A 111748-nucleotide genomic window follows, 5' to 3' on the forward strand; every position below is an offset into this window, starting at 1 on the left:
TTTCCTCCAGCGGTTGGGGCTAACCTATCGGCTGGGGGCCCCAAACAGACGCGTTGCCAAGTCTGTTGTTCCCCGGATCGACCTCGTAGTTGACGCCATCGGGATCATCGCGTTCGCGGCGCTGGCCGCCAGACAGCGACCACGTCGCCGTCGCTGATCGGGTTTCCAGAAACGCCACGCGCTGGGGGCGCCGCGCTCGCGGGCACGCCAATTGATTTATCTCAATGGTGCCTCTTGGTTCTCCCTGAACCATCAGTCCCATGATCTCGACCGACAAGCCGGACCCGGGGAAGGAAGCGCCGAAGCCTTCGCACTCGGAGGAGGCGATGCGGATCATTGGGGAGTACGTCGACGATCTGCGGGAAATCATCAAGAAGCTCCGCAAGAAGCTCAGTTGAGCGCCGAGATCGGGGCGCGCGATCAGCGAAGCCGCGAGATCATCGACAAGTCGACTGCGTAGCTCTTAGCGATCTCGGCCAGCGTCTCGCCGGCACCGCGGCGCTTCAGCGCCTCGGCACGCTGGTATTCTGACAGTTTGGGCTTCCTGCCGAACTTGACTCCTTTGGCCTGGGCGCGCCTGCGACCATCGCCGGTGCGCTCGCGGATCAGGTCGCGCTCGAACTCCGCAATGGCGGCGAGTAGCGTCGACAGCAAGCGGCCCTGCGAGGACGTGGTGTCGAACAGCGGGTCGCCGAGGCTCCTGAAGGCCGCGCCGGCCTTGCCGATGCGCTCAATCAGGTCGAGCAGCTCGCGGGTCGAGCGGCCGAGTCGGTCGAGCTTGGTGACCAGGACGACGTCACCAGCCCTCAGCGACCCCATTAGCTTGGCGAGCTGGGGCCTATCGGCCCGGGCACCGCTGACCTTCTCCTTGAAGATCGTGGTGGCATCGGCCGCCGTCAGGGCCTCGATCTGGCCGGTGAGGTGCTGATCCAGAGTGCTGACGCGGGCGTATCCGAGAATGGCCATTTGCGCGCTCCACTTTTGCAAGTGAATTTCGCAACTGTAACACGTTGTTTTTCCTCGTCCAGAAGTTTTTTGCAAAACTCCTAAGTTTCACAAATCGTGGGCTGGAACGGATCAGCCACCGCGACCGTTGCCTATGTGCGGCCCCATCCCCTTGGCCGCGCGGCCCCGCCGCCGCGTGACGACCTATGCCCCCAAGAGGCGGCGGGGCCTTGATGCGGGGCAATACGCAGGGAGGCGACAATGCGCCTTCACCACTTTCACCACAGCCCATCGATCGACTTCGTCACGCTCACGGCCGGCAGTCTTCTGGTGATCGGCTTCGTGGCCGCAATCGCTGCGCTGCTGATTCGCTAGAGGCCAGCGGCGTCGAAAAAAATGAACGCGTGGATGCGTATACGCCTCGGTTTTTGGGCGTCGAAGCGCCACTAACTCAAAGGCTAGACCGCTTGGGCTAATACCTTTGCGGTGGCTCAAAAACTCCTACTTTCTGGTAGAAATCCCAGGAGCAATCCGCGCTCAGCGTGGCGGGGTCCACTTGATTCCAACCCGGCCTACCAGAGACCGAAGGTTGCGAGCTACCCTGAATGTGCGTCACACCAGCGCCCTGCTGTACGGCAATCGGCGGGAAGACCCACTCAGTGGCTGGAAGATATCGGATTGGCATGAACCAGTCGCGAACACCGATCCCCGCATCGTCTTGCGCCAGAGATCCGACGAGACTGATGTAGAGATTGCCGCCGTTCAACAGAAATTGGATTTGCTCCCCACCGCGTCCATCGTATGACCAACGTTGAGTTGTCGCATCCTTCAGGTGGCCATCGGGAGTCTTTCCGGTTTTCCTACCCCAACCGGTTACCCTCCAGCTCGCGGAATACTTTTCTCGTGCTTTAGCCACGAACTTGATCGCGTCCTCCGGGATTTTCCAGACATGCTCCTGGAAATCAAAATAGTCATAATTGGGATCATTGCCCGAAATATTGAGCATGCATTTCGCATATCCTGTCCAGTGCCGCGTAATTGTCTGGGCATCGGAGCTAAACGACACGGCTGTCGAGCCGGCTAACGCCACAAATGACGCCAACCTAGTCAGAGCGGACCATGACATAACGCACTCCTCCAGTTCATCGGCCCTTCGCGCTATTCGGGTCGATAGAACACCGGGAAACGCGACCTGCTCGTCGAGCGCCTCCCTTGCAATGCGAATATCATGCTATCTGTAGTCGAGAGCGGGGGCAACTGAAGCGTCCCGGCATGTCCCGTTTGTCCGGTATTCGGTGACCGGTGTACACGCGCGGGCGCTTCAAGCGCCGCGCGTCCACGCCCGCAGGACATCTGACCCTCGCATCACGCGAACGGCGACAATGCCGAACAGCTTGAAGTCGATGCGGTCAAGATCGATCGCGTCGGCGCGGATCATCGCGAATGCCGGCGGGGCCGATGTCACGCTAAATTCGTCGACGTCGCATTCCCTTATAGAGGGATGGTGCGTCGACGGATTTTCCGTGACATTCATCCTAGACCGTCTCTTGCGCTCGGCGGCTTTTGCCCTGACGTGCGCTCGCTTCTCCTCCGGCGACAAGTCCAGGGCGGGACGGCCACGCTTGGTGCTGGCACCGGCCTTGCGCCTCGCCTGCGCGGCCCACTCGCGCTGCCGGCGACGGGTCTCTTCGGCGCCGTGGTCGAAGGCCGTGATGGTCGTGATGCCGAGGCGCTTCACCTCGTCGGCGGTGAGTCGAAGCGCCTTGCCGAGCTTGGCCGCGGAGATGGGCGGATGGTTTAGGGATTCCATGGCCGACGCTATCAGATCGTCGAGCTCTGGCACGGTGAGCCACGGAGCGCGTAGCCGCGCGTTCGCTCGCGCGGCGGCGACCCCGTTCGGCACCAGCCTGATCAAGTGATTGATCAGGTGCGTGAGGTACTCGCGACCGGCGTCGTCAGGCGGAAGATACCTTCCGCAGCGTTCATCAAGGATGGCGGTGAGGTCCTGACCGCGATGGAACCAGCGCCAATGCATCCGTGGCATCGGCGGCGGGCGCTCGCGATCCGGTCCAAGTAGATAATCTTTCTTGCGCTTCATGGCCGCAACACTGAGGTGGAGCGCAACTCGGCCCGCACGCGCGAGACCAGCGCGCGCAGATCATCAATCGCCCAGTCGCAGATCCGTCCGGCATCGAAGGCATCGCCTTGGCCGAGAAGCATGTCCGCTACGAGTTCGGCCTGGTCGTTCCGGAGATGGTGCCGGTTGAAGTGCAGCCACCAGCACATTCCTTGCCAATCGTGTGGCGAGGGAAGCGGCGGGCCCCAGGTCTGACGTTGCTGCGGCTGCTGTGGTGGCTGTGGCTTTAGGCCGCGCTCCGCTGCATCGGCAAGCGCATGCATATCGATGCCGGCACATTGCAGTGTGCGCTTCAACGCGCCAGCAGCGGCAACCACCTCGCCTGGCTTGTCGCTGGCGAGCAGCCTTATCAGCTTCGCGAGCTTGCCGGTGTCGACCTCGGCCCCGCTCTTCTTCACGCTCGAGCGGCGCGGTAGACGAGTCATCGGCGCGCCTCCAGGTTTTTTGAGGCGAGACGATGCAGCGGATCTTGCGCAGACGAGTGCGACGATCTATTTTTGCAGGCGATAGCTTTCGTGATGGTGAGCTGTCGAGACGAACTTCTCAGGGCCTGGTCATGTCGGTGACCGGGCCCTTCCATTATGGGCTTCATGTCGTTTGTCTTTCATTCGATGTTTCGGCGTCATGGTGGTGGTCTCCTTGGTGGTGTGCTGGTCGAAAAGGTGGTGTGGATCCCGGCGCTGCGAACGCCGAATTATCATGTAGGTATCGTGCCCCGAGGCGCTACTCGCGCGCGGCGACCCCTCCGAGTTCTGGTTTGCAAAAGGGGTGTTAAGCCATTGAGCCTGTTGGGGACACAAAGGGGTCGGTTTGCAAAATTTCTGAATGATTCCCGACCGCTGGGTTAGACTACGAATCTGAGGGTCGGACGTTCGAATCGTTCCGGGCGCGCCATTCCGCTACAAAACTGGGCACTCCAAAACCTGCCGATTTTGCGCGGGGCGCGGCGACGAGAGTGCGCAAGAGCACGCTTTTCGATCCCATGATGCGAACTTCTTTCGCGTCCACCTCAATGCGCCGAGTACGCGCAACAAGACGCTACTCTGCGAACGATGGCGCTCGGAACGCTGATTTTGAATGCTTTGTCGGTTCGAGCGGCACCAGGCCGCTTCATACGGTGCCGCAGCAGTGCCATCCAAATCAACGTGCAGACAAACACTTACGACCCCCGATGGCCCGGAGCGACACCGTCGCTTCTATCTAGCCGTCCTAATCGGTCGGATCTTTCGCACTGCTTCACGTATTGTCGATGATCTCCTTCACTGCGACAAAGTCCTCTGATGCACGCGCGGCCACGCCACTCTACGACACAGCCGAAGTCATGGTGCGCTGTGCAGCCTTCCTCGGTCATTCGTGTGGTCGGGCCTGGAGGTTGTCTCGAAAAAAATCGGCCACCTCGGTTTCGATCCGGCGATGGATCGCGACGCGATCGACGTCTGCGGCGTCCCTGCAAGCGGCGGGATCTTCCTTCTCCAACGCGGGCGGGCAGGGATCGATAAAAACAAGATGGCCGCCCGGCACGCTCTCCTGCTTGGGCGAGCGCGGCAATGCCGCGGCAAGCGCAAGGATATTGCCCTCCGGGCGGAGATCACTGTGCTCGGCCCGATAGAGCAGCACCGGCATCGTCAATGCGGTCAGCGCTTCCCGGTCGAACGGGGCGCCGAACGGCTCCATCAGCACGAGCGCCTTCAGCGGGAGCACGTCGGCGGCTTGTCCGAAGATTACGTGCGAAGTGTCATTTGTGTCGATCCCGTCACAGGCGCGCGGATCGTCGGTGCGCTCGCGGCAGTATGAAACGAGGTGGGCCCAGTCCGGTGTTGCGCCGGCGGCGATCAGCGCCACCGCGCCGCCAAACGAGTAGCCGACAATACCCAGCCGCGAGCGATCCACTTGCGCGGCGAAGCGTTGGTCAGCGAGAACCTGATCGAGAGCTTCGTGCAGTTGTCGCGGCCGATCGCGCAGAGGCTTAGTCCCGGCGTGGAACGGCGCGATGACGATAAAGCCTTGTCGTGCCAGCGCGGTGATCAGATCGCGGTGATTGAGGGGGCTTCCGCCACGACCGTTGCCGTGTGAGAACAGTAGAACCGGAAACGCCTTCGCCAAGGCGATCGGCGCGTCACGGCGGGCTCGGATGGTGAAGGGCCCGGACTCGAACGCGGCTTCGGCCGCGTCGGTCGGGTAGGCCACGAGGACAACAAGCGGGACCGCGTCCGGTACGGTGATGCGTGCGACGCCGGCCTGGTACCGACCATCGGCGCGCGCAGGCGACGGGCCGGCGGCGAGGGACACAAGCAGCGAAAGCACGATGGCCGCTGCGAGAATGCGTAGTCCGGCCGAGCCGGCGGGCAGTTTGCACATGGCAGTCGTTCCTCCCTTGATGCGTGCCATCAGACGGAATGCTCTTCCGGCTTGAGCAGCCGGTAGTGCAGCCGTGCATAGCCTCCGAGCTTCCTCACTATGCCATTCAACGCGAGCAGCAGAATTCCGCCGATGCCCGCGCTGGCGGCGATCAGCGCGATGCCGGCGAGAGCGCGCAGGACGATCGTGGTGAGCGAGGCGAAGTGCACGACCTTGAAGAGGCTCAGCAGCAGGCCGATCCCGATAACGCCGAGAATGAACATCACAAGGCCGGAGACCAAGAGCACAAGCCCGACGGCGAACATCAGCGGCAGCAGCAACAGAATGTCCACTGCGGCAAGCCCGCCAAGCGCCAGCAACGCCGTCGTGGAATTGCGCACGGAACGATGGTTTTCCCAGCGCCGTAGTCCCGTCTCGACGCGCAATTCGCGCGCCAGTCGCCGCGGATCACCAAGTGCTGTGGCGACGTCCTCCTCGCTGCGGCCGGCGCCATGGGCCTCGTCAAAATAGGCACTGTAGTCGGCAAGGATGTCGTTAATGTTGTCCGCCGGGAGGCCCGTCAGTCCGTCGCGGAGCGTCCGCAGGAAAGCAATACGGTTCATCTAATGTCTCCGAGCAGCTGGTTGACGGCCTCGGTGAATGACCGCCACTCGCGTTTCTGCGCGGCATAGGCGGTACGGCCTGCCGGTGTGAGTCGGTAATATTTTCGCGGCGGGCCGCTGTTCGATTCGACGAGGCGGGTGTCGACGAGCCCGTCATCCTGCATCCGCCGCATCAACGGGTAGATCGTGCCTTCGCCCATGCCGACGGCTGTCGCTAGCGTGCTCGCGATCTCATAGGCGTAGCTCTCGCGGCACGCCAGCAGCGCCAGGACGCACAATTCGAGCGCGCCTTTCTTGAGTTGAATCTGGATTGTTGACTCGGTCATCGAGTTGCTGCGGTTTGTGCTTACAGAGCAACATATAGCAAGGTAGTGACTAATACAAGGTACCTATCAAAACATGATTCATACAACCAGATGATCAATGGCGGCGTCCGCCCGATGGGATGATTGAATCGGGCGTCTTATGAACAGGGCCGCTTGAGTGCACCGCGTCGAAGGCGGTCGAAGATTTATCTATCGCAGCGCATTGCTGGCTGAGGTCTCATGGTCGAATAGCCAAGCAATAGTGCCCATCTTCATCTGCCGCGGCGCGTCACTTAGACTAAGGGCTCGCCAGAGACGCCTGGACATGTCGGTGAATATGGAGATGACCCATGAAGCTCGCGCATGACGGAATCCAGCTGTCCTTCGACATTGCCGGCGCGGGACCGCTTCAATTCCTGTTCGTCCATGGCCTGGGCGGAGATCGCACGCATTTTGCGCCGCAGATGGAGTATTTCGCCCGTCAAGGCCGGGCATTGAATGCCGAGCTGCGGGGGCATGGTGAGAGCGACAAGCCGCAACAGGCGTATTCGATCGAAAGCTTCGCCGATGATCTCGTCTTTCTGTGCAACCGACAGCAGATCACCAAGCCTGTTATCGTGGGTCAAAGCATGGGTGGCAACATGGCGCTCGAAATCGCCGCCCGCTATCCGGACTTTCCTGCAGGCCTGGTGCTGCTCGACTCAGGGGTGCTCTTCCCTGCCTCGGCAGGGACGGTGTTCGCCGGGTATCTGGAGGGCTTAAGGGGCGCGAATTTTGCGGACGAGGTCCGGAAAATCGTGGCGGACTCCTGTCTGCCGACCGACAGATGCCGCGCCCATGTTGAACAGACCTTTCTGGCGACGCCACAGCACGTGCTGGTGTCCACGTTTACAAGTCTGTTTCCCTGGGATGTGCATCGGGCGCGTGAATGCGCGAAGGCGTGCCGGGTCCCGGTGCTCTACATCGAAGCGGCTCATCGGCTCGCGGATCTGGATCGTTTTGCGGAGCTGTGCCCGCAGCTGGTCACGGCCAAGGCCGTCGGCTCCGGACATTTCCTGTCGCTGGAGGTGCCGGAGCAGATCAACCCGATGATCGACCGGTTTGTCTCGCTCTACGTGCGAAGACCCGGGTAAGCTTCGTCATCGGCCGTGGCGCGCCATTTCCAGACTTTTGGCGCCGACCTACAATCGGGCAAGGACGAAACCCTTTGCAGGCCGGGTGAAGCCGGCCGGAAACAAACCAAGCCTAACCTTCCCCGAGCTTTCCCGTCCAACCCGATTCAAGGGAGGATTTTATGAAAGCAGCGCTCTTGGTTCTGTCGCTTCTTGGCCAGCCCGCGATTCCGATTTCAGACCGCGTGCCCATCTTCAATGTGGAAGCCCTTTGCCGGGACGTTTCCGCCGACGACAAGGCCTCAGGGCTTGCCCTGGCGCAGGACGCCGGCGAGTGCATGCGTGACGAGACAATTGCGCAGCAACAGCTGAGCTCGGCCTGGCTGACTGTTCCGGGTCCCGCGCGTGAAAGTTGCGAAGGCGAGGCTGCGGCAGATGGAATCCAAAGCTATGTCGATCTGCTCACCTGCCTGCAGATGACAGGCTGGGCGAATCCGGCTCCCCCGCCGACGCCCCCGCTCCGGGGAGCGAGCAAGATGCGGAACGCCAGGAATGAGCTGAAGAACGAATTGAAGAATTAGCTGCGCGGGCGAGCCCGCTTACGCGCTCAGCGGGGTCCTGCGAGCGATGCGACGAAGTTCCGGGCGCCGGGTGGCGGTCGCCATCAATGATGGGCCGACACGCCCTTGACGCATTGGGTCAACAGATCAACGCTGGCGAATTGGCTGACATCGCCCAGGCTGATCATGCCGACCATCCGCTTGCTCTTGTTGATCACGAGCAGCCTGCGGATTTTCAGCGTCTCCATGTGATGCACGGCTTTCGCCAGATCGTCGTCGTCCCGGCAGCAATGGATGCCTTCGGTCATCACGTCCCGCGCCGTCATGCGCGCGGCGTTGAAGTTCTTGCTCGCGAGGCCTTTGCAGACGATGTCGCGATCGGTCACCATCCCGATCAGATGGTCGTCATCGCCGATCGGAATGCAGCCGATGTCGTGCCCTTGCATCAACTTCGCGATCTCGGTGATCGGGGTGTCCGGGCTGACCCAATCGACACCCTTGTGCATCACGTCCTTGACCTTCATGGAGGACCTCCGTTGCGAACGCAGCCCCCGTGACGCGATTATACTACGAACTGGGCGCGACCGCACGCGCGCCGCGATGAAGGCGCAGGAAAAATCATCCCGCCGCCATGCCGCGTCAACCGTGCGTGCTGAAGCGTCCATGCGGCGCATTGGACGTCAGCCGTTCGAACTGTGCATGCGTCAGGTGAAGCAGCGTCTCATGGTCGCCGGCTTCGATATAGATCTCGGGCTGCGCCCGGATGCTGTCATCGACGATGAGATCGAGCCCGTAGCATCGGCCTACCGCCGGAACGGCTCCATGCGCGCAGTCCGCGAACAGCCTGTGGATCTCGGTTTCGTTCGCCATCACGAGATCCGCGCCGAGCTTCTCCTTCAAGTCCGGCAAGTTGAGACGGTGCGATGCCGGAACGATCGCGAGCATATAGCCGCCGTCATGGCGCAGCACGACGGCCTTGGCGAAACGATCGCCCGAGACGTGGCAGGCCTGCGCCGTGCGCGCGGATGGGGGGCAATGGTCATGGCGTAGCCTTTCGGATGGATATGCGAGCCATCCACCGTGATGCTGCCCCGCCGCACGATGGGCGGCCGCGTGATTGCCGGATGCCAGCATAGGCCTCGCGCTCGCACGCCGCAATCGGGTCGGGGGTTCGGATCGTTCCGGGCGCGCCTTTCCGCTGCGTTTGCGGCCGATCGATCGTGGCCTTTGCTGCGCTTCCCGTGGCTTACGGAATCCTTGTCACAACGTTGGGCCGGTTCTTCCTGAGCCAGGCGACTGCCTCGGGGCCATCGACGACGCACGCGAAGGTTTCCCAGGTCGGGTCCTCCAGGGACTCCGATTGCAGTCGCTTCGCCGCATACTCAACGAGATCGTGCAAGCCCTCGTATCCTCGTCGGTGCTCGAGGGACTCTGCAATCGCCGTGCTGGTCCAGCCTCGTCGGGCCAGATCGACAATGCTCGGAGCGTCAGCCTCGCTGAACCAAGGTGTGGCATCGAACTCGATGCAGCGGACATTATCGGCGGTGTGGCAAGTGGCGTGGATCATGGGTTCCTCCGTTCGCCGGCTCAGTTTCACATCGCTGCCTCGCACGCGCTCAGACTTTGACCAGATCCCCCAGCAGGTTCGCCGCCACCGTCAGCTTGGCAAGCGTCAGGCCGCTGGCGGCAATCTCCTCGACCGAGCGGCGGATACGCGCCGCTTCGGGGTGAGCCGCAAGCCAGGTCTCGACAGCCTGCTGGCCGGACTGGCCGGTTGCCAGCATATCCGCGGCCAGTCTTCTCTCGGCGCCGGCGATCTGTTCAACGGCGCGATCGACCGCCATGCGTTCGAAATAATCATTTGCCGGCACGCTGCGCGCGGCCGCGATGATGCGGTCGAGACGGAAATTGGCTTCCGCGGCGAAGAAGGTTGCGGCAGCATCGCCGATGGCGCGGGAGGTGCGCTCGGCGACCGTCACGATATCGGGTGCCGCAATCAGAGGGTCGAGATCGGCGAGCTCGCCGGCGAGGCCGGCCGGGACGCCGGCATCGGTGAGTTCCTGGCGCCGCTTGCCGCGCGCGGCCTGCAGGTCCGGCGGCAGGGTGGTGTCGAGGGAGGCCGCGATCTCGCGGATACCCGGGCCGAAACGTCCGATCACCGCCTCGAGGCCGTCCTTGAAATCGACATTGCGCACGTACCAGACCATGCGGGAAATCAGGAGGTCCTGGATCGCCGCGTAGAGGCCGAGCTGCACCTGCCCGTCAATCCGGGTGTCGAGCGCGTCGATCGCGTCATTGAGCCGCCTGAGCTCGTAGATCGCGTCCACCGCCACCTGCGCCATGACGATGGTGGAGATATCGGCGTCGGTCTCGTCGGTCAGGCGCACGATACACGCCGGGCCGCCGCGGTTGATCACGGCATTGACGAGACTGGTCGCGATGATCTCGCGTCGCAGGCGATGGAGCTCGACCGCGGTTGGGAATTTATCGGGGACCTCGCGCGGAAAATACAGCGACAGTCTGCGGGCGAGATAAGGATCATCAGGCACGCTGGTGACGAGCAGGTCCTCGTAGAGCGTCAGCTTGGCGTAGGCGAGCAGCACGGCAAGCTCGGGCCGTGTCAGGGCCTGGCCGCGCCGTGTCCGCTCGGTGAGCGCGGCGTCGTCGGGCAGGAACTCCACGGCGCGGCTGAGCAGGCCGCGCTGCTCGAGCGACTGCATCAGGCGGGTGAGGAAGCCGGTCTCGGCCACGCCCTTGCGCTCGGCGAGCGAGAGCGCCAGCGTCTGCAGATAGTTGTTGCGCAGCACCAGCGTGCCGACCTCGTCGGTCATCGCGGCAAGCAGGCTGTTGCGGTCGGCTAAGCTGAGGCGTCCCTCGCGTTCGGGGCGCGCCAGCGCGACCTTGATATTGACCTCGACGTCGGAGGTGTTGACGCCGGCCGAATTGTCGATGGCGTCGGTGTTGAGCTTGACGCCCTTCTGCGCCGCTTCGATGCGGCCGCGCTGGGTGGCGCCGAGATTGGCGCCTTCGCCGATCACCCGGGCGCGAACGTCAGTGCCTGCGATGCGGATCGGATCGTTGGCGCGGTCGCCGGCCTGATCGTCGCTCTCCGCCGACGCGCGGATATAGGTGCCGATGCCGCCAAACCACAACAGGTCCGTGCGCGCTTTCAGAATCGCCGTCATCACCTCGAACGGCGTGGCCTGCTCCTTGTCGAGATCGAGCAGGCTGCGGACTTCCGGTGCGAGCGGGATCGCCTTCAGCGTGCGCGAGAACACGCCGCCGCCCTGCGAGATCAGCGCCTTGTTGTAGTCCTGCCAGCTCGATCGCGGCAGGTCGAACAGGCGCTTGCGCTCGGCGAAGCTGGTCGAAAGGTCGGGGGAGGGATCGATGAAGATGTCGCGGTGATCGAACGCCGCCACGAGCCTTGTCGCCGGCGACAGCAGCATGCCGTTGCCGAAGACGTCGCCGGACATGTCGCCGACGCCGGCAGCGGTGAACGGCATGGTCTGAATGTCGGTGCCGAGCTCGCGGAAGTGGCGCTTGACCGCCTCCCAGGCGCCGCGCGCCGTGATCCCCATCTTCTTGTGGTCGTAGCCCTGGCTGCCGCCGGAGGCGAAGGCGTCGCCGAGCCAATGGTTCTTCTCGGCCGAGATCGCGTTGGCGACATCGGAGAAGGTGGCGGTGCCCTTGTCGGCGGCGACCACGAGGTAGGGGTCGTCGCCGTCGTGGCGCATCGTGGAATCGGGCGGCACGACGACGTCGCCGTCGAGATTGTCGGTGAGCTCGAGCAGCGAGCGCACGAAGATGCGATAGGCCTCGGTGCCTTCCGCGAGCCAGGCGTCGCGATTCGACGGCGGCGGCAGGCGCTTGGGCACGAACCCGCCCTTGGCGCCGACCGGCACGATCACGGCGTTCTTGACCTGCTGCGCCTTCACGAGACCCAGGATCTCGGTGCGGAAATCCTGCGGCCGGTCGGACCAGCGCAGGCCGCCGCGCGCGACCTTGCCGAAGCGCAGGTGAATGCCTTCGACCCGCGGCGAATAGACGAAGATCTCGTAGAGAGGCCGCGGTGCCGGCAAGTCGTCGATCCGCCGCGCGTCGAACTTGAAGGAGATCACCGGACGCGGTTGTCCATCCTCGCCGATCTGCCACAGATTGGTGCGGATGGTCGACTGCACCAGATTGGTGAAACGGCGCAGGATGCGGTCTTCATCGAGCGAGGCGACGGATTGGAGCTGCTCCTCGATCTCGGCAAGCAGCGCCGTCTCGCGTGCCGAACGCTCGCGATCGGTCAGCACGAGGCGCGGATCGAGACGGGTCTGGAACAGTGCGACGAGGGTGGCAGTGATCGCGGCGTTCTTGCGCAAGGTCTCCCACATGTAATCCTGGGTGAACGGAGCGCGGATCTGATGCAGATAGCGCGACAGCGCCCGGATGGTCGAGACCTCGCGCCAGCCCAGCGCGGTGCGCAGGATCAGGGCGTTGTATCCATCGGATTCGGCGCGATCCGTGACCACGGCCATGATCGAGGCTTCCAGGCGATGGCTGAATTCCGGGTTGATCTCGATCGGCTGGCCGTCGCTGGTCTCGATCGTCATCTCGTGCAGCCAGACCGGCTCCGGCCTGTTGCCGGGCACGATCTGATAGGTGCGTTCGTCGACCACGCGCAGGCCGTGATTTTCGATCACCGGCACGCGATAGGACAGCGAGAGCGGTGCGGCGTCGGAGAACACCTTCAGGCCGAAGCGCCTGGGATCGTCCTCGCCCTTGTCGCGGTGCACCGAAATCGTCACCGGGCGGGCCGGCGTCAGCCTTTCGATGGTGGCGATGTCGGCGATGGCCTGCTCCGCCGTGAAAACCTCGGTATAGCCGCCGCTAAAGGCCTGGGCATAACGGTTGGCGATCATGCGCGCCCGCATGCCGTCGGTCGACGCGGTGAGCGCGGCCTTCAGCTTGTCGATCCAGGTCGCGGCAATGGCGCTGATGCCGGCTTCGAGCGCGGCGCGCTCGACGACGGGCGTTTTGCCTTCATAGCGCCCGATGATGAAGTGGACGCGCGCAAGCGCGCCTTCAGGGAACGAGACGTAGGACGCCGACAGGGTCCCCTTGTAGACCTGCGCCAGGAAGGCTCCGACGCGCGTGCGGACGTCGGTGTCGTATTTGTCGCGCGGAATGAAGGTGAGAATGGAGACGAAGCGATCGAACTTGTCGACCCGCGCCAGCGCCCGGACGCGCGGGCGCTCGTAGAGGATCAGGACCTCGATGACGAAATTGTAGAGCGTGTCGACGTCGATCTGGAACAGCTCGTCACGCGGATAATCCTCGAGGATATGCATGAGCGCCTTGCCCGAATGGCCGTTCGGGTCGAAGCCGGCGCGCTGCAGCACCCGCGAAACCTTGTGGCGCACATAAGGGATCTGCCGCACCGAGCGGGTATAGGCGCCGGAGGTAAACAGGCCGACGACGCGCAATTCGCCCTCGAGCCGGCCGTCGGGTGCATAGAGCTTGATACCCACATAATCCATCCGGATCCGCCGATGGACGAGGCTTGAGACATTGGCCTTGATGACGATCAGCAGGGTCGGCTCGTGCATGAACTCGCGAATTTCCGAGGTCATCACCACCATTTCGTTGCCGCGGCGCAGGACCTTCACGTCGGGATCGCGCAGGATGCCGAGGCCTTCGCCGGTCATGATGTCGTCGGACGCATCGCTGTCGGGCGAGAAGCGATATTCGCGCACGCCGAGGAAGGTGAAATTGTCCGCGCAGAGCCATTGCAGGAACTGATTGGCTTCGGCGACCTCGTCGATCGGCAGCGGCGGCGGATTGGAGGAGAACGTCTTGATTGCCTCCTCGACGCGGTCACGCATGGCGCGCCAGTCGGTGACGCAGGCGCGGACGTTGTTCAGCGCCCTGGTGAGTCCGTCGATCAGCTTCTGGCGATCGGCGTCGGCATCCAGGCGGGTGATGTGGAGGTGAATCAGGCTTTCGCGCGCGCCCTTGGCTCCTTCCGGCAGTGCTTCGCCGTAGAACCGCAGCAGCTTGCCCTCGGCATCGCGCTCCACGGCGATGATCGGGTGGGCGACGAGGCTGACTTCGATGCCCTGCTCGGCGAGCTCCGCCATCGTGGAGTCGTACAGGAAAGGCATGTTGTCGTTGAGAATCTCGAGCACGGAAATCTCGCGCCCGTTCGGCAATGTCGGATTGACCACGCGGATATCGGCGCTGCCCGACGTGCGCCGCTGCACATGCTCCCAGGCGTGCTCCGCCAGGAGGGCGAGAGAGGCGGCATCGTAATTGTCGAGATCCTCGATATTGCTGTAGCCGAACAAGGGCTCGGCAAAGGCCCGCGGGCTCTTGCCCGGCGGCACGCTGCCTGCTGCGTCGCGGATCAGGGTTGCCCGGGCCTTGTCGTCACGCCACGCCATCATGTCCTCCATTTGCCGCGCCGTCCGACCGCAGTCGCGATCATCAGCCTAATTCTGGAGTTCATCTCGTCGAGCGCCGCGATCGCGTGGATACGCAAAATCCCCGGTCTCGTGCGTCGGCGGTTTCCGATGACAATACTACGATCCCGGAGCGAAAGGCGCACGCTGTTGTGAGGCGTGCTGAAATTCCCGACGGCAGCGGCGAGGCCGAGGTCGGTGGCCACCGAATCATTGAGGTGAGAAAAATCGCGAGCAATTTCAAATGTGTATGAGTTCGTGATTCTATTCTGAATGGCGCGCCAGATAAGCCTTCACCTTGCCGGCGAGATCGACAAGCGCGTGGTCTCTACGCAGCTCACCGCGGCGGATCCGGCTGGGAGACATGTCCGATACCGGACGAGGGAACAAGGAGGAGAACCTCCCCTGCGCCCAGACCGCTTAGCACCTCGACGCCGGTTTCCGTGGTTGTTCCCAAGACGACACGCCGGTCGAACTCTCGGCCCGATTCTGGCTCCCGGATTCTGACTCTGGGCTCCTCACGGGTGCCGCCCACGGCTTCGATGGGAACGACCAGCGCCTTTGCGTTCGCGCTCAGCTCGATTGTCATCCGCGCCGACATGCCGAGGCGTACCAACTCGCGCCGCGCCGCTTCCACCGACATGGCCGCGCGGATCTCGAATGACGGAGCGGGATTGCCGCCCTGGTCGGTATTTGCTTCGGCGCTCACCCCCACGATGCGTCCCGCGATCTCACTGGCGAAGGCGTCGCTGGTGATCGTCGCGGTCTGGCCGACATGCACGCGATTGACATCGACCTCGTCGATCCTGCCGACCACGAGCAGCGTCGAAAGATCGGCGACGGAAAACAGCGCCTGCCCGCGACTGACCCGGCTTCCGGGCTCGGTCGAGAGCGAGCCTTGAGCGCTCGGTGTCGTGGCGGGCGGGCGGACCAGGATACCCGACGAAGGTGCGAGCACGGTGCTGCCGTCGACCTGCTGCTTCAGGTCCGCCAATCTGGCCTGCGCGTTCTTCATTTCCAGATCCGCAAGTTGGCGATTTTCGGCGTTGCCGCGCGCGAGCGTCGTTTGCAGGTCGAGGCGGCTGCCGACCGCAGCGACCCGTTGTGCATCCCGCTGCTGCACCAGCCCGTCGAATTCGTTGCGCGAGACGATCCCACGGTCGAACAGGGCCTTGGTCTCGGTCACCTGACGTTCGAGGACGGCAAGTGCTGCGTCTGCGGCCTCGAGCGCGCGCTTGGCGCGCGTGACATCCGGACTGGTGTCCCAATGGAGCAGAACGTCGAGCGCCATGCTGGCCTTGAGCAGGGATCCCTGCGCGTCGCGAAAACGGCTTTGCACTTCCCCGGGGTCCATGACCAGAACTGTGTCGCCGGCAACCACGCGATCGCCCAGCTGCACCCTGCGCTCGCGTATGGGGCCGTCGAACGGCGCCGCAATCGGGACCACCTTTCCGGCTCGCAAAGTGCCAGTCAGCGTCAGGCGCGAAACGACCGCGCTTGGCGCGACCGTGAAGGTGCGGACCGGCGTCGACTCGGACGCGCTCCGCGGCGGCGAGGCGCTGTTCTGCCAGAACCAGGCGGTCAGGCTCAATGCGACAATGGCAAGCAGGGCGGCCGCGATCGTCATGCGTTTGATTCGTCGTGGGACAGGTCCGGCCACGCGCGCGCGCTCCGGGCGCTTCGTCTCCTCGGCGTCGCGGGTCCCGGCGTTCACGGTCAGTCTTTCAACGCGATGTGCCATGTCTCCAGTGTCGTCCCTAATTGGATATCCAGAAGCGTGAGCGCGTTGAGGTAGCCGATCATGGCGCCGAGCTGCTGGCTTTCGGCCGATCGCAAATCGTTTTCCAGTCCTCGCACCTGGAAATTGGCCGAGCGGCCGGCCTTCAATTTCTCCTTCTCGATGTCCACGGCCCGGGATGCCAGTTGGCGGGCCCGGCGCGCCACTTCGAGCTGCCGCCAGCGGATGTCCACGTCCGTCACCGAACCGCGGACCTGGAGCTCCGCGCCCTGGCGGATGCTCGCGAGCTGCAACTCCGACGTCTGTAATGTGGAGGTCGCCTGCACGAAAGGTTGCTCGCGGCGCAGATCGTTGAGCGGAACGCTGAATGCCGCGCCGACCGTCACGTCGGAGATCCGCTCGGCGGCGAAAGTGCCGCCCCCTGTCGTCGTCTCGCGCCCGAACCGCCCGCTTGCGAATACCGACAGGTCCCACAGCCGTTCATTCTGGGCGACGACGATGCCCAGTTTGTTTTGCTCGACGACGAGAACCTGCCCGAGATAGTCCGGGCGCTGGGCCAGTGCGATCTGCATCAGCCGCGACAGACTGGTCGCGATCCTCGCCGGATCGGTGCTCTCCCTGGCCACGATCGCGGCTCCAAGATCGATGGACAGAAGGTTCAGCAATTGCAGCCGCGCCGAATCCAGCGTCTTCGTCGCCTCGAGCACGCGGATGCGCTGGTTCTCGAGGTCGGCCTCGGTCTGCACGATATCGACTTCGGCCATTCGCCCCGCTGTGATGAGCGTGCGGTTGATGTCGACGAGCTCTTGCGCGCGGCCCACGGATGTCTGCGCCAGCTTCAGCTCTTCCTGGGCCTGAAGAAGAGCGCGATAGGCGAAGATGACCTGGCCGATGGTCTCCGAGATCGTCGCCTTCAGCCGCAGCCGGTTGATCTTCTCCGTCAGGCGGGCGGCTCGCACCGGCGCCATGTTGACATCGATGCCGCCTCCGCGCAGCAGAGGTTGCGACAATGTCAGCTCCGCGATGGAGCTGCGCGTGACAATGCCGGCCGTATCGCTCATCTGGTTCGCCCAGGCCAGGCCGAACGTCGCCCCCGTCGGCAGCAGGGCCGTGGCGGTCGGCGTGATCTCGGCACTCGTCGTGTTGATGCCGGCAATCTGCTGACGGGTCGCGCCCCCGTTGATCGAGACGTGCGGCGTGAACCGATCCTCGGCCACCCTCAGATCGAACTTCTGCGCGATCCTGTCGATATAGGCGCTGCGGATCGTCCTGTTGTCGCGCATCGCAATGGCGATCGCATCTGCAACGGTGAGGGAAGTACCTGCCGCCCTTGGGTCTGTCTCGACGGCCGGCGTCAGGGCAGCTGACGGAGGACTGGCGCGCCGGGCCTTGACGGTGGATTTTGATCGGGCCTCCTGCGCGGCCGCGCTGAGATGCGGAAAGGCGGTCGCCAGCATCATCGCGAGCGCAAGTCCGAGCCAACGCTTCCGCTGCGCGCCCATTTAGTCGGTCCTCAAGGCGGCAATCGGATCGAGCCGGGCGGCGCGTGCTGCGGGATAGCTTCCGAAGAACAGGCCGACGACGAGCGCCATGCCGGCTCCAAGCGGCAATGCGACCGGCGCGACAGCGAAGGACCAGCCGGATGATCTGGCGAAGAGCCAGCCGGTCAGCGTCCCCAGCACTGTGCCGATCGCCGAGCCGGCCGCCGACAGCAGCAAGGCCTCGACCAGGAACATCACGCGGATATCGTGGCGCCGGGCTCCGATCGCCAGCCTGATGCCGATCTCCCGCCGCCGCTCCATCACGCTCATCAGCATCACGTTCATCACGCCGACGCCACCCACCACCAGCGAGACCGTTCCGATCGCCAGCAGCAGAAGCCCGTAGATGCGCATCTGCTGGTCGAGGGTTGCGATCAGTTGCCTCGCGGTCTGCACGCTCACGCCGCTGCCTCGCATGCGCGAGCCGAAATATTCGGAGATCTTCTCCGATACGATCGCATCGTCACGCGCGATGTCGATCCGTGCCGCGACATTGGTGATTTGAGGAGACGGGATCAGGCGGCGTGCGGCCGCATAGGGAATGATGACGGATCGATTGAGATCGAGGTTGAGGACCATATTGGAGTAGACGCTGGCGAGGATGCCGATGACGGTCATGACCTGGCCGTCGAGTGAAATCTGGTCGCCGATCCTGACCGGCCTGCCGGTGCTCGCCGCGATGTCTTTGGTGAGATCGGCCCCGAGCACTGCGAACGGCGCGAAGCCGTCGAGATCGGACGTCCTTCGTCCCGTCGCGATCTCGGCCTTGGCGAGCGAATAGATCCCGTCCGTCGCGGCGACGAGGTTGGCCTGAAGCGAGGAACGGCCGATCCTGACGGACGTGCCCGTGAGGATGAGGGGAGCCGCGGCGATTACGCCGATGCCGGCGCCGCTGACGTCACGAGCCGCGTCGAACGGGATCACGGCATTTTTCGTTCCGTCCGATCCCGGGGTGACGTTCACGAGGTCGATGCCGAGCACGTCGAATTGCTGCATCGTCTCCTTGCGGGCATTGTAGCCGATGTGAAGCATCGCGATCACGGCGGCTGTCCCGATCGCGATGCCGACCAGCGCAAGGACGGTGCGGCCCTTGGGTGCCTGCAAGTTCGAGGCGGCGTCGAAAGCGAGCTCGCGCAGAATCATGCGATCACCGCTCATGCCGTCGCCCCGACGCAGCGGAGTTCACCCCTGGTGTCGTCGACGACGCCGCCGTCGCGCATGACGATGCGCCGGGGACAGCGCGCCGCGAGCGTGGGATCGTGGGTCACGATCACCATTGTGACCCCGGATTCTCGGTTCAGCGACAGGAATAGGCCCAGGATGTCGTCGGCGGATTGGCTGTCAAGGTTGCCGGTCGGCTCGTCCGCAAGCAGTAATGCAGGCTCGCCCACCAGGGCGCGGGCGATGGCCACCCGCTGGCGCTGCCCTCCGGAGAGTTCATCGGGGCGGTGCGTCAGACGATCCGTAAGGCCGACACGATCGAGAGCGACGGCGGCAGCCTGCCGGCGCCGCGCGCCCGCGACACCGCGATACAGCAGCGGCAACGCCACATTGTCGAGTGCGGACAGGCGCGGCAGCAGATGGAACGACTGGAAGACAAAGCCGATGTGCCGGTTGCGCAGCCGGGCCGCGTCGTCCTCGCGCAGGCTTGCAACGGATATTCCGTTCAGATGAATCTCGCCGCTGTCGGGCCGGTCGAGCAGCCCCATCAGGTTCATCAACGTCGTTTTGCCCGAGCCCGACGCGCCTGTCAGCGCGCACATGTCTCCGGCGTTGATCAATAGCGTGACGTTCCTCAGCACGGGCGCGCCGCCCGCAACTCCGGCGTAGCTCTTGCTGGCGCGGGCAATGCTCAGCATTCCGCGTGACCTCGGTGACGATAGGGCTGCGAACCGCGGTGAAGGCCTTGGACCAATGAACGCTTTCGATCGTACGAACGATTGAGCAGGCCGGCCAGATGATCGCGATGCTGCAGCACCACGGGTGAACCGCGCTGCTGCAACATTGCTAGCTTATTCGGATTGTCCGGCGCGAGCGTCTCGTGCCTACGAGACACCCACAGCGGCACCATCTCTAGTTCGTAGTGGTGACGTTATAGACGAACGTACAGGTCTTGAGGTCTTGACTGACAAGCGCATATTGGCAGCTTGGACTATTGCCAGTACCATTGCCCTTAGAAAAGGTGATGCTCTTGTCCTCACATCCTGGCCCCGGAAATGTGCTGTTCGGTCCGTAGGCGCTAACCACGAGCTGACACGACTTCCTCGTGAGACCGTCCATATAGTAGAACCGCGTGCTCATGGTGCGAATGTACTGGGTGCTCGCGGCCGTGTGCGTGAGCACTCCGGTCGTGCCGTTGTTGATGTCATGCGGGATAGTGCAAGTGCCGCCGTTGCAGGCGTTGTATGCCGGTGTAAAGTCACGCCCCATGCCGAACCCGGTGTTGTTCTTCCAGTTGATGGTGATGGTGTCGTTGGCGTGGGCCGTTGTCGCGAAGGCCGCGACGGCGACAAGGGCGGGCAGGATGGAGCGCAGGATATTTTTCACAATGTCTTCTCCGCTGACAAAACTGGAAAGCCGCGAGCCGCAGCATCCGGCGGAGAGCTAAAAGATCATGCCCGTGCTTCACAATCTGAGATAATAAAACTTGACATGCTCGCCTTGGTTCGATGTCGTGCGCAAGTATACGCGTCTCGAAGACAGATCGAGCGTGCGTCCCGCGTCAGGCTTGAATGATCTCGAGGCTGACGGCCCTGGCGATCAACTGCGTGAGCGTCGCACATTCGAGCTTTGAGCGCGCGCCCTGCAGATAGAGGCGGACGGCGGTCGGTGACAGATGCAGGTCGGCGGCGATCTGCTTTGGGCTGAAGCCGCGCGCGGCGAGCTGAAGAGTCTCCCGCTCACGCGCGGAGAGCAATCGTTCGAGCCCTTGTGGTCGCAAGCCTGCGAGCCGCACTGCCTGATCGTGAATGAAATGGGCGATGATCAGAAAATCCCGCATATAGGTCATCCGCCGGCTGGCCCATGTGTCGGTGGTGACGTTCGAGGCGATCGACAGGCGTGCATGCTCGCCGCCGGGTCCTCGGATCGGGATCGTCATGCCGCGAGAGCCGGCCATGCGAAAGGACGCTCGTGCATCCTGCATCTCCGGGGCGGCATCGTCCCAGTCGAGCGGCAAGAAATCGCTCCGGCCGTTTTGAAAGAGGGGGGCTGCCTGAAGGCCATCGTGTTTGAGGTATTGTTCTGCCAGGTCATCCTCGGATGAGTACAACAGGATCGGGTTGCGCGCATCCGTCGTCTCGGGTCGGCGTGCGGCGTTGTACGCGACGAGCGTGAGGCCATAATCTCTCGAAATTCGAGCCAGCACGGTTTTCAGTTCATCGAGAGTCGTCGAGCCTGCAATGTTTGCGAGGGTTTCTTCGATCGGCGGAAACATTTGCGTTGCCCCCAGTCTTATCCAGTCATCAGTTCTCCGGGCTTCCCGGTTAGGTTGTGGTAGTGACGGGAGCTGGTGCGGAGCCGTTGATTCAATCCACTCCGCCAAACGGTTCGCAGCTTTGTGCGGGATCTTCGCGGCGCGTCATTTGGACGCGCCCTGGTCCGGAAGCATCGATCGATCTGAGCGTGGGCAAGCTACACGCACGCAGCAAAGTGCTGCCTTCGGCGCGATCCGGGCCATCGTTCAGGTCTCGGCGGCACGTCAGGCGGGGGGCGGAGCACCGCCCCGCCATTTAACGGTCGATTCACTATCGGGGGCTGACTTGCAATTTCGCAGATTGTGCGGCCTTGACCGGAACCGTTAGCCTGCGGGCACTGATTCGGCTTCGCGCCCTGAGGTTGATCAGCCGTGAGTGCGATGAGTGCGACCGGGAGTCCTGTCTACCGCGACATGGTTCCTTATCGATGCGTCCGCTTCGGTCGGTCGAAACTGACTAAGGTGCGGCTGCTATCGTGACGACTGGCATGAGGCCAGCCCCCTGCTTGTGACCCGGCAATGATTGGCGGGCGTCCAGGTAACACAGACCAGGAGGCCACATGGTTGCCATCAATTCCGTCGGCGCGACAGCGCTCACCATCCTGAAAGCCGCCAACGTTCAGACGGCTGCCGAGCCCGAATCAAGTCCCGCCAGCGTCATCCCTCATGTCAACGCTGTGTCGTCTCGCCTGGCGCCGGGCGTGTCTGACGCGCTGCTGAAGATCGCCGCACTCGTCAACGGAAAGGCTGCCGCGGCGAAGGGAGGGAGCTCTGCTGGCGGGGCTGTCACTCTCTCTCGTGCGCGCGAAGGCCTTGTCGAATCGCCCATGATGAAGCTCTCCGAGCTTCCGAAGGATCAGGCCGAATATCTGAAGAGGTTCGGCGCGGATGCAGCGGTGCGCATTGAGGGCGTCGAATTGAGCGATGCAGATTTTGAGCGAACGGTCCTCCAGTTCGGCATGGAGAGCTGGAAGGATCTGCCTGGCTTCAACGACGCGCTTGCCAACGGAACGTTGAAGATCCAGCGGGCAAGCGACGTGCCCGAAATCGGCTACGAATCGTTTGACTACGATATCTACAGCGGCGGAAACCTCCTCGGCGGCGTAGGCTGGAGCGGCATCAACAACAAGAAGCTCTACTTTGAGATCCAGGCGAAAGGCATCAGTCAGGCCTTTGGGTCGATCCATGGTCAGGAGTTTTATGTGACCTGGCCGGACGCGAGCCTGGCGAAACCTTCGTAAGGGCCCCGGACCAACGTCATCGCGCCCTGTCGGTTCATCCGTTCCGACCTCGTCGGAACTGATGAACGTGCGGCTGCAATCGTGACGACTGGCATGAGGCGCGCGCGTTAACAGATTGTTCACCAGCCACGGCGCGCCCGGCGTAACCACCGGTTAACCATGGATATTTACGGTGTGGCAAGCCTCTGAACGGGGCTGTCAGTTGATTTCGAGTCCAACCTTATGGCGTTCGGTAGAGGCGCATCTCCGCGAAGCATCGCCCCGACGGAGTCTGCGGCTTCGTGGGAAGCGCCGCGGGCTGCGACGGCGAGGCCTGACGGCGCTGCTCCGGCGCAGATCAAGGGATCGCTGACCGTCACCGGTGCGCTCTCCTTCCTGCGCGAGAATGGCCGGCGCATCCTGACGCTGGCGCTGGCGCTGTTCGCCCTGGGCGTCATTGCCCTGATGGTCTTGCCGGTCCGGTATGCCGCGACAGCCCTGGTCGTCCTCGATCCCCGCGAGCTGCGCGTCACCTCGGAGCAGGACGTGCTGCCGGGCATCGGCCAGGATGCCGCGGCACTTCAGAGCCAGATCGAGATCGCCAAATCGGACGGCTTTCTCCGGCCCCTGATCGAGCAGCTCAAGATCGCCGACGACCCGGACATCGCGGGCGGTTACACCGACATGACGCGCCTGCTCGAAAAATTCCGCAACCGTCTCGATATCTCGCGCCGCGGGCTGACCTACGTCATTGCGATTTCATTCACCTCGAACAATGCGGAACGGGCTGCGCATTACGCCAATGCCATCGCCGAGGCGTTCGTCACGAGCCAAGGCCGTGTCCGCACCGAGGCGACGGACGAGGCGGCCGACTGGCTCAAGGACCGGCTGAAGGCATTGAACGAGCGCCTGCGCGCATCGGAAGATGCGGTTGCCGCCTTCAGGTTCGAGCACAAGATCCTCAATGCCGGCAAGGATTCCACGACCCAGCAATTGCGGGTGACCGACCTCAACCAGCAGGTCTCCGCCGCTCGCGCGCGCACCGAGGAAGCGAGGGCGCGTTACGAGCAGGTGCAGCGCGATCTCAAGGCCAATGTCGAAGGTCCGGTGAAGCAGGACCTCCTGAGCATGCTGCGCGCGCAGCGCTCGACCCTGAACGATCAGATCGCGCAGAAGAAAGCGGTGTACGGCGACCGCCATCCCGACCTCGCGATCTCCTACAGCCAGCTGGCTGACATCAACAGGCAGATCGAGGTCGAGCGGAAGAAGAACATCGACACGGCGAAGTCCGAATATGAGGCTCAGCTGGAGCAGCAAACCGCGCTGGAAAAGCAGCTCAGGACGGTCGAGACCCAGATGCTGGTCGACGGCCAGGCGCTCGTGAAGCTGCAGGAGCTGCAGCGCGACGCCGATGCCAACAAGAACATCTACGAGCAGTTCCTGTCGCGGTTCAAGACGACCAGCGAGCAGCGCCAGCTGCAGAGCTCCCAGACCAAGATCGCCTCGCTCGCCATTCCGCCGATGCGCTCGACGCGTCCGCCCCTCGCCTTGTTGCTCGCGGCGCTCGCGATCGGCTCGATCCTGACCTCGACGGCCGCCGTTGCGGCGATGGGAAACATGTCCGACAGGCCCGCGCCTGCCGAGGCTCCTGCTCAAGCTCCTGCGCGTGCGGAAGCGGCGGACGTACCCGATCGGCAAGTCCAGCGTCCGGCTCCGGCCGCGCGCCAGCCCGAGGCGATGCCGAACCTGCCTGTCTGGGCCCGCATTCCCGATCTGGGGCTTGGCGCCGTGGCCACCACTGTGTGGCAAAGGCCGATCACTGCCTCGGCCGAGCTCGATCTCGGCGCATATCTGCGTCCGCTTCTCGAGCGGATCGATCGCGCGCCGGTGCGTGGCTGCAAGGTCGCCCTCGTGCTGTCGGTCGGCAAAGGTGCCGGCGGCAACACCGTTGCGCGCTCGCTCAATCGCGCGGCGGTGAATCGGGGCATGATGAGCGTGCTGATCCGGCTCCAGCCGGAATTCGCCGGTCACCAGCCTCCTGTGACCGAATGGCAGGACGGCTCGACCACGGCAGGGCTGCAGTCGATCGACGAGCTGCTGAGCGCCGGCAGAAAAGCCGACGCGCGGCTAGAAGACGATATTCGTTCGGAATTCGATCTGATCGTCGTCCATGCGAGCAATCTCGCCCTGCAGCCCGACGCCATCGCGCTGGCCGCGCACGCGGATCTGATCATCCCGGTGGTGCGCGCCGGCGAGCTCGGTTCGGCGGCGATGCGGCGGGTCACCGCTGCGCTGTCGAGGTATGGCACCGTGCCGACCGGTCTCGTCGTCAATCACGCGCCGGCGGGTTCGGTGGCGCCTCACCCTGAGGGCAGCGCGTTAAGCAGGGCGGTTTGACGATGACGACCGGTGGCAAGGCTGCGGCTCGTGCCTGAGGCGCAGCAAGCGCACCTGTAATCTGCTTCACACGCGAACGCGCCGAATGACGCTAGATGAACCAGGGCCCGCCTCCGCGCGGCCTGGTTCGGAGCTGGCGATGATGGCTGCACTGGCAAAGGCGATATCCCGCGCGACGAGAACCAACGTTGATGTCGAAACCGTAAAGGTGCTCGTGATTTTCTCGGGCGCGGGCTTGCTGCTCTCTCTCGTGGCCGCGATGATCTACGGACAGGCCCTCAACGCCGCTTTGTTCTAAGATCGCGCGAGTCGGCTCCCTTACGACCCGAAGCAGGTCCTTATCCCCGGGAGCCCGCCCGAAGCGGGCGTCTCGAAGAATCGGCCTTGCATTCGAGCCGTCATTGACGCCGTGAGGCGGCGACCGCAGGATGCAGCGTCTCCAATGCGCGACTATCTCGGCTCGGGATTGCGGCGATGACCTGTCAAGCTCACTCCGTAACGCTGGTGCTCATTGCCCGAATACCGCCTGAGGGTATCGAGGCCTTCCGCGCCTACGAGGATGCCGTCTTGCCGCTACTCGCTGCGTTCAACGGGCGTGTGGAGCGTCGTCTTCGAAATCCGGATGGCACGATCGAGGTGCACATCGTCAGCTTCGCATCCGATGCGGACTTCCAGGACTATCGCAATGATCCCCGGCGCCTTGCGCAAGCCGGGTTGCTGGAAAAGTCGTCCGCGAAGCTGGAATTGCTTTCGATGGCGGACGTCTCGGAATGGCCGGTGACATCGGCGCAGGGATGATCGACGGCGCAATGACCGGGATGTAACCGGGCGCGCCGGGCATCATCGAACTGTCATCGCTTCGTCATGCGCGCTCTATGGATCGCTGCTCCCTTCGCCGCGCATCGTGGGGGGCTGATATGCATCTGAATGAGACAACGTCGTCCGACCGCCGGTCGATCCTGAAGGGCCTCGCGGCCGCAGCCGTGACGTCCCTGGCGGCACCGGCCATGGCAGCCGACGGGCTGCCGGCACAGCCGACCGGAGCGGCGGCCGCCATCGCCACCGACAATGCCTATTGGACGGCGGTGAGGGGGCTCTATGCCGTGACGCCGGATGTCGTCAATCTGGAGAACGGCTTCTGGGGCATCATGGCCGAGCCGGTGAGGCGCGAGTTCATTCGCCAGACCGACATGGTCAACTATCAGAACACCTACTACGCGCGGCAGCGCGCGGGTGCGGATTTCGAGGCCGTGCGCATCAAGGTGGCCCAAGCGATCGGCGCGGCGCCCGAGGAGATCGCGCTCACCCGCGGCGCGACCGAAGCGCTGCAGCTGCTGATCGGCGGCTACAACAAGCTGAAGCCCGGCGACAGCGTGCTCTACGCCGACCTCGATTACGATTCGATGCAGTACGCGATGAACGCGCTTAAGGCGCGTCGCGGTGTCGACGTGGTCAGGTTCGATGTGCCGGAGCCGGCCACCCGCCAGGCCGTGCTCGACGCCTATGCCCGTGCCCTCGAGGCGAATCCCAAGACCAGGCTTCTCCTGCTCACCCATGTCAGCCATCGCACCGGCCTCGTCATGCCGGTCGCCGAGATCGCCCGCATGGCCAGGGCCAAGGGCATCGACACCATCGTCGACGCCGCCCATTCCTGGGGACAGATCGACTTCAGGGTGGGCGAGCTCGACGTCGATTTCGTCGGCTTCAACCTGCACAAATGGATCGGCGCGCCGCTCGGCGTGGGCTTCCTCTACATCAGGAAGGATCGCCTCGCCGACATCGATCGCGACATGGGCGACGAGGATTTTGCGGAGACCGATATCCGCTCGCGGGTGCACACCGGCACGGTCAATTTCGCGACGGTGCTGACGGTGCCCGCGGCCGTTACGCTCCATCAGCAGATCGGCGCCGCGGCAAAGCAAGCCCGCCTCCGCTATTTGCGTGATTACTGGGTGAGCCGCGCCCGCGGATTCAAGGACATCGAGATCCTGACGCCGGATGAGGTCGGCTCATATGGCGCGATCACGTCCTTCCGTCTCGCCGGCAAGACCAGCAAGGCGGACAACGAGGCGATCGTCGTGAAGCTGAGGGACAGCCACAAGGTCATGACGGTGCGCCGGACCGGCGTCGCCAAGGGCCAATGCATCCGTGTGACGCCGGCGCTCTTTACCGACGAGGCCGATCTCGACCGCCTCGTCGAGGCGCTCGCCGTCGTCACCGGTACCAAGACGGGGTAGGCCCGGGCGCGGGACTGACATCGCCACGAATTCGCGGGACTTCATCCTCTGCGCATCTGACCAATGTCAGATGCGGGGCGTCCACGAGCCCCGGCCGCCCCATTTTATCGGCCCACGGTCTGGTTTATCTCTGTCACTCCGGTGCCCTGCGCAAGGAGGAGACGCGTGCTCGACTATATTCTCAGATTCGTGACGCTCGGATCGATCATCGTTGGCTTGGCCGCGATCTATGCGGCGCTACACACCAACAATCGGCGTCTGGGCGCGGACATCTTCCTTCGATATTCCGACCGGGTTTCCGACCTGCGACGACGCCTTCCGGTCGCGGCATTCCTCGAGCGAGGGGCTGCCGGCGACATTGAGATCACACCGGAAGAGCGCCGGGCGGTACACGAGATCATTCACGCGATCTTCGAGCTCTACGAACTCAAGGTGCATGGCTTCTTTCCGCCGGCGATCTGGAAGATCAGGGAGCCCGATATCGAACGGCTGCTCTCGCTGCCGGTCTTTCAGCAGGAACTCGCAGGCCTGGAGGGCCGATATACGAGACATCCGCGTCTGACAGCCTGGCTTGAGAAGATCAGGGGTCAGCAAGAGACCGCCTGACTTGCGCAGTGAATCGGTCGCAGTGAATCGGTTGGTGGTCTCACCGCCAGCCAAGCGCCGGCGCGACGTGCTTCAAGATCGCCTCGATCGCATGCGCGCAATAGTCGACGCCGAGCTGGTTCGGAATCGTCAGCAGCAGCGTGTCGGCCTCGGCGATTGCCTCATCCTGCTTGAGCTGCTCGATCAACGCTTCCGGCTCAGCGGCATAGGAGCGGCCGAAGATCGCGCGCGTTTGCGGGTCGATGAAGCCGATCTGGTCTTCGCCGCCGCGCTCCCCGCCGAAATAGGCGCGGTCGCGATCATTCATCAGCGCGAAGATGCTGCGGCTGACCGACACGCGGGGCTCGCGGGTGTGGCCGGCTTCCTTCCATGCGGCGCGATAGGTGCGGATCTGGGCGGCCTGCTGCACATGAAAAGCTTCGCCGGTCTCGTCGTTCTTCAGCGTCGAGCTCTGCAGATTCATGCCGAGCTTTGCCGCCCACACTGCGGTCGCGTTCGAGCCGGCGCCCCACCAGATCCGTTCGCGCAAGCCCTGCGCATGCGGCTCGAGCCGCAGCAGTCCCGGCGGATTGGGAAACATCGGCTGCGGATTGGGCTCGGCAAAACCTTCGCCGCGCAACAGGTCCAGGAAGACCTCCGCGTGGCGCCGGCCCATGTCGGCATCGCTCTGGCCGTCGGCCGGGCGATAACCAAAGTAGCGCCAGCCGTCGATCACCTGCTCCGGCGAGCCGCGGCTGATGCCGAGCTGGAGCCTCCCGCCGGCGATGAGATCGGCGCTGCCTGCATCCTCGATCATGTAGAGCGGGTTCTCGTAGCGCATGTCGATCACGGCCGTGCCGATTTCGATTGTGCTGGTTTTTGCGCCGACGGCGGCGAGCAGCGGGAAGGGCGAGGCCAGCTGGCGCGCGAAGTGATGCACGCGGAAATAGGCGCCGTCCGCGCCGAGCTGTTCCGCCGCGACGGCCAGCTCGATGGATTGCAGCAGCGTGTCCGCCGCCGAGCGGGTCTGCGACTGCGGCGAGGGCGTCCAGTGTCCGAAGGACAGAAATCCGATCTTTTTCATGGGCGTCATTTAATGATGGCAGGGGCGGCGTCAACCGCCTGCGCCGGCGGCGGGGGTATGCGACGGGGCTGGCGTGAAATGCTCGGCGCGGTCAACCAGGAGATCCAGAAAGCTTCGCGCGCGCAGCGACATCCACTGCGTCTCCGGATAGACCGCATGCAGGGGCAGCGCGGCGATGGTGTAGTCCGGAAGCACATGCTCGAGCTCGCCGCTGCGAAGACCCTCCGCGGCATTCCATTCGGGCAGGATCGCGATGCCGAGATGCTGCATCGTCGCCTCCTGCATCGCATCGGCGTCGTCGACATGAATGGGTCCGTTGATCGATGCGACGTGACGACCATGCTCGGATTCGAAGGCCCATTGGTGCGCCGGCGACATCCGTGAATAGACGATGCACTGGTGCGAGCCGAGATCGTCAGGCGTCCGCGGCAGCGGGCGGCCGTGCAGATAGGTGGGTGTCGCGACCAGATGGCGCTGCACGGTCCCGAGCCGGCGGGCGACCAGCGTGCTCGGCTCCAGGTTTCCTATGCGCAGCGCCAGCTCGATGCCTTCTTCCACCAGATTGACGAACCGCTCGCTGAAGCGGATGTCGACCCGCACTTCCGGGTAATTCCGAACGTACTCGGCGATGACAGGCATCATGTAGCGCCGTCCGAACGACGACGGCACGCCGATCCGGAGCGTGCCGGTGGGGCGGGGTGCGGCCTGCTCGACACTCGACCGCGCCATGTCGAAGCTGTCGAGGATCTGCCGCGCGAGATCGTAGATCCGGTGCGCCTCGGCCGTCGGCTTCAGTGTGCGCGTCGTGCGCGAAAACAGCTGCGTGCCGAATTCGCTTTCAAGCATCGCAATGCGCTTGCTGATCGCGGGCTGGCCGATCCCGAGCTCCTTGGCCGCAGCCGAGAAGCTGCCGCCCTCCAGGGCGCGAACGAAAGCGCGCAGGCAATCGATCCGGTCCATAATTCATTCCTGTTTGGAATAAATTATATCCCATTTATTCCGTAGTGCGCAATCCGGAGGGCCGTTAGGCTCCCTCAAAACAAGCCATCACAGGGCAAGGAAACAGGGGAGGAGACCACGTGGCACGCAACATCGGAATCGTCGGCGCCGGCATCGCCGGCCTGCATCTCGCGCTCTACCTGCAGAAACATGGCGTGGACGCCACTGTTATCACCGACCGGCCGCCCGAGGACTATCGCGACATCCGCCTGCTTAACACCGTCGCGCATCACCATGTGACGATCGCGCGCGAGGACTATCTCGGCGTCAATCACTGGAGCGATCCGAAGGACCATTATTACTACCACGACCATTTCTTCAATTTTCCGCAGCCGCTGAGCTTTCGCGGCGATTTCTCGAAGCCGAGCCGCGCCGTCGACTACCGGATCTATCTTCCTGCCCTGATGCAGGATTTTGTCAGCCGCGGTGGCAAGATCGAATACCGCCGCATCGAAGAGCGCGACATCCGTCCGCTGGTCGCCCGTTTCGATCTCCTGGTCGTCTCGACCGGCAAGGGTCCGCTGGGCCAGCTCTTCACTTACCGGCCGGAGCACACGCCCTATTCGCAGCCGCAACGGCGGCTGTGCGTCGGGCTTTACACCGGCGTGCGGCAGCCCGATCCCATGAACGTCACGCTCTCGGTGTCTCCAGGACATGGCGAGATGATCGTGATCCCGACCATTACGTTCGGCGGTGTCGCCAACGCACTGCTGATGGAGAACGTGCCGGGCGGCGACATGGAGGAACTGGCCACGCTCAGCTACGACGACAACCCGAAGCACTTCTTGAAGGTGCTGCTGGGCAAGCTCGAGAAGCATCACCCGACGACCTACGACCGCATCGACACCGCGCGGTTCGATCTCGCGCAGCCGCAGGACCTGCTGCAAGGCGGCGTGGTCCCGACGGTGCGCAACACTGTGGTCGAGTTCGACGACGGCAAATGCGCGATTGCGCTCGGCGACGTCCATGCGATCGTCGATCCCATGATGGGCCAGGGCGCCAATATCGCATCCTATGCGGCCTTCGTGCTCGGCGAGGAGATCGTCAACGCGGACGCGCTCGACGTACGCCTCTGCGAGAAGGTCGAGCTGAAACGACAGGATCGCGTGCTGGCGGCCTCGCGCTGGACCAATGTGATGCTGCAGCCGCCGACGGAAGCGCTGGGCATGCTGATCGGCGCGATGAGCCAGAACCCGGCGCTGGCCAACGAGTTCACCGAGAATTTCAACTACCCGGACCGGCAGTGGGATCGCATCTGCACGCCGCAGCGCATCCAGGCCTGGATCGAACGCATGTCGGCGCCATCAGAGCCGGTCAGGGCGATTGCGTGAGGACCGATGCGAGTGGGGACTGACATCCAGCGCGCCAATCCGGCGTCGTTCCGCGAAGCCGCGTCGCGCTTTGCGACCGGCGTCGCGGTGCTGACCGCGCTGGACGAGCACGGCCGGGTCTGCGGCATGACCGCGAACAGCTTTGTCACCGTCAGCCTGTCCCCGCCGACCGTGCTGGTGTCGGTCATGCCGGGACGCATGCACCGGGCGATCTCGGCGACAGGACGCTATTGCGTCAACGTCCTGCCCGAGCATGGCCGGGACCTGTCGCGGCACTTCGCGAGCCAGCCGAACACCGGCGCGGCGCCGGATTACGACATCGTCGACGGCCTGCCGCGCCTGTCCAGCTGCATGGCCTGGTTCGCCTGCGAGGTCACACGCCACGTCGATGTCAGCGACCACACGCTGATCATCGCCGAAGTCTCGAACTGCGACTACCACGACACCACGCCGCTGGTGTTCTTCTCAAGCCGGTATCATCTCGGGCCGGGCGTGCCGGTGGATCGGTGAGGGGGGCGGGCCTCAGGCGTAGGCCACCCAGCCGCGGAACGTGAAGCCGGTGTAGAACAGGGTTGGGTCGGAGAAGCCTGCGTCGCGCAAGATTGCTTCGTCTCGCGCTGGCGCCAGGATGCTCAATTGCCCGTCGACCGCTTTGCGGGCGGCAGCAGCCTTATCGGGCTCGAGTCCAGATGCGGCGAGAAAGGCAGAATACCGCGAGAGCCAAAGCGGCCGTTCATCGTCGTCACCTGGGATGCTGAAATGGGCCGCAACGAACGCCGCGCCTGGCTTGAGGCGGCGGCGGATTTCGGACGCCATTCGCAGCCGTTCCTCGACATCGACGAAGTGCAGGGTCAACAGGCACGTCGCGCCGTCGAATGGCCCCTCTGGCGCAACGTCAATATAGCCCTGATGCAGATGCGCGCGCGACGCGAGCGGGCCCAGCGTCTGCTTCGCGAGATTCAGCATCGCCGCGGACGGGTCCACGCCATCAAAGGTCCAGCGCGGCTGCGCTTGCGCAAAGGCATTCAGCTCCAGGCCGCCGCCGGCGCCAAGAACGAGTATTCGCGCATCTTCACGCGCGCGCTCGCCCAAGAGGATCGCCGCCATGGACAGCATCGAATTGTAGCCGGGAACGAACCGTGGCGGCCCTTCGGTGTACTTCGCCACCATCTGCGGATCGGAGAACGCGTTTTGAATGTCGGTCACGATGTTGTCCTGCTGAATAGAGTTCATCATGCGTGATGGGCGCTCATGCCTTGAAGCTTTCGGGATCCGAGGCGTTTGCGCAGATCGTCACCCAGCATCGCCAGCGTCACCTCGCCCAAGCGCGACAGCAGCAGTGCCTCTGCATCGTCAAAGGCCTGATCGAGCGCCGCATTGACGGCTTGCTCGACAAGGCAGCCCGGCGCCTCCGTCCTATTGCCCATGGCCAGAAGCGAGGGGCTGCCGAGCGCGGCGTAGACATCGCGCAGCGTCACCTTCGAAAGATCGCAAGCCAGCGTCCAGCCACCGCCGTGCCCCTTCTCGGACCGGACGTAATTGAGGTCCCGCAGGCCCGCCATGATGCGGCGGATCACCACCGGGTTGGTGTCCATGGCCTTCGCCAGGGTCTCTGAGGTGAAGGGGCCAGGCTGCTGCGCCATGTGCAGCAGGACGTGGAGAACCCCTGATAATCGGCTGTCTCGTTTCATGTAACTTCTTATGTTACATGATGGCGCCGAGGTCAACTGGTTTTGGTGCGTGCTGTTCCGATCTCACGAAGTCCGAGTATTCTACGATTTTCCCGCGCGACCGTCGAAATTCTGGCGATCGTTGCCAAATCGGAGGCTGAGTCATGCCTCACACAGGTCGGAGATCCGGAGTGAAAGAGGTCCCGCTCTCCGTGATCAAGGATGATCTGTCCCGCTATCTCCGTGAGGCCGAGAGACGCAGGAGATTGTCATCACGCGTCACGGCAAGCCGGCAGGCGTGTTGATTGGATTCGAGCCGGAGGAAAGATTGGTTCGAATACCGCTTGGAGCATGATCCTCGCTTCCTGCAGCGCGTCGAACAGGCGCGGAACAGCCTGCGCGCGGGACGCGGCGTGAAGCTTGAGGATATCGATACGGAGTAGCGCTGGGGGCTTGCCGACGCCATGCGCCGATGATGCCATTATGCTCCAGTTTTGCCCGACGGGTCAAGCTATTTTCTGTTTTTCGGAAATTTCGTGCGAGAGCAACCAACCCAGACGTGACGGCGATTCAACCCGCCGTCGTTGCGCTTTAAGCCTTTGATTTCGCTATCGCCGGCTACTGTGCATGGGGTTGTTTTCGACTTTTTTTGTTTTGGGGTGCAAAAATATCTGTCCGAACCCGACTTGGTCCGGCGCTCGCCTTTTCATCAATCCATTTTCGGGAGGCGCATCATGCAAGTCTATAACGTGGTGAAGTTCAAGGTGAAGGCCGGTGAGGAAGCCGCCTTCCTTGATGCGCATCGGGACGGCAAGGCCAAATGGCCGGGTCTCGAACACGGCGTCATCATCAAGACCGGCGAGCAGACATTCTGCCTCATCGGCACGTGGGCCAGTCAGGACGCGCTGGTTGACGCGCGATCGGCGATGATCAAGACGCTCGACAGTTTCAGGTCGGTGCTCGAGGACCAGGGCAACGGGCGCGGCGTGACGGATGCCGTGTCCGGGGCGGTGGTGCTCGCAATGTAGCAGGCGGCTGGCCGCCTGCTACTTCATCACCCGCAAGCCCTTGGTCGTGAAGCGCTGCGTCTTGCCGCCGGGACGGAGCGGGCGCCTGGTGCCGGCGGCCTTGCCGGTGCCGGGCGGCTGGTGCGCGGGCACGAGCTGGTCGGGGCGGGAGCCGATCAGATCGGCGCGGCCCATTTCCTTCAGCGCCTCGCGCAGCACCGGCCAATTGTCGGGGTCGTGGTAGCGCAGGAACGCCTTGTGCAGGCGGCGCTGGCGCAGCCCCTTGATGGCCTCGACCTTGTCGCTGCCGCCGCGTCGCACGCCGCGCAGCGGGTTGACGCCGGTGTGGTACATCGCGGTTGCGGTTGCCATCGGCGAGGGCAGGAAGGTCTGCACCTGATCGGCGCGGTAGCGGTTCTTCTTGAGCCAGAGCGCGAGGTTCATCATGTCCTCGTCGGTCGTGCCCGGATGCGCCGCGATGAAGTACGGGATCAGGTAATATTTCTTGCCGGCCTGCTCGGCCGCGGCGTCGAACATCCGCTTGAACTGGTTGTAGGCGCCGATGCCGGGCTTCATCATCTTGTCGAGCGGACCGCGCTCGGTATGTTCGGGCGCGATCTTCAAATAGCCGCCGACGTGATGGGTGACCAGCTCCTTGATGTATTCGGGGCTCTCGACCGCGAGGTCGTAGCGCACGCCGGAGGCGACCATCACCTTCTTGATGCCCTTGGTCTCGCGCACCTTGCGATACAGCCGGATCAGGTCGTCATGCGAGGTGTTGAGGTTCGGGCAGATCTCCGGGAAGACGCAGGACGGCCGCCGGCACGCGGCCTCGACCTTCGGGTCCTTGCACGCCATCCGGTACATGTTGGCGGTGGGGCCGCCGATGTCGGAGATCACGCCGGTGAAGCCCGGCGTCTTGTCGCGGATTTTTTCGATCTCGCGCAGGATCGATCCTTCAGAGCGGTTCTGGATGATGCGGCCTTCGTGCTCGGTGATCGAGCAGAAGGTGCAGCCGCCAAAGCAGCCGCGCATGATCGTCACCGAGAACTTGATCATGTCCCAGGCGGGGATTTTGGCCTCGCCGTAGGACGGATGCGGCGCACGCGCGTAGGGCAGGTCGTAGACCGCGTCCATCTCGTCGCTGGTCAGCGGGATCGGCGGCGGGTTGAGCCAGAGATCGCGATCGCCGTGACGCTGCACCAGCGGCCGTGCATTGCCGGGATTGCTCTCCCGATGCAGCACGCGTGACGCGCGCGCATAGGCTTCCTTGTCCTGCTCGACTTGCTCCAGCGCCGGCAGCCGGATGACGGTCGCACCCTTCTGGCGCGTTGCGCCCTCGTCGGCGGAATCGAGATCGTCGGCGTGCAGCTCGGAATAGTCCTCGGGCACGCGGCGGAACAGCGCGACGCCCCTGATGTCGCTGAGCTCGCGCGGCGCTTCGCCGGCGGCAAGACGGTTGGCCACCTCGACGACGGCGCGCTCGGCATTGCCGTAAAGCAAGAGGTCGGCCTTGGCGTCGGCCAGCACCGAGCGGCGCACCTTGTCGGACCAGTAATCGTAATGCGCGATCCGGCGCAGCGACGCCTCGATGCCGCCGAGCACGATCGGCACGTCCTTGAACGCCTCGCGGCAGCGCTGGGCGTAGACGACGGTGCAGCGGTCCGGCCGCTTGCCGCCTTCGCCGCCGGCCGTATAGGCGTCGTCATGGCGCAGGCGGCGGTCCGCGGTGTAGCGGTTCACCATCGAATCCATGTTGCCGCCGGTGATGCCAAAGAACACCTTTGGCTTGCCCAGCGTCTTGAACGGCTCGGCCGAATGCCAGTCGGGCTGCGAGATGATGCCGACCCGAAAGCCCTGTGCCTCCAGCAGCCGCCCGATGATGGCCATGCCAAAGCTCGGATGGTCGACATAGGCATCGCCCGTCACCAGCACGATGTCGCAGGCGTCCCAGCCGAGCGCATCCATCTCGGCGCGGCTCATGGGAAGGAACGGCGCCGGCTTGCGCGGGCGCGCCTGCGCCATCAGGGGCTTTTCGGCGGTCATGATCTGGGTGTCCATGGCGCACAGGCATAGGACTCCGGCGGCGCAAATTCAACCGACGGACACGTGAAGATTCGCGGTTCCGCCAGGAGCAATCCGGCCCGCGTGAGCGCGTTAACCGTTTGCGAGCCCCTGCCGGACGTCGGCAGTCGTGGCCGGTTCGCGGCCATGCCGGCGGACCATCCGTACGGCGTCCTCGACGAGGCGGAGATTGGTCGCCGTCGAGCCCAGCACCGCCGCCCGGAACGGTGCGCGTGCCGCATATGCATATGAGCGATCCCTCTTCCGGGTTCTCACCGGGGCCGACATCGGATATCCGATTGCCCATGGGCAAGGAAACTTCTGACGGCGCGGCGCCGTCCACCGAGGCCTGGCTCGGTGCGGTTGCGCTGATCGGCTTCATCCTGGTGGCGACCGCGCAGGCCTCAAATCAGATTCTGGCGCGCGGGCTTGCGGGGTCGGTCCCGCCCTTCGCGCTCGCCTTCTTCCGCTGGAGCATCGTTGCCATCGGGCTCGCGCCGATCGCATTCGCCGAAATCCGCGCCGGCCGCGTGCCACTTGGCAAGAACATCTGGCCGATCCTCGCCGCCGGCTTCATGGGCATGTTCCTCTGCGGCGGCCCGGTCTATGCCGCGGGCATCTCGACGACGGCGATCCACATCGCGTTGATCATGGCGCTGTCGCCGATCACGGTGCTGATGATCTCTGCGGTGCTCGGCATCGAGCATGTCGGCCCGCTGCAATGGCTCGGCACAGCGCTTGCGCTCGCCGGCGCCTTGCTCATCATCTCCGGCGGTCATCCGGAGACCTTGTTCGCACTGGAGACGGCAGCGGGCGATGGCCTGGTCGTGATCGCGATGCTCGGCTGGTCCGGCTACACGCTGCTGCAATCGCGCGCGGCGCCCAAGGCGTCGCTGCTGGCGCGCATGAGCCTGTTCGCAGGCGCCGGCGCGCTGTTCTCGCTGCCGCAGGCGCTGATCGAGATGTGGACCACGCCGGCGCAGGTCTTCAGCACGAAAGCGGTGTCGGCTTATGTCTTCGCCGGGATCGTTCCCGGGCTGCTCGCCTATGCCGGCTTTGCCTGGCTCGGCGGCAAATTCGGTTCGGTCCGAACCTCGCTCGTGCTTTATCTCGGACCGATCGCGAGCGCCCTGCTGTCGTTCGCAATTCTCGGTGAGCCGCCAAAACTGATCCATCTGTTCGGCGGTGTGCTGATCCTCGGTGGGGTCTGGGCGAGCCTGCGCAAATAGTTCCATCGCTCGGAGTTGTGGTTCATTCGCAGGAACCAACGGCCTCCGCGAACATTCTGATCAAGGGACCGGTGCGAGCCATGCTCGCGCGCGACCCGACCATCCCGGCGCCAGTGCCGTAACCGGATTTTGCCTCGACGCTTCGTTTCGGGGCGATGGGGGACTTGTGAGTACGGTCATAGAGAACTTGTTGTCACGGAAGCAGAAGCTTGTGGAACAGCTCGAGAAGGCGCAGTCGGTCGACGATCGCGACAAGATCGAGCACCAGCTCGAACAGATCAACACCGCGCTGGATTTTCTGGACAGGCCGGGATCGAGAGACGCGCGGTAGAAGCGCTCAGTCCGGCTTCAGCGCCTCCACTTTCAAGGCCTCCACTTTCAAGGCCTTGGCGTAGACCAGGCCGGAATTGGTGATGTGCGTCGTCATCAGCGCTTCGAAGGCGGCGAACTCGCCGCGCGCGAACAGATCGAGCAGCTTGCGATGCTCGTCGAACGACGAGCGGGTGCGCACGTCGATCGGCGACGTCAGATTGGTGCGCAGCGCGGCGACGCGGCCCGAGACGAGCTGGTAGGATTCGATGAGATAGCGGTTGCCGCAATGCGCAAACAACCCTTCGTGAAAGCTCGCATCGGCGCGGCCATAGGCGATGTTGTCCTTTGCCGCGATCGCCGGCTCCATCGCCGCGATTGCCTCGCTCATCGTCGCAATTGCGCCGTCGCGATCGTGACGGAACGCGAGCTCGGCGGCCTTGGGCTCGAGCGCGATCCGGAAGGTGCAGAGCGCAGTGATGTCCTCCGCGCTCGGCGTGAACACGAAGCTGCCGACCTGCGGCCGGATCACGACCAGGCCCTGCGCCTGCAACTGGCCCATCGCCTCGCGCACCGGCGTGCGGCTGACACCGAAGGAATTCGCCACCATCTCCTCGGAGATGGCGGCGCCGAGCGCGAACTCGCCGTCGATGATGGCCTGGCGCAGCCGCAGCACCACCCGCTGCGACAGCGATTTCGGCGTATCGAGCTTGAGCGATCGCATCTGCTGTCTCAGATCACCTTGCCGGGATTGAGCAGGTGATCGGGATCGAGCGCGGCCTTCAGCGTCCGCATCAATGCGATCTCGGCTTCGCTCCGGGCGTGGCCCAGCCACTTCTTCTTCAGCGTGCCGATGCCATGCTCGGCGGAGACGCTGCCGCCCAGCTCGCGCACCAGGCCGTAGATGATCGCGTCCATCTCTTCCTTCGGCTGCTGCTCGACGGAAAGACCGGTGACCCAGGACACGAGATGCAGATTGCCGTCGCCGATATGGCCGTAATAGACGCTCTCGCACCCCTTGATGCCGGAGGCCAACGCGGCCTTGCAGCGTGTGACGAACTCGTCCATCCGCGCCACCGCAAGCCCGATGTCGTAGGAGATGTGCGGACCCAGCACCTGGCCGAACTCGGCGCAGATGTCGCGCACGCGCCAGAACGCCTGCGTCTGCGCCAGCGATTGCGCCACGGCGGCATCCGCGAGCAGCCCGCGCTCCATCAGCTCTTCGAGCCAGGCCTGGAAACGCGGTGCATCCAGGCTCTCGTCGGTGCCTTGGGCCTCGACGAGCACGTAGAGACCGTGGCCTGCGGCGACCGGCGGCTTCACCCCGGCGCGCGTCGTGATCACGTCCCAATAGTCCGGCCACATCACTTCGAACGCCGACAGCAGCGGGCCGAGCCCGCTGCGCGCGGCATCGAGCAGGGCGATCACCGCGGCATAGTCCTTCAGCGCGCACAGCGCCGCCATGGTCGAGCGCGGTTTCGGGAACAGGCGCAACACCACGCGGGTGATGATGCCGAGCGTACCTTCGGAGCCGATGAAGAGATGCTTGAGGTCATAGCCGGCGTTGTTCTTCATCAGCTTGTTGAGGCTGGTGATGACGGTGCCGTCGGGCAGCACCACCTCCAGGCCGAGCACCAGTTCGCGCGTCATTCCGTAGCGGATCACGCGGTTGCCGCCGGCATTGGTGGAGAGATTGCCGCCGATCGCGCAGGAGCCGCGCGAGCCGAGATCGAGCGGAAAGAAGAAACCGGCTTCGTCCGCAGCCTTCTGGATCGTCTCCAGCGGCGTGCCCGATTTCACCGTCATCGTCATTGACGCCCGATCGATCTCCTCGATGCCGGTCATGCGCTCGAGCGAGATCGCGACCCAGCCTGCGTCGGGTGAAGCGCCGCGGCACAGCCCGGTCAATCCGCCCTGCGGCACGAAGGGCAGCCGCGCCTGCCGGCAGGTCGCAAGCGCATCCGCAACGCCTTGCGCATCGACCGGTCGGATCACCGCAAGCGGCGTTTGCGGCAGGCTCGCGCTCCAGTCGTTGCAATTGCGTGCGGGCACGTCGGTGCCGATCAGCACGGCGGCCGCGCCGAGCTTGTCGCGCAGGGCGCCAAGCAACTGATCGGGACGCTCAATGGGGCTCACCATGTTCATGCGAGACCTCCTCGGATCTGGCTGCGTCTCATGCGCGCCATGACGGTGGAAAGGATTTGCGTCCGTCTTGTATGTAAGGTACAACATAAAAAGTAAAGCAAAAACAAGGCTCGGAAGGCCTCCTAAGATCGTTCGAGATCAGGGGCTTAGTCCGGGACCGCAGCTAATGGGTGGTGAGATGACGGAGGTAATTCGCGGGTTCTGGGTGGCGTCGGTGACGCCGCTGGCGACTGATGGCAGCGTGGACTCCGCCAAGCTCGCCGCTCACGCCAGGCAGCTTTTCAGCAAGGGCGTCGATGGTGTCGTGCTGTTCGGCACCACTGGCGAGGGCACCTCCTTCAACGTCACTGAGCGTGTCGCGACCATCGAGGCCGTGCTCAAGGCCGGCGTCGCGCCCGAGCGGATCGGCATCGGCGGCGGCTTTCCCGCCATCACCGACAGCATCGCACTGACGCGCGCCGTGCTCGGCCTCGGCTTGCGTCACGTGCTGTATCTGCCGCCCTATTTCGACCGTGGTGTCACGCCCGAAGGCATCGAGGATGCTTTTGCCGCCATCATCGACGGCGTCGCCGACGATCGCCTGCGCGCTTCGCTCTATCACATCCCGCAGGTCTCCGGCGTTGCGATCCCGACCAGTGTCGCGGCGAACCTGCGCAAGCGTTACGGCAAGGTGGTTGCGGGCCTGAAGGACTCCAGCGGCGACTTCAAGCAGTTCCAGGCATTCCGTACTGCTGCTCCCGATCTCGCCATCACTGTCGGCAACGAAGCCGACATCACCCGCGCGATCGCCGCCGGCGGCGCCGGCACCATCTGCGGCATGGCCAACGTCCTGCCCGAACTGGTCAAGGGCATGGTTGACGGCAAGGATGTCGAGGCGCGCATGCAAGCTGCGCTCGATGTCGTGCTGAAAACGCCGTCGTTCCTCGCGACGCTGAAGGCAATCCTCGCCGCACAGACGGGCGACGCCGGCTGGCTGCGCGTGCGCCCGCCGTACCGTGCCTCATCCGATGGTGCGGCGCTCAAGCGAAAGATTGACGAGCTGATTGCTCCTGCCATCGCGTGAGATGTAAAGCCTTCGTGACACGTTGCCGCGAATTCGCGTGCAGCGTGTTGCGATCGCTGCGACATCAATGGGTGATTGCCGTTCGGTGCGCTGATGCGCTTAGAACGATTCAACACTAGAGCGATTCAAGCTCGCCTACGGTTCTCTTCGATCCCGCCGACTGTTACAGGCGCACACTTCAATGTTCTTGACTTGAAGTGGAATGAAAGTGCGTGCCCCCGTGGATGGCCAGCGCGTCAGCGGCCATCGTCATCGTGCCGGCAAGAGCCGTGCAGGTCTTCTCCTCGGCGCAGCGGTGCTGCTCGTCGAATCCCCCTCGAACACGACGAGTGCGCTGGCGCAATCGGCGTTGCCACCAGTGACAGTGGAAGCGCCGGTGCAGCGACCGAAACCGGCGCGCGCGTCGGGACAGTCTCTACGCCGCGCGCAAGCCGCGGCACGCCAGCGCAATGCCACGGTCGCCCCCGCAGGACCGACGCTCGCGGAGCGCGCCGCCGCGGAGGGCGCAGCGCAACAGGCTGCCAAGCTCGGCTACCGCGCGATGCCGAGCTCGACCACGCTGCGCAGCGGCGCCTCGCCGCTCGATACCTCGCAGACCGTCAACGTCGTGCCTGAACAGGTCTTGAAGGACCAGCTCCCGCGCAACATCGACGACGCGTTGATCAACATCAGCGGGATCACCCAGACCAACACGCTCGCGGGAACGCAGGACGCCGTGATCCGCCGCGGCTTCGGCGACAACCGCGACGGTTCGATCATGCGCAACGGCATGCCGCTGGTGCAGGGCCGCAGCCTCAATGCCGCGGTCGAGAGCGTCGAGGTGCTGAAGGGACCGGCCTCGCTGCTCTACGGCATCATGGATCCCGGCGGCATCGTCAACACCATCAGCAAGCGGCCGGAGCTGTACCAGCACGGCTCGGTTACGCTGCTCGGCTCAACCTACGCGAACAATCGCAACGGCGCCGACGGTACGCTCGACATCACCGGTCCGATTGGTGACCAGGGCCTTGCCTATCGCTTCGTCGGCTATGGCGTCAGTGAGGACTATTGGCGCAACTTCGGCCGCCATCGGGAAATGCTGGTGAACCCGTCGCTAGCCTGGTACGGCGACACCACGACGGTTCAACTCACCTACGAGCACCGCGAGTTCATCACTCCGTTTGACCGGGGCACTGCCTTCGTCAAAGGCGCTCCGCTGGCGATCCCGAAGACGCGCCGGCTCGACGAGCCGTTCAACAACATGTGGGGGACCTCCGACCTGGTGCAGGCCTCGGTCGAGCAGAAGCTGGACGACAATTGGAAGGTCACGGCGGCCTACAGCTACAACACCGAGACCTTCAGCGCCAATCAGCTTCGCATCACCGGCGTCAATGCCACGACCGGCGTCGAGACCCGCAGCAACGACGGCACCCGCAACTCGCTGAGCAACGCCAGTTACGGCACCTCCTATCTGCAGGGTGACGTCTGGGTGGGCGGCTTCCGCAACGAGATCTTGTTCGGCGGCGAGGCGCTATATCGCACGATCGATCGCCACGATCTGATTCGCCAGGCGACCCCGAGCTTCAATTTCTACAACCCGGTCTACGGGCTGGTCGTGCCGGGCACGACGGTTTCGCCAGTGGACAGCGAGCAGACCGACAAGCTCGGCACCCGCGGCTTCTTCGCCCAGGACACGTTCCATCTGACCAACTGGCTGTCCGTGGTCGGCGGCGTACGCTGGATGGAATACGAGCAGCTCGCCGGAAAGGGCCGCCCGAACTTCATCACGAACACCAATTTGGCGGGCGACAAGGTGTTGCCGCTCGGCGGGGTCATTTTCAAGCTGAACGAGCAGCTCTCGTACTACGTGAGCTATACGCAATCGCTGAAGCCGACATCGGTCATCGCGGCGTTCACCACCGGCTTCGTCGTGGACTCCACCATCGCGCCCGAAGAGGGAACGCAATGGGAGACCGGCCTGAAGTTCGATGTCAACAAGCGGCTGTCGGGCACCCTGGCGGTCTACGACATCGAAAAGAAGAACGTGCTGGTGCTGGACGATATCGGTGGCGGCAAGTCGGCGGCGCGCACGTCGGGCGCAGCCAGGTCGCGCGGCGTGGAATTGGACGTGACCGGCAAGCTGAGCGATCAATGGAGTATGATCGGAAGTTACGGCTATACCGACGCACGGCTGATCAACGATCCCGTTGTCGGCAACGCCAAGCTGTTCAACGCCGCCATGAACACGGCTTCGCTCTATCTCGTCTACGATTTCGGCGATGCACTCCCCGGACGTCTGCGGCTCGGCGGCGGCGCGCACTATGTCGGCGACCGCCCGGGCGATGCAGCCAACACGTTCTTCATGCCGGCCTATACCGTGGCGGACATCTTCGCGACCTACGACACGAGAATCGACAACCTGCCGGTGACCTATCAGTTCAACGTCAAGAACGTGTTCGACAAGCTCTACTATACCTCCAGCACCGGCAACGCTTTGAACGTCGCGATCGGCGATGCGCGCCGGGTGTCGCTGTCGGCGACGGTGAAGTTCTAGCGATGGCTGAGCGGCACACCCGCGCAGATCCACTGATCTCGCTGATCAAGAAGGCCGGCTTCGATGCGTAGGGTGGGGCATCATATCAAGGTCGCTCTGCACCAGATTCACTCGATCGCGGGCCTCGTGCTCGCGCTGCTGCTGGCCCTGATCGCGCTGACCGGCGCGATCATGAGCTTTGAGGACGAGATCGGCGATCATCTCAACGCCGGCCTCATGCAGGTCGCGCCGCGCCAGGCACCGGCGTTGATGCCGGACGAACTGGTGGCTCGGCTGAAGGCGGGGCAGGACCTCGGCAGGGTCTCGGCCGTCACGCTGTCGAGCGATCCGGCCGCGGCGGTGCGTGTCCGCTTCGCGCGCGACGAGCAGGGCGCGCGGCCGACATCGCTCTATGTCGATCCCTACGATGCGCACGTGCTGGGTGCGCCGCGTGGCGAGGAGTTCTTCGCGACCGTGCGCAGGCTGCATCGATGGCTGCTGATCCCCGGCGACGCCAAGGGCTGGGGACGCCAGATCACCGGCATCGCCGCGCTCGGCCTGATCGTCATGCTCATCTCGGGCCTCGTGCTGCGCTGGCCGCGCCGCGCCGGCAGCGTGAAGATGTGGCTGAAACCCAATCTCGGGCTCAGCGGGCGTGGACTGCACCGTTCGCTGCACGCGGTGATCGGAACCTGGGTGCTGCCGGTCTATCTGGTGATGACGCTGACCGGGCTGTGGTACTCATTTGACTGGTACAAGGACGGGGTGGTCTGGCTGCTGTCGCGTCCGCATGTTGCCGCCGCGAAGATGCAGCCAAAGCAGCCGCGCGCCGCAGGGCGTTCCGAGCCGGTTCAGGCGGTCGGATTTGATCCTGCGTGGGCGACGCTCCAGCGCGAGGAGGGCGATCGTTTCGCCAAAGCGCTGCTGACGCTGCCAACTGGTCCGGGCACGGTCATCCGGATCCGGTCGTGGGCGAAGGACACGACGCTCGATACCACACGTGACGAATTCCGCGTGGATGCCGTCACCGGTCAGATCGTCTCGGCGGAGCGCTACGCCGACAAGACGTTTGGCGAGAAGATCATCGCGAACGTGCTCGACATCCATCGCGGCGCGTTCCTGGGTTGGCCCGGCAAGCTCGCCTTCATGATTGCAGCAGCGTTGATGCCGCTGTTCTCGGTCACCGGCATTTTGCTTTATCTGTCGCGCCGCAGGCTGCGGCGCCCCGCGCAGCCGCCGCTCGGGCGGCTGGTTCCGGGCGAGTGAGCGGCCGCGAAGGCTAGCCAAGCGCGCGACAATCGTTCAAAAGCCCTTGGCCGTACTTGCCAGGGTTCACGCCATGAAGCTCCCCACCGTCACCCCCGCCGATATCCGCCGCGCGCTGCTGCTCCGCGAGGAGATCGCGCTGCTCGATCTCAGGCACGAGGCCGGCTTCGCCACCGGGCATCCGCTGTTCGCCGCCAACATGGCCGCGGACCGGATCGCGATCGAAGCCGAGGTGAGGCTGCCGCGCAAGGACGTCGCAATCGTGCTCTATGATGACGGCGAGGGGCTTGTTGAGGCCGGCGCCGAGCGGCTTGCCGCGCTCGGCTACACCAATGTCAGTGCGCTCGAAGGCGGACTGAAGGCCTGGCGTGCGGCGGGCTATCAGGTGTTCGAGGACGTCAATTCCTATTCGAAAGCGTTCGGCGAGCTGGTCGAGGCGCGGCGGCACACGCCGTCGTTCAGCGCCGACGAGGTGGCAGAGCTCATCGCGGACAAGGCCAACATCGCGATCCTCGATGTTCGCCGCTTCGACGAATATGCGACCATGAACATCCCGGGCTCGGTCAGCGTGCCTGGCGCTGAGCTGGTGCTGCGGGCAGGGCAGGCCGCGCCCGACCCTGAAACCACCATCATCGTCAATTGCGCCGGGCGCACGCGCTCGATCATCGGCACGCAGTCGCTGATCAATGCCGGCGTGCCCAACAAGGTGCGGGCGCTGCGCAACGGCACGATCGGCTGGACGCTGGCGCGGCACACGCTCGATCACGGTGCCGGCCGGCGTGGCGCGATCGGGCCGTTCGAGGGCGGCCCGGCCAATGCGCGCGACGTCGCCTATCGCGCCGGTGTTCGCCATATCGGCGCGAACGAGGCGAAGGCGCTCGCAGCGCAGACCGATCGCACGCTCTATCGTTTCGACGTGCGCGACGCAGAAGAGTATGCGGCTGGCCATCTCCGCGGCTTCCGGCATTATCCCGGCGGCCAGCTGGTCCAGGAAACCGACATGGCCGCGCCCGTGCGCGGCGCGCGCATCCTCCTGACCGACGACAAGGGCGTACGTGCCGACATGACGGCATCCTGGCTCGCGCAGATGGGCTGGGAGGTCTACGTCCTCGAAGGCGGTTACGATGGTGAGCTCGAGGTCGGCCCGCCGCGCGTGCTGCCCAAGCCCGACCCGGCGCATCGTTACCGCCGGCCCTACGAAGGCACTGACGTCGCCGAGCGCGCGATGCAGGCCTATCTCGACTGGGAATACGGTCTCGTCGAGCAACTCCGGCTCGACGGCACGCACGGGTTTTACGTCATTTGACCGGGCGGCCACCGTAAACGCTTACCGCCCCGCCATCTTCTCCCCATATCCAAACCCTATTGTGCTGCATCTCCCCCGCGGTCTATGAGCTGCGGCAAAGCTGTGACCTACGGAGATTCCATGCCAGCCCTAGGCCAAAGCCCCGAGCGGAACGCGAAGGCGCTGTTGCTCGAAGGCGTCAATGACAGCGCTGTCGACCTGTTCCGGAGCGCGGGCTTCGCCAATGTCGAGCGATTGACCAAGGCGCTGGACGGCGAAGACCTGCGGCGCGCGCTGAAGGGCGTGTCGCTGCTCGGCATCCGCTCGCGCACCCAGATCACCGATGAGGTGCTCGCGGCCGCCGACGGGCTTCTCGCGGTCGGCTGCTTCAGCGTAGGCACCAACCAGGTCGACCTCCTGGCGGCGCGCAAGCGCGGCATTCCCGTGTTCAACTCGCCGTTCTCCAACACCCGCAGCGTCGCCGAGCTCGTGATCGGCGAGATCGTGATGCTGCTGCGTCAGATCTTTCCGCGCTCGGTGTCCGCCCATGAAGGCGGCTGGGACAAGTCCGCTGCCGGCAGCCGCGAGGTGCGTGGCCGCACCCTCGGCATCGTGGGCTATGGCAATATCGGCTCGCAGCTTTCGACCCTTGCTGAAGCCATGGGCATGCGCGTGATCTATTACGATCGCACCGACAAGCTCCGACACGGCAATACCGAGCCGGTCGAGAAGCTCGAAGAGCTGCTGACGCAGAGCGACGTCGTCAGCCTGCACGTGCCGGAAACGCCGGAGACATCAGGCATGATCGGCGAGAAGGAGCTGCGCGCGATGAAGCCGGGCTCATTCTTCATCAACAACAGCCGCGGTACCGTGGTCGATCTCGATGCGCTCGCAGGCGCCTTGCGCGACGGTCACATCGCGGGCGCTGCGATCGACGTGTTCCCGGTTGAGCCGTCCTCGAACGCGGAACGATTCAAGAGCCCGGTGCAGGGCCTCAACAACGTCATCCTCACCCCGCATGTCGGCGGCTCGACCGAGGAGGCGCAGGAGCGCATCGGCGGCGAGGTCGCGCGCAAGCTGGTCGACTATTTCATCACGGGATCGACCATGGGCGCGGTGAACTTCCCGGAGGTGCAGCTGCACTTACGTCCCGCCGGCGCGCGCTTCAGCCATGTCCATCGCAACGTGCCGGGCATGCTGCGGCGGCTGAACGAGGTCTTCCTCCAGCGCGACATCAACATTGTCGCGCAATATCTGGAGACCGCCGGCGACCTCGGTTACGTCGTGCTCGACGCCGATCTCGGGGGTGAGGATTCGGCCGCGCTGCTTGCGCAGATCCGGGCGCTCGAGGGCACGGTTGGCGCACGGCTGGTATTCGAGCACTAGAACGCTCCACGTTCCGGTTGCAATCTGTAGCCACGGCTCTCTACACTGCTGTCATCTTCGGGTACTAAAAAGCACGTCGAATTTGAGCTTCAGTTGCGTGGGTGCCGCCATGGAACGGGACGCCGTACTAATCGATCTCGCGCTTCAAGGTGGCGGTTCGCACGGCGCCTTCACCTGGGGCGTGCTCGACCGTCTGCTGGAAGAGAAGTGGCTCACCATCGCCGCGATCTCCGGCACCTCCGCGGGCGCGATGAACGCGGCTGTGCTCGCAGACGGATGGATCGCGGGTGGCGCCGAGGGCGCGCGCGACGCGCTCGAAAAATACTGGCACCGCGTCTCGAAGGCTGCCGCCTTCAGCCCGCTCCAGCGCTCGCCGCTCGATCGCCTGATGGGGCGCTGGACGCTCGATACGTCGCCAGCCTACATCCTCACCGATTTGATGTCGCGGGTGCTCTCGCCCTATGATCTCAATCCGACCGGCTACAATCCGCTGCGCGCGGTGCTGGCCGAGAGCATCGATTTCGAACGCCTCGCGCGCTCGCCGATCCAGCTGTTCATCACCGCGACGCGGGTGCGCACCGGGCGCGGCCGCATCTTCCGAAATGCCGAGATCACGGCGGACGTGCTGCTGGCGTCGGCCTGCCTGCCGACCATGTTCCGTGCGATCGACATCGACGGCGAACCCTATTGGGACGGCGGCTTCGCCGGCAACCCCACGATCACGCCGCTCATTCGCGAAAGCGATGCGCACGACACGATCCTGGTGCAGATCAATCCGACCGAAACGCTCGAGGAGCCGCGGACGGCTGCGGAGATTCTCAATCGATTGAACGAGATTTCGTTCAATTCGCCCCTGATGAAGGAATTGCGCATGATCGCGCTGCTGCGCCAGGCGGCCGACCCCGGCAGCGGCGAGGGCGCGCGCTGGGCAAAGATGCGGACCCACCGCGTCAAGAGCGACATGCTGGCGAAGTTCGGCGCGTCATCCAAGCTCAACGCCGAATGGGAGTTCGTCTCGATGCTGCGCGCCGAGGGGCGCCTGGCGGCCGAGACCTTTCTCGACGAGCACGGCGCGGATATCGGCCAGCGCTCGACCGCCGATCTCGACGTCCTGCTGTCGGAGTGCTGAGACATGGGTCTTCTCGGCCTCCTCGTCGGGCTCGCCCTGCTCGTCCTGTTCGCTTTTCGCGGCTGGAGCGTGCTTCTGCTGGCGCCGTTCGCAGCGCTCGTTGCCGCGTTGTTCGGCGGCGAGCCGCTGCTTGCGAACCTGACCCAGGTGTTCATGGTGCATGCGGCGGGATTTCTGGCGCAGTTCTTCCCGATCTTCCTGCTTGGCGCGGTCTTCGGCAAGCTGATGGACGATAGCGGCGCGGTCACGTCGGTCGCCGCCTTCATGGCGGAGCGCCTCGGCGAGCGTCGCGTGATCCTGGCGGTGGTGCTCGCCGGTGCCGCGGTGACCTATGGCGGCGTCAGTCTGTTCGTTGCGTTTTTCGTCATCGTTCCCATGGCCCGTTCGTTGTTTCGCGCGGCTTCGATCCCGCGTCGCCTGATCCCGGCTGCGATCGTGCTGGGGACGTCGACCTTCACCATGTCGGCCTTGCCGGGCACGCCGTCGATCCAGAATGCGATCCCGATGCCGTTCTTCGGCACGACGCCGTTCGCAGCGCCGGGCCTCGGCATCATCGCCTCCCTCATCATGCTCGTGACAGGGTTGTGGTGGCTGCACCGCGCCGAAGCCGCGGCGCGCCGCGCTGGAGAAGGTTATGGCGACGATATCGAGGGCGCGACCGAGCGCGCCGCCGCCGACGAGCTCGTGCGCGAGCGCGCCACGACCGCGCGCGAGTTCGATCCGGCGGAGCTCCAGCACGGTCAGCGCAGCGAGCGGCCGTCGCCCGTGTGGAGTGCGATCGCGCCGCTGATCGTCGTCGTCATCGTGAATCTGGTGATGTCGCTCATGGTGCTGCCGCGACTCGATGTCAGCTATCTCGCCGAGCAGCGTTTTGGTGAAACGACGCTCGCGGCGGTCGCGGGCGTGTGGTCGGTCGCGGTCGCGCTGACTGCGGCCATCGTCACGACCATCGCGCTGAACCGGGCTCGCTTGCCGGCGCTTCGCCGCACCATGGACGCCGGGGCCAATGCATCCGTCCTGCCTGCGTTCAGCGTGGCGAGCCTCGTCGGATTCGGTGCGGTTGTCGCCTCGCTGCCGGCGTTCACGATCGTGCGCGACTGGGTGCTTGCGATCGAAGGCGGACCGCTGGTCTCGCTGGCGGTTGCGACCAACATCCTGGCCGCGCTGACCGGGTCGGCGTCAGGCGGCCTGACCATTGCGCTGGACGCTCTCGGCCAGACCTATGTCGAGCTCGCCGCGCGCACCGGCATCGCCCCTGCGCTGATGCACCGCGTGGCGGTGATCGGCTCGGGGACGCTCGACATCCTGCCGCACAATGGCGCGGTGGTCAGCCTGCTTGCGATCTGCGGCCTGACGCATCGCGACAGCTATTTCGACATCGTGATGGTCGGCATCGTGACGTCGCTGCTGGCGCTGGTCGCCGTGATCGCATTGGGCAGCGCGCTGGGATCGTTCTGAGCAGAATGCGAACGTAAGCGATTGACGGAACGGCGAAGGTTGCATTCAATGCGGCCAACTGACCAAACCCAATAAACAGCGAACGCCGGGTGGAAACGATGACGCGAAAGAGAGCGAAGCTCTGTGCATGGCTCGTGGGTGCGATAGCCGCCATGAGCGCGAGCAGCACGTTCGCCGCGACGCTGGCGGAGGATGCGGATACGGTCTGCAAAGGGCTCATCGGCGGCGCCGATGCCGTGAAGATCGATTCCGCGACATTGCTGGCACCGTCACCTCTCGCGGTCGCCGAACGCGGGCCGACGCCGTCGGGGCGCGTCACGCCCGCCAATCCCGCCTTTTGCAAGGTGCTCGGCCATATCGACCCCATTGATCCCAAGGCGCCGCCGATCAAGTTTCAGGTCAACCTTCCCGTCGAATGGAACGGGCGCTCCGTCCAGTATGGCGGCGGCGGCTTCAACGGCGTGCTGATCACCGGCCTTGGGCTGCCGCCGGCCTATCCGTTTGACAAGCCGTCGCCGCTGACGCGCGGTTTTGTCACCTACGGCACCGATTCCGGCCATGAGTCCAAGCCGGGCGAGCCGCCGCAGGTCTTCGCACTCAACGACGAAGCCTTCGAGAATTTCGCTCACCGCGCCTACAAGAAGGTGCGCGACGCTTCTGTCGCGCTGATGGAGCGCGCCTACGGCAAGAAGCCGGAAAAAACATACTTCATGGGCTCGTCCGAGGGCGGGCGCGAAGGCCTGACCATGGCTCAGCGCTACCCCGACGATTTCGACGGCATCTTCGCCCGCGTGCCCGTGATCAACTGGGTCGGCCTGCAGCATGCCGGTACGCGCTCGGGCCTTGTGACCATGGGCGAGGGCTGGATCAATCCGGCGCAGGTCAAGCTCTTTGCCGGTGCGGTGCGGTCGGCCTGCGACAAGGCCGACGGCTCCGATAACACGCTGGTGCACGATCCCGTGGCCTGCAAGGCGGCGTTCAAGGTCGAGACGTTGCGCTGCGAGGCCGGCAAGACGGGCGACCAGTGCCTCACCGAGGCGCAGATGAAGGCCGTGAACACGCTGCACGCGACCTACAAATTCCCGTTTCCGCTCGCCAATGACCTCGATGACTATCCGGGCTGGGGCGTCTCGGGCGAGGACACGCCGGCGATCGGTCCGACCGGCGGTTGGTCCGCGTGGTGGCTCGGCAGCGCGCCGCCGGCGCAGCCGCCCGCACCCAACAACGGCATCGCTTGGATCTACGGCGCCGGCGGCATTCAATATGTGTTCGCCCGCGATCCCAAGCTCGACGTCAGCACCTACAAGGTGGAGGACCACAAGGCGCGGCTGATCGAGGTCTCGAGCCTGATGGATTCGACCGACCCCGATCTCAGCCGTTTTCGCGGCCGCGGCGGCCGGCTGATCGTGCTCGAGCACATGGCCGACTATGCCCAGAGCCCCTATGCCGGCATCCGCTATTTCGAGAGCGTCGAGCGCAAGCTCGGCAAGGCCGAGACGGCGGAATTCGCGCGGCTCTACACCGCGCCCGGCGTCGACCATGTCGGCTCCGGCGCGCCGGCCAATGTCGACATGCTGAGCGCGTTGGTGGATTGGGTCGAGAAGGGCAACGCGCCCGGCGATCTCGAAGTCAGCGAGCAGAAGGTCGAGGCGCCGTCGTTTGCCGTGTTGCGCGCAATGCCGCTGTGCCGCTGGCCATCCTGGCCGCGTTACAAGAGCGGCCCGGTGGCGGAGGCGGCGAGCTTCACCTGCGCGCCGTGAGGCGGCTCTTCACCTCTCCCGCTTGCGGGGAGAGGTCGGATCGCTCTTGCGATCCGGGTGAGGGGGTACAGGTCCCTCGACGATCTCACGTGTGGAGAGAGGCCCCTCACCCCGACCTCTCCCCGTAAGAACGGGGAGAGGGGGAAGAAGAGCCTAATGCGCCGGCCCACCGGCCGCCTTCACGCGCTGGGTCAGCACCACCGCGATCGCGGCGATCACCAGCACGATACCGATCACCGCAAACGCATCGGAATAGCCCATCACCAGCGCCTGGCGTTTCACCGTCTTGCCGAGCGCGATGATGGCCTGCTCGCGCGCGGCGTGGGGGTCGGGCACGCCGTGGGCCATGAAGTAATCCGTCATCTGCGCGATGCGGGTGCGGACTTCCTCGCGGCCGAGCGTGACCGACTGGCCGATGATGTTGGAGTGGAACTGCTCGCGCTTGGTGATGATGGTCGCGAGCGTCGCCGTGCCGATCGCGCCGCCGAGATTGCGGAACATGTTGCTGATGCCGGAGGCCGCGGCCGCGTCCTGCGGCGCGATGCCGCCGGTCAACACCGAGGTCAGCGGCGTCAGCACCATGGCCTGTCCCACGGCACGCACGATGTTCGGAATCCAGAGCTGGTCGCCGGCATAGTCCGGCGACATCGCCGTGTTCATGAAACAACTATAGGCGAAGATCAGAAGGCCGGTGATGGCGATGTAGCGCGTGTCGAAGCGCTGCATCAGCTTCGGGATCAGCGGGATCAGCACGAGCTGCGGAAGGCCGGTCCAGGCCAACACGTTGCCGATCTGCTCGGCATTGTAGCCTTGGGCCTGGCCGAGATAGGCGGGCAGGATATAGACCGAGCCGAACAGCGCGAAGCCGACCATCGTCATCGCAACGGTGCCAAAGCCGAAATTGCGCTGCGTCAGGAGGCGCAGCCGGATCAGCGGCTTTTCGATCGTGAGCTCGATCGTGACGAACAGCGTCAGGCTGACGGCCGCAATCACGGCGAGCTTGACGATGAAGGGCGAGGAGAACCAGTCGTCCTTGTTGCCTTCTTCCAGCACGGCCTGCAGTGCCGACAGCCCGATCGCCATGGTGAAGATGCCGGCCCAGTCGCCTTCCTTCAACAGACCGAGCTGCATCTTCTGCTTCTCCAGCGTCAGATAGAGCGCCGCGACCATCACCGCTGTCGGGATCACGTTGACGAAGAAGATGGTACGCCAGCCGTAGTTCTCCGTGAGATAGCCGCCGATGGTCGGGCCGATCGCCGGGGCAAAGGTGACTGACAGCGCGAAGATCGCGAGCCCCACCGGTTGCTGCGGCTTCGGCAGCTTGGTCAGCACCAGCGTGAACGCCATCGGGATCAGCACGCCGCCGGCAAAGCCCTGCAGGCCGCGCATCGCGATCATCGACGGCAAATCATGGGTGAAGGCACAGGCGACCGAGAACGCGGCGAACAGCGTCGCGCTCGCCAGCATGTAGCGGCGGAACGAGAACACGCGGCTCAAAAAATCAGTCAGCGGGATCACGATGATCTCGCCGATCAGATACGACGTCGAGATCCAGGAGCCGTTGTCGGCGCCGGTGCCGATGCCGCCCTCGATGTTGGCCAGCGAGGCATTGGTGATCTGGATGTTCAGGATCGCCATGAACGAGCCGATCATGGCGGCGAGCACGGCGATCCAGATCGCGGCACTCGCGCGGTTGGGGTCGGCTATCGCCGGATCAGGCGTCGCGACCGGTGTTGCTGGCGTCGAAAGTGAGAGGCTGTTTGACATGGCACGACCCTCCGGAAACGAGCTTCGCCTTTACGTTTGTCTTGGGCGTCACGGCCGCATTCGCGGTCGGCGCGGTCGAACGTGTTGCAATGGTCGGGATCACGGACATGCCGGGCCGCAGCGCGATCGCAGAGTGCGTTTCGGCATCGAGCGCGATCTTGACGGGGATGCGCTGCACCACCTTGGTGAAATTGCCGGTGGCGTTGTCGGGCGGCAGTAGCGCGAATTCCTGGCCGCTGGCCGGCGCGATGGAATCGACGTGACCGTGAACGACCTGACCGGGGAAGGTGTCGACCTCGATATCGACGGCCTGGCCGGCCTGCACGTGGGTCAGCTGCGTCTCCTTGAAATTGGCGACCACATAGGCGCCCTCGGCCGGCACGATCGCCATCAGCTGCGTGCCCGCCTGCACGAACTGGCCGACGCGCAAGGAGCGGTTGCCGACCACGCCGTCGATCGGGGAGACGATCGTGGTGTAGCCGAGATTGAGCTCGGCCTGACGCTGGAGTGCGGCCGCGCGTGCGGCGGCGGCCCTGGCTTGCAATATCTCGGCGTTGAGGAGATCGACCTGCTTCAAGGCGGAGGTGAGATTGGCGATATCGCGCTGGATTGCCGCGTCTGCGCCGGCGTCGCGCGCTTGCGCCTGCTGCGCGTTCTGCACGCTGCCGAAACCCGTTGCCGCAAGATCGGTGTAGCGCTTGTTCTCCTGCTTGGCGAAAACCTTCGCGGCAGTGTCGACATCGATGGTCGCTCTTGCCGCCGCGATCACGGCCTCTTGGACCTCGAGCTGCGCTTGCTTGCTTGTCACCGTCGCATTCGCTGCGGCGACATCGGCCTTGGCCTGGTCGAGCGCGACGCGGAAGTCGCGGTCGTCGATCCTGGCGAGCACCTGGCCGGCCTTCACATGCTCGTTATCGCCGACCAGGACGCGGTCGAGGTAGCCGCTGACCTTCGGCGCGATCGTGGTGTTGTCGGCCTTCACATAGGCGTCATCGGTGGAGACGAGGTACTGCCCGACGGTCCAGTAATCGTAGCCGTACCAGCTCGCGCCGGCCAGCGCGACGATCGCGGCACCCATCAGCAACAGCTTGCGGAGATTGAGCTTTTGCCGGCGGACGCCGGTCGGTGCGGTGGGCAGCACGCCCTCCGGCACGGTCGCTGGAATAGCGGTTTGGGTCGCAGCAGATGGGGTGGTGTGGACGGACATGGCCGGCTCCCCTGAATTAGGAAACTTGACGATTTCCAAAATGAGACTAGCTTTGGAATTGTCAATGGAATGACAGGCGTCATTTAAAAGCATGGCTCAGGCAAAACCCTCAGGTGAATGCCGCCCCCGCGGGCGGCCACAACTGCGCAGCGACGAGGAGACGAGGCGGATCGTCTTCGACGCCGCGCGCCACGCCTTCGCCGTCGACGGCTATGCCGCGACCAGCACCGAAGAGCTGGCACGCCGCGCCGGCATCTCGACCAAGACGCTCTATCGCCTGTTTCCGGGCAAGGCCGCGCTGTTCGAGGCGATGTGCGCGGACAGGCTCGAGCGGCTGCTCTCCGCCGTCGATCTGCAAGGAAGCGACGAGGTCGATATCGAGACGGGCCTGCGTGCCGCGTTGCTGGCCTGCGCCGATCTCGCGCTCGATCCCGAGGTCGTGGCGCTGCAGCGCATGGTGCTGCAGGAATCCGCCGCGTTCCCCGAGCTCGCCGCCAACTTCTACAACAACGGCATTTCCCGCACCGTGAAGGCGCTTGCCGGCTGGCTGCGCGTCCAGGTCAAGCGCAAGCGCATCGCCATCGACGATGCGGAGGAAGTTGCCGGCATGCTGATCGGCATGGTCGCATCGGCGCCGCAGCGCGCGGCGATCTATGGCGGCATGCCGCTGCCGTCACGCAAGCAGATCGAGCGCCGCGTGCAGACCTGCGCGGTCCTGTTCCTCGATGGCTGCCGCGCCGCGTAGCGGTCTCCCTTTGACAATCCGGTTCGGCTCGGTTATCTATTTCGCATGCGAAATAAAGAAGCCGCAGCGAGGCATCATCGGCTTATTTACCTCCTGAACGTCGCACAGCGCCGCTTGCAGCGCTGGATGGCGGCGCAGCCGCAGAACGAGGTCACGCCGGCACAGGCGGGGCTGTTGTTCATCCTCGGCAAGCAGGACGGCGTCCTGATGGGCGAGGCAGGCGCTGCGCTCGACATGGGGCCGGCCGGCATCTCAGGCCTCGTCGATCGCAGTGCTGCGGCGAGGCTGGTCGAGCGGCGGGCCGATCGTGAGGACGGTCGGGCCTGGCGCGTATGGCTGACGCCGAAGGGGCGCACCGTGCTGGCGCAGGCGAAGACCGATGCGGCGCAGATCAACGCGGCGCTGACGGACGGATTTACCGGCGCGGAGATCGACATCGTCGCGCGCTGGCTGACCAGCATTCAGACGAAGTTTCCAAGAGACCCAGAGGAATAAGGAGAGAGCAATGACCGAGCACGTCCGGATCGAGAACAACAACGGAATTCTCACCCTCACGCTGGCGCGTCCCGACAAGAAGAATGCGCTGACGGATGCGATGTACGGCAAGCTCGCCGACACCATCGAATCCGCCGAGTTCGATCCGTCCGCCCGCGTGATCCTGATCCGCGGCGAGGGCGATATGTTCACCGCCGGCAACGATGTGGGCGAATTCGCCGCCGTCGCAGCCGGCAAGTCCGAAGGCAGCCGCAACGTCGTGCGCTTCATCCAGTCGCTGGCGCGCTGCACCCGGCCGCTGGTCGCCGCTGTGCAGGGCCGCGCCGTCGGCGTCGGCACCACGATGCTGCTGCATTGCGACCTCGTCGTGCTCGCCGACAACGCGCAATTGTCGACGCCCTTCGTCAGCCTCGCGCTGGTGCCGGAGGCCGCCTCCAGCCTGCTGATGCCGGCACGCATCGGCTATGCCCGCGCCTACGAGATGTTCGCGCTGGGCGAGACCGTACCGGCCAGGTCGGCGCTGGAATGGGGCCTTGCCAACCGCGTGGTGCCGCTCGGCAAGCTCGATGCCGAGGCGCTTGCGCTCGCCCAGCGTCTTGCCCGCCAGCCGGCCGGCGCGCTCACGGCCACCAAGAAGCTGATGCGCAATGGCGAGGCTCTGGTCGCGCAGATGCAGGCCGAAGGCGAGCAATTTGCCCAGCGCCTGCGCACGGCGGAAGCGCGTGAGGCCTTCACCGCTTTCGCCGAGCGCCGGCCGCCGGATTTCACCAAGGTCGCCTGATTTCGCTAGTCTTAAAGCGCTTACAGACCGGGCACTCCCGGCAATTTGACTAAAACCTTAACCGATCCTTGGCATGTCGCAATGCAGGGTGGCCGGCAATACAATGCAGGCCCCCTGACTCATGGCAATGTTTAAGAAATCGGTAAGCTCGCTTCTTCTGACCTTGATGGCTCTGCTTGCGGCCGGTGCGCTGGCCTCTACGGCGATCCAGATGTTCGGAGCGTTCGGTCGCTACAGCGACAGTCTCGAGACGGCGCGGCTCGCCGCTGCCGACAAGGCGATCTTCCATGGCGTGCTCGCGTTGCGCAACAATCGTGGCGATGCCCAGAGCGCCATCCTTGGCGAGGACGATCCCAAGGCAAAACTCGCCGAAGCCGAAAAGGCCGAGCAGGGCGGCTATGAAGGGATCAGCGCTGCACTCTCGACCGTCGATTTCGCACGCCGCGACGAGCTCGCCGGCACGCTGAAGCAGCGCTGGAACGAAGCCGCGCCGCAATTCCAGCTGTTCTACGACGAGGCCAAGCTTCCGCGCGCCGAGCGCAAGATGGAGCGAACCAATTCCTGGTACGACGCCGTCACCAAGGTCATCGATACGGCGAACCTCGCCTCCACCGCGGTGTCGAACCGCGCCTGGATGAACGATCCCTACATCGCCCGCATGATTCAGGTCCGCCGCTTCGCCTGGCAGGTGCGCGACCGTTATGGGGTCCATTGTTCGTCGCTTCGATCGAACATCAACAGCAGCAAGCCGCTCGACGACGCCCAGAAGCGGTCGGTGGCGCAATGGGACGGCACGATCGCCTCCGGCTGGGCGGGCATGGCCGAGTTGCTGGCTGCGCCCGACGTGACGGCGGAGCTGGTGACGGCAGCGTCGGACGCGAAGACCAAGACCGATGGCGTCCTGAAGCAGATCGGCGATCTCACCAAGAATCTCGACGGCAGCGGCAAGCCCGCGATGCCCGCGTCGGAGTGGAACACGCTGTGCCAGTCGCCGTTCCCGCTCATTGTCGGGGTCGCGACCAAAGCGCTGGATCAGTCGATCGCGCGTGCCGAGGCCGTGCAGGCCAAGGCCCTCACCAATCTCATCGTGCAGTCGCTCGCGTTTCTGCTCGCGCTCGCCGTGACCCTCGCCGGCGTGTACGTGGTGCGCAATCGCCTGATGCGCCCGGTCCGCGCCATCCTCGACGCCATCGCGCGAATCGGCGCCCGCGATTACGCGACGCCGGTGCCGCAGTCGAAATATCCGGACGAGTTCGGGACCATGGCTGCCGCGCTCGAGAGCCTGCGCGAGAGCGCGGCGACCGCCGAGCGGCTGGGCCAGGAACGCGAATCGCAGCAGGCGCTGCAACTCGCCCGTTCCGGTACCGTGGACGACGCGTGCCGCAGCTTCGACGACACCGTGCAGGCGGTGATCCACAGCGTCGCTGCATCGACGAGGGACCTCGATGCCACCGCGACCGATGTGCGCACGCTGGTTTCGGAATCGACCAGCCAGACCGCGGCAGTCTCGTCCGCGGCCGAGCAGGCCACCAACAATCTCGAGACCATCGCGGCCGCGACCGAGGAACTCTCCGCATCCGTCGGCGAAATCTCCGCACAGGTGCAGTTGAGCGCCCGCGAGGCGCGCGAGGCCGTTTCGCAGGCCGAGCGGACCAACGCGACGGTCGAGATCCTCGATCAGACCGCGAGCCGGATCGGCGAGGTCGTGAAGATGATCAACGCCATCGCCGGTCAGACCAATCTCCTGGCGTTGAATGCGACCATCGAAGCGGCGCGAGCGGGCGAGGCCGGCCGTGGCTTTGCCGTGGTCGCCGGCGAGGTCAAGAGCCTCGCCGCGCAGACCGCAACCGCAACCGAAGAAATCTCGCGCCAGGTCGAGGAGATCCAGGGCGCGACGGGCCAGGCCGTGACCGCCATCCGCTCGATCGGGGGCGCCATCAGCGGCATCGACGAGAAGATGACGGCGATCGCAGCCGCCGTCGAGGAGCAGCGCGCGGCCACCACCGAGATCTCGCGCAACTTCCAGCAGGCAGCCCAGGGCACCCGCGAGGTCACCGACACCATCGGCAGCGTCGCCAGGCTCAACCAGGAAACCGGCAATGCCGGCACGGTGCTGTCCGAATCCGTGAAGAAGATGTCGGGCGATGCCGATCGTCTTCGCGTCGCGGTCGAGGGCTTTTTAGGGGCCGTGAAGACCGCATAACTTCGATCGTCATCCGTCTAGGCGTCGTGCGAACGGCATTGCCGCCGCTTCACGCGGCGGGTACATCTGTGCGGCTGCGGGAGCGCAGCAACAGACGTATCAAGGATGGAGAGTTCGATGCCGGCCACCCCACACAACGCCCAGCGCCCCTATCGCGGCGTGTTCCCGGTCGCGCCCACCATCTTCGACGAGCGCGGCGAGCTCGACCTCGAGGGCCAGCGCCGCTGCATCGATTTCATGATCGATGCGGGCTCGAATGGTCTCTGCATCCTCGCCAATTTCTCCGAGCAGTTCGTGCTCACCGATGCCGAGCGCGAAACCGTGATGCATGCGGTGCTGGAGCACGTCGCGGGCCGGGTTCCCGTGATCGTCACCACGACGCATTTCAGCTCCGCCGTCTGCGCCGCGCGCAGCCAGCAGGCCGAGGCGGCGGGGGCCGCCATGGTCATGGTGATGCCGCCCTATCACGGCGCGACCTTCCGCGTGCCCGAGAAAGGCATCGTCGAATTCTTCAAGGTGCTCTCTGGCGCGATCAACATTCCGATCATGATCCAGGACGCGCCTGTCGCCGGAACGCCGCTGTCGGTCGAGCTGCTCGCGCGGCTGGCGCGCGACTTCGCCAACATCCGCTATTTCAAGATCGAGGTGCCGGGCGCGGCGGCAAAGCTGCGCGGCCTGATCGAGGCGGGCGGCAAGGATATCGAGGGACCGTGGGACGGCGAGGAAGCCATCACGCTGCTCGCCGATCTCGACGCCGGCGCCACCGGCGCGATGACGGGCGGCGGCTATCCCGACGGCATCCGCCAGATCGTCGATCCCTATTTCGCCGGCAAGCGCGAGGAGGCAAAGGCCGCCTATGAGCGCTGGCTGCCGCTGATCAACTATGAAAACCGCCAATGCGGCCTGATCGCCTGCAAGGCCATGATGCAGGCCGGCGGCGTGATCAAATCGGACGCCGTGCGCCATCCGCTCCAGCAGCTGCACCCGGCGACGCGGGCTGGGCTGCTGGAGCTCGCGAAGGAGCGGGATGCGCTGGCGTTGCGGTGGGGGAAGTAGCGGGCCACTTGCTCCACTGTCGTCATTGCGAGGCGCGAAGCGACGAAGCAATCCAGAATGTGTCCGCGGAGACAGTCTGGATTGCTTCGCTCCGCTCGCAATGACGGAAACTTGTTGGAGCAATCGCCTTTCCCGACGTCGTCCCGGCCCCCGGTGTGCAATTGCGCACTAGGCCGGGAGGACACCGAGCCTGATCCCGCCGGCTTCCATCGGCTGAAGGCGTCGAATTGGCGCGGTTGGGGCGGTTTCCCGCGGTCCGGCGATGACATATTGTACGCTCCTTGCACGCTCGCCGACTGGGTTCGCGGAGCTTCTCAAGACGTCGCTGAGCGGCTCTTCATTATGCCGCTATTCCGAGCCAGGTTGGAGCGAGCCGACGAAACAGGGAGGCAGTGCCATGACGATGAGGCCGGATCCCACCTTTCACGCATCGCCCAAGCTGGCGATGGAAGCGCCTGCAGAGAACTTTGCCTACACGCTGCTGCTCAGTCCGGATTTCTCAAAGCCGGATGCTCTCGCGGTCATCGACGTCAAGCCGGGATCGCCGATCTACAGCCAAATCGTCCACACGGTGACGATGCCCAACAAGGGCGATGAGTTTCATCACTTCGGCTGGAATGCCTGCTCCTCCGCCTTGTCGCCGCTCGCCGGACATGCCTTCATCGAGCGGCGCTATCTCATCATCCCCGGAATACGCTCGTCGCGGATCTACATCATCGATACCAAGCCCGATCCGACCAAAGCCAAAATCCACAAGATCATCGAGCCCGAGGAAATCTTCAAAAAGACCGGCTACTCGCGGCCGCATACTATCCATTGCGGGCCGGACGGCATCTATGTGAGCACGCTGGGCGGCGGCGGCAAGGACGGCACTAACGGGCCTCCAGGCGTCTTCATCATGGATTGCGAGACGTTCGAGGTCCTTGGACGATGGGAGATCGACCGCGGTCCGCAGACACTGCACTATGATTTCTGGTGGAACCTGCCGCGCGACTACATGGTGACGAGCGAATGGGCGTTGCCGCCGCAGTTCGAGAACGGGATCGTCGCGGAAGATCTGCTGGCGAACAAATATGGCCATCGTCTCCACTTCTGGGATCTCCGCGCCCGTCGCAACGTGCAGACCATCGACCTCGGCGCCAATCATCAGATGGCGCTGGAGGTGCGGCCCGCGCACGATCCGGTTCGCGAATACGGCTTCGTTGGCGTTGTGGTCGACACCACCAACCTCGAAGCATCGATCTGGACCTGGTGGCGCGAAGGCGGAAAATTCCATGCGGAGAAGACGGCGACGATCCCGCCCGAGCCCGCGCCAAAGGAGAAGCTCCCGCCGCTGCTGCAGGGATTTGGCGCCGTGCCGCCGCTGGTGACCGACATCGACCTGTCGATGGATGACCGGTTTCTCTATGTCTCGTGCTGGGGCACGGGTGAAATGCGCCAGTACGATGTGAGTGACCCGCGAAAGCCGAAGCTTGCCGGCTCGGTTCACATCGGCGGCATCGCGCGCCGCACCCCCCATCCGAACGGCAAGGCATTTGCGGCCGGTCCGCAGATGGTCGAGATCAGCCGCGACGGCAAGCGCGTGTACTGGACCAATTCGCTGTATTCCACCTGGGATGACCAATTCTATCCCGATGGAGTTCCGGGCGTGGAAGTCATGGCCAATGTCGGTCGCGACGGCGGCCTCGAACTCGCCAAGGACTATTTCGTGAGCTTCCCCGACGGATATCGTGCGCACCAGATCAGGCTGGAGGGCGGCGATTGTTCGACGGACTCCTTTTGCTACCCGTCGGCCTAGACTGGCAGCACGGGAGTTGGCCGCTCGGCTGGCTGTGGCTCGCTCTTGTCGCGAGCGGTCTCTATCACGGCGTCAATCCGGGAATGGGATGGCCGCTCGCCGTGTCGGCCGGCCTCATGGACAAGAGCCCGCGCGCGCTGTTCCGCGCGTTGTGGGCTCTGGCGGCCGGTCATCTCCTGGCAACATTTCTCGTGCTGCTGCCATTCGCGTTGCTGCTCGTGCTGGCCGAGTGGCAGCGTTCGATCCAGCTCGGTGCGAGCCTTCTCGTCATCGGCTTCGGCGTCTATCGGCTGGTCGAGCGGCGCCATCCGCGCACGCTGGCACGAATTCCGCCCACGCAATTGGCGCTCTGGTCATTCGCCGTTGCCATTGCTCACGGCGCGGCCTTGATGCTCGTGCCGATCTATCTCGGGCTCTGCCAGGCGTTCGAGCTCGATGCCGGCCATGAGGCGGCGGGCGCGCTGATGAAGGCAAGTCTTCTGAAGACAAGTCTCGGGATGGCGGTGCTGGTGTCCCTGGTGCACGTTGTCGCCATGGTCAGTGCCGGCGGATGTCTGGCATGGCTGGTCTACCGCTATCTGGGATTGAGGTTCGTTGCGCGAAGCTGGTTCAATCTGGATGCAATCTGGGCGACCAGCCTCATTCTGGTTGGCGTCGTGGCGCTCGCCTTTAATCTCGCGAGCTGGCGCTGAGGCCTACTTCGCCAACGCCCACTCGCCGACAAAGCGGAAGCGCGCCCTGGCATCATTCTGCTTGAACAGCGCGATCCGGTCGACCAACAGCGTATCGAGGCCGAGCGTCGCAAACCTCGCGCGCAGCATCTCCAGGATCGGCCCGCGCCGTTCCGCATCCAGCCGTCCCGTCAGCGTCATGTGGAAGCGGAATTCCTCCATCACGTAAGGGTAACCCCAGCGGTCGAGATAGTCGCGCTGCCGCTCGGTGAGCTTGTCGGGCTTGCGCCGCGCGCGGTCCTCCGCCGTCATGGGCGCGCGGAAGTCGTCGAATTCGCGGACGCAATCGGCGGCAAGTTGCTGGAGCGCGCCCACCGGCTCGGTCGGAATCACCGCGATGAAGCCGCTGATGGAGTCGACGACCGGGCGGATTGACGGCATCGGCGGCGCCTTGCCGGCAAAGGCCGCGCAAGCTGCGACGAGCTCGGCTTCAGTCCTGCCGCGCGCCAGCGCCATCGGCGCTTTCAGCGTGCCGTGGAAACCGTATTTGCGGGGATCGGCCGTGACGTCGCGCCAATCCGGCGCAACACGCGATGCGTCGGCAGGGAACGGCACTTCGTCACCGGTGTAGACATCGTAACCGAGCAGCTCGGCGCCGAAGCGGGAGAGGGCGCTGTCGGCGCCGGCGGCAAAGTAGATCGCGTAGCGGGGAAAATCAGTCATCGCCTGAGCATAACCGGTTCAGGCCGCAACGACAGCCTCGCGCGGCGTCGCTGCCGCCGCGAGCAGTCGCGTCGCATCGGTGAGATGCACGAGCTTTCCGCCTGATACCACCGCGATCAGCCGCGGCCGCAGCGGCGCGCTGTCGTCGACCAGCAGCATGTCGGCGCGGCATCCTTCTGCGAGCACGCCGCGATCGGCAAGGCCGGTCGCGCGGGCCGGTCCCGCGGACACCAGGTTCCAGGCCTCGGTCAGCGGCAGCACGCCGTCGGCGGCGAGGCGAAACGCGGCGAGCAGCTGCGCCGGATAGTAATAGTCCGACGCCAGCACCGAGCAGAGCCCCTTCGCGATCATGTCGGATGCCCGGGTCCAGCCGGTATGGCTGCCGCCGCGCACGACATTCGGCGCACCGTAGACGATGGCATCGCCCGCGGCCGCGGCCGCTCGCGCGGTCTCCTCGTTGATCGGAAACTCCGCGATGTCAGCGCCCAGCTCGCGAAACTCCTGCCGCATCGCCGGTGTCGCATCGTCGTGCGAGAGCATCCGCACCTCGGCCGCGCGAGCAGTCGCGGCGAGCCGCGACACGGAAGCCGGCACTTCACTGGCGCGCGAAAGCACACGCTCGACGAGCCGGTCGAATTCCTCGCCCGAGAGGCCGGTGCGCTCGACCATGCGGTTGCGCTTGCGCGGCTTGGCCATGTCGGCAACGGTGCCGTCCATGTGGTCGTTGAAGGCGAACAGGTCGACGCGGCCCTCGGCGAGCCATTGGCCGATCTCGGTCTCGGCATCGAGATTGTAGGTCTCGTGGCGCAGGTGGAAACGCGTGTCGGCGGCGAATTGCGGGCGTTGCCGCTCGATCGCCTCCATCAGGGCGCGCGCATTGCCGGCGCTGCGCAGGCCAGGCTCCCACGAGCAGGTCGTGGCGTGAAACACGGTGGTGATGCCGTTGCTGATCGCCTGGCGGTCACTGTCGGCGAGCGCGACGTCGATCGGGAAGTCGACGCCGGCGCGCGGCATCATCTGCCGTTCGAAGGCATCGCCATGCAGATCGACGATGCCGGGCAGCACCAGCAGGTTGCGCGCATCGATCGCCAGCCGCGCACGGCCGCGAGAGGCATCGACCTGCGCAATGTCCGCGCCGGACACCAGAATGGAAGTTTCGACGAGCTCGGAGCCGATCAGGGCCCGGCCGCCCTCGAGGAAGATGTCTGTCAAGCGACCGCGCTTCGTTTGCTGGCAGGGGAACGGGTGAGGGAGCTTGCCCGTGCTTCATATGCCGAGAGGAATTCTTCAATCCCGAGCTTGCGGAAATCGGGCAGTGCTTCACGCAATTTGTCGTGATCCCAGTCCCACCAGGCGAGCCGGGCCAGCCGTCCGGCGACGTCTTCCGAGAACCGCCGCCGCACGATGCGCGCCGGATTGCCGGCGACGATGGTGTAGGCCGGCACGTCCTTGGTGACGATGGCGCCCGCCGCGATCACGGCGCCGGTGCCGATGTTGCGGCCCGGCAGCACGATCGCGCCATGGCCGATCCAGACGTCATGGCCGATATGGACGTGATGCTGGCGCCGCCAGTCGAAGAACTCGGTGTCGTCGCTCTCGCCTTCGAAGTAGGCGCTGGAACGATAGGTGAAATGCGCCTGCGTGGCGCGATGCATCGGATGATTGCCGGGATTGATGCGCGTCATCGCCGCGATCGAGCAGAATTTTCCGATGGTGGTGTAGGTGATCTGGGCGTCGTTCACGACATAGGAGTAGTCGCCCATCGCGACTTCATGCAGGACGGTGCGCGCGCCGACTTCGGTATAGGTGCCGAGCCTGGTCTCATGCAGCTTCGCCGAGGGGTCGATGGTCGGTTGAACCGAGAGTGTTTTGCCGGCCATGCTACATCCGATAGGTCGAGGGCGGGCGTACCTCTTCGAGCGGCCTGATGACAGCGTCATGACGATGTGATGACAGGGGAGGAGGTGTGTTGGATCGCCGCACCGCGATCCGTGTGTCACACAAGTGTCAAGTGCCAGCGTTAGCGGTGGCAGCCAGCTACTCTGGAGCCCTCTATGCTGGTGGTTGAAGGTCTGACGTGCCGCTTTGGCGCAAAAGCCGCGGTGGACGACGCTTCGTTTCAAATCTCCCCCGGCGGCTTCGTCGGTGTGATCGGGCGCTCCGGCGCTGGCAAGTCGACCATGCTGCGCATGATCAATCGCCTGGCGACGCCGACGCAGGGCCGTATCCTGTTCGACGGCCTCGACGTCACCGCGCTGCGCGGCAAGGAATTGCGGCAGTGGCGGGCGCGCTCGGCGATGATTTTCCAGCAGTTCAACCTGGTCGGCCGGCTCGACGTGTTGACCAACGTCCTGATGGGCCGCCTCGCCACCATGCCGGCGTGGCGCTCGCTGACGCAGACCTGGCCCGAGCACGACAGGGCGCTGGCGATGTCGGCGCTCGAACAGTTCGATATCGCCTCGCTCGCCGCCCAGCGCGCCGACCAGCTCTCCGGCGGCCAGCAGCAGCGCGTTGCGATCGCCCGCGCGCTGGTGCAGCAACCCGACATCATCCTCGCCGACGAGCCGATCGCCTCGCTCGACCCGCGCAACACCAAGATCGTGATGGATGCGCTGCTGCGCATCAACAAGCATTTCGGCATCACGGTGCTCTGCAACCTGCATTCGCTCGATCTGGCGCGCAGCTATTGCGACCGCCTGATCGGCATGGCGCAGGGTCGTGTGGTGTTCGACGGCGCGCCGGCCGAGTTGACCGACCATGTCGCGCGCGAGCTCTACGATCTCGAAGCCTCCGACGTCATGGGCGGAATGCCTGTGCCGGCGCCTGAGGGCGTGCCGGCGCTCGGAACGGCCGCAGCCGCCTGAGCTGCGCCTGTAGTTGCCAATTTTTGCGTCAACCGACCCCAACCGATGAAGAGGGTATCATGATCACTCGCAGACTGGTTCTTGCTGGCGCCGCCGCGCTCGCGTTCACGGCTTCGGCTTCCGCCGACGATTGGAAAGCCAAATATCCCGAACTGACCTTCGCGGTCATTCCGGCGGAAAACGCCTCGGGCGTGACCGAGCGCTGGGCGCCGTTCATGAACTATCTCTCCAAGGAATTGGGCGTGAAGGTCACGCTGCGCATCGCCAACGACTACGCCGCCGTCATCGAAGGCCAGCGCGCCGGCAACATCCATATCGCCAGCTACGGCTCGGCGTCGTTCGCCCGCGCCCGCCTGACCGGCGTCAAGACCGATGCCTTCGCCAACGACATCAACGCCGACGGTTCGACCGGCTACTACTCGGTGTTCTTCGTCAAGGCGAGCAGCCCCTACAAGAGCGTCGACCAGCTCAAGGGCAAGAACCTCGGCCTCGTCGACCCGAACTCGACCTCCGGCAACAACGTGCCGCGCTTCGAGCTCGACAAGATGGGCATCACGGATGCCGACACCTATTTCAGCAAGGTCGTCTTCACCGGCAGCCATGAGAACGCGATCCTGGCACTGGCGCAGGGCACGGTCGACGTTGCGGCCAACCAGTGGACCAGCGATGACGATTCCACGCTGGCGCAGATGCTGACCAAGGGCATGCTGAAGAACGCCGACGGCTCGCCGATGAAGAAGGACGATTTCCGCATCATCCACAAGTCGGCGCCGATCATCAACGGCCCCTACGCTTACAATTCCGACCTGCCGGAAGAGGCCAAGGCGGCGATCGCAAAGGCGTTCTTCGACGCGCCGGCCAAGGACAAGGCGGCCTTCGATCGCCTCCAGGACGGCCAGAAGAAGGGTTTCCATCCCGCCACCACCAAGGACTGGGATGGCACGATCGAGCTGATCAAGTTCGTCGATGCACTGCGTAAGAAGAAGGCGTCCTGAGTTTCAGGACGATAGCACTGGAGCCGGGTCGATGGACCCGGCTCTTTCTCTTTGATCGACCATTTTTCCTGGCCAGATGACCGTCGCGGTTTCGATCCTCCCCGAGCAGCAGCTCGCCGTGCTCAACGCGGCCTATCGCCAGGCGGTCGCGCGCAAGCGGCTCCGACTCCTGTTGGGGCTGGTGATCTTTGCCGCGGCGCTGTTTCTTGCCGCCATCGGCGCGGAAGTGAACCTGCGCACCTTCTTCGCCCATTTCGGCAATTTCATCAGCTATTTCGACCGCATCCTCACGCTCGACAGCGGCCAGCGGGTCTGGACCGATGCCGGCGAGTGGCTGTGGGGCTGGCGCAAATGGCTGAAGATGCTGGGCGAGACGCTGCTGATTTCCTATGTCGGCACGCTGATCGGCGCGACCTTCGCCTTCGCCTTGAACTTCTTTGCGGCCGAGAACACCTCGCCGTCGCCCTGGCTGCGCTTCGTGGTGCGTCGCCTGCTCGAATTCGCCCGCACCGTGCCGGGCATCGTCTTCGCGCTGATCTTCGTGATCGCGTTCGGCCTCGGGCCGATGGCCGGCGTGCTCGCGATCGCGATCCACTCCACCGGCGCGCTCGGCAAGCTGTTCTCCGAGATCGTCGAGAATGCCGACATGAAGCCGGTCGAAGGCATCCGCTCGACCGGCGCGAGCTGGCTCTCCTGCATGCGCTTCGCCGTGGTGCCGCAGGTGACCGCGGGCTATGCCAGCTACGGGCTGCTGCGCTTCGAGATCAATGTCCGCGAGGCCTCCGTCATGGGCTTCGTCGGCGCCGGCGGCATTGGCCAGGAGCTCGTCGTCGCCATCCGCAAGTTCTATTACTCCGACGTCAGTGCCATCCTGCTCACCATCATCATCACGGTCTTCATCATCGACATCACCACGGGCTGGCTGCGCGGCCGTCTGTTCGGCAAGGAGGCACGGACGTGACGGGGCCGCGGCAGGTCGACACGCGAGCGCTTCGCGCGCGCTACCCCGACGTGTTCGACCGCCCCGCCTCGGCGCGGCTCGCGGTGCCGGCGATGATCGTCGCGGCGTTTGCGATCCTGGTCTACGGCCTCGTCGATCTCGACTTCTCACCGTCGCGATTCTTCGCAGGGCTGAGCCAGCTCGGCTGGATCAGCCTGATGATGATCCCGCCCGATCCCGGCTCTTCGCTGCCGGTCTATCTGAAGGCGTTGGGTGAGACGCTGTCGATCGCGCTGCTCGGCACGACGCTCGCCGCGCTGTTCGCGCTTCCGGTCAGTCTGCTGGCCGCGCGCAACGTCATACCCTCGCAGATCCTGCGCTTTCCTATCAGGCGGTTTCTCGATTCGATCCGCGGCGTCGACACGCTGATCTGGGCGCTGGTGTGGATCAATGTGGTCGGGCTCGGTCCGTTCGCCGGTGTGCTCGCCATCGCCGTGTCGGATTTCGGCGCGTTCGGAAAATTGTTTTCGGAGGCGATCGAGGGCGCCGACCAGAAGCAGGTCGAAGGCGTCCGCGCCTCCGGCGGCAGCGCTTTGCACGAGATCCGCTTCGGCCTGCTGCCGCAGGTCCTGCCGGTGATCGCCGGCCAGGTGCTCTATTTCATCGAATCCAACACGCGCTCGGCCACCATCATCGGCATCGTCGGCGCCGGTGGCATCGGCCTCCAGCTCGCCGAGCAGATCCGCGTGCTGGAATGGCAGAGGGTGTCGTTCCTGATCCTGATGATTTTGGTCGCAGTGGCCGCGATCGATTTCATATCGAGCAAGCTGCGGTTTGCGATTATTGGGCGGCGGGCTGTCGCCTGAGCAAAGGTGTCGTAGGGTGGGCAAAGCGAAGCGTGCCCACCACTGCCGATAGCTTGGAAAGATGGTGGGCACGGCGCAAGTGCGCCTTTGCCCACCGTACGATACCTGCGCGAGCGGGTAGATCACCCGTTCTCCACCAGAAACTCCACCCGCTCCGCGGCAAAGCGCGAGTGCTTCGTCACCAGCGGCTTGCCGGCGAGATCGTGGTCGGTCGCGTCGACCACCAGGATCGGCCGTCCGAGCGGCAGATCGAGTCGTGCGGCATCGGTCGCGTCCACGATGCCGGCGGTGATCCGGGTCGCGCCGCGGCTGTAGTCGCGGACGCCGTAATGCTCGAGCAGTTTCGTCATTGAGCGCGTCGCGGCGAACACCTCGCCCGCGCCCGGAAACAACTCCGCTGACAGCCAGGTGGTGGAGACGCAGATCGGCGTGTGGTCGGCGAGGCGGATCGCCTCGATCCGCACCAGCGGCGCGCCGGCCTTCAATCCCAGTTCGCGCGCCAGTTCGCGGGTCGCGACGTCATCGGACGCCTCGATCAGCCGGCCATGCGGTTCGCGGCCGTCGGCGCCGACGATCTCGGAGAAGCGGGTGCGCGAGCGCAAGGGATAAGCAAGGCGCTGCGCCTCGACATAGGTTCCGCTGCCGCGTTCGGCGCGCACGAGGCCGCGCTCGGCAAGTGCAGCCAGCGCGCGCCGCACGGTGTGGCGGTTCACGCGATAGGTTTCGGCGATCTCCATCTCGCCCGGCAGCTTGTCGCCGGCCGCAAAGCGGCCGTCGGCGATGCCGCGCTCGATGCCATCGGCAACGAGGCGCCACAGCGCGACGCCCGAAGAGGCTGAGTCCTGCATGCTCATGTCGCCGAGAAGCCTACTTCAGAAATCACACGTTTGTCACGAAACAGTCATGGCGCTTCCGTATCAAGTTGTCTATTATCATAGACAACTTGGATTCGGCAAGTTCTGCAGAAAGTTTCGGTGGATTTGGTGACCCAGCACAACAACCAGCAAGTCCAGCGCAAGGCCGCGATGGCCGTGCTGGCGCACGCGGAGGCGGGCGAGATCGCCGCTCGCCTCCGCGCTCTCGCCCTGCCGGCTCATCAGGAGCTGCGCGCGCCGGAAAACGGTCTCGTCATGCTGCGCGGCCGGGTCGGCGGCGACGGCGCGCCTTTCAATCTCGGTGAAGCCACGGTGTCGCGCGCCGCGGTCCGGCTCGCGAGCGGCGAGGTCGGCTTCGGCTACACGCTGGGGCGCGATGGCGAGAAGGCGCGGCTGATCGCGCTGTGCGACGCGCTGGCGCAGTCCAGTGATTTCGGCGAGGCGGTGGAGCGTGACGTTATCGCGCCGTTGCGCGAGCAGCTTATGATCCAGCGCAAGCAGGCGGCGGCCGAGACCGCCGCGACGAAGGTTGATTTCTACACCATGGTGCGCGGTGAGGGGTGAGGCCATGACCACGATTGCGGAACTTCCGCCGGGTTTCGTCGACAAGGTCTTGTCGGCGCAATCGACCTTTCGTTCCGTCATGGACGCGATGGCGCGGCCGGGCTCGGTCCAGCGCATCGTACCGATGGCGGGAGTGCCCGGGCCAACGATGCGCGGCACTGCCGCGATCGCGCTGACGCTGTTCGATCACGACACGCCGCTCTGGCTCGATGCCCGGATGGCGGAGAGGTCGGACGTGGTGAAATGGCTCAAGTTCCACACCGGCGCGCCGGTGGTGCAGGACTCCTCGATCGCGAGTTTCGCCCTGATCAGCGACGGCGCGGCGCTGCCGCCGCTCGAGCGCTTCGCACTGGGTACGAACGAGTATCCGGATCGCTCGACCACGGTGATCCTTCAGGTCGAGAGCTTGGACTCAGGGCGCAGTTTCGAACTGCGTGGCCCCGGCATCGACGGTGTCGCGACACTTCAGGCCTCGATCAGGCCTTTCGACTTGTTCGAACGGCTGCGGTTCAACGAGGCGCTGTTTCCGCGTGGCATCGATTTGGTGCTGGTCGCCGATGATGCCGTGGTTGCGATCCCGCGCACCACGCGTGTCGTGAACAAGGGAAGCTAGTCGCATGTATGTCGCAGTCAAAGGCGGCGAGCGCGCCATCGAGAACGCCCATCGCCTGCTCGCCAATGCGCGGCGTGGCGACCAGAGTGTTTCCGAAGTCACGCTCGATCAGATCTCGGAACAGCTCGGCCTCGCCGTGGACCGCGTCATGAGCGAAGGGTCGCTCTATGACCGCGAGCTCGCGGCGCTCGCCATCAAGCAGGCGCGCGGCGATCTGATCGAGGCGATCTTCCTGGTCCGCGCCTTCCGCGCCACCCTGCCGCGCTTCGGCGCCAGCGAGCCGGTCGACACCGGCGCGATGCGCGTGCAGCGGCGGGTGTCGGCGACCTTCAAGGACATTCCCGGCGGCCAGATCCTCGGGCCGACCTTCGACTACACGCATCGTCTGCTCGATCCCTCGCTGGGCCAGGGTTTTGTGCCTGAAGTGCCGGCGACGGCCGAAGCTTCGACGGCGCCCACGCCGCGCGTGACCGATATTCTGGGCCGCGACGGGCTGATCGAATCCTCGCCGCGGGCCGAAGACGGCGCCAGCGTCGGCGATCTCACGCGCGAACCGCTGAACTTCCCGGCCGATCGCGACCTGCGCCTGCAAAACCTCGCACGCGGCGACGAAGGCTTTCTGCTGGCGATGGGTTATTCCACCCAGCGCGGTTACGGCCGCAACCATCCCTTCGTCGGCGAGATCCGCTTCGGCGAGGTCGAGGTCGAATTCTTCGCGGAAGACGTCGGCTTCGCCGTGCCGCTCGGCTCGATCGAGCTCACCGAGTGCCAGATGGTCAACCAGTTCAAGGGCTCGGCGACGGAAGCGCCGTGCTTCACCCGCGGCTATGGTCTCGCCTTCGGCCAGAGCGAGCGCAAGACCATGTCGATGGCGCTGGTCGACCGCGCGCTGCGTGCCCGCGAGCTCGGCGAAGACGCCGTGGCCCCTGCGCAAGATGAAGAATTCGTGATGTCGCATTCGGACAACGTCCAGGCGACCGGCTTCGTCGAGCATCTGAAGCTGCCGCACTATGTCGACTTCCAGTCCGAACTCGGGCTCCTGCGCAAGCTGCGCAAGGAGTTTGCCGAGGCCAATGCGCCCGATGCCATGAAGGAGGCCGCGGAATGAACGCGCCCGCCTACAATTTCGCCTATCTCGACGAACAGACCAAGCGGATGATCCGCCGCGCTATCCTCAAGGCGATCGCGATCCCCGGCTATCAGGTGCCGTTCGCCAGCCGTGAAATGCCGATGCCCTATGGCTGGGGCACCGGCGGCGTGCAGGTGACCGCGGCGATCCTCGGGCCGCAGGACGTGCTGAAGGTGATCGACCAGGGCTCCGACGACACGACGAATGCGATCTCGATCCGCAAATTCTTCGCCAAGACCGCGGGCGTCGCCACGACCACGGCAACAGAAGATGCAACCGTGATCCAGACCCGTCACCGCATCCCGGAGACGTCGCTGCACGCGAATCAGGTGCTGGTCTATCAGGTGCCGATCCCGGAGCCGCTGCGTTTCCTGGAGCCGCGCGAGACCGAGACGCGGCGCATGCATGCGCTGGCCGAATACGGCCTGATGCACGTAAAACTCTACGAGGACATCGCCCGCTTCGGCCACATCGCCACCGCCTACGCCTATCCGGTGAAGGTGAACGCGCGCTACGTGATGGACCCGTCGCCGACGCCGAAATTCGACAATCCCAAGATGGACAACTGCCCGGCGCTGCAATTGTTCGGCGCCGGCCGCGAGAAGCGCATCTATGCGATCCCGCCCTATACGCAGGTGGTGTCGCTCGATTTCGAGGATCACCCGTTCGAGCCGTACCGCTTCAACGCGCCCTGCGCGCTGTGCGCGGCCGAGAATTCCTATCTCGACGAGATCGTCATCGACGACAAGGGCGGGCGGATGTTCGTCTGCTCGGACACCGACTATTGCGAGGGCCGCCAGGCCGCCGGCCATCACGGCAGCCTCAGCGCCGCGCCGTACAAGGAGAAGGCGCAGGAGGGATCAAATGGCTGAGGAGATGCTGGAGAACGATCAGTCACTGCTGGTCGCGGAGTCGCTCAGCAAGTCCTATGGCCGCATCGCCGCGTGCCGCGACGTCTCCTTCTCGCTCTACCCCGGCGAAGTGCTGGCGATCGTCGGCGAGTCCGGCTCGGGCAAATCGACGCTGCTGCAAATGCTATCGGGCCAGCTCGCGCCGAGCGCCGGCCAGGTGTCATACCGGATGCGCGACGGCATCACCCGCGATCTCACGACGCTGGGCGAAGCCGAGCGGCGCTTCCTGTTCCGCACCGACTGGGGCTATGTGCACCAGGATCCCGCGCAGGGCCTGCGCATGGCGGTCTCGGCTGGCGCCAATGTCGGCGAACGGCTGATGGCGGTGGGCTGGAATCACTACGGCCGAATCCGCGACACCGCGTCGGACTGGCTCACCCGCGTCGAGATCGACATCGCGCGCATCGACGATGCGCCGCGCACTTATTCCGGCGGCATGCGCCAGCGTCTCCAGATCGCGCGCAACCTCGTCACCGAGCCGCGGATGGTATTCATGGACGAACCGACCGGCGGCCTGGACGTGTCTGTCCAGGCTCGCCTGCTCGACCTCGTGCGCAGCCTCGTCGCGGAACTGCACCTCGCCGTCATCATCGTCACCCACGATCTCGCGGTGGCGCGGCTGCTGTCGCATCGCGTGATGGTGATGAAGGGCGGCCGCGTCATCGAGACTGGTCTCACCGACCAGGTCCTCGACGACCCCCGCGAGCCCTATACCCAGCTCCTCGTCTCCTCGATTTTGCCGCCATGAGCTTGCCAACATGAGCCCTCCGATGACCGCCATGATCGACATCGCCGCCGCGAAAAAGACCTTTACGATGCACCTGCAAGGCGGCATCGAGCTGCCTGTCGTCAGCGGCGTGACCTTCCACGTCAACCCGGGCGAATGCGTCGTGCTCGCAGGCCCGTCCGGTGCCGGCAAGTCGTCGATCCTGAAGATGATTTTTGGCAACTACCGCTGCGACTCCGGCCGTATCGGCATTCGCCATCGCGGCGCTGTGGTCGATCTCGCCACCGCCGAGCCGCGGCAGGTCCTCAATATCCGCCGCTCCACCATCGGCTATGTCAGCCAGTTCTTGCGGGCGGTGCCGCGCGTTGCGACCATCGACGTCGTCGCCGAGCCCCTGATCGTGAACGGCCTGGCGCGCGCGGAGGCGCAGCAGCGCGCCGGCGAGTTGCTGCATCGTCTCAACATTCCTGAAAGACTCTGGCAGCTTCCGCCCGCGACCTTCTCCGGCGGCGAGCAGCAGCGAGTCAACATCGCGCGCGGCTTCATCTCGGACCTGCCGATCCTGCTGCTGGACGAGCCGACCGCTTCGCTCGATGCGGCCAACCGCGCCGTCGTGGTCGATCTGGTCGCCGAGAAGAAGCGCCAGGGCGTCGCCATGGTCGCCATTGTCCATGACGACGAAATCCGCCATCTGATTGCCGACCGTATTGTTGACGTCACCAGCTTTGCCGCCGCCGCCTGAAGGAAATGGAAATGAACGCCAAGCCGAAAGAATCTGTGATCGCCAACGCCAGGATCGTGCTGGCTGACCGGGTGATCGAGCAGGGCTGGCTCGCTCTCGCCGACGGACGCATCGCCGAGATCGGCGAGGGCAGGGCCCCCGCGGGTGCGGAGGATGCCGGCGGTGACCTCATCATGCCGGGCCTGATCGAGCTCCACACCGACCATCTCGAAGCGCATTACGTGCCGCGCCCAAAAGTGTTCTGGAATCCGGTCGCCGCCGTCATCTCCTATGACGGCCAGCTCGCGACCTCAGGCATTACGACGGTGTTCGACTCGCTCCGGGTCTGGCGCGAGGACGGCGCCGAGGAAGTCGATGGCCGCGCCGGCGTGCTTGCCGCCGCGATCACGACCGCGCGCGATGCCAACCTGCTGCGCGCCGACCACTTCCTGCATCTGCGCTGCGAAATTCCGATGCCGAGCGTGGTGGAGGAGGCCAAGGAGCTGATCGACCGTCCCGACGTCAAGCTGATGTCGCTGATGGACCACACGCCCGGCCAGCGCCAGTTCCGCGACGAGGTCAAGCTGCGCGACTATTACCGCGGCAAGGGCGGCGGCAAGACCGATGCCGAGCTCGACGAGCTGTTCGCGAAGCGCTTCGAGTATCAGCGGCTTTATGCAGCGGCCAACATGCGCGAGATCGTCTCGCTGGCGCACGAGTACAATATTCCGCTCGCGAGTCACGACGACACCACCGAGGAGAACGTCGCGGACGCCGTGCGCGATCGCGTGTCGGTGGCGGAATTTCCGACCACGCTCGAGGCCGCGCGCGGCCTGCATCAGGCCGGCATCGACATCCTGATGGGTGCGCCGAACGTCGTGCGCGGCGGCTCCCACTCCGGCAACATCGCCGCGGTCGATCTCGCCCGCGAGGGCCTGCTCGACATCCTGTCGTCGGACTACATCCCGTCCAGCCTCCTGATGGCCGCGCTGCAATTGCCAGAGCATGTGCCCGCGATCAGCCTTCCGGCGGCGGTTCGCACCGTGACGAAGGCGCCTGCCGAGGCGGTTGGCCTGTCGGATCGTGGCGAGGTCGCGATCGGCAAGCGGGCCGACCTGATCCGCGTGCATGTCGCAGGCGACGTTCCCGTGGTCCGCAGCGTCTGGCGCGAAGGACACCGCGTCGCATGAGCGAGACCGCGACCATGGCACACGATGAGGCCGGCGGGATCGGACCCGGGCGGCTCGTGCTCGTGGTCGGTCCCAGCGGTGCCGGCAAGGACACGCTGTTGCGGCTCGCACAGGCTGCCTGCATCGACGATCACGACATCGTCTTTCCGCGCCGTGTCGTGACGCGCGAATCCTCCGAAGCCGAAGACAACATGGCGATGAGCCAGGACGAATTCCGCCGCGCCCGCGAGCACGGCGACTTCGCCGTGCACTGGGAAGCGCATGGTCATTCCTACGCTCTTCCGCTCGAAATCAACGATGACATTCTTGCCGGCCGGGCCGTCGTCGCCAATGTCTCGCGCACGGTGATCGGCGCGCTGCGCCAGGCCTACGCCAACGTCGTCGTGGTCGCGATCACGGCGCCGCCGGACGTGCTGGCGCAGCGGCTTGCCGCCCGGGCCCGGCACAGCGACGGCAATATCGCAGATCGCCTCGCGCGCAGCGTCGACGACGCATCGGCCAATGCCGATGTCACCATCCTCAACGCGGGCAGCGCGGACTATCACAGCCGCCAGCTCGTGCGCGTGATCAGGAACTTAGGCTGGCACGAATAGCCGGCGCAACAAGGAGAACGGAATGTCGGTGATTGAAACGGTCGAACAGCTGGAGGCCATCTACGGCGCCACCAACGATGCCTCGACCCTGAAAGTCGCCGACCACGTTACCCCGCTCTACCGCATCTTCATCGAGAAGGCCCCGTTCGCCGCGCTCGCCACCATCGGGCCGGAGGGGATCGACTGCTCGCCGCGCGGCGATCTCCCCGGCTTCGTCCGGATCCATGATCCGAAGACGCTGATGCTCCCGGATCGCCGCGGCAACAACCGGGTCGATTCCTTGCGCAACATCGTGCGCGATCCCAGGGTGTCGCTGATGTTCCTGATCCCCGGTTCCGGCAACGCGGTGCGGGCCAACGGCCGCGCCCATCTCTCCGTCGATCCCGAGCTGCTCGCCTCGTTCAAGGTCGAGGGCAAGGCGCCGCGCAGCGTCATGGTGATGAATGTGGACGAAATCTATTTCCAGTGCGCCCGTGCCATCGTCCGCTCCGACCTCTGGAATCCCGATAAGCGGATCGATCCGAAAACGCTGCCGACGCCCGGCCAGATCCTCGCCGAGACGAGCGAGAATAAAGTGGGTGGCGCGGAATATGATCGCATCTGGCCGGAACGGGCTGCTGCGACGATGTGGTAGCTCTCTCTTACCCTCTCCCCCTGTGGGAGAGGGTGGCTCGCCGCGATAGCGGCGAGACGGGTGAGGGGTATCTATCCTCACGAAAAGCGTTGTTCGCGGATAGAGACCCCTCATCCGGCGCTTCGCGCCACCTTCTCCCACAAGGGGAGAAGGGAAGAGGACATCGCGGCTCCGTTCTCAATTAAACGCCATCCCGCCACTCAGCGCGATGGTCTGCCCGGTCATGTAGGCATTGTCGACCAGCAGCATCACGGCTTTCGCCACCTCATCGGCCGTGCCGAAGCGGCCGAGCGGAATGCGGCTGACGAGGCCGGGCTGGCCGCTCATCATGTCGGTCTCGATCAGTGATGGCGCTACCGCATTCACGGTGATGCCTTCCTTCACCAACCGCGCCGCATAACCGCGCGTAAGGCCCTCCATGCCGGCCTTGGATGCATTGTAGTGCGGGCCGATCGAGCCGGCACCGCGCGCCGCGCCGGAGGAGATGTTGACGATGCGGCCCCATTTCCGCGCGCGCATCTCCGGCAGCACCGCCTGCGTGCACAGGAAGGCGGATTTCAGGTTGACCAGGATGGTGCGGTCGAAATCGTCCTCGGTGAGATCGTCGACGCCGCGCGTGATGGCGATGCCGGCATTGTTGACGAGGATGTCGATCGGCCCGAGCCCGGCCGTGACGCGCTCGACCATTGCAGCCACGGCATCCCGCTGCGAGACGTCGGCGGCAACGACAATGGCGCGACCGCCTTGCTTGCCGATTTCGCCTGCCAGCTGCTCGGCCTGTCCGATCTGCTCCCGGCAATTGATCGCCACCGCCGCGCCGGATGCGGCCAGGGCGCGACAGACGGCTGCGCCAATTCCGCGCGAGCCGCCGGTGACGAGCGCGGTGCGCCCCTTCAGATCATCCGCCATGTCCGGATCTCCCAAATTGTCTGTTCTGACGTTGCGCGAGCGTACCATGTCCGCCGCCCGCGCCTGTTGAACTCATCGCGAGATGAATCCGTCTGTCGGTGCTTGCGCCGGGAGAAGCGCGCCAGCGCGCTCGTGCCAAATATGGATAGCCATTTCATTGACCGAACGCACCAATCGCTCGATATTCGCAGCATCGAAACTGCTCCTCGAGCTTGATGCCGCGATATGAGAACGGATCACCAGCGTAATCCCAGCGACATGCACGCGTGCATGACGCGGCGCTGTTTCTCGGCGGCAACCGGCGCCTGTTGTTGTTGCTGATCGCCTCCTAGCAACCTCCCACAGCACAGATCCCACGACAGGAACGCCGAGATTCCGGCGAACGAGCAGTCATGTCCCAAATCCAGTCCAACGCCTACATTATTGAAATCCACGACCGCGCCGCCGGTATCATCACAAGAGATGAGCGCGGCTTCCGCTTCTTCTCCTCCGAGCGCCTGTTCGACAGCCTCGAAGGCCGCCAATTCCGCTCGGCGCGCGAGGCCGAACGCGCAGCCCGTGCGGTGTTTTCGGAGCGGAGCCGCCGCGCCAATTCCTCACTCTTCGCCAACTGAACCTGACGCAAAGGACCGCAACATGATTGCACGACGACATATCCTGACCGCAGCGCTTCTCCTCGCAACCGCCCTGGCCGCACCAGCACGCGCCGAGGACAAGCCGGCGGAAATCCGCATCGGCACCCAGAAGGGCGGCTTCTTCCCGGCGGTACGCCAGCGCCAAACGCTCGAAAACGCCTTCAAGCCGCTGGGCATCGAGGTCAAATGGATCGACTTCCAGTTCGGTCCGCCGCTGCTCGAGGCCATCAACGTCGGCAGCGTCGATTTCGGCTTCGTCGGCGACACCCCGCCGATCTTTGCACAGGCCGGCGGCGCAAAAATCAAATATGTCGCGGCCGTGAAGTCCGAGGGCGACACCCAGGCGATCATCGTGCCGAAGGATTCGCCGATCAAGACGCTGGCCGATCTCAAGGGCAAGCGCGTCGCCTTCGGCAAGGGATCGAGCGCGCACAATCTCCTGGTCGCCTCGCTCGAAAAGGCCGGCCTGTCCTGGTCCGACATCACGCCCGCGCCGCTCGCGCCGGCCGATGCGACGGCAGCCTTCGTGAAGGGTTCGGTCGACGCCTGGTCGATCTGGGATCCCTATCTCGCGCTCGCCGAATTGAAGGAGAACGCGCGCGTTCTCGTCTTCGACAAGGACGTGCACAAGCCGAACGCCTACTACATCGCCAACACCGACTTCGTCGAGAAATATCCGTCGCTGGTCGCGAAGCTCAACACGACCTTCGCCTCCGAAGGCAAGTGGGCGGAGCAGCATCACGAGGAGGTCGCAAAGGCGCAGGCCGAGGCGACCGGCGTCGACATCGAAGCTGTCAGGCGCTTCGTCAACCGCTCCGTCTACAGCGTGGTGCCGCTCGACGCGGAGGTGATCAGGACCCAGCAGGCCGTCGCCGACCGCTTTGCAAAGCTCGGCCTGATCCCGAAGCCGGTCAACGTCTCCGACATCGTCTGGAAGTGGACGCCGGGGTCCTGAGGCGGCTCAGCCTTTCAGCGCCGCCAGCAGCTCATCCGGGCGCTCGGCCATGATCATGTGGCCTGCGCCCGGCACCACGACGGTCTTCGCATGCGGGATCGCCGCCGCAAGCGCCTTGCCGGCCTTCGCCGGCGTCATCATGTCGCGTTCGCCGAGGATGAGCGTGGTCGGCACCTGCACGCTCGCCGCAGCGGTGAGTGCATTCGCGTAAGCATTGCAGGCCGACAGATCCCTGAAGAGCACGCCGGGCTCGCAAGATTTCAGCACCGCCTGCGCGCCGCCATGCATCCACAGGCCCGGCGCGAGGCTGCCGCCGAGCTCGGCGTTGAAGCCGAGGCCCCAGATCGACACCATGTCGTTGGCGTCCTGCGAGTTGGCCTCGGCCGCCTTCAGGAGATCCGGGCCGACCGTCATGGTCGCGGCGGTGCCGATCAGGCTCAGCGCGGAGACCTTGTCGGGATGACGCGCGGCCGTCTCCAGCGAGATCAGCGATCCCATGGAATGGCCGATCAGGTGCGCCTTCGCCACGCCGGCCGCGGCGAGCAATGCCGCCGTCCAGTCCGCCATCTCGGTGATGCCTCCCAGCGAAGGTCCGGCCGAGCGGCCGTGGCCGGGCAGGTCGGGCGCCAGCACGCCAAAACCGTGATGAGCGAACCATCGCGTGTGCAGCGCCCAGGTCGAATGATCGAAGCCGGCGCCGTGGATGAAGGCGACGGCGGGCAGGGATTTGTCGAACTCGCGGCCACCGTTTGCGACAAACACCTCGGCGCCGTTGACAGTGAGCTTCATGGTGTCAGACCTTTTGCGAGATGCGCAGCGCCTGCGCAAGATCGTCGATGATGTCGCTTGCCGTCTCGATGCCGACCGACAGGCGCACCAGCTCCTCGCCGATGCCGGCGGCCTTGAGCTGTTCGGCATCCATCTGCTGATGCGTGGTCGAGGCGGGGTGGATCACCAGTGTCTTGGCGTCGCCGACATTGGCGAGATGGCTGATCATGCGCAGCGATTCGATGAATTTTCGGCCGGCGGGTCGCCCGCCCTTGATGCCGAAGGAGACGATCGAGCCGGCGCCGCGCGGCAGCAGTGTTTTTGCGAGCTGATAGTCCGTGTGGTCCTCCAGCGAGGGATGCAGGACCCAATCGACAGCCTTGTTCGACTTCAGCGCCTCCAGAACCAGATGTGTGTTCTGGATGTGCCGGTCCATGCGCACGCCGAGCGTCTCCACGCCCTGCAAGAGTTGGAACGCGTTGGTCGGGGACAGGCAGGCGCCGAAATCGCGCAGGCCCTCGGTGCGTGCGCGCATGATGAAGGCGCTCGTGCCGAACTGTTCGTCGAAGACGATGCCGTGATAACCGCCATAGGGCTCGGTCAGCACGCCGAATTTCCCGGAGCCGCGCCAGTCGAACCGGCCGCCGTCGACGATGGCACCGCCGATCGCGATGCCGTGGCCGCCGATCCATTTGGTCGCCGAGTGCATGACGATGTCGGCGCCAAGCTCGATGGGGCGGCTGAGATAGGGCGTGGCAAAAGTGTTGTCGATCAGCAGCGGAATCTTTGCCTCATGGGCGATAGCGGCGACCTTCGGGATATCGAGCACCTCGAGCCCGGGATTGCCGATGGTCTCGCCGATCACGAGTTTCGTGTTAGGCTTGATCGCGGCGCGGAACGCGTCGAGGTCGCGCGGCTTCACAAACGTCGTCGTGATGCCGAAGCGCGGCAGGGTGTGCGCCAGCAGATTGATGGTGCCGCCGTAGAGCGAGCTCGACGCCACGATGTGGTCGCCGGCATTCAAGAGCGTCGCGATGGCCAGATGCAGCGCGGCCATGCCGCTCGCGGTGCAGATCGCGCCGACGCCGCCTTCGAGCGCCGCGAGCCGCTCTTCCAGCACGCCGGTGGTCGGATTGGAGATGCGCGTATAGATGTGGCCGGCGCGCTCCAGATTGAACAGCGCGGCGGCGTGATCGGAATCCTGGAACACGTAGGACGTGGTCTGGTAGATCGGCACCGCGCGGGCGCCGGTCGCGGGATCCGGATGCTGGCCCGCATGCAGGCTCAGGGTCTCGAAGGCAGGCGGTTTTGGCGCGGGCATGCGTGGCCTCGTTGGTCGGTCGGCGGAGGTGGCCGTTGTGCCATAAAATGGCGCGGCACGTCAGCCCATTGACAGCGGCGAAGGTGCGCCCCCTCGCCCCGCTTGCGGGGAGAGGCGAAGAGTCGCCTCAGCCAAGCTAGCCCCCGATCGCCTGCTCGATGATCCGCGCCTCCCGCAGCAAAATCTCCACCACCTCCTGCTCGCGTCGCGGGCCGAGCCTCGTCCGAACGGCGGAGACGGTGATCGCCGCGGCAGGCCGTCCGTCCGGGGTCTTGATCCAGGTGGAGATCGATTTCGTGCCCTGCACGAGGCCGATCTCCCTCATGCCGTATCCCAGCCGTCTCGCGGCCGTGACCTGGCCGAGCACCGTCGCGACGTCGGTCCGGTAGGCCTCGAATCGCTTCTCGTTGGCCGCGACGATTTTTCGCGCATCAGGCGCCGGCATCGCGGCGAGGATGGCGACACCTGCGCTAGAGACGCCGAGCGGCCGGCGCGCGCCGACCTCGATCGACAGCACCTGGATCGGATAGATTCCGATCCTGCGATCGACGCACAGCGTGTCGTTGCCGGTCCGCACCGTCAGGAACAGCGTGTCGCCGATCTCGGTGGAGGCGCGCCGCAGCGACGGATTTGCGGCGACCAGCAGCCGCGACGGCCGCGGGCGTGCAAGTGCGAGCTCAGGCACCTGGTTGCCGATCGCGTAGCGGCCGGTTCGCTCGTAACGTTCGACGATGCCTTCCTCGATCAGCACGTGGACGATGCGATGCACGGTCGGGCGGGTGAGGCCGGTCGCGCGCACGACCTCGGCCAGTGGCACGCCGTCTTCGCGCCCTGCGGCAAGAATACGCAGCACCGCGAGCGCGCGCCGGATCGCCTGCGCGCCCTGTCGCGGCTCAGGCGTTCCGCGGGCGGATCTTGCGGAGTTCGTCCTGTCCATAATATGGACAAGAACGCCACAATTCACTCGACAGGTAAAGCGCTCATCTGGAGATTGCGCCGCGATCGAGCGCCATGCGCGACGTCACGGCATTCGATATGGAATTGGAAGCGCCGCCGGGAGGTTAACATGAGATTAATCTGGATTGCCATAGCTGCCGCAGCTGCGATGCTGGCGGGACCCGCATCGGGCCAGCAATGGCCGGCGCGCAGCGTCAAGCTGATCGTTCCCTATCCCGCCGGCGGCAACGTCGACAGCGCCGCGCGCATCGTCGCCGACAAGCTCCAGGAAAAGCTCGGCCAGCCCTTCATCATCGAGAACAAGGCCGGCGCCGGCGGCATGATCGCTGGCGAAGCCTTCGCGAAATCGGCGCCCGACGGCTACACGCTGTTCGTCGGCGCCAACGGTCCGGTGCTGTTCGCGACCGAGATCAACAAGCGCGAGGCCTATAACTGGAAGAAGGATTTTCTTCCGATCTCGACGATCTCGATGACGCCGCTGGTGCTCGAAGTGCACCCGTCCGTGCAGGCCACGAATTTCAAGGAATTCATCGAGCTCGCCAAGCGCGAGCCCGGCAAGCTGACGATGGCCTCGCCCGGCCCCGGCACCACCAACCATCTGCTCAGCGAGCTGATGCAGTCGAGCCTCGACCTGCAATGGGTCACCGCGCATTACCGCGGCAATGCGCCGGCGATCAACGATCTCCTGGGCGGCCAGGTGCAGTTCGCGTTCGACCAGCTCACGGTCAGCCTTCAGCACATCAAGGCCGGCCTGTTCCGTGCGCTCGCCGTCACCAGCCCACATCGCCTGAAGTCGTTGCCTGATGTCCCGACCTTCGCCGAGCTCGGCTACAAGGACTTCGACGGCCAGACTTTTACGGGCCTGTTCGCGCCTGCCGGCACGCCGGCGCCGATCGTCGACAAACTTCACGAGACGCTGGTTGCGATCCTGAAAGATCCCGGTGTGGTCGACAAGTTCGAAAAGCTTGGCGGCGAATCCACCCCGATGACGCCGGACGAGTTCAAAGCCTATCTCGTGCGCGAGGACGCCAAGTGGATTCCAGTCGTGCGCAAGGCCAACATCAAGGCTGATTGAGCGATGCGGATCGACCCCACCGAGCTCGGCGCGGAGCGCATCTACCGGCTGATGACCGGCATCGTGGTGCCGCGCCCGATCGCGTGGGTCACGAGCCTGTCGCGCTCCGGCGTGCTCAACCTCGCCCCCTTCAGCGCCTTCACCTTCGTCTCGCAGAAGCCGCCGATGCTCGCCATCAGCGTCGGCCGCAAGGGCGCCGATTACAAGGACACCGCGCACAACATCCTCGATACCGAGGAATATGTGATCCACATCGCCGATACCCCGCTGATGTCCGCGGTGCACGACAGCTCGGTCGAGCATCCGCCTGAAATCAGCGAGGTCGAGCATCTCGGGCTGGAGACGCTGCCGTGCGAGCGGATCAAGGTGCCGCGGCTGGCGGCGGCACCCGTGGCGATGGAGTGCCGCTTCCGGCAGTGCCTCGAATTCGGCGAGGCACGCAGCCGGCTCATCGTCGGCGAGGTCGTGATGTTCCACATCCGCGACGGCCTCGTGAATGACGGCAAGGTCGAGACCGCGGCGCTCGACCCGATCGCGCGCATCGGCGGCCCGCGCTACGCCCGTCTCGGCGAGATCGTGACGCTGAACACCGTCTTCCAGACTCCCAAATCCAAAGACTGAGCGCGCGGCCCATCGCACGGGCCCTTGTGCCTGAAGACCATCGGAGAACACGACAATGCGACTCGTAAGCTATCTCTTGAACGGAGAGCCGCGCTACGGCGCCGCCGTTGAAGGCGGTGTCGTCGATCTGACCAGGCGGATCGGCCGCGACTTCTCCGACGTGAAAGCGTTGATCGCGGCCAATGCGCTCGCGGACGTGCAGGAAGCGGTGGCCGGACAAAAGCCCGACCACGCGCTGGAAGGCCTCGTCCTGCTTCCGCCGGTGCTGGCGCCGGAAAAGCTCTGGTGCATCGGCGTCAACTACGCCGAACGCAACGCCGAGTATAAAGACAGCTCGGACCTGCCCAAATATCCCAGCCTGTTCGTGCGCAGCATGTCGTCCATGACCGGCTCCGGCCAGCCGATCGAGAAGCCGCATGTGTCCGACCAGCTCGATTATGAAGGCGAGCTCGTCATCGTGATCGGGCAGGGCGGCCGTCACATCCCGCGAGAGCAGGCCTTCGCGCACATCTTCGGCATGACCCTGTGCAACGAGGGCACGATCCGCGACTGGCTGCGCCACGGCAAGTTCAACGTCACCCAGGGCAAGAACTTCGACCGCTCCGGCAGCATCGGGCCGTGGATCGTCACGGCCGACGAGCTCGATCCGCGCGGGCCTCATGACATCATCACGCGCGTCAACGGCGAGGTGCGGCAGCAGGACACGACCGAGCGGCTGATGTTCCCGTTCGATTTCCTGATCTCCTATCTCTCCACCTTTGCCACCCTGAAGCCCGGCGACATGATCGTCACAGGCACGCCGACGGGCGCGGGCGCGCGTTTCGATCCGCCGCGTTGGCTCAGGGTGGGCGACGTCGTTGAGGTCGAGTCCAGCCGCATCGGCGTGCTGCGCAACACCGTCGCCGCGGAGCAGTAACCCATGCTTGATACCGCCACGATCGAACGCCTCGCGGCGCGCCTGGATGAGGCCGAGCGCAGCAAGACGCTGATCCCGATGTTCTCGAAGGAATATCCCGACTTCGCCATCGAGGACGCCTACGCTATCCAGCGCGCCTGGACGAAACTTCAGCTCGACCGCGGCCGCATCATCAAGGGGCACAAGATCGGGCTGACCTCGAAGGCGATGCAGAACGCGGTCGGCATCTCCGAGCCCGACTACGGCGTGCTGTTCGCCGACATGTTCTATGCCGACGCCACGCCGATCCCGTTCGACCGCTTCCACGCGCCGCGCATCGAGGTCGAGCTCGCCTTCGTGCTGAAGGCGCCGCTCCGTGGGCCTGACTGCACCATCTTCGACGTGCTCAACGCCACTGACTACGTCACGCCTGCGCTCGAAATCCTGGAGACGCGCATGCATCGCGTCGATCCCGATACCGGCAAGACGCGAAAAGTCATGGACACGATCTCGGACAACGCGGCGAACGCCGCGCTGGTGCTGGGCGGCCGCCCGTTCCGTCCCATGGATGCGGACCTGCGCTGGATCGGCGCGCTGCTGTTCCGCAACGGCGAGGTCGAGGAGACCGGGCTTGCCGCCGGCGTGCTCAACCATCCCGCCAACGGCATCGCCTGGCTCGCCAATCGCCTCGCGCCGCATGACGAACATCTCGCGGCCGGCGAAGTGGTGCTGGCGGGATCGTTCACGCGGCCCGTCGACATCCGCCGTGGCGACACCTTCCACGCCGACTATGGCGTGTTCGGCTCGGTGTCGTGCCAGTTCGTCTGAATCAACACATAAGAGGGAGCGCACCATGACGGGTCAAACGCGCCGCAAGAGCATCCACATCGGCGGCTTCAAGCACGCCAACCCGATTCCCAACGCCTGCCGCATCGGCAATCTCGTGATGTCCGGTGTCATCCTCGGCCGCGATGCGGCCGGCGTGATGCCCGAGGGCCTGGACGCGCAATGCGCCAACATGTTCGCGCACATGAAGGCGACGGTGGAGGCCGCCGGCGGCACCACGGACGACATCATCAAGATGACGGTGTGGCTGAAGGACCGTACGCAGCGCGGCCCGGTCAATGTCGAGTGGCTGAAGATGTTTCCGGACGAGCATTCGCGCCCGGCGCGCCACGCGCTGCCGATGGACAACATGGACGGCGGCGCGCTGGTTCAGTGCGACTTCACTGCCGTGATCGACTGAAGGAGACTCGCGCATGCCGACCTATCTGCCGTTCGACCCGAACCCGCGCCGTCCCATCAAGGCGCCGCCGCCGAAGACCGTCGACAGCCAGTTTCACGTGCTGGGGCCCATCGATAAATATCCGGAGCGTCCCGGTGCGGCCTACCGGATGCCGACCGCGACGTGGGAAGCGGCGCTGCGCGTGCACAAGACGCTCGGCATCGAGCGCGGCATCATCGTGCAGACCACCACGTACGGCGCGGATCATTCGGTCGTGCTCGACGGCCTCGCCGCGATGGGCCCGAATTATCGCGGCTGCGCCAATGCGCTGGTGTTCGCGGAGGCGAACGACGCTTATCTCGCCAAGCTGCATGACGCGGGCGTGCGCGGCGCGCGCTTCAGTTTCCGCCAGGAGCTCGGCGCGGTGCTGTCGGACGCCGATTTCGCCCGCGCCATCGCGCGCATCCGCGAGCTCGGCTGGTACGTGAAGATCCAGCCCGAGAAGGACGGCATCGTCTCCAGCGTCGCCAAGTACGAGAATCTCGACGTCCCCGTGCTGATCGACCATATGGCGCGGCCCGATCCGGAAGCCGGCAAGGCCGATCCGAACCTGCGCAAGATGCTCGAGCTGCTCGCCAAGGGCAATTTCTGGGTGATGCTGTCGCTCGGCGAGAAGACCTCGAAGGTTGGCCCGCCTTACGACGACGTGGTCCCGATCGCGCGCGCCTATATCGAGGCCGCAATCGACCGCTGCGTCTGGGCCAGCGACTGGCCGCATCCCGTCTCCGTCAAGCAGCCGCCCAACGACGCCGACCTGCTCGAGCTGATGTATCGCTACGCGCCCGACCAGGCCGAGCTGGAGAAGATCCTGGTGCACAATCCGGCAAAGCTGTTCGGCTTTCCGGACTAGTCGGGTCGTTCACGATCGGGGGGCATGTTGATGGTCTCGGCACGGCGAAGGCTGCGCTGCCAATCTTGGCCGAGTGCGGCGCTTGCTTTCGTGGGGTGCGCCGTCTCTATCGCAACTGCGGCCGCCGGCAGCGACGCCGTCTCGCCCGTGACAGCATGCGATCGGCTTCAATCGGAGTCCGGTCCGACGATACGCGTGAGCGAGGCCCAGCTGCGTCCGGCGGCCGGCGGGCTGGCCGCTCATTGCGAAGTGCTTGCCTACCTGGACGAGCGAACCGGCGTTGACGGCCAGAAGTTTGCCATCGGCCTGCATCTCAGATTGCCGGAAGCGTGGAACGGCCGCTTCGTGTTCCAGGGGCAGGGAGGCACCGATGGCGTCCTCGGCAGCGGGGATGTGCAGCCCGGTGGCGGACGGCCCAGCGCGCTCAATCAGGGCTACGCGACGGTCACGACAGATGCCGGACACAGCAACGCGCCGGGTCCCCTCGGCGGCGCCAGCTTCGGCCTCGATCCGCAAGCGCGGATCGATTTCGGCTATCGCGCCGACGACGTCGTGACCCGGCAAGCCAGGCACTTCATCCAGACCTATTATGGCCGCTTGCCCAGCTACTCTTATTTCCTGGGCTGCTCCAATGGCGGGCGGCACGGGATGGCGATCACGCAGCGCTTCCCGGAGCACTTCGATGGGGTGGCAGCGGGTGCACCGGCTTTTCGAATGCCCGAGAAGGGTCTTGCGGGGGCCGCGTCGACGCAAGGCTTTGCGGCGATCTCACCGAAGGCCCCGGACGGCCGCCCCATCCTGGCGCAGGCCTTGTCTCAGGCCGATATGGAATTGCTCTCCAGGGCGATCGTTCAGTCCTGCGACGCAGCCGATGGACTTGCCGACGGGATCATCGACAATGTGCCTGCCTGTCGATTCTCGCCGCGCACGCTGCAGTGTACGTCCGAGAAGACCGCCAGCTGCCTCTCCGCTGCTCAAGTCGCAGCACTCGAAAACCATTTCCAGGGGCCGACCACGGCACAGGGGCGCCGGATCTATGCGTCATATCCCTATGACTCCGGAATCGCCACGGAGGGATGGCGGCGCTGGATTCTCGGCACGGCACCCGACAGCCGCGTCAACGCGTTCAACGTGTCCTTTGGAGCGACGCTGGCATATCTCTATATGACCCCTCCGCAGGCGCCGTTACCGAATGAAGCGGAGGCGGTTTACGACTTCTACCGCTCCGTGGATGTGACGGCCGCCCACACGAGAATATTTGCCACGAGCGCGGCGATGCCGGAATCCTCGGTGCAGACGATCTCCGCGAATGCAGTCGATCTCTCCGGTTTCCGTCAGCGGCGCGGCAAGCTGCTGCTCTATCACGGCGTCAGCGACCCAACCTTCTCGGCGCTGGATACGCTGGATTGGTACAAGCGGCTCACGGACGCGGCAGGCGGAGAGAAGGCGACGGGCGAATTCGCCCGCCTCTTCCTTGTGCCCGGCATGAATCATTGTTCGGGAGGGCCTTCCACCGACAGCTTTGACGTGCTGACCCCGTTGGTGACCTGGGTCGAGCAGGGCCGCGCGCCGGAGCGCATCGAAGCTCGCGCGGGTGCGACGACACCCTGGCCGGGGCGCAGCCGGCCGCTGTGCCCCTATCCTCGCCAGGCCCGCTATCTTGGCCAGGGCAGCATCGAGCAGGCCGAGAGCTTCACCTGCGCCGCTCCATAATTCATCCGTCACCGTGACACTCACGGTGCGCGATGCTCACGCTGCCGGCTGCTTCGCCAGCCGATCGCGCGCTTCGGCCGCGATCTCGAACGAGCGCAGCCGCGCGGCGTGGTCGTAGATCTGGCCCGTCGTCATCAGCTCGTCCGCGCCGGTCTCGGCGATCAGCGCCTTCAGCTTCTGCTCGACCGTTTCAGGCGCGCCGATGGCGGAGCAGGACAGCGACTGGCCAACCATGGCCTTCTCGGCCGGCGACCACAGCGCGTCCATGTCGTCGACCGGCGGCGGAAGCGGGCCGGGCGTGCCGCGGCGCAGATTGATGAATTGCTGCTGGAGCGAGGAGAACATCCGCTGCGCCTCCGCGTCGCTCTCGGCGGCGAACACGTTGACGCCGACCATCGCGTAAGGCTTGTCGAGCTGCGCCGACGGCTCGAAGCGCGCCCGATATTCGCGCAGCGCCGGCATCATCATTTGGGGCGCGAAATGCGAGGCGAACGCGAAAGGCAGCCCGAGCATCGCCGCAAGCTGCGCGCCAAAAGTGCTCGATCCCAGGATCCAGAGCGGTACCTTCGTCCCAAAGCCGGGCACGGCGCGGATAGCCTGGTTCGGCTGGACATCACCGAGCAGCGCCTGCAACTCCAGCACGTCGTGCGGAAAATTTTCGGAAGTCGTGGCGAGGTCGCGCCGCAATGCCCGCGCCGTGAACTGGTCGGTGCCCGGCGCGCGGCCGAGCCCGAGATCGATGCGCCCGGGATAGAGCGACTCCAGCGTACCGAACTGCTCGGCGATGACCAGCGGCGAATGGTTCGGCAGCATGATCCCGCCGGACCCGACCCGGATCGTCCTGGTCCCGCCCGCAACATGCCCGATCACCACCGACGTCGCCGCGCTCGCGATGCCCGTCATGTTGTGATGCTCGGCCAGCCAGAACCGCTTAAAATCCCAGCGCTCGGCATGCTGGGCGAGGTCGAGCGAATTGCGGAACGCCTGCGCCGCATCGCCACCTCTTCGGATGGGAGCGAGGTCGAGCACGGAGAAGGGGATCATGGGTGGGTACCGGGTGGGAGTGCGATGTGCGCTGCGGCCTCACATGTAGTGGCTCATTATGGAAATGTTAGCGCGCCCGTAGCGCGCAAATGCAATCCAAATCTGCTGCGCTAACGTCAGAGACGATGTAGCGGGCCAGGATCTACCTTTCTGCTTCTCAAGAGCGAAATCGTCCTCCGTTACTAGTTTTGGCTCAGCCCCCAGCGGTCGAGATGTGGCCGGCACCTTTCCCGTTGGCGGCAGCTACAGCAAGCCGCGCTTGTGCTGGATGATGATGATAACGCGAATGATGCAGTCCGATACCGACTCGCCGGGCCGCCGTGCCTTGTGCAGCATTTGCCACGTCACCTCATCGATCTGTATCTGCCATTTGCCGCTTGCCAGGCGTTGTCCGGTATCGTCGGACGGGAACTCGGCCGCAATCAGAGCGCGGCACTCGTCGGTGATTTCAATTTCCGGCATTGTTGGTCGTTCTCGCGGACGGTGTGCTCGCGTGCAGCCCTCGCCCGATCTGGAGAGATCAGCCAGTTAAATCGCGGTAACAACCGATCCAGCCGAAGCCGATGCCGATCGTCCTGACCGTGGACGAGGAGCGCGACATCTGGACGCAGTCGCGGTAGGGCGCTGCGGCGCCACCAGTGGATGCCTGCTGAATATTGAGGGATGCGGCGCTGACAAGAAAGATCATTCAACGGCTTGGGTCTCGTTCGCGCAGCCGTGACGCTCGAGTCGTCGGGCTCCCGTCGTCGCCGGACATTGCCAATCCTTCACAACCTTAATGCGGTTTAACGAGGTTTCCATAAGCGGTGCGAGTAAACCGCGAGTCGCCGGGGGCGTCCTCCAGACACGAGATGACGCCGTGAAGTTTGACGAACAGGAACGCACCGCGCTGACGGACGCTGGGTTTTCCGTCGCCGACAACAGCAAGGCTGCCTACGTCGAAGCCGTCGTGGTGATCGCCCCGTACGACGCCGAAACCTATTGGCTGACGTTCGCCCTGCCGAATGATGCCAAGATCGTGTGCGTTGTGCCACGCGACCAGATTGCCGACGCGATCACGGATAACCACGCAGCTCGGCGGAACCAACTTCAGTGAAGCTGACCTTTCCTCATGCAAGGCTGAAGGCGCTCTGGAACGAGGCCGTCCGGCAATGGCCGGTTTCGGTGCGAGCCATGAACGGTCGAGATTCACCCGGTTTCTGGCTTGTCGGTGGCCAAGGCATCTATCTCGTGCATAACGGCGCCCGGCCTCGGGGCAGCGTGACTCTGGCCTACGCAAACGAATGCGACCCGCTCAGGGTGCCGGTCCAAACCTGGTCGGGTATCAAGCGCGCCATCTTCGGCGATAACGATGGGAGGGAATTCGTCGATCTGGTGATGATCGGCACTGCCGTCGATGCCGGCGCCGACGTCGAGGTGACCTTCGAGCCCGACACGATGACGGTGGCTGTCGTCGAAAAAGGAGCGGCGAGCATACGACTGCAATCGCTGCGCATCCGGGACAAAAATGACACCGCGTCAGGACGCAGTCGTCGGGTTTGAGTCTGAATCTCGGCTAAGGACCAGACGCGGTATCTCGGCCCGCTACTCTCTCCAAGCCCCGCACGTCGTTGTCCTCCCAGTCCTCCCATTCCACGTTGTTGGTTTCGAGATAACGGGCGACGGCTACGCCGATTGTCGGGAAGAAGTAATGCTCTCCAAGCTGCGCGAAGAGGCCAAATCTTTTCAGCTTGTCCTTCACGGGATCTTTGAGTTCGGCAAAACAAAACTCTATGCCTTGCGCGTGCAACGATCGGTCCAGTTCGGCAACCACGTCGCAGGCGGTGACGTCTACGCTCGTGACCGGCTCCGCGGCAACAACTAGCCAACGCACGGGTGTTGGCGATGTCGCTACGGCTTCCAGGACGCGTTCCCTGAAGAATTCGGCGTTGGCAAAAAACAGAGGTGCATCCCAGCGAAACAGGACCAGCCCGGGGACCCGGCGCGCATCCGGATATCGTGTGATGTCGTGATAGCCTTTGACGCCGTAGGCGCGCCCCAATACGGCGGAGTGTGGGCGCCAACCGTCCCACAGGAACTCGATGATAGCGATTGCGATCGCAAGACCAATTCCTGGAATGACTCCGAGCACTGCTACACCGACAAAGCAGACGATCGCCAGCCAGAATTCCCACCGTTGAATGCGATAGATTCGTTTGAGATCGGCAACTTCAATCAAGCCAATCGCCGATGCGATGACGACGGCGGCCAATGCGGCGGTGGGTAGATGTTGGAGCAGGCTCGGCGCGACCAGGAGGAGCAACGCGATGGCAAGCGCGCCTACGACGCTGGTGAGTTGAGTGCGGGCACCGGCGGCTTCCGCAACGGGTGTCCGTGAACTACTGCTGCTGATCGGGAAGCCCTGGAAAAATCCCGTCGCCAGATTGGCGGCACCGAGCCCGACCATCTCTTGGTTGGGATCGACCCGAGACCCCAATCGTGCAGCGTAGGCACGTGAAAGTACGCTCGTATCGGCAAACGAAACCATCGCTACTGCACAACCGCCGATCAGCACCGGGACGAGGTCGCTGGAGGTGATCCATGGGACAACGAAACCCGGCAGGCCCTGGGGAAGGGGGCCCAGCACCTTGACGCCGTATTGCGTCCCGAGATCAAGTACCCCGACGACGAGCGTAGCCCCAACGACCGCGATCAGAAGCCCCGGTACCCGCTTGTTGTTCCTGAGAAGCAGGATCACGATCAACGTGGCGAGGCCAATCGCGAACGCGACCCAGTTTATCTGCCCCCCAAGGATCGCGCTGACAATCGCCCACAGGCTTCGCAGTGGCCCCTCGCTCTCGATGGAAAAGCCGAAGAGCTTAGGCAGCTGGCTGATCAATACGGTCAGGGCAATTCCGTTCATATACCCGTAGCGTATCGGCTTCGAGAGAAGCTCGGTGATAAAGCCAAGGCGCGCGACACCAGCCAGGATACAGACCGTCCCTGAGACAATCGCCATCATGCCCGCGAGTGTCACGGCCCGCAGGGGATCGCCCTGGGCCAAGGGAGCGATGACTCCAAGGAGTATTGCCGCCAGCGCCGAGTCCGGGCCAAGGACGAGAATGCGGCTTGGGCCGAACAGCGCGTAGGCCAGCAGCGGCACGATCGTTGCGTACAAACCGTAGATGCCCGGCAGGCCCGATGCAGCTGCATAGGCAATGCCGACCGGGACCAGCATTGTCGCCAGGACGATGCCGGCGAAGATATCGTGCGGAAGCCATGCTGCCTCATATTGACGGAGAGTGTCGAGTCCGGGCAACCAGCGCTTCATTGATGGTCTCTCCCAGCCCGCATTGAGCAAGTTTGCCCCGCATGATGTGTTGGATCGATCAGGCTATTACGCCCGCAGCAGGCTGAACAGTGACCCGGCGCTATGGCCGAAGCAGCACAGCGGGCCACATGGGTGCCAGCCGGCACCAAGTCTTCCCTGCGCCCTCTTCACGGAAGAGGGGGAAGGACCAAAACCGAACTCGGGCGTTTCATGCCGCGAGAATGGCGTTCGTTAGCGGCTGTTTGACTGGCCTGTGCCTCCGTTCACAACCCTGTTATTGCGACCTATGGCGCCCTTCGTCTCAACTGGGCGTTTTGCGCCTGTTGTTGTACCCTCGGCGGAGCCACTGCACGGGTCGAGGAGGAACTGACATGACCATGGTCGTACTCAACCGACGCTATCTCCTCGCCGCCGGCGGCTCGGTCCTGGCGGCCGGGATGTCCGGGCTCCTGTTGCCGGCCCGCGCGGAAGGCCTCGCGCCGACCGAGTCGATGTCGGGTGGCGCGAACAACTATCGCAAGGGCGCGCCGACCGTGGACCGGATCGGCAAGGGCGGCTTCTGGATGAGCGGCAGCGTACGCCGCGCAGGCGACGGGGCGCCGCTCGTCGGGCAGCGCATCCAGATCTGGGCGCACACGACCGAAGGGCAGGAGCACGAACCGCAGAGTCATGGCGCCACGCTCACCGACAAGGACGGCAAGTTCCGGCTCGAGATGCCGCAGATCATTCCCATCTTCGGCCAGCCGCATGGTCACCTCGCCTATGACAGCGGTGAGTTCAAGACCGTCTTTCTGCGGCCGGTGATGCGGAGCGCGAAGGAGACGAGCCTGGAAGCGCACTTCGTCCTGCAGCCGGCCTGACCGGGTTGCGAATGAAGGGGTGGAGACTGGCCCGGGTGATCCTGATCTGGGTTGCCCTTGCTTTCGCCATTGGCGTGCCGATCGTCGCGGCAGCGGGAAGCGAGCAGCTCGCATGGCGCGGTCCGCTCTACGTCGTGGCCGGGTTTGCGGGGATTGTTGCCCTCGGCCTCGTGCTCGTTCAGCCCCTGCTGATCGGCGGATATCTGCCGGGATTCCCGGCCTATCGCGGACGGCGTGCGCATCACTGGATCGGCGGCACGCTGGTCGCAGCGATCGTGATCCATGTCGTTGGCCTCTGGATCACCAGTCCGCCCGACATGATCGACGCGCTGACCTTCTCATCGCCGACCCCGTTCTCTCCCTTCGGCGTGACCGCCATGTGGGCCATCTTCGCGGTCGCACTCTTGGCCGCCCTGCGCCGGCGATTGGGCCTGCGACCGCGAACCTGGCGCTTCATTCATATGCCGCTGGCGATCGTCATCGTCGCAGGCAGCGTGGCCCATTGCCTGCTGATCGAGGGGACGATGGAGACGATCTCGAAGGCGGCGCTCTGCGCGCTCGTCCTCGCGGCAACCGTAAAAGCCATGATTGACTTGCAGGTGTGGCGAAAGCGAAGGACGTTGCGCGGTGAGAGCACTGCGCCGCAGTGACATGGCCGCGCGTTAGGATGGGTAGAGCGACTTGCGAAACCCATCATGCTTCGTCACCAACCAGCCCGCGATGGGTTTCGCTTCCGCCTTCGCCCTTTGGGCTTCGGCGGACAGGTCGCTCTACCCATCCTGCGAAACTTTTGCTGGTCATATTGTTCGAACGACGCTGAGCGTCGTCACCGCCGACGTCTGCTCTGCTTGCCGCAGATAGCGACGGGGCGTATCCTAGCGCGATGGTTGTCAGTGCCCCCGAGCTGAAAACGTTCCTGCTCGCGACACCGTTCTTCGGCGGTCTTCCGGACCCGAGCCTCGACCTGCTGATTTCGATGCTGGTCGAGTGCCGCTTTGATGCCGGCGCGACCGTCGTGGCGGAAGGCGAGCCGGGACGCTCGCTGTTCATCGTCAAATCCGGCCGGCTGGCGGTGAGCAAGCAGGCGAACTCGGGAAGCGTCATCCCGATTTCCGTTCTGGAGACTGGCGATTTCTTCGGTGAAATGACGCTGATTGAAATGCAGAATCGCTCCGCCACGGTGGTCGCGGAGAGTCCGACGGTGCTGTACGAGCTGACGGCGCGAAAGCTCTACGCTTGCTACAAGGCCGATATCCACGCCTATGTGATCGTCCTGCAGAACGTCAATCGCGAGCTATGCCGGCGACTGCGCCGCGCCGACGATCGCCTCACCGGACACCAGGCGGGCGAAGACGAAATTCCTGCGCGATGAATGTGGCCCCGGATTACGCTTGCGCGCCATCCGGGCTACGCCACTTCGCGCGGGACGTTCAGCCCACCGGTCCCGGGATCCAATCGTCCCCGGGAAGTGGGCTGACCCTTACGCCAACAATGACTCCGCGCTCCAGGCTTGGATCGAAATGGCGCATCGTCCGCTCGTTGAGGTCGATGATGCGGCCGGGCCTTAATGGCCCCACGTCATTTATCTTGACGATGACCTTCTTGCCGACGGCCTCGACCAGGGCATATTTCGGCTTCGCGCCAAATTGGACTCCACCAAATTTCCCGCGCAAATTCGTCTTGATGGCAGCCGCCCAGACAGAGGGATCATAGCGCTCGCCGGAGGCTGTGTTCGGACCGCCCTCCTCCTTGCCGGGCTTGAACGGATTGTACATGGATGCGGCGCCGACGACCGCCTCCCCGGAGGCGGCATCGACGACGGCGCTTGAGTGAACTTCACACGCTTCACTTCGATCAACGGGAACAGAAACGGCAAGCGCAACCAGGGCGCCGCAAATTGCGGCGCTCGAGCGGAACAGCATTATAACTCCTGTGATTTTTTCGAACGTCCGGTTCCGCTACCGCAAGCATGGTCAAGCGAACGCGGAAGCGTTCATGAACTTGCACCAATGCTTTGCGGATTCGAGCCAACCCCTGGCTACGGAACCGATGTGCGAACCAGAGCGGTCCGCACGCAGTGTTTTAGGTTGTCACCGACTAAGACAGAGAATGCGTCAGCAGCATGACCTGATGGAACCTGCGGCGAGTGACAAATGCGATGTCGCCACAAGCCGACACGCTCGCGCTAATTGATGCGTCGGGCAACACACCCGCCGCTCGCACAAACCCGTCAATCCTCTGCAGTAAAAATATTCCACTTTACCGAAATTCGGAATTGCGGCATTCTCTCCGCCATCCCGGCCCGAGAAGAGGGGCGATCGTACGTCGTCGCGAACGTGGGCCGGGGTGCGGTGGACGCGGCAGTGCCGGGCACGCGAATGCGGGACCAGGGCGAGATGAACCTCGTGAGGGCCTTGACTGCGTGCGGAACGGACGGCGCCTGTGTCCGGCGAAGCCCTTGGGCGGAGCTGGATGGCTGCGTACGGCGAAAACGCGTGGTCCTGACCGTCGTTGCTACGGTCAAGCCTTGCGGAGATGGATCGGGGCTCTACCGGGTTTCGAGGCATCGCCAATTCGCGAGGCGACGGAGGCCAGAAGGAACTCGGCTCCGGGGAGAGCGCGCATAAGCCGTCAGACCATCGCGCAGGGAAGGCCGGGTGTTTTTCCGGCCCACCTGTTTCCCGCCTGCGCATTTGCGTGTGCAAGTTCCTGGCGCGGCGGATCATGGGTGCCAGCCGGCACCCGGCCTTCCCTGCGCCCTCTTCACGGAAGAGGGCGAAAGAGGAGAGCAAAACTCGGGCGCCAAGTGCCGCGAGAATGCTGATCTGTGCGTGATGTGAGCCAGAGAATGGTGCTGCCAGACAGGATTGAACTGAGTTAAAGATCCTGGCGAGCGTTGATTCTATTGAACTTTTCGGTCCGACGAGCATTCTTTGTGTGGCACTCTTGAGTGCCACCATGTGACCTTGATTATCACATTCGGCGCGAGTTAGCCACTGTCGGAGATGCCGTTGTTTAGACTCACCTTCGCGGGACAGGCGAGCGTCCCTAGTCATCTGGAACGCAAATTCGTCGCATTAGTTGTTGCTCTCTCTAGAGAGGAGAGCTGATGCACTCGGACAATTTAGGTGTCGATCATCTGGACAGCGGCATCATGGGCAGTGGCAAGCGCTTCTGTGATGCGGCCCCAAACACCGGCCCGCCGCCACCTGACGAAGCGGTCGTAGCAAGTGGTGTATGGGCCAAACGCCGTCGGCAGATCACGCCAGGGTGCTCCTGATCGGAGGACCCAGAAGATGCAATTCAGGACCCGTCTGTCGTTCACCCGAGGAACGCCACGCGGCTTGTTCGGCAGCATCGGCTTGATGGCCGGTCCATTCATGGTCGGCGAGTTGGAAGCGCATGATTCGAGCCCCCAGTTCGGGAGTTTGAATCGCGGCAGTCCGGCCAAACGCGACGCTCCTGGCCCGCTCTTGGTACGGCGCTTACGGACAGGAGCGGAACCAGCCCTCAATCTCTGCCAAATGCGTCGAAAATGACCAGAACAGACATTGGTGACCGATCACTCCTCCGAGGTTGAATTGTCGCCATCGCCATGTATAACGGCGTTCGGGTGCTCGCTGGCATAGAGCAGCGACAGGCTGAGCGATGGTCGGGCCGCCACGCGGAAAGCGCGTGCCCATGAACGATAGCTGTTCATTCGACGATCTGCCGAGAGCCCAGCGGCTGGCGGAACAAGCCCTCAGCACCCTTCACAGGTTCCTGCATGTTGAGGCTGTCAGCGGTGCCGTGCTCCTCGCGGCCGCTGCCGCTGCACTGATTTGGGCCAACTCTCCGTTCGATCATAGCTATCACGCCTTCTGGAGCCTCCCGCTCACAATCGGTGTCGGAGGATACGTTTTTTCCCAATCGCTGCACTTCTGGGTCAACGACGCGCTGATGACAGTTTTCTTCCTCGTCGTGGGCATGGAGATTCGGCGCGAGGTTCATGAAGGCGCACTGAGCAGACTCGACCAAGCCATTCTGCCGCTGGTCGCGGCGACTGGTGGCGTCATCGTCCCGGCGCTCATCTATCTGACCCTCAACAGCGATCCGGCTAGAGGGCAGGGCTGGGCCGTGCCAACCGCGACAGACATCGCCTTTGCCGTTGGGGTGCTCGCGCTGCTTGGACGAACGATCCCGGTCAACGTCCGGGTCTTCCTGCTTGCGCTGGCGATCATCGACGACATCATTGCGGTATTGATCATTGCCATCTTCTACACCGCCAGCTTTCAGCTGGGCGGTTTCATCATTGCGTCGATTGGTGTTCTCGCGGTTTTGGGATGTCAGCGGATTGGGATCGGTTCTGCGCCCTTTTACGTACTGCCGGGTTCTTTGGTTTGGATTGGGTTCATGGTAGCCGGCATCCATCCAACCCTGGCAGGTGTTGTGCTCGGGCTGATAACTCCGGTACGCGCTATACCGATGCGAGAGCCGCCGCTGGAAGTAGTGTCGCGAGCGCTCAAGCAGTTGCGAAGCAGCGATGCGGTGAAGGCAGGGGATCCGCACCTGTTAGAGCAACCGCTGCGAGACCTTCGCGTAGCTCACCGCGAGATATTGCCGCCGGTGTCGCGGGTGCAGATGGCAATGCATCCGTGGGTGGCTTACGGCGTCATGCCGATCTTCGCGCTGGCGAATGCCGGCGTCAGCCTAGCAGGCGCTGATCTCTCCGCTGGGAGCCATCTGGTGATGATGGGCACTGCGCTTGCCTTGATCGCTGGGAAACCGCTTGGCGTCGTCGGCACGACTTGGGCCGCGGTACGATTCGGCTGGTGTCGCCTTGCTCCGGGCGTTTCGTGGGGTGGCGTCTGTCTGGTCGGCCTGCTGGCTGGGATCGGCTTTACCATGTCGATCTTTATCTCGATGCTCGCCTTCTCCGATGAGGGATTGTTGAGGGCGGCGAAACTGGGGGTGCTCCTCGGCTCGCTTGTCGCCGCCATACTAGGCCTTGGCTGGGGCGTCATCTACGTTCGACGTCAGGGAAGGGGACTCTAATGTCCTTCAAAGCGCCGCACACATCTTTCGTATCATTCGCCATTGAAGTTCTACCCTCCGGGATTACCCAGGTGATGATCGTCGAAACTGGCTTGCACCTGAATCCGAAGCATCCCTCGTACAATCGATCCGCCGTAGAAGCTCTCATCTTGGCCGCGCAAAACTATGTTAGCGCCAACATAGAAGGTCCTGCCGCTATTCGGCTTGTTTCAACCCAAAGCGGGGAGATCTGACTGTCTGCTATCCCGTTGTTCGTCAGGAATCGGCTCTATTGGACTTCGCTATCTCGCCAAAGGTTTGATCCGCCGGTAGATCGTCAATGAAAGATGATAAACTTCTATTCTGGCTTTCAGTATTAGTGGGCGTCCTTGTGATCGGCTACTCGCTCTACTTTCTCTATTTCATTTTCGGTTGAGAATGGATCTTGTGGCTCCCTTGTTGCGATGCTGGGGGATGTCGCCTTATGGCCCATCGCTTCCGTTAGCGCGTCGCAGCGGGATGTCCGGAGCCAGGCGCAAACCGGAAGCGCCCCGGATTGGTCGAAACGGCGCCCCTTGACCCACAACGGTCATCTCACGCAAAGCACTTGACGCCTCGTCCATCCAACCTAATATCGGGCTAAATGTTTGATGGGGATGGGGTCCCCCGACAACCGCCGCGAGGCTGATGGCTCCTACCAGACGCAGGGCGTCGGTAGGGATCATTTCGCTCCCAGCAGCGCCCGAGAGAGGGCGAACAATGGCTGGGTTTCCAACTTCCTTGTCTATCGCAATGTGGCTCGTGGGTGCGCTGTGGGTAGTTGGCGCGCTAGCCTACTGGCTTGAGTATGACGGCGAACTCATCTGGGTGACCGCAGCTATTGGCTCCGCATTCGCCGGGACTGAGTGGCGCGCGACCAAGAAGCGCGACAGCGCTCGGTCAACCTCACGGCCGGGAGAGAACCATGACTGAAATCTGGACCTTGGCTGCGCTGTGGCTCGGCCTCGCGCTTGTGGCCACCTTGGTTTCCATTTGGCTCCGTATAGCTACTGCGTTGTCCGAAATCGTCGTCGGCACAATCGCCCAACTCGCAATCGGTGCGACGATAGGTTCGGCCATGCTGGGTACCGACCAGACCTGGGTGAAGTTCTTGTCTGGGACCGGCGCAATCCTGCTCACGTTCCTGGCCGGCGCCGAGCTTGATCCGGTTGTCTTCCGCGAACGCTGGAAGGAGGCAGGTGCAATCGGGCTTATCAGCTTCCTTGTCCCATTCCTCCTCTGTGCAATGGCAGCTCGGTATCTCCTCGGGTGGGACACCATGGCGAGTTGGCTCGCTGGCGTCGCCATGTCCACCACATCCGTAGCCGTCGTATACGCGGTCATGCTTGAGTTCGGCTTCAACGCGACCGAGTACGGAAAGGTCGTGCTCGCGGCGTGCTTCGTCACAGATTTGGGCACGGTGTTGACCTTGGGCCTCATCTTCGCACCATTCACTATCAAAACGTTGATCTTTGTGGGCGTGTGCGGAGCTGTGCTGATCTTCTTGCCGTGGATCACGACGCAGTTTTTCCGCCTGTACGGTGGTCGCCCTTCCGAACTCGAAACCAAGTACCTATTGCTGCTCCTGTTTGCTCTCGGTGGCCTTGCTGCTTGGGCGGATAGTGAAGCCGTGCTCCCAGCCTATCTGATCGGCATGATCCTTGCGGGCAGCGTCGGAAAAGATCACATACTGATCCGAAGGCTGCGGACCTTGTGCTTCGGCTTTCTCACGCCCTTCTACTTCATCCGAGCGGGATCGTTCGTCTCGGTGCCTGCTCTGATAGCTGCACCGGGCGCCTTCCTGCTTATGCTCACGGTGAAGCTTGTCACAAAGATTTCAGGGGTCTATCCCGTCACCCGTAGCTTCGGTTCGCCGCCCCGGGAGGGGATGTACACGACGTTGATGATGTCCACCGGGCTGACATTCGGCACCATCTCGTCCTTGTTCGGCTTATCGCACGGGATCATCACTCAGGCGCAATACTCCGCACTCGTGGCGGCCGTCATTGGAAGTGCCGTAGTGCCGACCTTGATTGCCAATGCATTTTTCCTTCCGCGTCACCTTTTGCCAGATGTCGAACCTGAGGAGCGCGAAAGGCCAATCGTTCCAGAACCGCGTAACGTGTAGGAGGCTGTTATGGACGTTCCGAAGGACGCAATGCTCCTGCGCATCTTCTTTGGCGAGGATGATCGATTTGAACAGAAGCCGCTCTACGAGGCCATTGTGCTGAGGGCACGAGAGATGCACTTGGCAGGGGCAACGGTGCTCCGAGGGCCGATGGGCTTCGGGCACTCCAGCCGAATGCATACGGCTAAAGTGCTTCGGCTCTCCTATGACCTCCCGGTGGTCGTGGAGATTGCGGACACCGAGGCGAAGATCAACGAGTTCTTGCCGGCGCTCGACGCAATGATGGCCAGCGGGCTCATCACCTTGGAGAAGGTACAGGTGCTGCAATACGGGAAGGAGGGACTTAAGGAGCGTGCAAATCTACCATGATTTGGAACGCCTGGTCGAACAGCTCCTAACAGTTGCTCTCCATCAACTCTCTCTTCTGCTGTCCGATGTTCGGTTCTGGCCCATCGCGACATATTGCGCTGCCACACGAAGTCGGTCGCTATAGGGGCAAAGCAGACATTGCTTTAGTCGCATCACGCCGCCGGGTTTATGGGTACTCGGCCTAGTGCTCGGGCTTCGTGGAGTGCATCCTAGGCATCCGGAGCAGCACCGCATGGCGATCGCATTCATCGCAGGAAGCACGGACGGTCTTGGCCGGGCCGCGGCACATCCCCTCCTCCATCAGGGACATCGAATGGTGTTGCACGCGCGTTCGCCCAATCGCATCGCAGCGCTCGAAGTACTCGCGTCGCGCGCCGAGGGAGTTGTCGTTGGGGACCTGCAGAGCGGCGCCGAAACGAGGTGCATCGCGGACCCAGGTCAACGCGATCGGGCGCATGGAGACTGTCATCCACTATGCCGGCGTCTATGCACAGCGGAGCCGCAGTTCAACGCCGGAAGGTCATGCCGTCACGCTGGCAATCAACACCCTTGCGCCGTACATGCTGACTGCATTGATCAAGCGCGCCGACCGGTTGGTGTATCTCAGCAGCGGACTGCACCGCGGAGGAGAGGGCTCGCTAGATGACCTCGACTGAGCGAAAAGGCCTGGGGATTCGGGAAAGGCCTGCGCCGAAAGCAAGCCGCACGTCGTCGCGCTGGCGTACGCCCTGGCGCGACGCTGGCCGAGGCTGCTGAGCAACGCCATCGATCCCGGCTGGGCGCGCACCAGCATGGGCGGCGCGGGCGCCCCGGTCGATGTTGAGACTGGTCAGAAGACCCAGACCTGGCTGGCGGGGAGCGACTATCCTGCCGCGCAGGTCAGCGGGCGCTACTGGCATCACGAGCCGGCCGGCGAAGCAGCGGATCCCGGTTTTCAGGACAAACTCATTGACAAGCTTGGCGACATGACCGACGTGGCGATTCCGGAGTCTTGAATACTTCCGGCTCTTGCTCAACAGCGTTCCTCGAGCCGCCACTCTCTAAGGACAGCAAAGGGCCCAAATGCAGACGCCGCCCGAAAGGCGCCGCCCACTGAAGCTGCCTTACTCTGGAGCGATCCTGTAAACGTCGCCGGGCTCGAGGTTCAGTTCCTCGAACATCCTTTGCTGCTTTTCAGTGAGAACCGCTGGCACAACTTCCGCTGTCCAGCCTTCCGGAACGGCAGCGAGAACCAACGTCAACGCTTGCTTGGGCTTGGCTAAGGCCAGCCACATCTGCTTCGTGGGCCGGAGCGTGTCGTCCGATGTCACCTCGACGATAGTGAACGAATTGCCGAACGACTCTGCCATTGATGGTCAATCCGGGGACATGCTGAGAGTTGCAATAACTAACGAGTCGAGGAAGTCGGGCAGGGCCGGCAGTCAACCTATAGGTGGGCACCCAGCGGTCTTCCAACATTCCATGGTCGCGCTGCAAACCGAGCACTCGAAGGTGGCGACCTACCGACTCCGGGCCGTCGCCTCGGACCGCGCCACGCCGACAGATCGGTAACGATAATCGGTCATATCCGTTCATTCGTCCGAACGCGAAACAGACCACTGCGAAAACGCCGCTGAGGCCGGAAATAGGCTAGTGCCGGTGAGGTTGAAGATAAAGCCCGCAACCGGAACCTAAGCTTAGAATTGCTATTCGGGATGCCGCCTTGCTCCATGCTCTGCAGGTGGTTACGCTCCAGCAAACGTCGACTCGATCCTGGCAGGACCTCACATGCCAACGGCGACACGCGTACATTGATTTTTGGATCGAGAATAGCGTTCACGCTGCGGAGCAATACGGGGCACCGGGCGCTTCACAAAGCGTGGACGTATTGGTTGGGCGCCTCGTTGACGGGGCCAAGAATCAAAACATCACGCGAGAGGCCATCGAGAAAGAGGTTGGTGATCTAAAGCCGTACATCGAGGGAAAGCTCGCGGCTGCCAACCGGATTGAGCAGGATCGCCGCAAATAACATCGACTTGCACCTGAGTTCCAGGGCCGCGAAGTCGCGTCTGCCTTAGCCCCGATCACGAAGGCACTGCGAGAACAACCATGGCAATGCGAGAAGAAATAAAGCGAGTGATACATGCTGCAACACCCGGTATGTCGCAGCAGCTCTACTCAACCCTGCTGGTGTTGGGCGAGCTCTTGAGCAGCGCACTCGACAGAATCGATGAGCTCGAGAAGAAAGCCGACAGACAAACGGCAGATAAGCGCTGATCGAGCACCAAGGGGAAGAACATCCCTCAAATGAACTTCAAGATGCTTCATTTGCCACTCTTACCCTCGACCTCTCGCGCTAACCGCTCCGCTCTGAGACGCTTGTGGTTTTCTTGGAACTCTGGATCGGCCTGACTGTCCGCAATCGTTTGCCGCGCTCCGTTTGGGTTCTGCGCCTTGCGGTCCGCCTCATCGGCTACCTGCTGCTGGGCGGAGCGTTTCCGTTCGGTCATTACCAGATCCTTGCCTCATTGATCAGGGCCATATCGCCCTGCAAAGATAGTTGGAGGAAGGAGGCATCAAGTCACTTCGCGTAACCCTGGGATCGGAGCCACGCGATCCGACGCTCTCCATTCATCCAATCGTCAATTTCCGTCTTGCTTGTGAAACCCGCAATTTCTCGGGGTTCTGCGCCTGGGTACTCCGCGACGATAGCCCAGTCGCCTTCAGAGTTACGGACGGGTTTGAAACTCACTTTGACTTTTGCCATGCCGAACTATGCAGGAAAGTGCGCAAAAAGTGAAGCTCGCGGAAGCATTTCAAGTCGCCAGCCTCGGCCGACCTTGTCATTTTTTGTGTAGGCGAGGAGCCGCTATATTTCCCAGCACCCAGAGGGCGTTCCCGCAATCAGTCACCAGGTTCGGAACAAATCCAACTAAGCGTGATGAAGAGCACCGTTGGCTTTCTTGTTGAAGTTTCTCAACTGCTGGTGTATTGTTTCAAACATCGATACTGGCCGAACAACTGTTCCGCTTTCGCCTCAGCTCCTGACGGCGCGCACGTTTCAGACATTCTCCAACATCGACTGACCGGAACACTGGCCGCAACTACGCGCGCCAGATCCTGCGCGTATACGAAAGGACGACTTGATGAACACAGGTACAGTGAAGTGGTTTAACACCCAAAAGGGCTTCGGCTTTATCCAGCCGACAAACGGCAGCAACGACGTCTTTGTTCATATCAGCGCAGTCGAACGCGCCGGCATGGGCACTCTCAGCGAAGGTCAGACGGTGTCTTATGACGTCGTCGCAGACCGTCGCACGGGCAAGTCCGCCGCCGAAAATCTTCGTGCTGCCGCTTAAGTAAGAGCACGACAGACCTGTCGCTCTCGCCGCGGATGTACTGGCAGAGCTTGTGGTCATGCCCCGTTTCCAAATCATTGGGAACGGGGTTTTTAATTGAACCCATCAAAGCGATGCTTGCTTAAGCAAGCTCGTCAGTGGCTTCGCTTCGCAATCATCGCGGTGGCCGGAAGAAGAGCTGACAAAGCAGTTTGGATGAGTTCGAGAAGACCCCGGATCGCTGGATGGCTGACTCGTAGTTCGATCCCTGGAGAAAGAGCAGCAAAGGCTGTTGAGACTCAACTGCGGGCGATGTTCTGCAGGAGTACCCGCTGGCGGGGATTATTTTTCGGTTGTCAAGCTCGCTCCCTCGGCTTGGTTGGCCTATTCAACCTCTTCAAGAAACATTCGTGTGTGCCTTGGGCGGCGTGCAATTCGACAAATGTGGTAGGGTTAGCCGCAAAGCAGGAGATCAAATGAGCATTGTAAAGCGGCATCTAGCCGAGCACGAAGAGCGCCTGGTCTTAGTCGAGGAAATCTGTATCGATAAAGGAGCGCTCGTCCTGGATACTGCCACCGACGAAGTCTACTTTTCTGCAGATGAAGAGGCTTACAGGAACGCCTACGTGGCCGTATTTCAAGCGTGGGCGAAGGGCACCATCAAGGGCACAGCGGAACAGATATTCGACGCTACAAAATCCATACTCGAGGATTAGCGAACCGGCCAAGGCAAAAATGGTCCGCCCGTAAGCGCGACTAGGATCCGGAAGCAACAGGATGCATTCCAGCCCCGCTAGAGCAGCAGCAACCGAAAGGTAAACACGTGTCCTATGCGTATAAGCTCAATGAAGACGTTCGTCACCAACCCCAAGGTCCACAAGGACGGGCCGGAACTGAACGGCCGGTGATTTACACCGTTGTACAGCATATGCCCATCGAATCCGATGGGCGAGTTAGGTACCGCATCAAGTGCAAGTCCGAGAAGATCGAGCGTGTCGTTACGGAAGATCAGCTTTCGTACGTTCAGTAACCTTCAGCGGTTGATCGATCGGGAAAATGTCCTGAGCGCGCGGCGCGAAAAGCCGCCTCAAGGGGACCAGGTGTGACAAAGGCGCGCGAATGTCGATATGACGCTCAGACTCGTAAGTTCGAGCGTTCGCAGCCACAAGATGCGCGCGTGCCGCACCCAGGGCGTTTGCGTCGGCCAGCGCATGATCTGCGAACTGCTGAGGCCTGTCACGCAAAAGGCGGTACCTCCACCAGCGTTCCGATCAATCGCAAATGCTTGCTGTTCGGGCCCACTTCCGTGACGCAAAAACTCACCCAACTCGACGTGGGATAGCCGCGCTCAATCGATCGACACCGAGCCAAGTGTGAAGAGGGCAGCCCGATCAGGACGAACACTCAGCGGGCCCCAAAGCAGCAACGCGCCTCGGAGGGCCAGCAGTAAGCTGCCAGTAAAATCAACACCGAAATTCTGTTTTGCATTGCGAGAATCGGCACCAGAGGCGGTGAAATCAACCATTTGGTTGAGGCGCCGTTCCTGTATCCCGGTCGCCACCACGGCTCGCAACCGCTCGAACTGCGCCGTCGTCGTGGCGGCTGCCCAGACCATTTCGCCCGGTCGCCGGAATTTTCTCATACACCAAGGGAGTTGGCCGGTTTTCATGCAAAGTGGTTTAGTTTGAGAATTGCGCTGGCCTGTTTGGAGTTTTCCAACATTTGTTAATGGCACTGGCCTGCGAGGTTGGCTAAATTTCTGACTGCAAAACCAACGGTTAGGACCGTACGCAGGACGCCAGTCATGATGCATCGCCGCCGGCTTAAACAAACCACCTCCCTCGAAGAACGCCTCGCCCTAGAAGCCGAACGATTGAGAGAGCAAGCTAAGAGCCTCCCTCAGGGCCGTGAGCGCGAAATCCTCCTCCGCAAAGCCAGACAGGCCGAGACCGGCTCGCATATGAGCGAATGGCTGACATCGCCGGGATTGCAAGCGCCGAAATAGATCATGGGAACAAATGTCCACTTTGGGACTTAGTGATTCACCTCTGGCAGGGGTGAAGCATGAACTACTTCAGCAGCGACAAATTTTCAGGGTTCAAAACGCAAGAGGACCGGCGGTGCAAGTGCGGTGCTCAACCCAAGCTCGTCCATAACATGATGGACTCCTTGCGTGGGATCACGGTTCGCGTGTTCGAATGCCAGTGCGGCGAGCGCACTTGGACCGAGGATCGAGAGTAAGGCCGCCCGCTGGCCTCTTTCATCACTATCTCTGAATAGTTTCGCCGGCGGTGTTTGCGTCGCTGTCGTCGCGGGCCGAGAAAGTGATGGCTGAGCCGCGCCAACGTCGTGCCCCGATATGAATGACAAACTTTCAAGCAGCTATTCGACGTTCGCCAAACTCGCATGTCCGTGTTTGGTGGCAAGCTGGAAGGCCGCGCCCTAAGCACAGCGTGAACAAATACCACAGGTGAGCTCCGTAGCCGTAACGATGGAACTCAAGCCACCTAGTATTGTTTTACCCCAACACTCCAGCTATCGGCGGGCTGGATAGGACCCGAATGGAAAACTCAGACGGCTTCGAAGCTGCACAGTCCAGCGAGGAGCGTTATCGGCTTCTTGTTGAGGCGATCACCGACTACGCGATCTATATGCTGGACCGCGACGGGCGTGTCACCAGCTGGAACCCAGGGGCGAAGCGCTTTAAGGGCTACGAGGCTGAGGAGATCATAGGGCACCACTTCTCGAAATTCTACACGGAGACCGAGCGGGAGCAAAAGGTGCCCGCCTTGGCACTAGAGGAGGCGGAGCGAACAGGACGCTTCGAGCGCGAGGGTTGGCGTGTGCGCAAGGACGGCACGCAGTTCTGGGCCCATGTGATCATTGACGCGATCCGTTCGCCTAAGGGCGAGCTTGTAGGTTTCGCCAAAATCACCCGGGATCTGACCGAGCGAAGGGCGGCCGAGGCTAAATTACGCGAAAGCGAGCAGCAGTTCCGGTTAATGGTCCAAAGTGTGACGGACTACGCCATCTACATGCTAGATGTGGAAGGCAACGTGGCGACTTGGAACGCTGGTGCTCAGCGCATCAAAGGGTACGCTCCCGAAGAGATCATCGGTAGCCACTTCTCCAATTTCTACACCGAAGAGGATCGCGCCGCGGGCCTCCCGCGAACAGGCCTGCAGACCGCAGCCCGCGAAGGACGCTGGGAGCACGAAGGTCAAAGGGTCCGAAAGGACGGCACTCGCTTTTGGGCGCATGTGGTGATCGACGCGATTCGAGACGACGACGGGAAGCTCGTAGGATTCGCCAAAGTGACCCGTGACATTACAGAACGGCGTCAGGCGGAAGCCGCGCTCCAGGCCGCGCAAGCAACGATGATCCGATCCCAGAAGCTGGAAGCGATCGGCCAACTTACCGGCGGCGTAGCGCACGACTTCAATAATCTCTTGCAAGTGATCAGCGGAAACCTGCAACTGCTCAGCAAGGACATCGCGGGTAATGCCCGAGCGGAGACGAGAGTCCAGAGCGCTCTGGCCGGCGTCGCGCGGGGATCGAAACTTGCTACCCAGTTGCTCGCCTTCGCGAGGCGCCAGCCGCTGGAGCCGAGGGTCGTGAATGTCGGTCGCCTGATCAAAGGCATGGATGACCTGCTGCGTCGCGCCATCGGCGGGGAAATCGAGGTCGAGACGGTCGTCGGCGGAGGGCTGTGGAACAGCCTCATCGACCCCGATCAACTCGAGAATGCCATTCTCAACCTCGCGATCAACGCCCGCGACGCGATGAACGGCCAAGGTCGGCTGACCATCGAGGCCAGCAACGCCTTCTTGGACGACGAGTATGTCCGCCAGTACGATGATCTGATTGCGGGGCAATATGTGATGATCGCGGTAACCGACACGGGCAGCGGCATTCCGTCAGATATCCTGGAGCGGGTCTATGAGCCCTTCTTCACGACCAAGGCGGAAGGCAAGGGCACTGGCCTCGGCCTAGCCATGGTCTACGGTTTCCTCAAGCAATCCGGCGGACACGTCAAAATCTACAGCGAAATCGGCGCCGGAACGACGGTGAAGCTATACTTCCCGCGAGAAATGGCGGTCGAGGATACGCTAGTCAGTGCCACCTCCGGTGACATCAACGGCGGCGAGGAAACCGTACTGGTGGTTGAGGATGACGATGAAGTGCGAGAGGTCGCTGTCTCGATGCTCTCCGATCTTGGCTACCGCGTGGTGAAGGCGAGAGATGCGGTGGCCGCGCTGGCCATCGTCGACAGCGGCATACCAATCGACCTGATCTTCACCGACGTGATGATGCCGGGCACTCTGCGCAGCCCGGAGTTGGCGCGAAAAGCCCGGGAGCGGTTGCCCAACGTCGCAGTCCTTTTCACATCAGGCTACACGCAGAACGCCATCGTGCACGGGGGACGGCTCGACCCGGGAGTGGAGCTTCTAGCCAAGCCCTATACACGGGAAGCGCTTGCGCGGAAGACCAGGCATGTGCTTGCCAACCATGCTCAACGGCGTCTCGCGGCTACGGAATCGCGTCAGCCCACACGGAAAGACGCCGTCAAGGGTGCGACCGTGTTGCTCGTCGAAGACGACGAACTGATCCGCCTGACTGCGACGGAGATGTTGAACGATTTGGGCTGCAAGGTGATGGAGGCCAGCTCGGCCGAAGAGGGTTTGAAGGCCCTGGATGAGGCTGCCGTGGATATCCTCGTGACCGATGTTGGCCTTCCCGGAGTGTCTGGCCTGCAACTCGCGAAGGACGCGCGCGCGCTGCGACCTGACTTGTGCATTGTTGTGGCGACAGGTGACGGCGGGATCAAATCCGAAGCTGAGTTCTTGGACGCCGTGCTCGTCGTGAAGCCCTATGCGCCGGAAACTCTGCACCGCAGCCTCGAAAATGCGCTGCAGGCAAAAGCGCGACCCTAAACAGGTGTTGATAGCCTCGCAGCGGAAGCGCTTGCCGCAGCCTCTTCGGATTCCCTGTGGACACTCTCAGCCTTTCATTTCGTTAACGCGGATTCTCGCACTGACGCGGCTAGTGGCCTATAGGGAACAAAACCCCGCCCCCGTGCCTCTTCTTTTTTGGGTTCCTCAATCCCGCCCGCCCCTCGGCTCGGGCCGGACGGCATTCGAACAGGTCAGCATGAACGCGAGATTTCAGGGCGATTTCCCGATCGGCGGCGGTGAAATGGGCAAGCTCATCCGCGCCTTCGATTGGTCTCGCACTGAACTGGGTCCGATCGAAGGCTGGGGGCCCGCGCTCCGGACCTCCACCAATATCGTGCTGCAGTCGCCCCTGGCGCTGGTGATGCTGTGGGGACCGAGCGGCATCATGATCTACAACGATGCGTATTCGGAATTTGCCGGTCAGAGACATCCGCAGCTCCTGGGCTCCAAGGTCTTGGAGGGCTGGGCTGAGGTCGCGGATTTCAATGCGAAGGTGCTCGAAGTGGGGCTCGCCGGCGGCACGCTATCGTTCAAGGATCAGGAATTGACGCTGTACCGAAACAACGTCGCCGAACAGGTCTGGATGGACCTCAACTACGGGCCGGTGCTTGGGGAAGACAACAAACCCGAAGGCGTGCTCGCCATCGTGGTGGAGACGACGGCGAGGGTGAAGGCCGAAAGGGCTTTGGCAGAACAACAGGCCGTGATTGAGGAGGCCAACAAGCGGCTGTCCGCCGAGTCGAGCTTTCTCCGAGACCTGTTTGAACAAGCGCCGAGCTTCATGGCAATGATGAGCGGGCCTGACCATGTCTTTACGCTGGCCAACGCGGCCTATCGAGGTCTCGTCGGGGACCGCGGCGAATTGGTGGGGAAATCCGTCCGTGAAGCGATTCCCGAGACCGATTCTCAGGGCTTCCTTGGTTTGTTGGACAGCGTCTATCGAAGCGGCCAGCCCTTCGTCGGACGAGGCATTACCGCGCATCTCCAGCGTCAGCGCGGCGCTGAGATGGAAACCCGCATCCTCGATCTCATCTACCAGCCTGTCCGTTCGTCGTCCGGCGAGATCGCCGGCATCTTCGCGGAAGGCCATGACGTCACGGAGCGCGCGACTGCCGAGGCGCAAGTCAAGGCCAGCGAGGAGCGTCTTCGCGCGCTCATCAATGCGACATCGGACGCAGTCTACCGGATGTCACCGGATTGGCGCGAAATGCGTCAACTCGACGGACGCGGATTTCTGGCCGACGCCGACGGGCCATCGATCGCGTGGATGGAAGAGTATTTGTTTGCTGAAGACGAGCCTCTGGTCCAGGCCGCCATAGCGGAGGCCGTCCGGGATAAAAAGCCTTTTCAACTGGAGCATCGCATCCGGCGCCAGGACGGCTCGCAGGGCTGGACCTTTTCGCGGGCCGTGCCGCTGTTGAACGGCACGGGCGAAATCGTCGAGTGGTTCGGCGCGGCAAGTGACGTGACGGCACGTAACAAGGCCGAAGAACACCTTCGTCTGGTGATCAACGAACTGAACCATCGCGTCAAGAATACGCTTGCGATGATGCAGGCGATTGCGGCCCAGACGTTCCCGAGGTCCGAGCATCTGGCCGGGGCCCACGCGAATTTCAGCGCGCGCATAAAGGCCCTGGCCACTGCAAGCGATCTGCTCACAGGGGAGAGATGGGTAGGTGCGTCCCTGCGGGACGCCACGGAAAAGGTGCTGCAGCCGCATCATACCGACGCCCCGAAGCGGCGGATTGTTCGAGGACCGGAGGTCCGACTGACAGCAAAATCGGCCATTTCGCTTTCGATGGCGCTGCACGAATTGGCGACGAATGCGACCAAGTACGGAGCCTGGTCCGGAGCGGACGGGACCGTGACCATCGAATGGAATGTCGTGCGGACCGGCAAGGGAGAAAGACTTGCGTTCGAGTGGAGGGAAGAAGGCGGTCCGCCTGTCGTTCAGCCTGTGCGAAAAGGCTTCGGATCCCGTCTGCTGGAGCGCGGCCTGGCTGCCGAATTGAGCGGCGACACTCGTCTTGAGTTCAGGCCGGAAGGCGTCGTCTTCCGAATCGACGCTCCCTTGGATCCCTACGCGGGTGAGGATCGATGAGCGGGCGACGACTCCAGGCGCTTGTCGTCGAAGACGAGATGACCATCGCGCTCATGATCGAGGACATGCTGACCGACCTCGGACATCAGGTCGTCGCGATGGCGATGCGGCTGCCCCAGGCGCTGGAGTTGGCTAAGACTTCGGAAATCGATTTCGTAGTCCTTGATGTGAATCTGGATGGCCATATGTCGTTTGCGGTGGC

Annotated in this window: 109 protein-coding genes, 2 pseudogenes and 1 riboswitch (1 of these 112 cut by a window edge); of the genes and pseudogenes, 68 read left to right on the forward strand and 43 right to left on the reverse strand. The window is 63.8% G+C overall.

All coding sequences use genetic code 11. From position 1 onward, the window contains the following. Positions 1-260: 260 nt before the first annotated feature. Positions 261-398, forward strand: a complete 138-nt coding sequence (locus AC5ZFO_RS29815; RefSeq protein WP_496122935.1) for a hypothetical protein — start codon at positions 261-263, stop codon at positions 396-398. Between the two features lie 22 nt (positions 399-420). Here the strand turns inward: AC5ZFO_RS29815 and AC5ZFO_RS29820 are convergent, their stop codons facing one another. From AC5ZFO_RS29820 to AC5ZFO_RS29850, 7 genes are all read right to left on the reverse strand, one after another. After that, positions 421-966, reverse strand: a complete 546-nt coding sequence (locus tag AC5ZFO_RS29820) for a recombinase family protein (RefSeq protein WP_496122936.1) — start codon at positions 964-966, stop codon at positions 421-423. Between the two features lie 451 nt (positions 967-1417). After that, positions 1418-1951, reverse strand: coding sequence for a hypothetical protein (locus AC5ZFO_RS29825; protein ID WP_496122937.1), 534 nt, complete (start codon positions 1949-1951; stop codon positions 1418-1420). Positions 1952-2266: 315 nt separating this feature from the next. Beyond that, complete coding sequence (locus AC5ZFO_RS29830; RefSeq protein WP_496122938.1) at positions 2267-2788, reverse strand: hypothetical protein; 522 nt, start codon at positions 2786-2788, stop codon at positions 2267-2269. 251 nt (positions 2789-3039) lie between these two features. Further along, positions 3040-3507: a hypothetical protein gene (locus AC5ZFO_RS29835; protein ID WP_496122939.1), complete on the reverse strand. Its 468-nt coding sequence runs from the start codon at positions 3505-3507 to the stop codon at positions 3040-3042. A gap of 922 nt (positions 3508-4429) precedes the next feature. Continuing rightward, the gene (locus AC5ZFO_RS29840) at positions 4430-5470 is read right to left on the reverse strand and encodes an alpha/beta hydrolase family protein (RefSeq protein ID WP_282519632.1); all 1041 of its coding nucleotides are present in this window, start codon (positions 5468-5470) and stop codon (positions 4430-4432) included. Further along, a complete protein-coding gene (locus AC5ZFO_RS29845; RefSeq protein ID WP_282519633.1) occupies positions 5470-6042 on the reverse strand; it encodes a DUF1700 domain-containing protein in 573 nt (190 codons plus the stop codon). The genes AC5ZFO_RS29840 and AC5ZFO_RS29845 overlap by 1 nt, the downstream gene beginning before the upstream one ends. After that, positions 6039-6368 carry a PadR family transcriptional regulator gene (locus AC5ZFO_RS29850; RefSeq protein WP_282519634.1) on the reverse strand — a complete coding sequence of 110 codons (330 nt, stop codon included), beginning with the start codon at positions 6366-6368 and terminating at the stop codon, positions 6039-6041. The genes AC5ZFO_RS29845 and AC5ZFO_RS29850 overlap by 4 nt, the downstream gene beginning before the upstream one ends. Positions 6369-6697: 329 nt before the next feature. Between AC5ZFO_RS29850 and AC5ZFO_RS29855 the strand changes: the two genes are divergently transcribed. Continuing rightward, positions 6698-7480, forward strand: a complete 783-nt coding sequence (locus tag AC5ZFO_RS29855) for an alpha/beta fold hydrolase (RefSeq protein ID WP_282519635.1) — start codon at positions 6698-6700, stop codon at positions 7478-7480. Positions 7481-7641: 161 nt separating this feature from the next. Continuing rightward, on the forward strand, positions 7642-8040 hold the full coding sequence (locus tag AC5ZFO_RS29860) for a hypothetical protein (RefSeq protein WP_282519636.1): 399 nt from the start codon (positions 7642-7644) through the stop codon (positions 8038-8040). An 83-nt stretch (positions 8041-8123) separates the two neighbouring features. Here the strand turns inward: AC5ZFO_RS29860 and AC5ZFO_RS29865 are convergent, their stop codons facing one another. The 10 genes from AC5ZFO_RS29865 to AC5ZFO_RS29910 all read right to left on the reverse strand — a co-directional run bounded on the left by AC5ZFO_RS29865 (position 8124) and on the right by AC5ZFO_RS29910 (position 21183). Further along, complete coding sequence (locus AC5ZFO_RS29865; RefSeq protein ID WP_282519637.1) at positions 8124-8543, reverse strand: CBS domain-containing protein; 420 nt, start codon at positions 8541-8543, stop codon at positions 8124-8126. Positions 8544-8658: 115 nt separating this feature from the next. Continuing rightward, positions 8659-9153, reverse strand: a complete 495-nt coding sequence (locus tag AC5ZFO_RS29870) for an aminoacyl-tRNA deacylase (protein ID WP_282519638.1) — start codon at positions 9151-9153, stop codon at positions 8659-8661. Positions 9154-9265: 112 nt separating this feature from the next. Continuing rightward, entirely contained in the window at positions 9266-9586 is a 321-nt protein-coding gene (locus tag AC5ZFO_RS29875; RefSeq protein ID WP_282519639.1) for a hypothetical protein, read from the reverse strand. Between the two features lie 49 nt (positions 9587-9635). After that, on the reverse strand, positions 9636-14462 hold the full coding sequence (locus AC5ZFO_RS29880; protein WP_496122940.1) for an NAD-glutamate dehydrogenase: 4827 nt from the start codon (positions 14460-14462) through the stop codon (positions 9636-9638). A gap of 343 nt (positions 14463-14805) precedes the next feature. Next, positions 14806-16209 carry an efflux RND transporter periplasmic adaptor subunit gene (locus tag AC5ZFO_RS29885; RefSeq protein ID WP_496122941.1) on the reverse strand — a complete coding sequence of 468 codons (1404 nt, stop codon included), beginning with the start codon at positions 16207-16209 and terminating at the stop codon, positions 14806-14808. Then, a complete protein-coding gene (locus AC5ZFO_RS29890) occupies positions 16185-17708 on the reverse strand; it encodes a TolC family protein (protein WP_282519642.1) in 1524 nt (507 codons plus the stop codon). The genes AC5ZFO_RS29885 and AC5ZFO_RS29890 overlap by 25 nt, the downstream gene beginning before the upstream one ends. Next, positions 17709-18905, reverse strand: a complete 1197-nt coding sequence (locus AC5ZFO_RS29895; RefSeq protein ID WP_496122942.1) for an ABC transporter permease — start codon at positions 18903-18905, stop codon at positions 17709-17711. Beyond that, on the reverse strand, positions 18902-19606 hold the full coding sequence (locus AC5ZFO_RS29900; protein WP_496122943.1) for an ABC transporter ATP-binding protein: 705 nt from the start codon (positions 19604-19606) through the stop codon (positions 18902-18904). The genes AC5ZFO_RS29895 and AC5ZFO_RS29900 overlap by 4 nt, the downstream gene beginning before the upstream one ends. A gap of 214 nt (positions 19607-19820) precedes the next feature. After that, positions 19821-20294 carry a hypothetical protein gene (locus tag AC5ZFO_RS29905; protein ID WP_282519645.1) on the reverse strand — a complete coding sequence of 158 codons (474 nt, stop codon included), beginning with the start codon at positions 20292-20294 and terminating at the stop codon, positions 19821-19823. 175 nt (positions 20295-20469) lie between these two features. Continuing rightward, complete coding sequence (locus AC5ZFO_RS29910) at positions 20470-21183, reverse strand: helix-turn-helix transcriptional regulator (protein WP_282519646.1); 714 nt, start codon at positions 21181-21183, stop codon at positions 20470-20472. A gap of 599 nt (positions 21184-21782) precedes the next feature. Here AC5ZFO_RS29910 and AC5ZFO_RS29915 point away from each other — a divergent pair. The 6 genes from AC5ZFO_RS29915 to AC5ZFO_RS29940 all read left to right on the forward strand — a co-directional run bounded on the left by AC5ZFO_RS29915 (position 21783) and on the right by AC5ZFO_RS29940 (position 27682). Next, the gene (locus AC5ZFO_RS29915) at positions 21783-22463 is read left to right on the forward strand and encodes a hypothetical protein (RefSeq protein WP_282519647.1); all 681 of its coding nucleotides are present in this window, start codon (positions 21783-21785) and stop codon (positions 22461-22463) included. Positions 22464-22685: 222 nt separating this feature from the next. Continuing rightward, positions 22686-24839 carry a GumC family protein gene (locus AC5ZFO_RS29920; protein WP_282519648.1) on the forward strand — a complete coding sequence of 718 codons (2154 nt, stop codon included), beginning with the start codon at positions 22686-22688 and terminating at the stop codon, positions 24837-24839. A gap of 139 nt (positions 24840-24978) precedes the next feature. Continuing rightward, positions 24979-25137, forward strand: coding sequence for a hypothetical protein (locus AC5ZFO_RS29925; protein WP_166104648.1), 159 nt, complete (start codon positions 24979-24981; stop codon positions 25135-25137). A gap of 176 nt (positions 25138-25313) precedes the next feature. After that, a complete protein-coding gene (locus AC5ZFO_RS29930) occupies positions 25314-25637 on the forward strand; it encodes a DUF1330 domain-containing protein (RefSeq protein ID WP_282519649.1) in 324 nt (107 codons plus the stop codon). A 119-nt stretch (positions 25638-25756) separates the two neighbouring features. Continuing rightward, the gene (locus AC5ZFO_RS29935) at positions 25757-27076 is read left to right on the forward strand and encodes an aminotransferase class V-fold PLP-dependent enzyme (RefSeq protein WP_282519650.1); all 1320 of its coding nucleotides are present in this window, start codon (positions 25757-25759) and stop codon (positions 27074-27076) included. Between the two features lie 216 nt (positions 27077-27292). Further along, positions 27293-27682 carry a hypothetical protein gene (locus tag AC5ZFO_RS29940; protein WP_282519651.1) on the forward strand — a complete coding sequence of 130 codons (390 nt, stop codon included), beginning with the start codon at positions 27293-27295 and terminating at the stop codon, positions 27680-27682. 40 nt (positions 27683-27722) lie between these two features. Here the strand turns inward: AC5ZFO_RS29940 and AC5ZFO_RS29945 are convergent, their stop codons facing one another. Then, the gene (locus tag AC5ZFO_RS29945; protein WP_282519652.1) at positions 27723-28745 is read right to left on the reverse strand and encodes an LLM class flavin-dependent oxidoreductase; all 1023 of its coding nucleotides are present in this window, start codon (positions 28743-28745) and stop codon (positions 27723-27725) included. A gap of 30 nt (positions 28746-28775) precedes the next feature. Beyond that, positions 28776-29705: a LysR family transcriptional regulator gene (locus AC5ZFO_RS29950; RefSeq protein WP_282519653.1), complete on the reverse strand. Its 930-nt coding sequence runs from the start codon at positions 29703-29705 to the stop codon at positions 28776-28778. Between the two features lie 119 nt (positions 29706-29824). Between AC5ZFO_RS29950 and styA the strand changes: the two genes are divergently transcribed. Both styA and styB read left to right on the forward strand, forming a co-directional pair. Then, positions 29825-31075 carry a styrene monooxygenase subunit StyA gene (gene styA, locus AC5ZFO_RS29955; protein WP_282519654.1) on the forward strand — a complete coding sequence of 417 codons (1251 nt, stop codon included), beginning with the start codon at positions 29825-29827 and terminating at the stop codon, positions 31073-31075. 6 nt (positions 31076-31081) lie between these two features. Continuing rightward, the gene (gene styB / locus AC5ZFO_RS29960) at positions 31082-31585 is read left to right on the forward strand and encodes a styrene monooxygenase NADH-dependent flavin reductase subunit StyB (RefSeq protein ID WP_282519655.1); all 504 of its coding nucleotides are present in this window, start codon (positions 31082-31084) and stop codon (positions 31583-31585) included. 12 nt (positions 31586-31597) lie between these two features. Here styB and AC5ZFO_RS29965 read toward each other — a convergent pair whose 3' ends face one another. Both AC5ZFO_RS29965 and AC5ZFO_RS29970 read right to left on the reverse strand, forming a co-directional pair. Beyond that, positions 31598-32311 carry a class I SAM-dependent methyltransferase gene (locus AC5ZFO_RS29965; RefSeq protein WP_282519656.1) on the reverse strand — a complete coding sequence of 238 codons (714 nt, stop codon included), beginning with the start codon at positions 32309-32311 and terminating at the stop codon, positions 31598-31600. Then, positions 32308-32766: an Rrf2 family transcriptional regulator gene (locus AC5ZFO_RS29970; protein ID WP_282519657.1), complete on the reverse strand. Its 459-nt coding sequence runs from the start codon at positions 32764-32766 to the stop codon at positions 32308-32310. The genes AC5ZFO_RS29965 and AC5ZFO_RS29970 overlap by 4 nt, the downstream gene beginning before the upstream one ends. Before the next feature lie 250 nt (positions 32767-33016). Between AC5ZFO_RS29970 and AC5ZFO_RS29975 the strand changes: the two genes are divergently transcribed. Then, entirely contained in the window at positions 33017-33100 is an 84-nt protein-coding gene (locus tag AC5ZFO_RS29975) for a hypothetical protein (RefSeq protein ID WP_368860656.1), read from the forward strand. A 379-nt stretch (positions 33101-33479) separates the two neighbouring features. After that, positions 33480-33773: a DUF718 domain-containing protein gene (locus AC5ZFO_RS29980; protein ID WP_282519658.1), complete on the forward strand. Its 294-nt coding sequence runs from the start codon at positions 33480-33482 to the stop codon at positions 33771-33773. An 18-nt stretch (positions 33774-33791) separates the two neighbouring features. Here AC5ZFO_RS29980 and AC5ZFO_RS29985 read toward each other — a convergent pair whose 3' ends face one another. Further along, positions 33792-35813 carry a YgiQ family radical SAM protein gene (locus AC5ZFO_RS29985; protein ID WP_496122944.1) on the reverse strand — a complete coding sequence of 674 codons (2022 nt, stop codon included), beginning with the start codon at positions 35811-35813 and terminating at the stop codon, positions 33792-33794. Positions 35814-36121: 308 nt separating this feature from the next. On the opposite strand from AC5ZFO_RS29985, the gene AC5ZFO_RS29990 reads away from it, so the two are divergent. Further along, positions 36122-37045, forward strand: coding sequence for a DMT family transporter (locus tag AC5ZFO_RS29990; RefSeq protein WP_282519660.1), 924 nt, complete (start codon positions 36122-36124; stop codon positions 37043-37045). Between the two features lie 190 nt (positions 37046-37235). Next, positions 37236-37376, forward strand: coding sequence for a hypothetical protein (locus AC5ZFO_RS29995; RefSeq protein WP_282519661.1), 141 nt, complete (start codon positions 37236-37238; stop codon positions 37374-37376). Positions 37377-37382: 6 nt separating this feature from the next. On the opposite strand, the gene AC5ZFO_RS30000 is transcribed toward AC5ZFO_RS29995, so the two are convergent. After that, positions 37383-38078 (reverse strand): GntR family transcriptional regulator, encoded by a 696-nt coding sequence (locus AC5ZFO_RS30000; protein ID WP_282519662.1) that lies wholly within the window; start codon positions 38076-38078, stop codon positions 37383-37385. 8 nt (positions 38079-38086) lie between these two features. Next, on the reverse strand, positions 38087-39499 hold the full coding sequence (locus AC5ZFO_RS30005; protein ID WP_282519663.1) for an FAD-binding oxidoreductase: 1413 nt from the start codon (positions 39497-39499) through the stop codon (positions 38087-38089). 178 nt (positions 39500-39677) lie between these two features. Between AC5ZFO_RS30005 and AC5ZFO_RS30010 the strand changes: the two genes are divergently transcribed. The 8 genes from AC5ZFO_RS30010 (at position 39678) to AC5ZFO_RS30045 (ending at position 51358) form a co-directional block, all read left to right on the forward strand. After that, positions 39678-40562: a dihydrodipicolinate synthase family protein gene (locus AC5ZFO_RS30010; protein ID WP_496122945.1), complete on the forward strand. Its 885-nt coding sequence runs from the start codon at positions 39678-39680 to the stop codon at positions 40560-40562. A 202-nt stretch (positions 40563-40764) separates the two neighbouring features. After that, on the forward strand, positions 40765-43095 hold the full coding sequence (locus AC5ZFO_RS30015; protein WP_282519665.1) for a TonB-dependent siderophore receptor: 2331 nt from the start codon (positions 40765-40767) through the stop codon (positions 43093-43095). A gap of 63 nt (positions 43096-43158) precedes the next feature. Beyond that, positions 43159-44340, forward strand: coding sequence for a PepSY-associated TM helix domain-containing protein (locus tag AC5ZFO_RS30020; RefSeq protein WP_282519666.1), 1182 nt, complete (start codon positions 43159-43161; stop codon positions 44338-44340). A gap of 73 nt (positions 44341-44413) precedes the next feature. Further along, positions 44414-45646, forward strand: coding sequence for a rhodanese-like domain-containing protein (locus AC5ZFO_RS30025; RefSeq protein WP_496122946.1), 1233 nt, complete (start codon positions 44414-44416; stop codon positions 45644-45646). A gap of 120 nt (positions 45647-45766) precedes the next feature. Beyond that, positions 45767-47011, forward strand: coding sequence for a phosphoglycerate dehydrogenase (gene serA / locus AC5ZFO_RS30030; RefSeq protein WP_496122947.1), 1245 nt, complete (start codon positions 45767-45769; stop codon positions 47009-47011). Positions 47012-47120: 109 nt separating this feature from the next. Further along, positions 47121-48140, forward strand: a complete 1020-nt coding sequence (locus tag AC5ZFO_RS30035) for a patatin-like phospholipase family protein (protein ID WP_282519669.1) — start codon at positions 47121-47123, stop codon at positions 48138-48140. Positions 48141-48143: 3 nt separating this feature from the next. Further along, positions 48144-49598, forward strand: coding sequence for a GntP family permease (locus tag AC5ZFO_RS30040; protein ID WP_282519670.1), 1455 nt, complete (start codon positions 48144-48146; stop codon positions 49596-49598). A gap of 98 nt (positions 49599-49696) precedes the next feature. After that, entirely contained in the window at positions 49697-51358 is a 1662-nt protein-coding gene (locus AC5ZFO_RS30045) for a tannase/feruloyl esterase family alpha/beta hydrolase (RefSeq protein WP_282519671.1), read from the forward strand. A gap of 153 nt (positions 51359-51511) precedes the next feature. On the opposite strand, the gene AC5ZFO_RS30050 is transcribed toward AC5ZFO_RS30045, so the two are convergent. Both AC5ZFO_RS30050 and AC5ZFO_RS30055 read right to left on the reverse strand, forming a co-directional pair. Continuing rightward, positions 51512-53125: a DHA2 family efflux MFS transporter permease subunit gene (locus AC5ZFO_RS30050; protein WP_282519672.1), complete on the reverse strand. Its 1614-nt coding sequence runs from the start codon at positions 53123-53125 to the stop codon at positions 51512-51514. Beyond that, complete coding sequence (locus tag AC5ZFO_RS30055) at positions 53073-54332, reverse strand: HlyD family secretion protein (protein WP_282519673.1); 1260 nt, start codon at positions 54330-54332, stop codon at positions 53073-53075. Before AC5ZFO_RS30055 ends, AC5ZFO_RS30050 begins: the two co-directional genes overlap by 53 nt. Positions 54333-54423: 91 nt before the next feature. On the opposite strand from AC5ZFO_RS30055, the gene AC5ZFO_RS30060 reads away from it, so the two are divergent. The 7 genes from AC5ZFO_RS30060 (at position 54424) to AC5ZFO_RS30090 (ending at position 62102) form a co-directional block, all read left to right on the forward strand. Then, positions 54424-55077 (forward strand): TetR/AcrR family transcriptional regulator, encoded by a 654-nt coding sequence (locus AC5ZFO_RS30060; protein WP_282519674.1) that lies wholly within the window; start codon positions 54424-54426, stop codon positions 55075-55077. Between the two features lie 45 nt (positions 55078-55122). Beyond that, complete coding sequence (locus AC5ZFO_RS30065; protein WP_282519675.1) at positions 55123-55572, forward strand: MarR family winged helix-turn-helix transcriptional regulator; 450 nt, start codon at positions 55123-55125, stop codon at positions 55570-55572. A gap of 10 nt (positions 55573-55582) precedes the next feature. Next, positions 55583-56353, forward strand: a complete 771-nt coding sequence (locus AC5ZFO_RS30070) for an enoyl-CoA hydratase (RefSeq protein ID WP_282519676.1) — start codon at positions 55583-55585, stop codon at positions 56351-56353. Positions 56354-56474: 121 nt separating this feature from the next. Next, a complete protein-coding gene (locus AC5ZFO_RS30075; protein WP_282519677.1) occupies positions 56475-58556 on the forward strand; it encodes a methyl-accepting chemotaxis protein in 2082 nt (693 codons plus the stop codon). 117 nt (positions 58557-58673) lie between these two features. Continuing rightward, positions 58674-59612, forward strand: a complete 939-nt coding sequence (locus AC5ZFO_RS30080) for a dihydrodipicolinate synthase family protein (protein ID WP_282519678.1) — start codon at positions 58674-58676, stop codon at positions 59610-59612. Positions 59613-60009: 397 nt separating this feature from the next. Beyond that, positions 60010-61410, forward strand: coding sequence for a selenium-binding protein SBP56-related protein (locus AC5ZFO_RS30085; protein WP_282519679.1), 1401 nt, complete (start codon positions 60010-60012; stop codon positions 61408-61410). Between the two features lie 83 nt (positions 61411-61493). Beyond that, positions 61494-62102 carry a hypothetical protein gene (locus AC5ZFO_RS30090; RefSeq protein ID WP_282520073.1) on the forward strand — a complete coding sequence of 203 codons (609 nt, stop codon included), beginning with the start codon at positions 61494-61496 and terminating at the stop codon, positions 62100-62102. Positions 62103-62105: 3 nt separating this feature from the next. Here the strand turns inward: AC5ZFO_RS30090 and AC5ZFO_RS30095 are convergent, their stop codons facing one another. Genes AC5ZFO_RS30095 through AC5ZFO_RS30105 form a run of 3 tightly spaced genes read right to left on the reverse strand, consistent with a single transcriptional unit; the run spans position 62106 to position 64684 of the window. Beyond that, the gene (locus AC5ZFO_RS30095) at positions 62106-62804 is read right to left on the reverse strand and encodes a DUF1045 domain-containing protein (protein ID WP_282519680.1); all 699 of its coding nucleotides are present in this window, start codon (positions 62802-62804) and stop codon (positions 62106-62108) included. Positions 62805-62822: 18 nt separating this feature from the next. Continuing rightward, positions 62823-64016, reverse strand: coding sequence for an alpha-D-ribose 1-methylphosphonate 5-triphosphate diphosphatase (locus AC5ZFO_RS30100; protein ID WP_282519681.1), 1194 nt, complete (start codon positions 64014-64016; stop codon positions 62823-62825). Then, positions 64013-64684 (reverse strand): LbetaH domain-containing protein, encoded by a 672-nt coding sequence (locus tag AC5ZFO_RS30105; RefSeq protein ID WP_282519682.1) that lies wholly within the window; start codon positions 64682-64684, stop codon positions 64013-64015. The genes AC5ZFO_RS30100 and AC5ZFO_RS30105 overlap by 4 nt, the downstream gene beginning before the upstream one ends. Before the next feature lie 174 nt (positions 64685-64858). On the opposite strand from AC5ZFO_RS30105, the gene phnC reads away from it, so the two are divergent. From phnC to phnE (AC5ZFO_RS30125), 4 genes are all read left to right on the forward strand, one after another. Continuing rightward, entirely contained in the window at positions 64859-65668 is an 810-nt protein-coding gene (gene phnC, locus AC5ZFO_RS30110; RefSeq protein ID WP_282519683.1) for a phosphonate ABC transporter ATP-binding protein, read from the forward strand. 59 nt (positions 65669-65727) lie between these two features. After that, positions 65728-66663 carry a phosphonate ABC transporter substrate-binding protein gene (phnD, locus tag AC5ZFO_RS30115; RefSeq protein WP_282519684.1) on the forward strand — a complete coding sequence of 312 codons (936 nt, stop codon included), beginning with the start codon at positions 65728-65730 and terminating at the stop codon, positions 66661-66663. A 76-nt stretch (positions 66664-66739) separates the two neighbouring features. Next, positions 66740-67624: a phosphonate ABC transporter, permease protein PhnE gene (gene phnE, locus AC5ZFO_RS30120; RefSeq protein WP_282519685.1), complete on the forward strand. Its 885-nt coding sequence runs from the start codon at positions 66740-66742 to the stop codon at positions 67622-67624. Next, complete coding sequence (phnE, locus tag AC5ZFO_RS30125) at positions 67621-68469, forward strand: phosphonate ABC transporter, permease protein PhnE (protein WP_282519686.1); 849 nt, start codon at positions 67621-67623, stop codon at positions 68467-68469. The genes phnE (AC5ZFO_RS30120) and phnE (AC5ZFO_RS30125) overlap by 4 nt, the downstream gene beginning before the upstream one ends. 122 nt (positions 68470-68591) lie before the next feature. On the opposite strand, the gene phnF is transcribed toward phnE (AC5ZFO_RS30125), so the two are convergent. Further along, on the reverse strand, positions 68592-69323 hold the full coding sequence (gene phnF / locus AC5ZFO_RS30130) for a phosphonate metabolism transcriptional regulator PhnF (protein WP_282519687.1): 732 nt from the start codon (positions 69321-69323) through the stop codon (positions 68592-68594). 120 nt (positions 69324-69443) lie between these two features. Between phnF and phnG the strand changes: the two genes are divergently transcribed. Genes phnG through AC5ZFO_RS30175 form a run of 9 tightly spaced genes read left to right on the forward strand, consistent with a single transcriptional unit; the run spans position 69444 to position 76426 of the window. After that, complete coding sequence (gene phnG, locus AC5ZFO_RS30135; protein ID WP_014491455.1) at positions 69444-69908, forward strand: phosphonate C-P lyase system protein PhnG; 465 nt, start codon at positions 69444-69446, stop codon at positions 69906-69908. A gap of 4 nt (positions 69909-69912) precedes the next feature. Beyond that, entirely contained in the window at positions 69913-70521 is a 609-nt protein-coding gene (gene phnH, locus AC5ZFO_RS30140; RefSeq protein WP_282519688.1) for a phosphonate C-P lyase system protein PhnH, read from the forward strand. A 4-nt stretch (positions 70522-70525) separates the two neighbouring features. Continuing rightward, positions 70526-71629: a carbon-phosphorus lyase complex subunit gene (locus AC5ZFO_RS30145; protein ID WP_282519689.1), complete on the forward strand. Its 1104-nt coding sequence runs from the start codon at positions 70526-70528 to the stop codon at positions 71627-71629. Then, complete coding sequence (locus tag AC5ZFO_RS30150; protein WP_282519690.1) at positions 71626-72522, forward strand: alpha-D-ribose 1-methylphosphonate 5-phosphate C-P-lyase PhnJ; 897 nt, start codon at positions 71626-71628, stop codon at positions 72520-72522. Before AC5ZFO_RS30145 ends, AC5ZFO_RS30150 begins: the two co-directional genes overlap by 4 nt. Continuing rightward, positions 72515-73309 (forward strand): phosphonate C-P lyase system protein PhnK, encoded by a 795-nt coding sequence (gene phnK, locus AC5ZFO_RS30155; protein ID WP_282519691.1) that lies wholly within the window; start codon positions 72515-72517, stop codon positions 73307-73309. Before AC5ZFO_RS30150 ends, phnK begins: the two co-directional genes overlap by 8 nt. Positions 73310-73331: 22 nt before the next feature. Beyond that, positions 73332-74030, forward strand: coding sequence for a phosphonate C-P lyase system protein PhnL (gene phnL, locus AC5ZFO_RS30160; protein ID WP_282520074.1), 699 nt, complete (start codon positions 73332-73334; stop codon positions 74028-74030). Between the two features lie 11 nt (positions 74031-74041). Further along, a complete protein-coding gene (locus AC5ZFO_RS30165) occupies positions 74042-75199 on the forward strand; it encodes an alpha-D-ribose 1-methylphosphonate 5-triphosphate diphosphatase (RefSeq protein WP_282519692.1) in 1158 nt (385 codons plus the stop codon). Further along, positions 75196-75792, forward strand: a complete 597-nt coding sequence (gene phnN, locus AC5ZFO_RS30170; protein WP_282519693.1) for a phosphonate metabolism protein/1,5-bisphosphokinase (PRPP-forming) PhnN — start codon at positions 75196-75198, stop codon at positions 75790-75792. Before AC5ZFO_RS30165 ends, phnN begins: the two co-directional genes overlap by 4 nt. Positions 75793-75814: 22 nt before the next feature. After that, entirely contained in the window at positions 75815-76426 is a 612-nt protein-coding gene (locus tag AC5ZFO_RS30175; protein ID WP_282519694.1) for a pyridoxamine 5'-phosphate oxidase family protein, read from the forward strand. Between the two features lie 177 nt (positions 76427-76603). On the opposite strand, the gene AC5ZFO_RS30180 is transcribed toward AC5ZFO_RS30175, so the two are convergent. Continuing rightward, on the reverse strand, positions 76604-77335 hold the full coding sequence (locus tag AC5ZFO_RS30180) for an SDR family NAD(P)-dependent oxidoreductase (RefSeq protein WP_496122948.1): 732 nt from the start codon (positions 77333-77335) through the stop codon (positions 76604-76606). A gap of 392 nt (positions 77336-77727) precedes the next feature. Between AC5ZFO_RS30180 and AC5ZFO_RS30185 the strand changes: the two genes are divergently transcribed. After that, positions 77728-77949, forward strand: a complete 222-nt coding sequence (locus tag AC5ZFO_RS30185; RefSeq protein ID WP_282519696.1) for a hypothetical protein — start codon at positions 77728-77730, stop codon at positions 77947-77949. Positions 77950-77971: 22 nt separating this feature from the next. Beyond that, entirely contained in the window at positions 77972-78925 is a 954-nt protein-coding gene (locus AC5ZFO_RS30190) for a sulfonate ABC transporter substrate-binding protein (RefSeq protein WP_038957690.1), read from the forward strand. Positions 78926-78931: 6 nt separating this feature from the next. On the opposite strand, the gene AC5ZFO_RS30195 is transcribed toward AC5ZFO_RS30190, so the two are convergent. From AC5ZFO_RS30195 to AC5ZFO_RS30205, 3 genes are all read right to left on the reverse strand, one after another. Continuing rightward, positions 78932-79714, reverse strand: a complete 783-nt coding sequence (locus tag AC5ZFO_RS30195; RefSeq protein WP_282519697.1) for an alpha/beta fold hydrolase — start codon at positions 79712-79714, stop codon at positions 78932-78934. A gap of 4 nt (positions 79715-79718) precedes the next feature. Then, positions 79719-81014 (reverse strand): O-acetylhomoserine aminocarboxypropyltransferase, encoded by a 1296-nt coding sequence (locus AC5ZFO_RS30200; protein ID WP_282519698.1) that lies wholly within the window; start codon positions 81012-81014, stop codon positions 79719-79721. Between the two features lie 136 nt (positions 81015-81150). Further along, positions 81151-81951 carry an IclR family transcriptional regulator gene (locus tag AC5ZFO_RS30205; protein WP_282519699.1) on the reverse strand — a complete coding sequence of 267 codons (801 nt, stop codon included), beginning with the start codon at positions 81949-81951 and terminating at the stop codon, positions 81151-81153. Between the two features lie 129 nt (positions 81952-82080). Between AC5ZFO_RS30205 and AC5ZFO_RS30210 the strand changes: the two genes are divergently transcribed. From AC5ZFO_RS30210 to AC5ZFO_RS30240, 7 genes are all read left to right on the forward strand, one after another. After that, positions 82081-83046, forward strand: a complete 966-nt coding sequence (locus tag AC5ZFO_RS30210; RefSeq protein WP_282519700.1) for a Bug family tripartite tricarboxylate transporter substrate binding protein — start codon at positions 82081-82083, stop codon at positions 83044-83046. Positions 83047-83049: 3 nt separating this feature from the next. Continuing rightward, on the forward strand, positions 83050-83667 hold the full coding sequence (locus tag AC5ZFO_RS30215; protein WP_014491471.1) for a flavin reductase family protein: 618 nt from the start codon (positions 83050-83052) through the stop codon (positions 83665-83667). A 55-nt stretch (positions 83668-83722) separates the two neighbouring features. After that, on the forward strand, positions 83723-84583 hold the full coding sequence (locus AC5ZFO_RS30220; RefSeq protein WP_282519701.1) for a fumarylacetoacetate hydrolase family protein: 861 nt from the start codon (positions 83723-83725) through the stop codon (positions 84581-84583). Positions 84584-84586: 3 nt separating this feature from the next. Further along, positions 84587-85390 (forward strand): 2-oxo-hept-4-ene-1,7-dioate hydratase, encoded by an 804-nt coding sequence (hpaH, locus tag AC5ZFO_RS30225; protein ID WP_282519702.1) that lies wholly within the window; start codon positions 84587-84589, stop codon positions 85388-85390. A 25-nt stretch (positions 85391-85415) separates the two neighbouring features. Further along, positions 85416-85808, forward strand: a complete 393-nt coding sequence (locus AC5ZFO_RS30230) for a RidA family protein (protein WP_282519703.1) — start codon at positions 85416-85418, stop codon at positions 85806-85808. A 13-nt stretch (positions 85809-85821) separates the two neighbouring features. Next, positions 85822-86697 (forward strand): amidohydrolase family protein, encoded by an 876-nt coding sequence (locus AC5ZFO_RS30235; RefSeq protein WP_282519704.1) that lies wholly within the window; start codon positions 85822-85824, stop codon positions 86695-86697. A 195-nt stretch (positions 86698-86892) separates the two neighbouring features. Beyond that, a complete protein-coding gene (locus AC5ZFO_RS30240) occupies positions 86893-88410 on the forward strand; it encodes a tannase/feruloyl esterase family alpha/beta hydrolase (RefSeq protein ID WP_282519705.1) in 1518 nt (505 codons plus the stop codon). A gap of 36 nt (positions 88411-88446) precedes the next feature. Here the strand turns inward: AC5ZFO_RS30240 and AC5ZFO_RS30245 are convergent, their stop codons facing one another. The 3 genes from AC5ZFO_RS30245 to AC5ZFO_RS30255 form a co-directional block, all read right to left on the reverse strand. Beyond that, positions 88447-89454 (reverse strand): LLM class flavin-dependent oxidoreductase, encoded by a 1008-nt coding sequence (locus AC5ZFO_RS30245; RefSeq protein ID WP_282519706.1) that lies wholly within the window; start codon positions 89452-89454, stop codon positions 88447-88449. Between the two features lie 243 nt (positions 89455-89697). Then, positions 89698-89916, reverse strand: coding sequence for a hypothetical protein (locus tag AC5ZFO_RS30250; RefSeq protein ID WP_028151408.1), 219 nt, complete (start codon positions 89914-89916; stop codon positions 89698-89700). Between the two features lie 58 nt (positions 89917-89974). Continuing rightward, positions 89975-90142 (reverse strand): hypothetical protein, encoded by a 168-nt coding sequence (locus AC5ZFO_RS30255; RefSeq protein WP_282519707.1) that lies wholly within the window; start codon positions 90140-90142, stop codon positions 89975-89977. A gap of 171 nt (positions 90143-90313) precedes the next feature. Here AC5ZFO_RS30255 and AC5ZFO_RS30260 point away from each other — a divergent pair, with 171 nt between their 5' ends. Beyond that, positions 90314-90550: a hypothetical protein gene (locus tag AC5ZFO_RS30260; RefSeq protein WP_282519708.1), complete on the forward strand. Its 237-nt coding sequence runs from the start codon at positions 90314-90316 to the stop codon at positions 90548-90550. After that, on the forward strand, positions 90547-90996 hold the full coding sequence (locus AC5ZFO_RS30265) for a DUF3085 domain-containing protein (protein WP_282519709.1): 450 nt from the start codon (positions 90547-90549) through the stop codon (positions 90994-90996). Before AC5ZFO_RS30260 ends, AC5ZFO_RS30265 begins: the two co-directional genes overlap by 4 nt. A 13-nt stretch (positions 90997-91009) precedes the next feature. Here the strand turns inward: AC5ZFO_RS30265 and AC5ZFO_RS30270 are convergent, their stop codons facing one another. Beyond that, on the reverse strand, positions 91010-92764 hold the full coding sequence (locus AC5ZFO_RS30270) for a SulP family inorganic anion transporter (RefSeq protein ID WP_282519710.1): 1755 nt from the start codon (positions 92762-92764) through the stop codon (positions 91010-91012). A 371-nt stretch (positions 92765-93135) separates the two neighbouring features. Here AC5ZFO_RS30270 and AC5ZFO_RS30275 point away from each other — a divergent pair, with 371 nt between their 5' ends. From AC5ZFO_RS30275 to AC5ZFO_RS30285, 3 genes are all read left to right on the forward strand, one after another. Beyond that, the gene (locus tag AC5ZFO_RS30275; protein ID WP_282519711.1) at positions 93136-93624 is read left to right on the forward strand and encodes a peptidase associated/transthyretin-like domain-containing protein; all 489 of its coding nucleotides are present in this window, start codon (positions 93136-93138) and stop codon (positions 93622-93624) included. Positions 93625-93635: 11 nt separating this feature from the next. Continuing rightward, the gene (locus tag AC5ZFO_RS30280) at positions 93636-94274 is read left to right on the forward strand and encodes a ferric reductase-like transmembrane domain-containing protein (RefSeq protein ID WP_282519712.1); all 639 of its coding nucleotides are present in this window, start codon (positions 93636-93638) and stop codon (positions 94272-94274) included. 233 nt (positions 94275-94507) lie between these two features. Continuing rightward, positions 94508-94996, forward strand: a complete 489-nt coding sequence (locus AC5ZFO_RS30285; RefSeq protein WP_282519713.1) for a cyclic nucleotide-binding domain-containing protein — start codon at positions 94508-94510, stop codon at positions 94994-94996. A 58-nt stretch (positions 94997-95054) separates the two neighbouring features. Here the strand turns inward: AC5ZFO_RS30285 and AC5ZFO_RS30290 are convergent, their stop codons facing one another. Together AC5ZFO_RS30290 and AC5ZFO_RS30295 are read right to left on the reverse strand one after the other, a co-directional pair. Beyond that, complete coding sequence (locus AC5ZFO_RS30290) at positions 95055-95546, reverse strand: septal ring lytic transglycosylase RlpA family protein (protein WP_282519714.1); 492 nt, start codon at positions 95544-95546, stop codon at positions 95055-95057. 1205 nt (positions 95547-96751) lie between these two features. Next, positions 96752-97028 (reverse strand): annotated as a pseudogene (locus AC5ZFO_RS30295) (transposase); the annotation flags it as partial. A gap of 277 nt (positions 97029-97305) precedes the next feature. Between AC5ZFO_RS30295 and nhaA the strand changes: the two are divergent. The 4 genes and pseudogenes from nhaA to AC5ZFO_RS30315 all read left to right on the forward strand — a co-directional run bounded on the left by nhaA (position 97306) and on the right by AC5ZFO_RS30315 (position 102168). Then, positions 97306-98658, forward strand: a complete 1353-nt coding sequence (gene nhaA, locus AC5ZFO_RS30300; RefSeq protein ID WP_282520075.1) for a Na+/H+ antiporter NhaA — start codon at positions 97306-97308, stop codon at positions 98656-98658. 622 nt (positions 98659-99280) lie between these two features. Next, a riboswitch (Fluoride riboswitch) is annotated at positions 99281-99341 on the forward strand. A 260-nt stretch (positions 99342-99601) separates the two neighbouring features. Further along, positions 99602-100804: a cation:proton antiporter gene (locus AC5ZFO_RS30305; RefSeq protein ID WP_282519715.1), complete on the forward strand. Its 1203-nt coding sequence runs from the start codon at positions 99602-99604 to the stop codon at positions 100802-100804. Between the two features lie 9 nt (positions 100805-100813). After that, a complete protein-coding gene (locus AC5ZFO_RS30310; RefSeq protein ID WP_282519716.1) occupies positions 100814-101173 on the forward strand; it encodes a DUF190 domain-containing protein in 360 nt (119 codons plus the stop codon). Between the two features lie 232 nt (positions 101174-101405). Beyond that, positions 101406-102168, forward strand: a pseudogene (locus AC5ZFO_RS30315) (SDR family oxidoreductase). 108 nt (positions 102169-102276) lie between these two features. On the opposite strand, the gene AC5ZFO_RS30320 reads toward AC5ZFO_RS30315, so the two are convergent. After that, on the reverse strand, positions 102277-102522 hold the full coding sequence (locus AC5ZFO_RS30320; RefSeq protein WP_282519717.1) for a hypothetical protein: 246 nt from the start codon (positions 102520-102522) through the stop codon (positions 102277-102279). A gap of 739 nt (positions 102523-103261) precedes the next feature. Between AC5ZFO_RS30320 and AC5ZFO_RS30325 the strand changes: the two genes are divergently transcribed. Further along, complete coding sequence (locus AC5ZFO_RS30325) at positions 103262-103429, forward strand: hypothetical protein (RefSeq protein WP_254137897.1); 168 nt, start codon at positions 103262-103264, stop codon at positions 103427-103429. A gap of 47 nt (positions 103430-103476) precedes the next feature. Here AC5ZFO_RS30325 and AC5ZFO_RS30330 read toward each other — a convergent pair whose 3' ends face one another. Continuing rightward, positions 103477-103662 (reverse strand): hypothetical protein, encoded by a 186-nt coding sequence (locus AC5ZFO_RS30330; protein ID WP_282519719.1) that lies wholly within the window; start codon positions 103660-103662, stop codon positions 103477-103479. A 636-nt stretch (positions 103663-104298) separates the two neighbouring features. On the opposite strand from AC5ZFO_RS30330, the gene AC5ZFO_RS30335 reads away from it, so the two are divergent. Next, entirely contained in the window at positions 104299-104511 is a 213-nt protein-coding gene (locus AC5ZFO_RS30335; protein ID WP_234685336.1) for a cold-shock protein, read from the forward strand. Positions 104512-104966: 455 nt separating this feature from the next. After that, positions 104967-105206 carry a hypothetical protein gene (locus AC5ZFO_RS30340; RefSeq protein ID WP_282519720.1) on the forward strand — a complete coding sequence of 80 codons (240 nt, stop codon included), beginning with the start codon at positions 104967-104969 and terminating at the stop codon, positions 105204-105206. A gap of 632 nt (positions 105207-105838) precedes the next feature. On the opposite strand, the gene AC5ZFO_RS30345 is transcribed toward AC5ZFO_RS30340, so the two are convergent. Continuing rightward, a complete protein-coding gene (locus AC5ZFO_RS30345) occupies positions 105839-106105 on the reverse strand; it encodes a hypothetical protein (protein ID WP_496122949.1) in 267 nt (88 codons plus the stop codon). 189 nt (positions 106106-106294) lie between these two features. On the opposite strand from AC5ZFO_RS30345, the gene AC5ZFO_RS30350 reads away from it, so the two are divergent. From AC5ZFO_RS30350 to AC5ZFO_RS30365, 4 genes are all read left to right on the forward strand, one after another. Further along, positions 106295-106495 carry a hypothetical protein gene (locus AC5ZFO_RS30350; protein WP_282519722.1) on the forward strand — a complete coding sequence of 67 codons (201 nt, stop codon included), beginning with the start codon at positions 106295-106297 and terminating at the stop codon, positions 106493-106495. A 556-nt stretch (positions 106496-107051) separates the two neighbouring features. Continuing rightward, positions 107052-109424, forward strand: a complete 2373-nt coding sequence (locus tag AC5ZFO_RS30355) for a hybrid sensor histidine kinase/response regulator (RefSeq protein WP_496122950.1) — start codon at positions 107052-107054, stop codon at positions 109422-109424. Between the two features lie 217 nt (positions 109425-109641). Then, complete coding sequence (locus AC5ZFO_RS30360) at positions 109642-111546, forward strand: sensor histidine kinase (protein ID WP_282519724.1); 1905 nt, start codon at positions 109642-109644, stop codon at positions 111544-111546. Then, positions 111543-111748, forward strand: the 5' portion of a protein-coding gene (locus AC5ZFO_RS30365) for a response regulator (RefSeq protein WP_282519725.1). 157 nt of this gene lie beyond the right edge of the window; the window shows 206 of its 363 coding nt (coding positions 1-206); it begins with the start codon at positions 111543-111545; its stop codon lies off the right edge, out of view. Before AC5ZFO_RS30360 ends, AC5ZFO_RS30365 begins: the two co-directional genes overlap by 4 nt.

It is taken from the genome of Bradyrhizobium sp. Unk1 (genome assembly GCF_059512345.1).

Bases quoted from the DNA above. Each gene is read 5' to 3' on its own strand.
- AC5ZFO_RS29815 (WP_496122935.1), top strand. From the start codon at position 261: ATGATCTCGACCGACAAGCCGGACCCGGGGAAGGAAGCGCCGAAGCCT.
- AC5ZFO_RS29820 (WP_496122936.1), bottom strand. From the start codon at position 966: ATGGCCATTCTCGGATACGCCCGCGTCAGCACTCTGGATCAGCACCTC.
- AC5ZFO_RS29825 (WP_496122937.1), bottom strand. From the start codon at position 1,951: ATGCTCAATATTTCGGGCAATGATCCCAATTATGACTATTTTGATTTC.
- AC5ZFO_RS29835 (WP_496122939.1), bottom strand. From the start codon at position 3,507: ATGACTCGTCTACCGCGCCGCTCGAGCGTGAAGAAGAGCGGGGCCGAG.
- AC5ZFO_RS29840 (WP_282519632.1), bottom strand. From the start codon at position 5,470: ATGGCACGCATCAAGGGAGGAACGACTGCCATGTGCAAACTGCCCGCC.
- AC5ZFO_RS29845 (WP_282519633.1), bottom strand. From the start codon at position 6,042: ATGAACCGTATTGCTTTCCTGCGGACGCTCCGCGACGGACTGACGGGC.
- AC5ZFO_RS29850 (WP_282519634.1), bottom strand. From the start codon at position 6,368: ATGACCGAGTCAACAATCCAGATTCAACTCAAGAAAGGCGCGCTCGAA.
- AC5ZFO_RS29855 (WP_282519635.1), top strand. From the start codon at position 6,698: ATGAAGCTCGCGCATGACGGAATCCAGCTGTCCTTCGACATTGCCGGC.
- AC5ZFO_RS29860 (WP_282519636.1), top strand. From the start codon at position 7,642: ATGAAAGCAGCGCTCTTGGTTCTGTCGCTTCTTGGCCAGCCCGCGATT.
- AC5ZFO_RS29865 (WP_282519637.1), bottom strand. From the start codon at position 8,543: ATGAAGGTCAAGGACGTGATGCACAAGGGTGTCGATTGGGTCAGCCCG.
- AC5ZFO_RS29870 (WP_282519638.1), bottom strand. From the start codon at position 9,153: ATGCTGGCATCCGGCAATCACGCGGCCGCCCATCGTGCGGCGGGGCAG.
- AC5ZFO_RS29875 (WP_282519639.1), bottom strand. From the start codon at position 9,586: ATGATCCACGCCACTTGCCACACCGCCGATAATGTCCGCTGCATCGAG.
- AC5ZFO_RS29880 (WP_496122940.1), bottom strand. From the start codon at position 14,462: ATGGAGGACATGATGGCGTGGCGTGACGACAAGGCCCGGGCAACCCTG.
- AC5ZFO_RS29885 (WP_496122941.1), bottom strand. From the start codon at position 16,209: ATGGCACATCGCGTTGAAAGACTGACCGTGAACGCCGGGACCCGCGAC.
- AC5ZFO_RS29890 (WP_282519642.1), bottom strand. From the start codon at position 17,708: ATGGGCGCGCAGCGGAAGCGTTGGCTCGGACTTGCGCTCGCGATGATG.
- AC5ZFO_RS29895 (WP_496122942.1), bottom strand. From the start codon at position 18,905: ATGAGCGGTGATCGCATGATTCTGCGCGAGCTCGCTTTCGACGCCGCC.
- AC5ZFO_RS29900 (WP_496122943.1), bottom strand. From the start codon at position 19,606: ATGCTGAGCATTGCCCGCGCCAGCAAGAGCTACGCCGGAGTTGCGGGC.
- AC5ZFO_RS29910 (WP_282519646.1), bottom strand. From the start codon at position 21,183: ATGTTTCCGCCGATCGAAGAAACCCTCGCAAACATTGCAGGCTCGACG.
- AC5ZFO_RS29915 (WP_282519647.1), top strand. From the start codon at position 21,783: ATGGTTGCCATCAATTCCGTCGGCGCGACAGCGCTCACCATCCTGAAA.
- AC5ZFO_RS29920 (WP_282519648.1), top strand. From the start codon at position 22,686: ATGGCGTTCGGTAGAGGCGCATCTCCGCGAAGCATCGCCCCGACGGAG.
- AC5ZFO_RS29925 (WP_166104648.1), top strand. From the start codon at position 24,979: ATGATGGCTGCACTGGCAAAGGCGATATCCCGCGCGACGAGAACCAAC.
- AC5ZFO_RS29930 (WP_282519649.1), top strand. From the start codon at position 25,314: ATGACCTGTCAAGCTCACTCCGTAACGCTGGTGCTCATTGCCCGAATA.
- AC5ZFO_RS29935 (WP_282519650.1), top strand. From the start codon at position 25,757: ATGCATCTGAATGAGACAACGTCGTCCGACCGCCGGTCGATCCTGAAG.
- AC5ZFO_RS29945 (WP_282519652.1), bottom strand. From the start codon at position 28,745: ATGAAAAAGATCGGATTTCTGTCCTTCGGACACTGGACGCCCTCGCCG.
- AC5ZFO_RS29950 (WP_282519653.1), bottom strand. From the start codon at position 29,705: ATGGACCGGATCGATTGCCTGCGCGCTTTCGTTCGCGCCCTGGAGGGC.
- styB (WP_282519655.1), top strand. From the start codon at position 31,082: ATGCGAGTGGGGACTGACATCCAGCGCGCCAATCCGGCGTCGTTCCGC.
- AC5ZFO_RS29965 (WP_282519656.1), bottom strand. From the start codon at position 32,311: ATGATGAACTCTATTCAGCAGGACAACATCGTGACCGACATTCAAAAC.
- AC5ZFO_RS29970 (WP_282519657.1), bottom strand. From the start codon at position 32,766: ATGAAACGAGACAGCCGATTATCAGGGGTTCTCCACGTCCTGCTGCAC.
- AC5ZFO_RS29980 (WP_282519658.1), top strand. From the start codon at position 33,480: ATGCAAGTCTATAACGTGGTGAAGTTCAAGGTGAAGGCCGGTGAGGAA.
- AC5ZFO_RS29985 (WP_496122944.1), bottom strand. From the start codon at position 35,813: ATGGACACCCAGATCATGACCGCCGAAAAGCCCCTGATGGCGCAGGCG.
- AC5ZFO_RS29990 (WP_282519660.1), top strand. From the start codon at position 36,122: ATGGGCAAGGAAACTTCTGACGGCGCGGCGCCGTCCACCGAGGCCTGG.
- AC5ZFO_RS30000 (WP_282519662.1), bottom strand. From the start codon at position 38,078: ATGCGATCGCTCAAGCTCGATACGCCGAAATCGCTGTCGCAGCGGGTG.
- AC5ZFO_RS30005 (WP_282519663.1), bottom strand. From the start codon at position 39,499: ATGAACATGGTGAGCCCCATTGAGCGTCCCGATCAGTTGCTTGGCGCC.
- AC5ZFO_RS30010 (WP_496122945.1), top strand. From the start codon at position 39,678: ATGACGGAGGTAATTCGCGGGTTCTGGGTGGCGTCGGTGACGCCGCTG.
- AC5ZFO_RS30015 (WP_282519665.1), top strand. From the start codon at position 40,765: ATGAAAGTGCGTGCCCCCGTGGATGGCCAGCGCGTCAGCGGCCATCGT.
- AC5ZFO_RS30020 (WP_282519666.1), top strand. From the start codon at position 43,159: ATGCGTAGGGTGGGGCATCATATCAAGGTCGCTCTGCACCAGATTCAC.
- AC5ZFO_RS30025 (WP_496122946.1), top strand. From the start codon at position 44,414: ATGAAGCTCCCCACCGTCACCCCCGCCGATATCCGCCGCGCGCTGCTG.
- serA (WP_496122947.1), top strand. From the start codon at position 45,767: ATGCCAGCCCTAGGCCAAAGCCCCGAGCGGAACGCGAAGGCGCTGTTG.
- AC5ZFO_RS30035 (WP_282519669.1), top strand. From the start codon at position 47,121: ATGGAACGGGACGCCGTACTAATCGATCTCGCGCTTCAAGGTGGCGGT.
- AC5ZFO_RS30040 (WP_282519670.1), top strand. From the start codon at position 48,144: ATGGGTCTTCTCGGCCTCCTCGTCGGGCTCGCCCTGCTCGTCCTGTTC.
- AC5ZFO_RS30045 (WP_282519671.1), top strand. From the start codon at position 49,697: ATGACGCGAAAGAGAGCGAAGCTCTGTGCATGGCTCGTGGGTGCGATA.
- AC5ZFO_RS30050 (WP_282519672.1), bottom strand. From the start codon at position 53,125: ATGTCAAACAGCCTCTCACTTTCGACGCCAGCAACACCGGTCGCGACG.
- AC5ZFO_RS30055 (WP_282519673.1), bottom strand. From the start codon at position 54,332: ATGTCCGTCCACACCACCCCATCTGCTGCGACCCAAACCGCTATTCCA.
- AC5ZFO_RS30060 (WP_282519674.1), top strand. From the start codon at position 54,424: ATGGCTCAGGCAAAACCCTCAGGTGAATGCCGCCCCCGCGGGCGGCCA.
- AC5ZFO_RS30065 (WP_282519675.1), top strand. From the start codon at position 55,123: ATGCGAAATAAAGAAGCCGCAGCGAGGCATCATCGGCTTATTTACCTC.
- AC5ZFO_RS30070 (WP_282519676.1), top strand. From the start codon at position 55,583: ATGACCGAGCACGTCCGGATCGAGAACAACAACGGAATTCTCACCCTC.
- AC5ZFO_RS30075 (WP_282519677.1), top strand. From the start codon at position 56,475: ATGGCAATGTTTAAGAAATCGGTAAGCTCGCTTCTTCTGACCTTGATG.
- AC5ZFO_RS30080 (WP_282519678.1), top strand. From the start codon at position 58,674: ATGCCGGCCACCCCACACAACGCCCAGCGCCCCTATCGCGGCGTGTTC.
- AC5ZFO_RS30085 (WP_282519679.1), top strand. From the start codon at position 60,010: ATGACGATGAGGCCGGATCCCACCTTTCACGCATCGCCCAAGCTGGCG.
- AC5ZFO_RS30090 (WP_282520073.1), top strand. From the start codon at position 61,494: ATGGGATGGCCGCTCGCCGTGTCGGCCGGCCTCATGGACAAGAGCCCG.
- AC5ZFO_RS30095 (WP_282519680.1), bottom strand. From the start codon at position 62,804: ATGACTGATTTTCCCCGCTACGCGATCTACTTTGCCGCCGGCGCCGAC.
- AC5ZFO_RS30105 (WP_282519682.1), bottom strand. From the start codon at position 64,684: ATGGCCGGCAAAACACTCTCGGTTCAACCGACCATCGACCCCTCGGCG.
- phnC (WP_282519683.1), top strand. From the start codon at position 64,859: ATGCTGGTGGTTGAAGGTCTGACGTGCCGCTTTGGCGCAAAAGCCGCG.
- phnD (WP_282519684.1), top strand. From the start codon at position 65,728: ATGATCACTCGCAGACTGGTTCTTGCTGGCGCCGCCGCGCTCGCGTTC.
- phnE (WP_282519685.1), top strand. From the start codon at position 66,740: ATGACCGTCGCGGTTTCGATCCTCCCCGAGCAGCAGCTCGCCGTGCTC.
- phnF (WP_282519687.1), bottom strand. From the start codon at position 69,323: ATGAGCATGCAGGACTCAGCCTCTTCGGGCGTCGCGCTGTGGCGCCTC.
- phnH (WP_282519688.1), top strand. From the start codon at position 69,913: ATGACCACGATTGCGGAACTTCCGCCGGGTTTCGTCGACAAGGTCTTG.
- AC5ZFO_RS30145 (WP_282519689.1), top strand. From the start codon at position 70,526: ATGTATGTCGCAGTCAAAGGCGGCGAGCGCGCCATCGAGAACGCCCAT.
- AC5ZFO_RS30150 (WP_282519690.1), top strand. From the start codon at position 71,626: ATGAACGCGCCCGCCTACAATTTCGCCTATCTCGACGAACAGACCAAG.
- phnK (WP_282519691.1), top strand. From the start codon at position 72,515: ATGGCTGAGGAGATGCTGGAGAACGATCAGTCACTGCTGGTCGCGGAG.
- phnL (WP_282520074.1), top strand. From the start codon at position 73,332: ATGACCGCCATGATCGACATCGCCGCCGCGAAAAAGACCTTTACGATG.
- AC5ZFO_RS30165 (WP_282519692.1), top strand. From the start codon at position 74,042: ATGAACGCCAAGCCGAAAGAATCTGTGATCGCCAACGCCAGGATCGTG.
- phnN (WP_282519693.1), top strand. From the start codon at position 75,196: ATGAGCGAGACCGCGACCATGGCACACGATGAGGCCGGCGGGATCGGA.
- AC5ZFO_RS30175 (WP_282519694.1), top strand. From the start codon at position 75,815: ATGTCGGTGATTGAAACGGTCGAACAGCTGGAGGCCATCTACGGCGCC.
- AC5ZFO_RS30180 (WP_496122948.1), bottom strand. From the start codon at position 77,335: ATGGCGGATGATCTGAAGGGGCGCACCGCGCTCGTCACCGGCGGCTCG.
- AC5ZFO_RS30185 (WP_282519696.1), top strand. From the start codon at position 77,728: ATGTCCCAAATCCAGTCCAACGCCTACATTATTGAAATCCACGACCGC.
- AC5ZFO_RS30190 (WP_038957690.1), top strand. From the start codon at position 77,972: ATGATTGCACGACGACATATCCTGACCGCAGCGCTTCTCCTCGCAACC.
- AC5ZFO_RS30195 (WP_282519697.1), bottom strand. From the start codon at position 79,714: ATGAAGCTCACTGTCAACGGCGCCGAGGTGTTTGTCGCAAACGGTGGC.
- AC5ZFO_RS30200 (WP_282519698.1), bottom strand. From the start codon at position 81,014: ATGCCCGCGCCAAAACCGCCTGCCTTCGAGACCCTGAGCCTGCATGCG.
- AC5ZFO_RS30205 (WP_282519699.1), bottom strand. From the start codon at position 81,951: ATGGACAGGACGAACTCCGCAAGATCCGCCCGCGGAACGCCTGAGCCG.
- AC5ZFO_RS30210 (WP_282519700.1), top strand. From the start codon at position 82,081: ATGAGATTAATCTGGATTGCCATAGCTGCCGCAGCTGCGATGCTGGCG.
- AC5ZFO_RS30215 (WP_014491471.1), top strand. From the start codon at position 83,050: ATGCGGATCGACCCCACCGAGCTCGGCGCGGAGCGCATCTACCGGCTG.
- AC5ZFO_RS30220 (WP_282519701.1), top strand. From the start codon at position 83,723: ATGCGACTCGTAAGCTATCTCTTGAACGGAGAGCCGCGCTACGGCGCC.
- hpaH (WP_282519702.1), top strand. From the start codon at position 84,587: ATGCTTGATACCGCCACGATCGAACGCCTCGCGGCGCGCCTGGATGAG.
- AC5ZFO_RS30230 (WP_282519703.1), top strand. From the start codon at position 85,416: ATGACGGGTCAAACGCGCCGCAAGAGCATCCACATCGGCGGCTTCAAG.
- AC5ZFO_RS30235 (WP_282519704.1), top strand. From the start codon at position 85,822: ATGCCGACCTATCTGCCGTTCGACCCGAACCCGCGCCGTCCCATCAAG.
- AC5ZFO_RS30245 (WP_282519706.1), bottom strand. From the start codon at position 89,454: ATGATCCCCTTCTCCGTGCTCGACCTCGCTCCCATCCGAAGAGGTGGC.
- AC5ZFO_RS30250 (WP_028151408.1), bottom strand. From the start codon at position 89,916: ATGCCGGAAATTGAAATCACCGACGAGTGCCGCGCTCTGATTGCGGCC.
- AC5ZFO_RS30255 (WP_282519707.1), bottom strand. From the start codon at position 90,142: ATGATCTTTCTTGTCAGCGCCGCATCCCTCAATATTCAGCAGGCATCC.
- AC5ZFO_RS30270 (WP_282519710.1), bottom strand. From the start codon at position 92,764: ATGAAGCGCTGGTTGCCCGGACTCGACACTCTCCGTCAATATGAGGCA.
- AC5ZFO_RS30275 (WP_282519711.1), top strand. From the start codon at position 93,136: ATGACCATGGTCGTACTCAACCGACGCTATCTCCTCGCCGCCGGCGGC.
- AC5ZFO_RS30280 (WP_282519712.1), top strand. From the start codon at position 93,636: ATGAAGGGGTGGAGACTGGCCCGGGTGATCCTGATCTGGGTTGCCCTT.
- AC5ZFO_RS30285 (WP_282519713.1), top strand. From the start codon at position 94,508: ATGGTTGTCAGTGCCCCCGAGCTGAAAACGTTCCTGCTCGCGACACCG.
- AC5ZFO_RS30290 (WP_282519714.1), bottom strand. From the start codon at position 95,546: ATGCTGTTCCGCTCGAGCGCCGCAATTTGCGGCGCCCTGGTTGCGCTT.
- nhaA (WP_282520075.1), top strand. From the start codon at position 97,306: ATGAACGATAGCTGTTCATTCGACGATCTGCCGAGAGCCCAGCGGCTG.
- AC5ZFO_RS30305 (WP_282519715.1), top strand. From the start codon at position 99,602: ATGACTGAAATCTGGACCTTGGCTGCGCTGTGGCTCGGCCTCGCGCTT.
- AC5ZFO_RS30310 (WP_282519716.1), top strand. From the start codon at position 100,814: ATGGACGTTCCGAAGGACGCAATGCTCCTGCGCATCTTCTTTGGCGAG.
- AC5ZFO_RS30320 (WP_282519717.1), bottom strand. From the start codon at position 102,522: ATGGCAGAGTCGTTCGGCAATTCGTTCACTATCGTCGAGGTGACATCG.
- AC5ZFO_RS30325 (WP_254137897.1), top strand. From the start codon at position 103,262: ATGGCAATGCGAGAAGAAATAAAGCGAGTGATACATGCTGCAACACCC.
- AC5ZFO_RS30330 (WP_282519719.1), bottom strand. From the start codon at position 103,662: ATGACCGAACGGAAACGCTCCGCCCAGCAGCAGGTAGCCGATGAGGCG.
- AC5ZFO_RS30335 (WP_234685336.1), top strand. From the start codon at position 104,299: ATGAACACAGGTACAGTGAAGTGGTTTAACACCCAAAAGGGCTTCGGC.
- AC5ZFO_RS30340 (WP_282519720.1), top strand. From the start codon at position 104,967: ATGAGCATTGTAAAGCGGCATCTAGCCGAGCACGAAGAGCGCCTGGTC.
- AC5ZFO_RS30345 (WP_496122949.1), bottom strand. From the start codon at position 106,105: ATGGTCTGGGCAGCCGCCACGACGACGGCGCAGTTCGAGCGGTTGCGA.
- AC5ZFO_RS30350 (WP_282519722.1), top strand. From the start codon at position 106,295: ATGATGCATCGCCGCCGGCTTAAACAAACCACCTCCCTCGAAGAACGC.
- AC5ZFO_RS30355 (WP_496122950.1), top strand. From the start codon at position 107,052: ATGGAAAACTCAGACGGCTTCGAAGCTGCACAGTCCAGCGAGGAGCGT.
- AC5ZFO_RS30360 (WP_282519724.1), top strand. From the start codon at position 109,642: ATGAACGCGAGATTTCAGGGCGATTTCCCGATCGGCGGCGGTGAAATG.